The 94,383-nt window shown below is 61.5% G+C and carries 94 protein-coding genes and 3 tRNA genes (1 of these 97 only partly in view); 35 read left to right on the top strand and 62 right to left on the bottom strand.

Translation table 11 applies throughout. From position 1 onward, the window contains the following. The 3 genes from HMPREF9465_RS03730 to HMPREF9465_RS03720 form a co-directional block, all read right to left on the bottom strand. On the bottom strand, nucleotides 1–95 hold a 95-nt coding region (locus HMPREF9465_RS03730; protein ID WP_005434227.1), incomplete at its 3' end, for a GTP-binding protein. 71 nt (nucleotides 96–166) lie between these two features. Further along, nucleotides 167–241 (bottom strand) — tRNA-Thr (locus HMPREF9465_RS03725). Nucleotides 242–345: 104 nt separating this feature from the next. Continuing rightward, nucleotides 346–431 (bottom strand) — tRNA-Tyr (locus HMPREF9465_RS03720). 170 nt (nucleotides 432–601) lie between these two features. Between HMPREF9465_RS03720 and cls the strand changes: the two genes are divergently transcribed. Further along, nucleotides 602–2,068 (top strand): cardiolipin synthase, encoded by a 1,467-nt coding sequence (gene cls, locus HMPREF9465_RS03715; protein ID WP_005434224.1) that lies wholly within the window; start codon nucleotides 602–604, stop codon nucleotides 2,066–2,068. Nucleotides 2,069–2,074: 6 nt separating this feature from the next. Here the strand turns inward: cls and HMPREF9465_RS03710 are convergent, their stop codons facing one another. Further along, complete coding sequence (locus tag HMPREF9465_RS03710) at nucleotides 2,075–2,443, bottom strand: hypothetical protein (RefSeq protein WP_005434223.1); 369 nt, start codon at nucleotides 2,441–2,443, stop codon at nucleotides 2,075–2,077. 388 nt (nucleotides 2,444–2,831) lie between these two features. Between HMPREF9465_RS03710 and folE2 the strand changes: the two genes are divergently transcribed. From folE2 to HMPREF9465_RS03695, 3 genes are all read left to right on the top strand, one after another. Beyond that, nucleotides 2,832–3,626, top strand: coding sequence for a GTP cyclohydrolase FolE2 (gene folE2 / locus HMPREF9465_RS03705; protein ID WP_005434222.1), 795 nt, complete (start codon nucleotides 2,832–2,834; stop codon nucleotides 3,624–3,626). A 158-nt stretch (nucleotides 3,627–3,784) separates the two neighbouring features. Continuing rightward, nucleotides 3,785–5,527, top strand: a complete 1,743-nt coding sequence (argS, locus tag HMPREF9465_RS03700; protein ID WP_005434221.1) for an arginine--tRNA ligase — start codon at nucleotides 3,785–3,787, stop codon at nucleotides 5,525–5,527. Nucleotides 5,528–5,545: 18 nt separating this feature from the next. Then, nucleotides 5,546–6,076 carry an SPOR domain-containing protein gene (locus HMPREF9465_RS03695; RefSeq protein ID WP_005434220.1) on the top strand — a complete coding sequence of 177 codons (531 nt, stop codon included), beginning with the start codon at nucleotides 5,546–5,548 and terminating at the stop codon, nucleotides 6,074–6,076. 76 nt (nucleotides 6,077–6,152) lie between these two features. Here HMPREF9465_RS03695 and recQ read toward each other — a convergent pair whose 3' ends face one another. Continuing rightward, on the bottom strand, nucleotides 6,153–7,976 hold the full coding sequence (gene recQ, locus HMPREF9465_RS03690) for a DNA helicase RecQ (protein WP_005434219.1): 1,824 nt from the start codon (nucleotides 7,974–7,976) through the stop codon (nucleotides 6,153–6,155). Between the two features lie 94 nt (nucleotides 7,977–8,070). Then, complete coding sequence (gene sstT, locus HMPREF9465_RS03685) at nucleotides 8,071–9,300, bottom strand: serine/threonine transporter SstT (protein ID WP_005434218.1); 1,230 nt, start codon at nucleotides 9,298–9,300, stop codon at nucleotides 8,071–8,073. A 315-nt stretch (nucleotides 9,301–9,615) separates the two neighbouring features. Between sstT and HMPREF9465_RS03680 the strand changes: the two genes are divergently transcribed. Further along, nucleotides 9,616–10,818: a tetracycline resistance MFS efflux pump gene (locus HMPREF9465_RS03680; protein WP_005434217.1), complete on the top strand. Its 1,203-nt coding sequence runs from the start codon at nucleotides 9,616–9,618 to the stop codon at nucleotides 10,816–10,818. Nucleotides 10,819–10,926: 108 nt separating this feature from the next. Here HMPREF9465_RS03680 and HMPREF9465_RS03675 read toward each other — a convergent pair whose 3' ends face one another. From HMPREF9465_RS03675 to HMPREF9465_RS03660, 4 genes are read right to left on the bottom strand one after another with little or no spacing between them, the layout of a single operon-like run. Continuing rightward, nucleotides 10,927–12,552, bottom strand: a complete 1,626-nt coding sequence (locus HMPREF9465_RS03675) for an NAD(P)-binding protein (RefSeq protein WP_005434215.1) — start codon at nucleotides 12,550–12,552, stop codon at nucleotides 10,927–10,929. Between the two features lie 22 nt (nucleotides 12,553–12,574). Beyond that, nucleotides 12,575–13,633: a thiamine pyrophosphate-dependent enzyme gene (locus HMPREF9465_RS03670; RefSeq protein ID WP_005434213.1), complete on the bottom strand. Its 1,059-nt coding sequence runs from the start codon at nucleotides 13,631–13,633 to the stop codon at nucleotides 12,575–12,577. A gap of 3 nt (nucleotides 13,634–13,636) precedes the next feature. Further along, nucleotides 13,637–14,902 carry a transketolase C-terminal domain-containing protein gene (locus tag HMPREF9465_RS03665; RefSeq protein ID WP_005434211.1) on the bottom strand — a complete coding sequence of 422 codons (1,266 nt, stop codon included), beginning with the start codon at nucleotides 14,900–14,902 and terminating at the stop codon, nucleotides 13,637–13,639. Then, a complete protein-coding gene (locus HMPREF9465_RS03660) occupies nucleotides 14,895–15,473 on the bottom strand; it encodes a 2-oxoacid:acceptor oxidoreductase family protein (RefSeq protein WP_005434209.1) in 579 nt (192 codons plus the stop codon). The genes HMPREF9465_RS03665 and HMPREF9465_RS03660 overlap by 8 nt, the downstream gene beginning before the upstream one ends. A gap of 238 nt (nucleotides 15,474–15,711) precedes the next feature. Between HMPREF9465_RS03660 and HMPREF9465_RS12195 the strand changes: the two genes are divergently transcribed. Together HMPREF9465_RS12195 and HMPREF9465_RS03650 are read left to right on the top strand one after the other, a co-directional pair. Then, nucleotides 15,712–16,263: a DUF3455 domain-containing protein gene (locus HMPREF9465_RS12195; protein ID WP_147645216.1), complete on the top strand. Its 552-nt coding sequence runs from the start codon at nucleotides 15,712–15,714 to the stop codon at nucleotides 16,261–16,263. A 193-nt stretch (nucleotides 16,264–16,456) separates the two neighbouring features. Further along, nucleotides 16,457–16,867 (top strand): DUF1801 domain-containing protein, encoded by a 411-nt coding sequence (locus tag HMPREF9465_RS03650; RefSeq protein ID WP_231289334.1) that lies wholly within the window; start codon nucleotides 16,457–16,459, stop codon nucleotides 16,865–16,867. A gap of 79 nt (nucleotides 16,868–16,946) precedes the next feature. Here HMPREF9465_RS03650 and HMPREF9465_RS03645 read toward each other — a convergent pair whose 3' ends face one another. Together HMPREF9465_RS03645 and HMPREF9465_RS03640 are read right to left on the bottom strand one after the other, a co-directional pair. Further along, nucleotides 16,947–17,867, bottom strand: coding sequence for an alpha/beta fold hydrolase (locus tag HMPREF9465_RS03645; protein ID WP_038006350.1), 921 nt, complete (start codon nucleotides 17,865–17,867; stop codon nucleotides 16,947–16,949). Then, nucleotides 17,864–19,093, bottom strand: a complete 1,230-nt coding sequence (locus HMPREF9465_RS03640; protein ID WP_005434201.1) for a sigma 54-interacting transcriptional regulator — start codon at nucleotides 19,091–19,093, stop codon at nucleotides 17,864–17,866. The genes HMPREF9465_RS03645 and HMPREF9465_RS03640 overlap by 4 nt, the downstream gene beginning before the upstream one ends. Nucleotides 19,094–19,247: 154 nt before the next feature. On the opposite strand from HMPREF9465_RS03640, the gene cydP reads away from it, so the two are divergent. The 5 genes from cydP to HMPREF9465_RS03615 all read left to right on the top strand — a co-directional run bounded on the left by cydP (nucleotide 19,248) and on the right by HMPREF9465_RS03615 (nucleotide 23,002). Continuing rightward, complete coding sequence (gene cydP / locus HMPREF9465_RS03635; RefSeq protein WP_005434200.1) at nucleotides 19,248–19,451, top strand: cytochrome oxidase putative small subunit CydP; 204 nt, start codon at nucleotides 19,248–19,250, stop codon at nucleotides 19,449–19,451. 15 nt (nucleotides 19,452–19,466) lie between these two features. Further along, nucleotides 19,467–21,017: a cytochrome ubiquinol oxidase subunit I gene (locus HMPREF9465_RS03630; protein ID WP_005434198.1), complete on the top strand. Its 1,551-nt coding sequence runs from the start codon at nucleotides 19,467–19,469 to the stop codon at nucleotides 21,015–21,017. 14 nt (nucleotides 21,018–21,031) lie between these two features. Further along, on the top strand, nucleotides 21,032–22,171 hold the full coding sequence (gene cydB, locus HMPREF9465_RS03625) for a cytochrome d ubiquinol oxidase subunit II (protein ID WP_005434197.1): 1,140 nt from the start codon (nucleotides 21,032–21,034) through the stop codon (nucleotides 22,169–22,171). Between the two features lie 142 nt (nucleotides 22,172–22,313). Further along, on the top strand, nucleotides 22,314–22,604 hold the full coding sequence (locus HMPREF9465_RS03620) for a cyd operon YbgE family protein (RefSeq protein WP_005434195.1): 291 nt from the start codon (nucleotides 22,314–22,316) through the stop codon (nucleotides 22,602–22,604). A gap of 14 nt (nucleotides 22,605–22,618) precedes the next feature. After that, nucleotides 22,619–23,002: a group II truncated hemoglobin gene (locus HMPREF9465_RS03615; protein WP_005434194.1), complete on the top strand. Its 384-nt coding sequence runs from the start codon at nucleotides 22,619–22,621 to the stop codon at nucleotides 23,000–23,002. Nucleotides 23,003–23,048: 46 nt separating this feature from the next. On the opposite strand, the gene HMPREF9465_RS03610 is transcribed toward HMPREF9465_RS03615, so the two are convergent. Together HMPREF9465_RS03610 and HMPREF9465_RS03605 are read right to left on the bottom strand one after the other, a co-directional pair. Next, on the bottom strand, nucleotides 23,049–23,612 hold the full coding sequence (locus tag HMPREF9465_RS03610) for a YaeQ family protein (protein ID WP_005434193.1): 564 nt from the start codon (nucleotides 23,610–23,612) through the stop codon (nucleotides 23,049–23,051). Between the two features lie 36 nt (nucleotides 23,613–23,648). Beyond that, complete coding sequence (locus HMPREF9465_RS03605; RefSeq protein ID WP_005434192.1) at nucleotides 23,649–24,053, bottom strand: DUF4870 family protein; 405 nt, start codon at nucleotides 24,051–24,053, stop codon at nucleotides 23,649–23,651. 51 nt (nucleotides 24,054–24,104) lie between these two features. Between HMPREF9465_RS03605 and HMPREF9465_RS03600 the strand changes: the two genes are divergently transcribed. From HMPREF9465_RS03600 to HMPREF9465_RS03585, 4 genes are all read left to right on the top strand, one after another. Beyond that, nucleotides 24,105–24,689, top strand: a complete 585-nt coding sequence (locus HMPREF9465_RS03600; RefSeq protein ID WP_005434191.1) for a hypothetical protein — start codon at nucleotides 24,105–24,107, stop codon at nucleotides 24,687–24,689. Beyond that, nucleotides 24,670–25,326 carry a response regulator transcription factor gene (locus HMPREF9465_RS03595; protein WP_005434190.1) on the top strand — a complete coding sequence of 219 codons (657 nt, stop codon included), beginning with the start codon at nucleotides 24,670–24,672 and terminating at the stop codon, nucleotides 25,324–25,326. Before HMPREF9465_RS03600 ends, HMPREF9465_RS03595 begins: the two co-directional genes overlap by 20 nt. Before the next feature lie 3 nt (nucleotides 25,327–25,329). Then, nucleotides 25,330–26,676 carry an ATP-binding protein gene (locus tag HMPREF9465_RS03590; protein ID WP_005434189.1) on the top strand — a complete coding sequence of 449 codons (1,347 nt, stop codon included), beginning with the start codon at nucleotides 25,330–25,332 and terminating at the stop codon, nucleotides 26,674–26,676. A gap of 158 nt (nucleotides 26,677–26,834) precedes the next feature. Further along, on the top strand, nucleotides 26,835–28,259 hold the full coding sequence (locus HMPREF9465_RS03585; protein ID WP_005434188.1) for a DegQ family serine endoprotease: 1,425 nt from the start codon (nucleotides 26,835–26,837) through the stop codon (nucleotides 28,257–28,259). Nucleotides 28,260–28,391: 132 nt separating this feature from the next. Here HMPREF9465_RS03585 and HMPREF9465_RS03580 read toward each other — a convergent pair whose 3' ends face one another. Together HMPREF9465_RS03580 and HMPREF9465_RS03575 are read right to left on the bottom strand one after the other, a co-directional pair. Further along, entirely contained in the window at nucleotides 28,392–28,697 is a 306-nt protein-coding gene (locus HMPREF9465_RS03580) for a group II intron maturase-specific domain-containing protein (RefSeq protein WP_005434187.1), read from the bottom strand. 415 nt (nucleotides 28,698–29,112) lie between these two features. Beyond that, entirely contained in the window at nucleotides 29,113–30,417 is a 1,305-nt protein-coding gene (locus tag HMPREF9465_RS03575; protein WP_005434185.1) for a dicarboxylate/amino acid:cation symporter, read from the bottom strand. Between the two features lie 350 nt (nucleotides 30,418–30,767). Between HMPREF9465_RS03575 and HMPREF9465_RS03570 the strand changes: the two genes are divergently transcribed. Further along, nucleotides 30,768–31,415, top strand: a complete 648-nt coding sequence (locus HMPREF9465_RS03570; protein ID WP_005434183.1) for a MarC family NAAT transporter — start codon at nucleotides 30,768–30,770, stop codon at nucleotides 31,413–31,415. A gap of 85 nt (nucleotides 31,416–31,500) precedes the next feature. On the opposite strand, the gene glmS is transcribed toward HMPREF9465_RS03570, so the two are convergent. The 9 genes from glmS to hemE all read right to left on the bottom strand — a co-directional run bounded on the left by glmS (nucleotide 31,501) and on the right by hemE (nucleotide 42,464). Beyond that, on the bottom strand, nucleotides 31,501–33,333 hold the full coding sequence (glmS, locus tag HMPREF9465_RS03565; protein WP_005434179.1) for a glutamine--fructose-6-phosphate transaminase (isomerizing): 1,833 nt from the start codon (nucleotides 33,331–33,333) through the stop codon (nucleotides 31,501–31,503). A 57-nt stretch (nucleotides 33,334–33,390) separates the two neighbouring features. Further along, nucleotides 33,391–34,752, bottom strand: a complete 1,362-nt coding sequence (glmU, locus tag HMPREF9465_RS03560; RefSeq protein WP_005434177.1) for a bifunctional UDP-N-acetylglucosamine diphosphorylase/glucosamine-1-phosphate N-acetyltransferase GlmU — start codon at nucleotides 34,750–34,752, stop codon at nucleotides 33,391–33,393. Nucleotides 34,753–34,843: 91 nt separating this feature from the next. Continuing rightward, nucleotides 34,844–36,349 carry a sodium:solute symporter family protein gene (locus HMPREF9465_RS03555; protein WP_005434175.1) on the bottom strand — a complete coding sequence of 502 codons (1,506 nt, stop codon included), beginning with the start codon at nucleotides 36,347–36,349 and terminating at the stop codon, nucleotides 34,844–34,846. 229 nt (nucleotides 36,350–36,578) lie between these two features. Further along, the gene (locus HMPREF9465_RS03550; RefSeq protein WP_005434173.1) at nucleotides 36,579–37,532 is read right to left on the bottom strand and encodes a Tim44 domain-containing protein; all 954 of its coding nucleotides are present in this window, start codon (nucleotides 37,530–37,532) and stop codon (nucleotides 36,579–36,581) included. A gap of 29 nt (nucleotides 37,533–37,561) precedes the next feature. Further along, nucleotides 37,562–38,338 (bottom strand): bifunctional demethylmenaquinone methyltransferase/2-methoxy-6-polyprenyl-1,4-benzoquinol methylase UbiE, encoded by a 777-nt coding sequence (gene ubiE / locus HMPREF9465_RS03545; protein WP_005434172.1) that lies wholly within the window; start codon nucleotides 38,336–38,338, stop codon nucleotides 37,562–37,564. Between the two features lie 15 nt (nucleotides 38,339–38,353). Beyond that, on the bottom strand, nucleotides 38,354–38,776 hold the full coding sequence (locus tag HMPREF9465_RS03540) for a gamma-butyrobetaine hydroxylase-like domain-containing protein (protein WP_005434169.1): 423 nt from the start codon (nucleotides 38,774–38,776) through the stop codon (nucleotides 38,354–38,356). A 240-nt stretch (nucleotides 38,777–39,016) separates the two neighbouring features. After that, a tRNA-Arg gene (locus HMPREF9465_RS03535) sits at nucleotides 39,017–39,091 on the bottom strand. A gap of 57 nt (nucleotides 39,092–39,148) precedes the next feature. Continuing rightward, complete coding sequence (gene priA, locus HMPREF9465_RS03530; protein WP_005434168.1) at nucleotides 39,149–41,164, bottom strand: replication restart helicase PriA; 2,016 nt, start codon at nucleotides 41,162–41,164, stop codon at nucleotides 39,149–39,151. A 235-nt stretch (nucleotides 41,165–41,399) separates the two neighbouring features. Beyond that, complete coding sequence (gene hemE, locus HMPREF9465_RS03525) at nucleotides 41,400–42,464, bottom strand: uroporphyrinogen decarboxylase (RefSeq protein ID WP_005434166.1); 1,065 nt, start codon at nucleotides 42,462–42,464, stop codon at nucleotides 41,400–41,402. A 41-nt stretch (nucleotides 42,465–42,505) separates the two neighbouring features. Between hemE and HMPREF9465_RS03520 the strand changes: the two genes are divergently transcribed. Beyond that, a complete protein-coding gene (locus HMPREF9465_RS03520) occupies nucleotides 42,506–42,844 on the top strand; it encodes a DUF167 domain-containing protein (protein ID WP_005434164.1) in 339 nt (112 codons plus the stop codon). Here HMPREF9465_RS03520 and HMPREF9465_RS03515 read toward each other — a convergent pair. The 16 genes from HMPREF9465_RS03515 to mnmE all read right to left on the bottom strand — a co-directional run bounded on the left by HMPREF9465_RS03515 (nucleotide 42,841) and on the right by mnmE (nucleotide 56,975). Then, nucleotides 42,841–43,245, bottom strand: a complete 405-nt coding sequence (locus tag HMPREF9465_RS03515) for a universal stress protein (protein ID WP_005434162.1) — start codon at nucleotides 43,243–43,245, stop codon at nucleotides 42,841–42,843. The two genes, HMPREF9465_RS03520 and HMPREF9465_RS03515, sit on opposite strands and share 4 nt — an antisense overlap. A gap of 176 nt (nucleotides 43,246–43,421) precedes the next feature. Next, on the bottom strand, nucleotides 43,422–43,841 hold the full coding sequence (locus HMPREF9465_RS03510; protein WP_005434160.1) for a F0F1 ATP synthase subunit epsilon: 420 nt from the start codon (nucleotides 43,839–43,841) through the stop codon (nucleotides 43,422–43,424). Nucleotides 43,842–43,903: 62 nt separating this feature from the next. Continuing rightward, complete coding sequence (gene atpD / locus HMPREF9465_RS03505) at nucleotides 43,904–45,307, bottom strand: F0F1 ATP synthase subunit beta (protein WP_005434158.1); 1,404 nt, start codon at nucleotides 45,305–45,307, stop codon at nucleotides 43,904–43,906. A 23-nt stretch (nucleotides 45,308–45,330) separates the two neighbouring features. Beyond that, a complete protein-coding gene (gene atpG, locus HMPREF9465_RS03500; RefSeq protein WP_005434157.1) occupies nucleotides 45,331–46,206 on the bottom strand; it encodes a F0F1 ATP synthase subunit gamma in 876 nt (291 codons plus the stop codon). Nucleotides 46,207–46,237: 31 nt separating this feature from the next. Next, a complete protein-coding gene (gene atpA / locus HMPREF9465_RS03495; RefSeq protein ID WP_005434156.1) occupies nucleotides 46,238–47,779 on the bottom strand; it encodes a F0F1 ATP synthase subunit alpha in 1,542 nt (513 codons plus the stop codon). Nucleotides 47,780–47,798: 19 nt separating this feature from the next. Continuing rightward, nucleotides 47,799–48,350 (bottom strand): F0F1 ATP synthase subunit delta, encoded by a 552-nt coding sequence (locus HMPREF9465_RS03490; protein ID WP_005434155.1) that lies wholly within the window; start codon nucleotides 48,348–48,350, stop codon nucleotides 47,799–47,801. 2 nt (nucleotides 48,351–48,352) lie between these two features. Further along, entirely contained in the window at nucleotides 48,353–48,823 is a 471-nt protein-coding gene (locus HMPREF9465_RS03485; protein WP_005434154.1) for a F0F1 ATP synthase subunit B, read from the bottom strand. A gap of 105 nt (nucleotides 48,824–48,928) precedes the next feature. Further along, a complete protein-coding gene (gene atpE / locus HMPREF9465_RS03480; protein ID WP_005434153.1) occupies nucleotides 48,929–49,171 on the bottom strand; it encodes a F0F1 ATP synthase subunit C in 243 nt (80 codons plus the stop codon). A 48-nt stretch (nucleotides 49,172–49,219) separates the two neighbouring features. Further along, nucleotides 49,220–50,050 (bottom strand): F0F1 ATP synthase subunit A, encoded by an 831-nt coding sequence (gene atpB, locus HMPREF9465_RS03475; RefSeq protein WP_005434152.1) that lies wholly within the window; start codon nucleotides 50,048–50,050, stop codon nucleotides 49,220–49,222. A 12-nt stretch (nucleotides 50,051–50,062) separates the two neighbouring features. Next, nucleotides 50,063–50,425: an ATP synthase subunit I gene (locus HMPREF9465_RS03470; protein ID WP_005434151.1), complete on the bottom strand. Its 363-nt coding sequence runs from the start codon at nucleotides 50,423–50,425 to the stop codon at nucleotides 50,063–50,065. Between the two features lie 153 nt (nucleotides 50,426–50,578). Further along, nucleotides 50,579–51,457, bottom strand: coding sequence for a ParB/RepB/Spo0J family partition protein (locus tag HMPREF9465_RS03465; protein ID WP_005434150.1), 879 nt, complete (start codon nucleotides 51,455–51,457; stop codon nucleotides 50,579–50,581). A gap of 16 nt (nucleotides 51,458–51,473) precedes the next feature. Further along, complete coding sequence (locus HMPREF9465_RS03460; protein ID WP_005434148.1) at nucleotides 51,474–52,250, bottom strand: ParA family protein; 777 nt, start codon at nucleotides 52,248–52,250, stop codon at nucleotides 51,474–51,476. Between the two features lie 90 nt (nucleotides 52,251–52,340). Beyond that, a complete protein-coding gene (locus HMPREF9465_RS03455; RefSeq protein ID WP_005434146.1) occupies nucleotides 52,341–53,015 on the bottom strand; it encodes a MarC family protein in 675 nt (224 codons plus the stop codon). A gap of 17 nt (nucleotides 53,016–53,032) precedes the next feature. Further along, a complete protein-coding gene (rsmG, locus tag HMPREF9465_RS03450; protein ID WP_005434145.1) occupies nucleotides 53,033–53,671 on the bottom strand; it encodes a 16S rRNA (guanine(527)-N(7))-methyltransferase RsmG in 639 nt (212 codons plus the stop codon). Next, nucleotides 53,664–55,604, bottom strand: a complete 1,941-nt coding sequence (gene mnmG / locus HMPREF9465_RS03445) for a tRNA uridine-5-carboxymethylaminomethyl(34) synthesis enzyme MnmG (RefSeq protein ID WP_005434142.1) — start codon at nucleotides 55,602–55,604, stop codon at nucleotides 53,664–53,666. Before mnmG ends, rsmG begins: the two co-directional genes overlap by 8 nt. Next, the gene (gene mnmE / locus HMPREF9465_RS03440; RefSeq protein ID WP_005434140.1) at nucleotides 55,605–56,975 is read right to left on the bottom strand and encodes a tRNA uridine-5-carboxymethylaminomethyl(34) synthesis GTPase MnmE; all 1,371 of its coding nucleotides are present in this window, start codon (nucleotides 56,973–56,975) and stop codon (nucleotides 55,605–55,607) included. It lies immediately after the preceding gene. 118 nt (nucleotides 56,976–57,093) lie between these two features. Here mnmE and HMPREF9465_RS03435 point away from each other — a divergent pair, with 118 nt between their 5' ends. Continuing rightward, nucleotides 57,094–57,405 carry a hypothetical protein gene (locus HMPREF9465_RS03435; protein ID WP_038006346.1) on the top strand — a complete coding sequence of 104 codons (312 nt, stop codon included), beginning with the start codon at nucleotides 57,094–57,096 and terminating at the stop codon, nucleotides 57,403–57,405. Nucleotides 57,406–57,480: 75 nt separating this feature from the next. On the opposite strand, the gene yidC is transcribed toward HMPREF9465_RS03435, so the two are convergent. The 4 genes from yidC to rpmH form a co-directional block, all read right to left on the bottom strand. Continuing rightward, the gene (yidC, locus tag HMPREF9465_RS03430; protein ID WP_005434138.1) at nucleotides 57,481–59,166 is read right to left on the bottom strand and encodes a membrane protein insertase YidC; all 1,686 of its coding nucleotides are present in this window, start codon (nucleotides 59,164–59,166) and stop codon (nucleotides 57,481–57,483) included. A gap of 9 nt (nucleotides 59,167–59,175) precedes the next feature. Continuing rightward, nucleotides 59,176–59,460: a membrane protein insertion efficiency factor YidD gene (gene yidD, locus HMPREF9465_RS03425; protein WP_051008992.1), complete on the bottom strand. Its 285-nt coding sequence runs from the start codon at nucleotides 59,458–59,460 to the stop codon at nucleotides 59,176–59,178. 23 nt (nucleotides 59,461–59,483) lie between these two features. Then, on the bottom strand, nucleotides 59,484–59,906 hold the full coding sequence (locus tag HMPREF9465_RS03420) for a ribonuclease P protein component (protein WP_231289333.1): 423 nt from the start codon (nucleotides 59,904–59,906) through the stop codon (nucleotides 59,484–59,486). A gap of 72 nt (nucleotides 59,907–59,978) precedes the next feature. Further along, nucleotides 59,979–60,119: a 50S ribosomal protein L34 gene (rpmH, locus tag HMPREF9465_RS12680; RefSeq protein ID WP_081579413.1), complete on the bottom strand. Its 141-nt coding sequence runs from the start codon at nucleotides 60,117–60,119 to the stop codon at nucleotides 59,979–59,981. A 567-nt stretch (nucleotides 60,120–60,686) separates the two neighbouring features. Between rpmH and dnaA the strand changes: the two genes are divergently transcribed. The 7 genes from dnaA (at nucleotide 60,687) to HMPREF9465_RS03385 (ending at nucleotide 70,825) form a co-directional block, all read left to right on the top strand. Further along, the gene (dnaA, locus tag HMPREF9465_RS03415) at nucleotides 60,687–62,048 is read left to right on the top strand and encodes a chromosomal replication initiator protein DnaA (protein ID WP_005434133.1); all 1,362 of its coding nucleotides are present in this window, start codon (nucleotides 60,687–60,689) and stop codon (nucleotides 62,046–62,048) included. A 52-nt stretch (nucleotides 62,049–62,100) separates the two neighbouring features. After that, entirely contained in the window at nucleotides 62,101–63,213 is a 1,113-nt protein-coding gene (gene dnaN / locus HMPREF9465_RS03410; protein ID WP_005434132.1) for a DNA polymerase III subunit beta, read from the top strand. 113 nt (nucleotides 63,214–63,326) lie between these two features. Further along, nucleotides 63,327–65,858: a DNA gyrase subunit B gene (locus tag HMPREF9465_RS03405; protein WP_005434131.1), complete on the top strand. Its 2,532-nt coding sequence runs from the start codon at nucleotides 63,327–63,329 to the stop codon at nucleotides 65,856–65,858. Nucleotides 65,859–65,932: 74 nt separating this feature from the next. Continuing rightward, nucleotides 65,933–66,874 carry a 5'-nucleotidase gene (locus HMPREF9465_RS03400; protein ID WP_005434130.1) on the top strand — a complete coding sequence of 314 codons (942 nt, stop codon included), beginning with the start codon at nucleotides 65,933–65,935 and terminating at the stop codon, nucleotides 66,872–66,874. Nucleotides 66,875–66,878: 4 nt separating this feature from the next. Further along, the gene (locus HMPREF9465_RS03395) at nucleotides 66,879–68,909 is read left to right on the top strand and encodes an FAD-dependent oxidoreductase (RefSeq protein WP_005434129.1); all 2,031 of its coding nucleotides are present in this window, start codon (nucleotides 66,879–66,881) and stop codon (nucleotides 68,907–68,909) included. A 493-nt stretch (nucleotides 68,910–69,402) separates the two neighbouring features. Beyond that, entirely contained in the window at nucleotides 69,403–70,194 is a 792-nt protein-coding gene (locus HMPREF9465_RS03390) for a Crp/Fnr family transcriptional regulator (RefSeq protein WP_005434128.1), read from the top strand. Continuing rightward, complete coding sequence (locus tag HMPREF9465_RS03385; RefSeq protein WP_005434127.1) at nucleotides 70,181–70,825, top strand: BON domain-containing protein; 645 nt, start codon at nucleotides 70,181–70,183, stop codon at nucleotides 70,823–70,825. The genes HMPREF9465_RS03390 and HMPREF9465_RS03385 overlap by 14 nt, the downstream gene beginning before the upstream one ends. Nucleotides 70,826–70,901: 76 nt before the next feature. Here the strand turns inward: HMPREF9465_RS03385 and menA are convergent, their stop codons facing one another. Genes menA through HMPREF9465_RS03370 form a run of 3 tightly spaced genes read right to left on the bottom strand, consistent with a single transcriptional unit; the run spans nucleotide 70,902 to nucleotide 72,954 of the window. After that, a complete protein-coding gene (gene menA / locus HMPREF9465_RS03380; protein WP_005434126.1) occupies nucleotides 70,902–71,813 on the bottom strand; it encodes a 1,4-dihydroxy-2-naphthoate octaprenyltransferase in 912 nt (303 codons plus the stop codon). Then, the gene (locus tag HMPREF9465_RS03375; protein ID WP_005434125.1) at nucleotides 71,813–72,106 is read right to left on the bottom strand and encodes a YbeD family protein; all 294 of its coding nucleotides are present in this window, start codon (nucleotides 72,104–72,106) and stop codon (nucleotides 71,813–71,815) included. Before HMPREF9465_RS03375 ends, menA begins: the two co-directional genes overlap by 1 nt. Next, entirely contained in the window at nucleotides 72,103–72,954 is an 852-nt protein-coding gene (locus HMPREF9465_RS03370) for a hypothetical protein (RefSeq protein WP_005434124.1), read from the bottom strand. Before HMPREF9465_RS03370 ends, HMPREF9465_RS03375 begins: the two co-directional genes overlap by 4 nt. A gap of 117 nt (nucleotides 72,955–73,071) precedes the next feature. Between HMPREF9465_RS03370 and HMPREF9465_RS03365 the strand changes: the two genes are divergently transcribed. The 3 genes from HMPREF9465_RS03365 to HMPREF9465_RS03355 are packed head-to-tail and all read left to right on the top strand — an operon-like array spanning nucleotide 73,072 to nucleotide 75,342. Beyond that, nucleotides 73,072–73,833, top strand: a complete 762-nt coding sequence (locus tag HMPREF9465_RS03365; protein WP_005434123.1) for a biotin--[acetyl-CoA-carboxylase] ligase — start codon at nucleotides 73,072–73,074, stop codon at nucleotides 73,831–73,833. Further along, the gene (locus HMPREF9465_RS03360) at nucleotides 73,814–74,608 is read left to right on the top strand and encodes a type III pantothenate kinase (protein ID WP_005434122.1); all 795 of its coding nucleotides are present in this window, start codon (nucleotides 73,814–73,816) and stop codon (nucleotides 74,606–74,608) included. Before HMPREF9465_RS03365 ends, HMPREF9465_RS03360 begins: the two co-directional genes overlap by 20 nt. Next, nucleotides 74,605–75,342 carry a hypothetical protein gene (locus tag HMPREF9465_RS03355; RefSeq protein ID WP_005434121.1) on the top strand — a complete coding sequence of 246 codons (738 nt, stop codon included), beginning with the start codon at nucleotides 74,605–74,607 and terminating at the stop codon, nucleotides 75,340–75,342. The genes HMPREF9465_RS03360 and HMPREF9465_RS03355 overlap by 4 nt, the downstream gene beginning before the upstream one ends. Here the strand turns inward: HMPREF9465_RS03355 and HMPREF9465_RS03350 are convergent, their stop codons facing one another. The 9 genes from HMPREF9465_RS03350 to HMPREF9465_RS03310 all read right to left on the bottom strand — a co-directional run bounded on the left by HMPREF9465_RS03350 (nucleotide 75,343) and on the right by HMPREF9465_RS03310 (nucleotide 83,957). Beyond that, nucleotides 75,343–75,774 (bottom strand): HIT family protein, encoded by a 432-nt coding sequence (locus HMPREF9465_RS03350; protein ID WP_005434120.1) that lies wholly within the window; start codon nucleotides 75,772–75,774, stop codon nucleotides 75,343–75,345. A gap of 11 nt (nucleotides 75,775–75,785) precedes the next feature. Beyond that, entirely contained in the window at nucleotides 75,786–76,001 is a 216-nt protein-coding gene (locus tag HMPREF9465_RS03345; RefSeq protein WP_005434119.1) for a hypothetical protein, read from the bottom strand. A gap of 2 nt (nucleotides 76,002–76,003) precedes the next feature. Beyond that, complete coding sequence (locus HMPREF9465_RS03340; RefSeq protein ID WP_005434118.1) at nucleotides 76,004–77,416, bottom strand: M20/M25/M40 family metallo-hydrolase; 1,413 nt, start codon at nucleotides 77,414–77,416, stop codon at nucleotides 76,004–76,006. 36 nt (nucleotides 77,417–77,452) lie between these two features. After that, the gene (locus tag HMPREF9465_RS13870) at nucleotides 77,453–78,331 is read right to left on the bottom strand and encodes a septal ring lytic transglycosylase RlpA family protein (RefSeq protein ID WP_005434117.1); all 879 of its coding nucleotides are present in this window, start codon (nucleotides 78,329–78,331) and stop codon (nucleotides 77,453–77,455) included. A 29-nt stretch (nucleotides 78,332–78,360) separates the two neighbouring features. Beyond that, nucleotides 78,361–79,473, bottom strand: coding sequence for a rod shape-determining protein RodA (gene rodA / locus HMPREF9465_RS03330; protein WP_005434116.1), 1,113 nt, complete (start codon nucleotides 79,471–79,473; stop codon nucleotides 78,361–78,363). A 14-nt stretch (nucleotides 79,474–79,487) separates the two neighbouring features. Next, nucleotides 79,488–81,383: a penicillin-binding protein 2 gene (gene mrdA, locus HMPREF9465_RS03325; RefSeq protein WP_005434115.1), complete on the bottom strand. Its 1,896-nt coding sequence runs from the start codon at nucleotides 81,381–81,383 to the stop codon at nucleotides 79,488–79,490. A gap of 15 nt (nucleotides 81,384–81,398) precedes the next feature. Beyond that, complete coding sequence (mreD, locus tag HMPREF9465_RS03320) at nucleotides 81,399–81,938, bottom strand: rod shape-determining protein MreD (RefSeq protein ID WP_005434114.1); 540 nt, start codon at nucleotides 81,936–81,938, stop codon at nucleotides 81,399–81,401. After that, entirely contained in the window at nucleotides 81,935–82,828 is an 894-nt protein-coding gene (mreC, locus tag HMPREF9465_RS03315; RefSeq protein ID WP_005434113.1) for a rod shape-determining protein MreC, read from the bottom strand. Before mreC ends, mreD begins: the two co-directional genes overlap by 4 nt. Nucleotides 82,829–82,913: 85 nt before the next feature. Continuing rightward, on the bottom strand, nucleotides 82,914–83,957 hold the full coding sequence (locus HMPREF9465_RS03310) for a rod shape-determining protein (RefSeq protein ID WP_005434112.1): 1,044 nt from the start codon (nucleotides 83,955–83,957) through the stop codon (nucleotides 82,914–82,916). A gap of 264 nt (nucleotides 83,958–84,221) precedes the next feature. On the opposite strand from HMPREF9465_RS03310, the gene gatC reads away from it, so the two are divergent. Genes gatC through gatB form a run of 3 tightly spaced genes read left to right on the top strand, consistent with a single transcriptional unit; the run spans nucleotide 84,222 to nucleotide 87,458 of the window. Beyond that, the gene (gene gatC / locus HMPREF9465_RS03305; protein WP_005434111.1) at nucleotides 84,222–84,509 is read left to right on the top strand and encodes an Asp-tRNA(Asn)/Glu-tRNA(Gln) amidotransferase subunit GatC; all 288 of its coding nucleotides are present in this window, start codon (nucleotides 84,222–84,224) and stop codon (nucleotides 84,507–84,509) included. A 15-nt stretch (nucleotides 84,510–84,524) separates the two neighbouring features. Beyond that, entirely contained in the window at nucleotides 84,525–85,985 is a 1,461-nt protein-coding gene (gatA, locus tag HMPREF9465_RS03300; RefSeq protein WP_005434110.1) for an Asp-tRNA(Asn)/Glu-tRNA(Gln) amidotransferase subunit GatA, read from the top strand. Nucleotides 85,986–86,006: 21 nt separating this feature from the next. Further along, nucleotides 86,007–87,458: an Asp-tRNA(Asn)/Glu-tRNA(Gln) amidotransferase subunit GatB gene (gene gatB / locus HMPREF9465_RS03295; protein WP_005434109.1), complete on the top strand. Its 1,452-nt coding sequence runs from the start codon at nucleotides 86,007–86,009 to the stop codon at nucleotides 87,456–87,458. Between the two features lie 96 nt (nucleotides 87,459–87,554). Here the strand turns inward: gatB and pyrE are convergent, their stop codons facing one another. Beyond that, complete coding sequence (pyrE, locus tag HMPREF9465_RS03290) at nucleotides 87,555–88,232, bottom strand: orotate phosphoribosyltransferase (protein WP_038006341.1); 678 nt, start codon at nucleotides 88,230–88,232, stop codon at nucleotides 87,555–87,557. A 114-nt stretch (nucleotides 88,233–88,346) separates the two neighbouring features. On the opposite strand from pyrE, the gene HMPREF9465_RS03285 reads away from it, so the two are divergent. Genes HMPREF9465_RS03285 through HMPREF9465_RS03275 form a run of 3 tightly spaced genes read left to right on the top strand, consistent with a single transcriptional unit; the run spans nucleotide 88,347 to nucleotide 91,160 of the window. After that, nucleotides 88,347–89,129: an exodeoxyribonuclease III gene (locus HMPREF9465_RS03285; protein ID WP_005434107.1), complete on the top strand. Its 783-nt coding sequence runs from the start codon at nucleotides 88,347–88,349 to the stop codon at nucleotides 89,127–89,129. Nucleotides 89,130–89,132: 3 nt separating this feature from the next. After that, entirely contained in the window at nucleotides 89,133–89,822 is a 690-nt protein-coding gene (locus tag HMPREF9465_RS03280; protein WP_005434106.1) for a 16S rRNA pseudouridine(516) synthase, read from the top strand. Further along, nucleotides 89,823–91,160, top strand: coding sequence for an AmpG family muropeptide MFS transporter (locus HMPREF9465_RS03275; protein ID WP_005434105.1), 1,338 nt, complete (start codon nucleotides 89,823–89,825; stop codon nucleotides 91,158–91,160). It begins immediately after the preceding gene. A gap of 9 nt (nucleotides 91,161–91,169) precedes the next feature. On the opposite strand, the gene HMPREF9465_RS03270 is transcribed toward HMPREF9465_RS03275, so the two are convergent. The 4 genes in view from HMPREF9465_RS03270 to HMPREF9465_RS03255 are tightly spaced (at most 15 nt apart) and all read right to left on the bottom strand, a layout consistent with a single transcriptional unit that may run on beyond the window. Beyond that, nucleotides 91,170–91,862: a YecA family protein gene (locus tag HMPREF9465_RS03270; protein ID WP_005434104.1), complete on the bottom strand. Its 693-nt coding sequence runs from the start codon at nucleotides 91,860–91,862 to the stop codon at nucleotides 91,170–91,172. Beyond that, on the bottom strand, nucleotides 91,859–93,721 hold the full coding sequence (gene ptsP / locus HMPREF9465_RS03265) for a phosphoenolpyruvate--protein phosphotransferase (RefSeq protein WP_005434103.1): 1,863 nt from the start codon (nucleotides 93,719–93,721) through the stop codon (nucleotides 91,859–91,861). Before ptsP ends, HMPREF9465_RS03270 begins: the two co-directional genes overlap by 4 nt. Nucleotides 93,722–93,736: 15 nt before the next feature. Further along, nucleotides 93,737–94,006: an HPr family phosphocarrier protein gene (locus HMPREF9465_RS03260; protein ID WP_005434102.1), complete on the bottom strand. Its 270-nt coding sequence runs from the start codon at nucleotides 94,004–94,006 to the stop codon at nucleotides 93,737–93,739. Continuing rightward, on the bottom strand, nucleotides 93,996–94,383 hold the 3' portion of the coding sequence (locus HMPREF9465_RS03255; RefSeq protein ID WP_005434101.1) for a PTS sugar transporter subunit IIA. Its footprint extends 50 nt past the window's final position; only the last 388 of its 438 coding nucleotides appear in the window; its start codon lies beyond the right edge, outside the window; the stop codon is at nucleotides 93,996–93,998. Before HMPREF9465_RS03255 ends, HMPREF9465_RS03260 begins: the two co-directional genes overlap by 11 nt.

Below are 94,383 nucleotides of genomic sequence, written 5' to 3'. Positions count from 1 at the left end.
ATAGCAGCCGTCAGCGTGGTCTTACCATGGTCCACGTGACCGATCGTGCCCACGTTAACGTGGGGCTTGGTACGTTCAAACTTACCCTTGGCCATCTTTGGCTCCTGAACAAGCTCCCAGCTCCCGGGAAGGAACTGGAATTATTTAAAGAGAAGGAAAAAATTAGTGGTGCCCATGATGCGGATCGAACGCATGACCTCTCCCTTACCAAGGGAGTGCTCTACCACTGAGCCACATGGGCACGCTTCATGGAGCGGGTGAAGGGAATCGCAGGAGGAGTTGCTCCATCTGGATCTAGTGTCCTTCCGCGCTGCATTTGAGAAATTCGCTTTGCGAAAGTTTCGCTGGTGGAGAGGGATGGATTCGAACCATCGTAGGCGTAAGCCAACAGATTTACAGTCTGCCCCCTTTAGCCACTCGGGCACCTCTCCGTAACGAGGATTTGAATTATGCAGACGTCTTTTCGAACTGTCAATAGCACTTCTTCAAAAAGGCTTAAATTCCGTATTACTACTTAAAAACAATCCCCTTCCCCTAAGATCTCATGCGTATACACTAGACAAACAACCGCATTCACAACCGCCTGCAGGGCCCCGCGTCAATGCCTTCGCTCGACTCGATCATCACCTTCAGCACGCTTGCCGCGCTCGTACAGTTCGGCATCATCATCAGCGTCATCCTGCGCGTCATGTTCACGCGCCACCCGCCCGGATCAGCGTTTGCGTGGATTCTCATCACCACACTTCTCCCCTACTTCGGCTTCATCCTCTACCTTCTCTTCGGCGAACGTCCGATCGGCCAACTCCGAGCCACGCGTTTTCGCAAGCATCTCGCGCACCTTAAGGAGCTCTCGCGCCAGAAGCTCACTCCTACGGGGCCGCTGCCGCGCCACCTCGCCAGACACCGCACGCTCATACATCTGGCGACCCGCATGGGGAACCTTCCCGTAACGTCGGGCACCGAAATCAGGCTTCTCTCCTCCTCAGACGACACGTTCGCCGCCATCATCAGCGACATTGAAGCCGCCTGCAGCTCAATCGACATGGAGTTCTACATCTGGCATCCGGGCGGCGAGGCCGACAAGGTGGCCGCCTCGCTCCTCAAGGCCCATGAGCGCGGCGTGCGCGTGCGCATTCTCGTCGACGACTTCGGCTCGCGCGCCTTCCTCAAGAGCGACACCTGCAGGGCGTTCCGCAATGCAGGGATCGAAGTCGCCAAGGCCATGCCCATGCGGCTCCTGCACTTCTTCGGCCTTCAGCGCGTCGACCTGCGCCTCCACCGCAAGACCATCATCATCGACAACGAGATTGGCTACACGGGCAGCCTGAACATGATCGACCCGCACACCTACGACGCCGCGCGCACCGTCGGCCCCTGGGTCGACGCCATGGTCCGCCTCACCGGCCCCGCCGTGCAGAGCCTGCGCGCCACCTTCCTGATCGACTGGGCCATCCAGCCCGACGGGGACCCCTCAGACCTCGAGCGGGTCCACTCCGTCCCTCCGATCCCACAGCTCGGCACGGCCACGATCGTCACGGTGCCCTCAGGTCCCTACGGTCAAAAGGACCCGAACCTTTACCTGCTGCTCGACACCATCAACGCCGCACGCTTCAACATCACCATCACGACGCCCTACTTCGTTCCCAACGAAGGCCTTGCCACGGCCCTTCTGAGCGCCGCATACAGAGGCGTGAAGATCAGACTGATCGTACCCGCCAACGCCGACAGCAAGGCCGTCACCTGGGCCGCCCGACGCTACTTCGACGACATGCTCTCCGCCGGCGTCGAAGTGCTCCTCTACAACGGAGGACTGCTGCACACCAAGTCCATCTCCGTCGACGACGAATATGCCGTCTTCGGCACCGTCAACTTCGACAACCGCAGCATTCACCTCAACTTCGAGATGATGCTGCTCATCTTCGACGCCTGCTTCATTCACGACCTAAAAAAGCTGCACGACTCCTATGCGGAGCAGTGCAGCCGTCTCGACCCCGAAACCTGGTACCGGCGCCCCGTGTCCGAGCGCCTCAAGGAAGGGGCCTGCTATCTGATTTCTCCTCTGCTTTAAGGAGAGTTACTTTCGCTCCTCGATATCCTCGACGTCGTTCATCTTCCACTTCTTGTTGTCCGACGTCTTGATGCTGAGCACCGTCGTCTCCGTGCGCGTCTCACGCACGTCTTCACGAGCGCCCTGCTCGGAAGCCTGACGACTTGCGGCGGCACGGCTCATCGCCTCGTACCAGTCGGTGGTGCCGCCCGCCTGCCTGGCCTTCCACCATGCCCATCCCCAGGCGACAAGCCCCATCACCATGACGGCGGCGATGACCGCAAGCACCACGGGCAGCATCAGGAAGCCGAGACCGACAAGCACGGCGAACGAAACCAACCCGATCAGGATGCGAACAAAGGGGTTTCCTGACGTCTGAAAAACATAGAGCGGCATAAGCGTCTTTCTCCGATAGGCCTCCGGCGTCTTCAAGTTCTGTGGCACATTGCCGGAGCTTCACATTCAAGTATAAGAGGCGGCCCCGTTCCGCGGCGGCCCCTCATCTATTTCCTTCTAGATGGGGACGAATACACCCCGGGACAAGCGTTCGGGTTGTAAACATTCGTACCCTCAGAAGAATGAACGCAACTATGAGGCCGTTTCCGCCCCACGAAGCGTCATGTTTTTGTAAGATAGCAGACCACCCTATAATTGATCGATCAGCAGGCATCCCCTCACTCAAAAAAACGGATGCTTATCCGTGCAGCTTGCCGGTCAAGCAATGCTCAGTTTTCATTCCCAGAACAGCTTCCAAGCAGTTGTCCTGAGCCACCAAAGAAGATTTATGGACGCAGATAACAAAAACACTCTTCCGGACGTTCAGTCCGCGCGCGACGGCCGCAACATCGCCATCGACCGCGTCGGCGTTCGCGGCATCACCGTTCCCATTACGGTGGAGACCAAGGAAGACACCCTTGCCACCGTCGCCACCGTCGAAATGACCGTGTCGCTTCCTGCAGACAAAAAGGGCACGCACATGTCCCGCTTTGTCGCGCTCATGGAAGAGCATTCCGAACCGCTCAACGTGGACGTCGTCCGCTCTCTCATGGCCGACATGCTCAAGCGTCTTGACGCCGTTGACGGCACGATCGAGCTTCGCTTCCCGTTCTTCATCCGCAAGTGCGCCCCCGTCAGCAAGCTCACCAGCCTCATGAACTACGAGGCCGCCTGGATTGCCGACAGCCGCGGCGGCGTCATCACCGTCCGTCAGGAAACTGCCACTCCCGTGACGAGCCTCTGCCCCTGCTCCAAGGAAATCTCCCGCTACGGCGCTCACAACCAGCGCTCCCGCCTGACGGCCTCCGTCGAGCTTTCCGCTCCGATGAGCCTCGAAGAGCAGATCGCCTATAGCGAGGAGGCCGCCTCCTGCCAGCTCTGGGCCCGCCTGAAGCGCTCCGACGAAAAGTACGTCACGGAATACGCCTACGATCATCCGAAGTTCGTCGAAGACATCGTTCGCGACATGGCCGCCGCTCTCAACAAGGAAGAGCGCGTCGTCGCCTACCGCGTCGAGGCTGAAAACTTCGAATCCATCCACAATCACTCCGCCTACGCCTACATCACGCACGACAAGCGCTGATGCCCGCCAGGCACTGATACGTTCACAGCGTCGGCCTGTTGTCTGAACGGACGGCAGGCCGTTACGTTTTCCCGATCCCTTTCAGATGTGTCCTCACTCCCGAAAAGGTACACTGTGACGATCAGGAAAACGAACCCATCACTCACACGACACTCATCATGCTCGCTCAGCAAAAAGAGGCTCTGACCTCCCTCATTTCCGCCGCGCTCGAAACGCTCGGCGTCACCGGCGTCACCGTCATTCTCGAACGCCCGAAGATGCCCGAACACGGCGACGTCGCCTGTACGGTCGCCATGCAGCTCGCTCGCGCCCTCAAGAAGAACCCGCGCGAGATCGCCACGCAGATCGTCGAGGCCCTCAAGGCCAACCCCGAAAGCGAAGCTCTCATCAAGTCGGTCGAAATCGCCGGCCCCGGCTTCATCAACCTCCGCATTCAGGACAACGCCCGCCAGGAAATCATCCGTCAGGTCCTCAAGGCCGGCACGTCCTTCGGCTGCGGCGACGCCCACAAGAACCAGTCCGTTCTTCTTGAGTTCGTGTCCGCCAACCCGACCGGCCCGCTTCATCTCGGCCACGCCCGTCAGGGCGCCCTCGGAGACGTGCTTGCCAATCTTCTCGCCACTCAGGGCTGGAAAGTCACCCGCGAGTTCTACTACAACGACGCCGGCGTTCAGATCGGCAATCTCGCCGAATCCATCCGCCTGCGCGCCCGCGAGCTCAAGGGTGAAGCCGTCGAACTTCCTGAAAACGCCTATCACGGCGAATACGTGATCGCCATCGCCCGCGACTACCTTGACTGCAAGCCCGTGCATGCGCATGACGGCACGGTCATCGAATCCAAGGGCGACCTTTCCGACACCGACTGCATCCGTCGCTACGGCGTCGCCTATCTGCGCAACGAGCAGGACGACGACCTTGATGCGCTCGGCGTACACTTCGACAACTTCTACCTCGAGTCCTCGCTCTACGCCTCCGGCCGCGTGCAGGCCGCCGTGCAGTCCATGATCGACTCCGGCCGCACCGAAGAACGCGACGGCGCCCTCTGGCTCAAGACCACCGAATGCGAAGACCTCGGCATTCACGACGACAAGAACCGCGTGATGCGCAAGGTCGACGGCACCTTTACCTACTTTGTGCCCGACGTCGCCTACCACCTTGCCAAGTTCGAGCGCGGCTTCACCAAGGCCGTCAACATTCAGGGCTCCGACCATCACGGCACGATTGCCCGCGTCCGCTGCGGCCTTCAGTGCTGCGCGCTCGCCCGTCAGATGAGCATCCCGAAGGAATTCCCCGAATACATCCTTCACAAGATGCTCTCCGTCGTGAAGGACGGCGAACCCGTCAAGATGAGCAAGCGCTCCGGCAACTACGTCACGCTGCGCGACCTCGTCGACATGGCCGGCCAGGACGCCGCCCGCTTCTTCCTCGTTGCCCGCAAGGCCGATGCCGAATTCGTCTTCGACATCAACCTCGCCCAGCAGAAGAGCGACGAAAACCCCGTCTACTATCTGCAGTACGCCCACGCCCGCATCTGCTCCGTGTTTGCGAACGCCAAGGAAAAGGGCTACGAAGTTCCGTCCGCCGACGAACTCATCAAGGCCGATCTCTCTAGCCTCGTGAGCGAGCAGGCCATGGACCTGATGGCCAAGATCGCCGAATATCCGTCGCTTCTCACGCTGGCCGCCAAGGACCATGCGCCGCACATGCTCTGCTACTACCTGAAGGAGCTCGCCGCGGCCTTCCACACGTTCTACAACGCCGAACGCGTCGTGATCGAGAACGATGTCGAGCGCAACGCCCGCCTCGCTCTCCTTGCCGCCACCCGCCAGGTGCTCGGCAACGGTCTCGCGCTTCTCGGCATCAGCGCGCCTGAATACATGGCCCGCCGCGAAGATGCTTAATCAAGAGGACTATCCACAGTGGCCCGTACCAATCTTGCTTCCGGCTTTGCCGGCTTTCTGATCGGCGTCGTCACCGGCTGCGCAATCTGCGCAGCCGCGGCGGTGTTCATCACCAACAGCCCGATCCCCTTCGTCGAGAAGGTTCAGAAGGTGACCGCTGACGTCGACCCCGCCCAGAAGCTCGCGGGCGGCATCGATCCGAACCGCGCCCTCAATGAGCAGCAGGAAAAGAGCGCCGAACAGGACGATTCGTCCGGCGTCAAGACCGTGACCGTCGCTCCGCCGGTCCAGTCCCAGCCTCAGTCTCAGACGCCCGCCGCCGGAGCTGGCGGCAGCTACTGGCTGCAGGCCGGTGCTTTCAAGGAAGAGAAGAGCGCCCATGACCTTACGGGCTCCCTCGCCCTCACCGCAGGCATCAGCAATGTGCAGGTGGTGAAGGCGGGCAGCGTCTGGCGCGTCCGCATCGGCCCCTTCGACAACAAGCTGGAGGCGTCTGAAGTCCAGAGCCAACTCGACAATCAGGGCATTCAGACCACGGTGGTCCGCTGAGTCCTCTAGAGTCCAAGCAAAAAGAGCAGTCCTCATGGGCTGCTCTTTTTTTTGTTTCATGCGGATCCCCGTCGGCTCAGCTTTCCGCCGCCACGATGTCGAGCACGGCGTCGCCGTAGTTGACGAGCTTCTTCTCGCCAACACCTGAGATGCGTCTCAGGGCCTCAGGGGACGTCGGGCGCTCGCGCACTATCTCCAGCAGGGTCGCATCCTTGAAGATGACGTAGGGAGGCTTGCCGAGGCTCTTCGCCTCATCACTCCTCCACTGGCGCAGCGCTTCGTAGAGGCTTCTGTCACGCTTGGAGAACTCCTGCAGCAGGGCCTCCGTCTGCGAATGCTCGCGGCGCTTCCTGCGCGTTTCCGCCACACGCTTTCTCACGCTGATCTTCATGTTGCCCCGCAGCAGGTCGCGGGCAGCCTCTCCAAGGCTCAGCGCATTGCGCGCCGTCGGATCCACCCAGACGACATGGCGTGCGACAAGCTGGCGAAGCAGAATCCGCCACTCGGCCGCCGACAGGTCCTGTCCGATGCTCCAGGTCGAGAGCTTGTCGTGGGAAAAGCGAGCCACGCGGTCCGTCATGTTGCCCATCAGCACGTCGATGACGTGCTGAGCGCCAAAGCAGACGCCGCTCGCCTCGCGAATGCGGTAGATGCAGGAGATGAACTTTTTGGCGGGCACCGTCATGTCGAGGAGGTCGGGCGGCTCGAGGCAGTTGTCGCAGTGACCGCAGGGCTCGGACTTTTCGCCGAAGTAGGCCAGAAGCCTCTGCCTTCGACAGTCGGGCGCCTCGGCCAGACCGAGCATGGCATCGAGCTTCTGCGTACAGAGCTGCTTGTGCATCTCGTCCGCATCACTCGCATCGATGAAGAAGCGCTGGTTGACGACGTCGTTGAGGCCGTAGGCCATCCAGGCGTCGGCGGGCTCGCCGTCGCGTCCCGCGCGCCCCGTTTCCTGAAAGTAGCCTTCGATCGACTTGGGCATGTCCACGTGCGCCACGAAGCGCACGTTCGGCTTGTCGATGCCCATGCCGAAGGCGATGGTCGCCACCATCACGATGCCGTCCTCACGCAGGAACCTTGCCTGATTGCGAGCCCTCTCCTCTGCGGGAAGGCCCGCATGATAGGGCAGCGCCTCGATACCGCAGCCCGAGAGGTACTGCGCAATCTCCTCGGTCGTGCGGCGGGCCAGGCAGTAGACGATGCCGCTGTCACCCGAATGCTCGTACTTGATGAAGTTGAGGAGCTGCTCCTTGATGTTGCGCTTGTCGACGATGCGGTAGAAGATGTTCGGCCTGTCAAAGCTCGCCACGAACTCCCTGGCGTCGTTGAGAAGCTTTCCGACGATCTCCGCCCTCGTCTTCTCGTCGGCCGTGGCCGTGAGCGCAATGCGGGGAACCTGAGGATAGCGGGTCCTCAGCAGCTCCAGCTCTCCGTACTCGGGACGGAAGTCATGTCCCCAGACGCTCACGCAGTGCGCCTCGTCAATGGCGAAGAGCGAGACGTTGACCCTGTCGAGCAACGAGAGCATAGAACTCATCATCAGGCGCTCGGGCGCCACGTAGAGCAGATCCAGCCTGCCCGACAGAAGCTCGTCCTTCACTCTGGAGGCCTCCTCGGGCGTGAGAGACGAGTTGAGATAGGCCGCCTTCACGCCGACTTCGTCCAGCGCATCGACCTGATCCTGCATGAGGGCGATCAGGGGGGAGACCACGACGGCCACGCCGTCGCGCAGCAGCGCGGGAATCTGATAACAGAGGCTCTTGCCACCGCCTGTCGGCATCAGCACCAGAGCGTCCCTGCCCGACACGACGGTTTCAACCACCTCCTCCTGAAAGCCCCTGAAGGACTCGTAGCCGAAAACCTGATTTAGCACCTCGATCGGGGTATTGAAACGTCGCATATCGTCGGATGAAGTCAAAAAAATTGCCGAAGTCAAACTTCGGCAATTTTAAATCAGCAGGGCGGCGCAAGTCCGTCCCTGCATTTCGGAAGGATTACTCCCCGCGTTCCAGACGCTCGGCGCGCTGGCAGGCGGCGATCGTGAAGAGCGCGTCGCTCGAGGAGTTCAGGGCCGTTTCGCAGGAGTCCTGGAGCACGCCGATGATGAAGCCAACGGCGACCACCTGCATGGCGGTGTTCTGATCGATGCCGAAGAGACCGCAGGCAAGCGGGATGAGCATCAGGGAGCCGCCCGGCACGCCGGAGGCGCCGCAGGCGCAGATCGAGGCCACGAAGGAGAGGAACACGGCCGTGCCGAGGTCAACGGGAATGTTGAGCGAATAGGCGGCGGAAAGCGTCAGCACGGTGATCGTGATGGCGGCGCCGGCCATGTTGATCGTGGCACCCACGGGAATCGAAATGGAGTAAGTGGATTCAGGCAGGCCGAGGCGACGGCAGATTTCCAGATTGACCGGAATGTTCGCGGCGGACGAGCGGGTGAAGAAGGCGGCCACGCCGGATTCGCGGAGCGTCATCAGCGTCACGGGGAACGGATTCTTGTGGGTGCAGAACCAGACGAGGAACGGATTGATGACAAGAGCCACGAAGAACATGGAGCCGAGAAGCACCACGAGAAGCTGGATGTAGCCGATGAAGACTTCGGCGCCGGTCGTGGCGAAGGTGTTCGCAACGAGGCCGAAGATGCCGACGGGGGCGAAGCGGATCACGAGGCGGACCACGAACTCGACGCCCTTGGCGGCGTCATTGAGCACTTCGCGCGTGGCGACGGTGCCATGGCGCAGCACGACGCCCATGGCGATGGCCCAGGCGAGAATGCCGATGTAGTTGCCGGACGAGATGGCGTGGACGGGATTGTCAACGACGTTGAGAATCACGTTGCCGAGCACCTCGCCGATGCCGCCGGGGGTGGTGGCCACAGCGTCGGTCGCCGTCAGGATGAGCTTCGTGGGGAACATGAAGCTCGCCACGACCGCAACGATGGCGGCGGAGAAGGTGCCTATCAGATAGAGGACGATGATCGGCTTGATGTGGAGGTTTTCGCCGGACAGGTTCTGGTTCGCAATCGAACTCATCACGAGCACGAACACCAGAATCGGGGCGACGGCCTTAAGAGCCGTCACAAAGACGGTGCCGAGGAAGCCGCAGCTGACGGCTGCGGCGGGAGCCGCATAGGCAAGCGCAATGCCAAGTACCAGACCGACCAAAATCTGCTTGACAAGCGATGCCTGCAGGAACGGCATCGCAAAATTGAAGACTCGCTTCATTGTTGTACTCCAGGTGACATTCTTCTTTCGTACGGCCTTTTTCTGCCTTCGGCGACCAAGCCTCGGCGGCATTCGTACGCATTTGTTTACATTACCAAAAACTTCACCTCCAACACCCTCTTCTTCCAAGCTTCACAGCCACCAAAATGTCAATCAGATTTACAACTGTTGATTCGCATCAAAGCGACTGGGTGGGTTCCGCCTAGGCTCAGCCCGGCCTCTCCGGCCTGCGGCAGCCCTTCGGCCCCTTCCGCGCCGCCCTGCGACTCGCGGTAATATTGGATCTTCGTCAGCTTCTTTCCGCGCCCCTGTCCCATGATGAGAAAGCCTGCAATTGGGTTTGTTCTTGCCTGCGTCTTCCTCGACGCACTGGGCATCGGGCTCATTGTTCCTGTTCTTCCGAGGCTCATCGGATCGCTCGCTGACACGCGCGACCTGCAGACCAGCTGGTACGGCGCAATCATGGTGAGCTACGGCCTGATGCAGTTCTTCTTCGCGCCCATCCTCGGCGCCCTTTCTGACCGCATCGGACGGCGTCCCGTGCTGCTTACGGGCATTCTCGGCCTTTCGATCATGATGATCGTGCCCGCCGTCAGCCAGTCCCTGCCCTTCATCCTGCTCTCGAGACTTGTCGGCGGCATGATGAGTTCCAACATCGTGGTGGCGCAGGCCTACATCGCCGACGTGACGCCCTCTCACCAGCGCATCGCCTCCTTCGGCAAGATCGGCGCAATCTTCGGGATTGCCTTCGTGCTCGGCCCCGCCGTGGGCGGCGTGCTCGGCCAGACCGATCCCAAAATTCCGTTCTTCGTCGCAAGCGCCATCTGCGCCCTCAACTTCCTCTACGGCTTCTTCATCCTTCCCGAGAGCCTCAGGGTCAGGTCGACGGCTCCGCTCTCCCTCGGACGCCTCAACCCGTTCTCCGCCATCTGGAGCCTGGCAGGCAACCTCAGTCTTCGCCCGCTGCTCGTCGTCATCACACTCTTCACGCTTGCACAGAGCCTGATGCAGTGCACCTGGGCGCTCTACACGGAATACCGCTACGCCTGGACGCCGCTCATGATCGGCATGTCGATCTTTGCGCTCGGCCTCTCGATCAGCCTCACGCAGGGCTTCATCCTGCCGCGTCTCGTCCAGAAGCTCGCGCCGGGACACATCATCGTGACGGGCCTCCTCATCGGCCTTTCCTCCATGCTCGTCATCGCGCTTTCGCCGTCGGGCGCGGTGAGTCTCGCCATGGTCTGCCTCTTCGCCGTCATGGGCATCGTGGGGCCGACCATTCAGGGCCTCATCAGCAGGCGCTGCGAAGCAAGCACACAGGGCGTCAACATGGGAGCGGTCAGCTCGCTCAACAGCTTCACGGGCGCCATCTCGCCGCTCATCGGCACTCCTCTGCTCATGATCACGGCGGACCACCACATGCATCCCGTCCTTGCAGGCGCGCCCTACCTTGCCACCGTTCTACTCATCGCCTGCGCGCTCGCTCTGACATTGAAGACGAACGTCGGCGGCGATTGAAGGTCAACGGCCCCTACAGCCCATAACGAAAGAAGCACCGTTGGAAAACGGTGCTTCCTTCATTTTTTACGGCCCGTCCGGTCTCTTGACCGGACGGCATCAGGTGCATCAGATGGACTCGGGCACCATGTCGATCGCGCCGCAGGGACACTCGTTGGCGCAGATGCCGCAGCCCTTGCAGTACTCGTAGTTGATGCGGAACTTCTTGCCGGGACCGAGCTTGATGATGGCATTGTCAGGACAGACGCCGTAGCAGTTGTCGCACTCGAAGCAGTTGCCGCAGGACATGCAGCGGCGGGCCTCGAAGAGCGCAGTCTGCTCGGTGAGCCCCTGGACCACCTCGTCGAACGTCGTCTGACGGCGAACGAGGTCAAGCTGGGGACGCACGGACTTGGGCGCATCCGCGTAGTACCACGTGTTGAGACGGCCGAAGGTCGCGGGCTGGCGTTCTTCGGCGGCAGGCATCGGACGACCGGCAAGCCAGGCATCGATCGAGCGGGCGGCTCGCTTGCCATGGCCGATCGCCACGGTCACGTTGCGCTCGCCCGGCACCATGTCGCCGCCGGCGAAGATGCCGGGACAGCCCGTCATCATCGAACCGTCGACCACGACGCTGCCGTTCTCCATCTGAAGGTCGTCGATGCCTTCGAGGAACTTCAGGTTCGTCTCCTGACCGAGGGCGAGCACGACGCTGTCGGCGCTCACCGTCTCGAACTCACCCGTCGGGACGGGACGGCCGCTCTCGTCAAGCTTCATCTTCTCGATGCGGATCTCGCCTTCGTCGGCATGCGCAATGGTGGAGAGCCACTTCATGTGCACGCCTTCCTCGATGGCCTCCTCGATCTCGAACTGATGGGCGGGAGCGCGCTCGCGGGTGCGGCGGTAAACGACCAGCGGCTCGGCGCCAAGGCGCTTTGCGGTGCGGGCCACGTCGATGGCGGTGTTGCCGCCGCCGTAGACCACCACGCGGCGGCCCAGAAGCGGCTGCTCCTCGCCTTCCATGGAGCGGAGCACCGTAACGGCGTCAAGCACGTGCGCGGCGTCGCCGGCGGGAATGTAGGCTCGGCGGGCAAGGCTTGCGCCAACGCCGAGGAACACGGCGTCAAAGCCGCCTTCCTTCATTTCGGCGGCCAGATCGGTCACCTCGCGGGAGAGCTCGAACTTCACGCCAAGCTCGGCGATGCGCGCGATCTCCTTGTCAAGAACCTCACGGGGCAGACGGTACTTCGGAATGCCGTAGCGCATCATGCCGCCTGCGGCCTTGGCGCCGTCGCGCACGCAGACCTCATGACCCATGCGGGCGAGATGGTAGGCGGCGGAAAGGCCTGCAGGACCTGCGCCCACGACAAGAACGCGCTTGCCGCTCTTCGTCTCGGGCTTCTTGAACGACCAACCGTTTTCAAGCGCATGGTCGCCGAGAAAGCGTTCGACGGCGTTGATGCCGACGGACTCGTCGAGCTCGCCGCGATTGCAGGCGGACTCGCACGTGTGGTAGCACACGCGGCCCATGCAGGCGGGGAAGGGATTGTCCTCGACGATCTTCTCCCAGGCGTGACGGTAGTCGCCGCTTTCAGCATGGTAGAGCCATGCCTGGCACTGCTCGCCGGCGGGACACTTGGCATTGCACGGAGGGAGGCGGTTCACATAGACCGGGCGCAGCGTGCGCCAGCTTCCGGTGCGGTTGGCCAGCGACGTGCCGACATCGAGCGTAATGGCAAAGGGTTTGCTGCTCACAGATATCTCCTAATCTTCTCTATCAAAAGTGATGAGCACGCTCATCACCCTGAACCGCCGTCGGATGCGTTTCGACCTCTTCCTCGTCGATCAGGCCGTAGTCCTTGATATTGCGGTCCGCCATGGCCTGAATGCGGGCGATGACGGTGAGGTCCGCGTTCTTGCCGAACAGGTGGGCGAAGCGCTTCTGCGGCTTCAGATACTGCTCGACGGGAATCTTGCGGCGGATCTTGCTCACGCCGGTGACTTCACCGTATTCAGCCTCGAAAACGGGGAAGATGCCGGTCTGCTGAGCCATGCGGGCCATCTGAACCGTCAGGCCGGAACCGTGTCCCCAGCCGAGCGGGCAAGGCACGAGAATGTGGATGTAGCGGGCACCGCGCACGCTCATGGCCTTCGTCACCTTGCGCTCAAGATCGCGAAGATCGGCCACGGTCGCCGTCGCGACGTAGGGAATGCCGTGCGCCATTGCGATGAGCGGCACGTCCTTGCCCTGGCCCCAGGCGTTGCCGGGTTCGTCGCCCGCGACCTGGGTCGTCGTCGTGCGGGCGGCGGGAGGCGTGGCGGACGAGCGCTGCACGCCCGTGTTCATGTAGGCCTCGTTGTCGTAGCAGATGTAGAGCACGTCATCGTTGCGTTCGAACATGCCGGAGAGGCAGCCGAACCCGATGTCGGTCGTGCCGCCGTCGCCGCCCATGGCGATCACGCGGGTTTCAGCGCCGCCCGACTTCTTCGCCTTCACCTTGAAGGCGGCGGCCATGCCGGTCGCCACCGCCGCAGTGTTGCCGAAGAGGGAGTGGAACCAGGGCAGCTGCCAGCTCGTTTCAGGATAGGGCGTCGAGAAGACTTCAAGGCAGCCCGTGGCGTTGGCCGCGGCCAAACGGCCGTTCACGGCGCGCATCGCCGCATCAACCGCGTAGCGGGCGCCGAGCGCCTCGCCGCAGCCCTGACAGGCGCGGTGACCGGACGTGAGCGCATTGGTGCGCTCCATGGAGGCCTGCCCCGCACGCTCTTCAGGCGTGACAAGACGGTTGCCTACGGTGAAGGTTCCCGTTTGATAGAAATGTACGACCTCGCTCATTCTTTAAATCTCCTCGCCCTGAAGAATCTTTCTTTCATTCACTTCACGGTTCAACGATTCGGCCACGGGGCCGGTGTGGCGCTGTTCGGCCTCGCGGGCTAGCTGATGCTCGACAAGCGTCCTGTCAAGGTCGAGAAACACCGTTTCGTCGGGGAGCGTACCGTTGCAGGCGGACTCGAACACCGCGCGCAGGCTCGCCTTCGTGACCGCGCGGCCGCCAAGGCCGGCAATGACGCTGCGAAGCTCCACGGGCTCCCTGCGGACGGCCTTGAGCACGTCGAGATAGAGCGCGCCGCCGCTGCCTGCGCTCACCATGCGTTCGAGCACGACGAGCGTCTTGACGGACTTGACGGCCTCGCGAAAGGCTTCGTCGGGGAACGGACGATAGCTCTTGAGGCAGAGCACGCCGATCCTGACGCCCGCCTCGCGCATTTCGTCCACCGTGTCCTTGATCGTGCCGAGGATGGAGCCCATGGCAAGCACGCAGACCTCCGCATCCTCCATGCGATAGGTGTCGAGCAGACCGCCCGACTTGCGGCCGAAGCGCTCTGCGAAGTCCGCAGACGCCTTTTCAATGGCAGGCAGCGCATCGAGCATGCGCTTGTGGGCAAGCCAGCGGACTTCCGTGAAGGCCTCGGGGCCGACCATGGCGCCGATCGAGTACGGATGATCGGGATCGAGCACCTGACGCGGCTCATAGGGCGGCAGGAACGCGTCGACGTCCTCCTGGGAGGGAATGTCCATGCGCTCGAAGGCGTGGGTGAGCACGAAGCCGTCCATGCAGACCATGACGGGCAGCGAGAGCTCCTCCGCGATGCGGAAGGCCTGGATGTGCAGGTCGACGGCCTCCTGATTGGTCTCCGCAAAGAGCTGGATCCAGCCGCTGTCGCGCTGGCTCATGGAGTCCGAATGGTCGTTCCAGATGTTGATCGGTGCGCCGATCGCACGGTTGGCGACCGTCATGACGATCGGGAGTCCGAGACCGGACGCGTTGTAGACCGCCTCGACCATGAAGAGCAGGCCCTGGGAGGCGGTGGCCGTATAGGCGCGGGCGCCGGCAACCGATGCGCCGATGGCAACGGACATGGCCGCGAACTCGCTCTCGACGTTGATGTACTCGCAATCCTTGAGGACGCCCTTGCGGCAGAGCGCGCCAAGGGCCTCGACGATGTGGGTCTGCGGCGAGATCGGGTACGCGCAGACGACTTCGGGGCGGCAGAGCGCCACGGCCTGGGCAACGCCCTGGCTGCCTTCCAACTGCTTAAGCATGAACACCTCCGAGCATCGACTTGACCGAATCAAAGGCCAGCTTCGCGACTTCGGCGTTGGCCTGGGCGACACGGCCCGAGAACTTTTCGTTGTAGGCGGCGATGACGCTTTCGAGCTTCATGCTGCCCGTCATGGCGGCCATGCCCGCGAGCATTGCGGCGCCGGGCAGGGGGCGGCCGATCTTTTCAAGAGCATAGGCCGTGGCCGGCACGCAGAGGAAGTGCCCCTCAGGCAGACGCTTCTTCAGATCCTCAAGTCCGAGAGCCTCGGGCGTCTCGCTCGAATTGATGAGTACATAGCCGTCCTCGCGCAGGCCCTTGAACACGTCGACGCTCTCGAGCAGCGTCTTGTCCTGCACGAGCACGACGTCCGGCTCGAGCACGGGCTCCCTCAGGCGGATCTCGGAAGATGCGAGACGGGCGAAGGCCACAACCGGCGCGCCCGTGCGTTCGGAGCCGAAGCTCGGGAAGGCCTGTGCATGATGGCCCTCCATGAAGCCGGCGAGCGCCAGCATCTCCGCAGCCGTAACAACACCTTGTCCGCCGCGGCCGTGAATGCGAATTTGGAACACTGCAGTCCCCCCGTAAAAATGATGGCCGCACCGCTATCTCCTGGGCGGAGCTGCGACCGTTCTGATCCTGTGTCCGAAGCCTCTTTTGAGTCATCGGCAAAACCCGTTAACTCTACCAAGGTTGACACTCATGTATCCGATTATTATGTTTGATTGTATTAGCCCGCGGCCGTGGACGCCTGTCCTATTCACGCTAATCCTCGGCCGACCCGCCCGCAATCTCCGCATTTCGACCGCCATGCCCCTCCGTTCGCCACGTCCTCTTGTCGCTTTTTCCGCAATCGCCTGTGCCGTAGTGCTTGCGGGTTGTTCGTCGCTCCTGCCCCAGGGCACGCCGGGCGTCTCCGGTCAGGACGGCAGGAGCGTCTCCCACTGGCGCGACGCCATCAGCTCCGCCAGCAGGATCTCCACCCGCACGGCCAGGGGCCGCATGCACTTCGTCTGCTCCTACGACGCCAAGGGCTTCTACTGGCGCTTCTCGCATCCCTCGGGAGGGCTCTACCGCGGCAACACCAAGGTGGGCACGCTCAATTCCGACTGGAGCATCACCGCCTCCGACGGCACCACCCTGAAGATGTCCGTCCTCACGAACGGACCGAGGCGAAGCGCCGAGGATCTGACCGACGCCGTCTTCAAGGCCTCGGCCCCGAAGAAGGGAACCTTCGCGGGCGTGCGCTATGTGGAGCGCACCAATACCCGAGGCGGAATGCCGCTCACCAAGTGCTCCGCATCACAGCAGGGACAGCGTCTTTCGCGCCCCTTTGAGGCCGACTACACGTTCTGGCGTTGATGCCTGTTGAAGGCGGAATCACATTCCTGCTCCGATTTTCGGCCAAGATAGGCCAAATTTTGATAAAATTGTAGGTCTTTACTACAAAATTTCATCGGAGAAGCTATTCATGGTTCCTGCCGCTACGACGGTCGGAGGCTATCTGCAAAGCCTTCCCAACGACCGGCGCGTTGCTATGGCGCGAGTCTGCAGCATGATTCGCCGCTCTGCCCGAGGCGTTCGTGAAAGCATGCGCTTCGGACTCGCCTTTTATGAACTCGACGGGCCGCTCTTTGCCGTCGAATCCCATGAAAAGTCGCTTGTCCTCTATCTGGCCGAGCGAGACGTCGTCAAGGATTTCAAAGACAAGATCAAGAACATCGACATCGAGCACTGCCGCGTTGAATTTCCCGATCTTAACTGCCTTTCGCTCGACGTCGTCGAAAAGCTTGTCCGCGCCTCCCTTGTCTGCAGGCGCGCCCGCAAGGCCAGCGCCGAAGAGCCGCCGTCCCAAGCTGATCTCGTCGCCCTCTGGGGCCTGACCGAAAAGGACGTCGAGGCCGCCCCGCCGATCGTGCGCATCACGATCAACCGCGAAGACGAGGAAGCGCCCGCCGCCAAATAAGATGCCGCGCGTCGAACATCAAAAAAGCCTGCAGCTCAAATGCCGCAGGCTTTTTCTTTTTCCCTTCACAGGCTCCCGCTCAGCCGCGGAACTCCCTTCCGATCCATTCCTCGATGATGCGGCTCACCTCCTCGGGACATTCCGTCAGAGGCCAGTGGAAACAGTTGACGACGGCCCAGGAACCGTCGCGAAGACTCCTGACCCATTCCTGCATGCGGCCCGCATCCGTGAAGGTTCCCGACGACGCGCCGATCACCAGCACGGGGAACCCGACGCCGGAGAGATCAGGCGTTTCGCGGCCCACTTCGAGAATGTCGCGCATGTAGCAGGCGGTGTGAATGTGGCCGAGGTCCTTGAGCGGGGACGAGTATTCGTCGATGAAGGCCTGCAGGGCGTCGCCGCCTCGGGCCAACATCTCCCGCGCCTTGCGGTCGTGCGCCCTGAGGCTGTAGTGGGGCATGCGGCGGCGGATGCCGAGCGCATTGAGCATGCGGGCGAGGAACTCCACGGTGACGAGAAGCGGATACTTCCTGCGATGCGCGAGGGCGGAGGGCGTAAGGGCGGACGTCACCAGAGGATCCATCAGCACCATGCCCTGGATTCGGTCCGGGTACAGCACGGCGGCACGCATGGCGATCTGTGCGCCCAGGCTGTGCCCGACAAGCACGGCCTTCTCAATGCCGGCGTCGTCCAGCACCCGCATCAGGTCGGCCGCATGAATCTCAAGCGTCGCCTTTTCGCGGGACTCGCTCGCACCGTGTCCCCTCAGGTCAAGGCGAATGATCCGCCAGCCTTCGCGCAGCGGCGTCTGCTCCGTAAACTCCTCCCAGCGGCTCGCATTGGAGCCCACGCCGTGAATGAGCACGATCGTGCCCGCACACGGGCCGCTCCTGCATGAGGCCACGGCATAGCTGAGGGCTCCGTCTGCGAGCGCAACCTCTCTGTGCTCCTCTCCTTCGACCAGATCAAACAGCAGTTCTTCGGGGCATCCCACTTTCATTTCTCCTGACGGCTACGTTCGATCCAGCGATAGACGGTGCGCTCGCTCACGCCGAGATGCGCGGCAAGGTCGGCTCTGGATCCCTTCCAGCCTCTAATTAAAGCACGCAGGCGCGCCTCCTCGGAGGCGTCCCGCCCCTCGGCAGGAACAGGCTCGTCGTCGAAGAGGGTCTCGACGCCGACGATTTCCCCGCGGCTGAAGATGGCCGCGCGCTCGAGCACGGCCTGCAGTTCGCGCACGTGACCCCGCCACGTGCGGCGGGAAAGCGCCTCGCAGACGCCCGGAGCAAGCCTGAGCTCGAGTCCCTTCGCCTTCAGGCTCTGAAGCGTGAGGCGCACGATCTCGGGCAGGTCCTCCGCACGCTCCTCCAGTCCGGGCACCCGGATCGGGCAGACGCAAAGCCTGTAGTAGAGCTCCTCCCTCAGGACGTCCGCCTCCAGCAGTTCGGCCAACGACTTTCTCGTTCCGCAGACGAGGCGGATGTCGGCTCGCTCGCAGCTCGCGCCCTCCGTGTCAACCCAGCTGCCCGTCTCGAGCATCCTGAGCACGGCGCCCTGCATGTCGGCCGAGAGCTCCTCGATGCCCTTCAGATACAGCGTGCCGCCGGAAAGACCGAAGGGGGCGGTGAGCTGGAGCTCCCTGCTGAGCTTTGCGGGCGTCAGCCCCCTGCAGTCGACGCAGAGAAAGGAGTGTGCTGCGCGGCGGGAGTTTTCATGAAGCAGGCGGGCGAACTCCCGCTTGCCGCTCCCCGAAGGCCCGATGAAGAGCACGGGCACGTCGAGCGCGGTGACGAGCGAGATCTTCTCGAGGACGGCCTTCGTGGCTGGCGACTCGGCCACGACACCCCTGAGATTCAGGGGCTCCTGGGTGCCGTTTCGGTCCGCAATCGACTCCATGAAGAGCACCGCTCTTCCGTCCGCCCCCTTGAGCGGCGTGCTGCAGAGCTCGAGATAGCGCACGCCCGTCGGCCCGAGCTCCCTGCGCAGCACCGTCTCGGACGCCCCCGTGACGGCCGCGCTCTCAAGCGGACAGCGCTCGCCGCATTCGGCGCAGCACGACGACTTGTGGAAGAGAAGCTCATAGCAGCTCCTTCCTGCAAAATCCTGCCGCCCGTAGCGCCTCACGAAGGCGCGGTTGGCATACGCCACCGTATGGTCCGCCCTCACGAGAAGCCTCGGATCGTCAAACGCGTCGAGGACGGTCTTCAACTCAGAACTGACTGACATATCTGCCACTCCGCATGTCAAACTGACTGCCATACTGACACACTCATGTCGTTTTAGTCAATTTGCAAGTTTTGTTAGAAAGTTCCTGCGGTTTTTTCGGCTCGGACGGCCTTAGCATGAACCTGTTGATGTGCATCCGTCGTATTTCCCAGCAATGAAAACCAACAACGTCTCCCCTGGCAAGTCGAAGCTCGGCCGCGAAATCGCAGTCGTGATCGCGTGCAAGCTTCTCTTCATCTTCGGCCTCTGGTACTTCTTCTTCAGTCCCGAGCATCGTCCCGAAGTGAATGCCGACGTTGTCGGAAACGTCGTGCTGGGCGCTGCGGACGCACCTGCCAAAGCCAATCCAACCAAATAACATCTGGAGTCCTCAATGATCCCATCTGATCTTGTTGACCTGTCCCGCCTTCAGTTTGCGGTGACCGCGATGTACCACTTCATCTTCGTGCCCCTGACGCTCGGACTTTCGTTCATGCTCGTGGCCATGGAAGTGACGTACGTCCTTACCGGCAAGGAAATCTACAAAGACATGACCCGCTTCTGGGGCAAGCTCTTCGGGATTAACTTCGCCCTCGGCGTTGCCACCGGCATCACCATGGAGTTCCAGTTCGGCACGAACTGGGCCTACTACTCCCACTACGTGGGCGACATCTTCGGCGCCCCGCTCGCCATCGAAGGCCTGATGGCCTTCTTCCTTGAGTCCACCTTCATCGGCCTATTCTTCTTCGGCTGGGACCGCCTCTCCAAGGGCAAGCATCTTGCCGCTACGATCCTCATGGCCGTGGGCTCCAACCTCTCCGCCCTCTGGATTCTCGTTGCCAACGCCTGGATGATGAATCCCGTCGGCGCTGAGTTCAACTTCCAGACGATGCGAATGGAAATGGTCGACTTCTGGGCCGTTCTCACGAACGAATGGGCTCAGGCCAAGTTCGTCCACACCGTCGCCGGCGGCTACATGACGGGCGCCATCTTCGTGATGGCCATCTCCGCCTACTACATGCTCCGCCGTCAGGACCTGCAGTTCGCCCGCTCCTCCTTCCGCCTCGCCGCCGTCTTCGGCATGATCGCCACCCTGATGACCATCCAGATGGGCGACGAATCCGGCTACCTCGTCACGAAGGACCAGCCGACCAAGATCGCCGCCATGGAAGCCATCTGGGAAACGCATGAGGCTCCGGCTCCGCTGACGCTCTTCGCCATCCCCGACGAAGCCGCCCAGACGAATCACGCCCAGATCGACGTGCCCTGGCTCTTCGGCCTGATGGGCACCCGCTCCCTCTCCACCGAGATTCCGGGCATCAAGGAGCTCACGGCCCAGGCCGAGCAGCGCATCGTCAACGGCCAGAAGGCCATCGGCGTACTTGAACAGCTCCGCAAGGATCCCGCCAACGAACAGCTCCGCGAACAGTTCCTCGCCGTGCGCGACGACCTCGGCTTCGGTCTTCTCCTGAAGCGCTACACGAACGACGTCAACGCCGCCACGCCCGAAATGATCAAGCAGGCTGCCGCCGACACGATTCCGTCCGTGACCCCGATGTTCTGGTCCTTCCGCATCATGGTCGGCTCCGGTCTGGCCATGGCCCTCGTCTTCGTCCTCGGCCTCTTCTATTCCTTCAGGAATGAAATCGCCGAGAAGGCCTGGTACCTGCGCCTCGCCGTGCTGGCCCTGCCGCTTCCCTGGATCGCCAGCGAAGCCGGCTGGTTCGTCGCCGAATACGGCCGCCAGCCCTGGACCATCTACAACGTCCTTCCGACGCATCTCTCCGTCTCCGCTCTCACCGCGGGTGACGTCGCCGGTTCGCTTCTGGGCTTCGGCGTCCTCTACACCGCCCTGCTGGTCGTGGAGATGTGGCTGATGATCCGCATCAGCAGGCGCGGCCCGAGCGCTCTCGGCACCGGCCGCTACCACTTTGAACGCAACTAAGCCGAGGCTCTGACATGATCGACTATGAAATCCTCAAAGTAATCTGGTGGCTTTTCATCGGCGTGCTGCTCGTCGGCTTCGCCGTCATGGACGGCCACGACATGGGCGTCGGCTCGCTCCTGCCGTTCCTCGGCAAGGACGACAACGAGCGCCGCGTGATGATCAACTCCGTCGCTCCGCACTGGGACGGCAACCAGGTCTGGCTCATCACCGGCGGCGGCGCCATGTTCGCCGCTTGGCCGATGATGTACGCTACGGCGTTCTCCGGCTTCTACTGGGCGATGCTCGTCCTGCTGATGGCCCTCATCTTCCGTCCCGTCGCCTTCGACTTCCGCTCCAAGGTGGCCGCCACGAAGTGGCGCACGACGTGGGACTGGCTCCTGTTCCTCGGCTCCGCCATCCCGCCGGTGATCTGCGGCGTCGCCTTCGGCAACCTGCTGCAGGGCGTTCCGTTCCACATCGACGAAACGATGCGTCCGATCTACACGGGCTCGTTCTTCGGCCTGCTGAATCCGTTCGGCCTGCTCTGCGGCGTGCTCTCGCTCGTCATGATCGTGGCCCACGGCGGCAACTACCTGACGCTTCGCACTGAAGGTGCCCTGCAGGCCCGTGCCCGCAACGTCGCCTTCATCGCAGGCATCGTCTCCGCCGTGCTCTTCGTGATCGGCGGCCTCTGGGTCTGGGCCGGCATCGACGGCTACGTCGCCGTCGCCGGTCTTGATCCCGCCGGCCCGGCCAACCCGCTCGCCAAGACCGTCGAGATTCAGGCCGGCGCCTGGTTCGCCAACTTCGCCTCCGTGCCCGTGCTCTGGCTCGTGCCCGCTCTCGGCGTGATCGGCGCGCTCGGCGGCGCCGTCATGGTCCGTGCGAACAAGCCCGGCTTCGCCTTCGTGCTCTCGGCCGCCTCGCTGCTCGGCATCATCCTGACGCCGCTGCTCGCGATGTTCCCGTTCGTCATGCCGTCCTCGACGATGCCCAACGCCGGACTCACCCTCTGGGACTGCACGAGCTCGCAGCTGACGCTTGAAATCATGCTGTTCGTCACGCTGATCTTCCTCCCGCTGGTGCTCCTGTACACCGGCTGGGCCTACAAGGTCATGAGCGGCAAGCTCAACAGCGAATACATCGAGAAGAACTCGCACTCGCTCTACTGATCGAGCGCAACATCCGACAACCGGGACCGGCCCAGCCGGTCCCGACTGAAAGAGGAAACAACCATGGCTTACTTTTACTGGGTGATGGGGCTGGCCTTTGCCATCCTTCTCGCTTCCGTCGTTGAAGTCGTCCTGTCCAAGAATGAGCACTGACGAACTCAAGAAGACGCCCGGCGCCAACGGATTCATCCGCACGCTGTCCATCCTCGCGGCTGCCGCCGTCGTGGCTCTGGTCGTGATCTATCCGCGCGCCGTCGCCACGGACGGCGCGTCGGTGCCGCACGGCTGGTTCGTCCTCATGATGATGGGCATGAGTATCTGTTGGATCTGCGGCTTCGGCTTCACGCCGGAGAACCGCTGGTTGCGCAGGCTGCTCTCTCTGCCCGTCGGCTGGACCATGCTACTGATCGGCGCCTGGCAGGTTTTTTCATAAGGGGAAAGGACGTCATGTCGAATCTCAATTCTCTCTACGCACGCCTGGGCGGCGAGGAGGGTGTCATTCGGCTGGTCAAGGCCTACATCGAGGCTCTGAAGACGCTTCCCGGGGCCCAGAGGCTTCGCAGCCTCTACCCGGAGGACCTCTCCAAGTACGAGCTGCGCATGACCGAATTCCTCAGCACCTGGCTAGGCGGTCCCGCGCTCTATCAGGAGCGCCACGGCATGCCCATGCTGAGGGAGAGCCATCGAAGCTTCGCCATTGACGGCGAGGCGCGCGATGAATGGATGCTCTGCATGCGAACGGCCCTTCGCGAGACGGTCTCCGACGAGGAGCTCCGCCTCTACCTCGAGGGCGCCTTCTGGCGCATGGCGGACAGCCTCCGCACCAAATGAGAGAAGCCGCCCATCAGGCGGCTTCTCTCATTTGGCGCGGTGCGGATCAGAAGTCCGAGTACCGCTCGTGCTCGGTCTGCAGGACCGTCACCTCGATCTGAAGCGAATCACGATCGTCGCTGATCCAGAGGATGCCGTCCTGGATCGTGACCGCAAGCTTCATGTTGCGCGACGCCATCGAGGCAAGCGCCGTCACCTGATCGTCGGGCACGCTCACGACCGTGAGCTTGCCGATCTTGGCGAAGTCTCCCTTGTTTCCCTCCCACCAGGGTTCGACGCGATCCTCGCCGTAGGCGACGATCTGCACGTGTTCGCTGCGGCCCGCAGCCTTTCTCACCTGCTTGACGTCGGGACATCCCACCTCGATCCACTGGACGATCGCCCCCGTGTCGTCAATCTCCCAGAGCGCGGGTTCGCCTTCCGTTGAAAGTCCGCGGCCGAACTCCAGACGTTCGCCCGCCAGCCGGCAGAACGCCAGCACGCGGAGCATCAGGCGCTCCTCCGTTTCGGAAGGATGACGTGCGATCGTGAGCACGTAGTTGCCGTAACTGTCGCGGTCCAGGTCCGAGACGTCGATCGTCGCCTTGTAGACGGTTGCTCCCAAAGCCATTTCGTTTTGTTCCTTTGCGTCCTTCCCGTGCCGCCATCAAAGCGGCAGCGCCTCGTGACGTCCGAGCCTGAGCCAGCCGTAGCCGATGCGGTACGCAATCCAGACGCCGAGAACGAGAAAGCCGATGATCAAGATGAAGAATCCGATCCCGAAGAAAAGCAGGGCCCAGCCGAAGAGCCCCGTTACGACGAGCCAGAGCGCCGCCAGCCAGAAGGTGCGGATCTGCCATGCGAAATGGCTTTCAAGGTACGTCCCCTCCGCGTCGCCGCGGAAGATGTAGTTCAGGATCACTGCCAGAATGGAAGGCCACGAAAAGATGAAGGCGCCTGCAATGGAAGCGCCCGTCATCAGTCCGAGCAGGATCGAGACGGTGTGCAGGCCATAAACGACGTGCGCGACGATGCGCGTGCCGTCGGACGGTTCGTATACCCGGGGTTCCATGGTTCTTCCTCTAAAATGTTCATGCCTTGACCTTTCCGCCAACGCATCGCCATGAATTTTATCAGCGACTGGGCGCTCCCCATCCTTTTTCTTCTCGCATCTGCGGACCGAACCGCCGCCATCCTGATGGCGGTGCTGTTTGCGACCGCCCGCATCACGGGACCCGCTGAAGCGGCCGGCGCCGTCGCGCTCGGCTCGGCGTGCCTCACGCTCCTGCTGTGGCGGATCGGCCTGCGGCACAAAAAGAGAGAGGAGGTTCCGCCGCCTTCTGCCTGCGACTATACAATAGGGCAGTGGCTCCGGAAACACGGTCCGGCAGGCGCGGCCGCAAGAGTCGTGCCCGCAGTCGGATGGCGCTTCAACGGCACCGTCGCGCTTGCCTCGCAAAGCGGCGGCAGGCCCGCCGTCTGCCTCTATGCCGTCCTCTTCACCGTGCTCTGGGTCCTCTTCTGGATTCTTGTCCTCATGCCTGCGGCCGAGCGGCTCATGGCTGCGACGACCACGCTCACGCACGTAAGGATGACGCTGCCCGGCCTGATGCTGCTCGCCTTCACGGCGGCCGTCGTGCTGAGGACCGCGCTCTGCCGCCTGCATCAACGATATCAAGAGAAAAAACATGAGAATTCTTGTCGCTGAAGACGATGACATGATCGGTGAAAGCCTCGTTGCCTTCCTTGAAAGCGAGGACTACGCAGTCGACTGGGTCCGTGACGGACAGTCCGCGCTGCTCGCCATGAAGACCACGCCGTTTTCCCTCGTCATCCTCGATCTGGGCCTGCCCGGCAAGGACGGCCTTCAGGTTCTCAAGGAGGTCCGCGCCCGACGCGACCCGACGCCCGTTCTCGTGACGACCGCCCGCGACACCGTCGACGACCGCGTCAAGGGTCTCGACAGCGGCGCCGACGACTATCTGGTCAAGCCCTATGAGCTCGATGAGCTCTCGGCCCGCGTGCGCGCCCTGCTGCGCCGCTCCGCAGGCCGTGCGGACCCGATCATCGAACGCGGCGCCCTGAGGATCTCCCCCGCCACGCGCGAAGTCACCTTCAACGGTGAGCCCGTCATCCTCTCCTCCAAGGAGTACGCTCTGCTCGCAGCCCTCGCCGAACGCCAGGGCGTCGTCTGGAGCCGCTCCCAGCTCGAGGAGAAGCTCTACAACTGGGACAATACCGTGGGCTCGAACGCCATCGAGGTTCACATCCACCATCTGAGAAAGAAGCTCTCCGACAACGCCATCAAGACCGTGCGCGGCGTCGGCTACCTTCTCGAAACCTAGTCCATGCACTCCATCCGCAGGAAGCTCCTGATTACACTGATCGGCGCGCTGCTCGCGGCCGGCTTCACGACGGCCGCGGCAACGTTCTTCTCCGCCCAGACGGAGTTCAACAAGTTTCTCGACACGCATTTGAAGGAAACGGCGGAATCGCTTGCGCAGTCCGTCACGCACTCCTTCCCGCTTGCCGATCCCGATCACCTGACCATCATCGGCGACGCGCAGTCCTACCACATCGTGGTCCAGGTCTACGACTCCGCGAACAACACCGTCTGGCAGCGCGAGGATCAGCCATACCTGCCGCTTCCCGACGCGCCGGGCTTTGCCAGAGCCAAGCTCAACGGTGTCAACTGGCGCACCTACTCTACGCCGGCTGGCCCGCTCATCATCACGGTGGGCCAGGACACGGCCGTGCGAACCGAACTCGCCGCCTCGTCCGCCTTCCGCGTCCTGCAGCCTCTCTGCCTGCTTCTGCCCTTCATCGCGATCGCCGTCTGGATCGTGGTGGGCAGCGGCCTCGCACCACTCGAGAAGACGGCACGCTCCGTCGCACGCCGATCGCCCACGTCTCTCGAACCCATCTCGACGAAGGGGCTTCCGCTTGAGCTCGCAGGCCTCGTCAGCGCCATCAACCAACTGCTGGACCGACTGCGCGAAAGCCTCTCCGCACAGCAGCGCTTCGCCTCCGACGCCGCTCACGAACTCCGCACGCCGCTGACGGCCCTCAAGCTTCAGGTTCAGCTCGCACAGCGCGCCAAGACCGACGAGGCGCGCGAGAAGAGCCTCATGCGCCTCAACGAGGGCATCAACAGAGCCACCCGCCTCGTGCAGCAGCTCCTCACGCTTGCGCGTCTCGATCCCGATTCGACGAAGCATCCCGCAAGCACGATCAAGCTCGACAGCCTCGCCCACAGCGTGTGCGAGGACATGACGCCCATTGCCTCCCAGAAGAGCATCACGGTCACGGCCGTCACGAAACCCGCCTCAACGGAAGGGCTCGAGGACGCCGTGCGGCTGATGATGACGAACCTCACGGACAACGCCGTGCGCTACACGCCTGAGGGCGGGCGCATCGAAATCCGCACCCGAACCGATGCGGACACCGACGGCGCAGTCATCGAAATCTGCGACAACGGTCCGGGCATCGCCCCCGAGGAGCGCGAACGCGTCTTCGACCGCTTCTACCGCGCGCTCGGCACCAAGACCTCGGGCACAGGCCTCGGGCTCGCCATCGTCAAGCGCATCGTCGACATCCATCATGGTACGATCGCAATCGACGACGGCCTTGACGGGCGCGGCACGACCTTCCGCATCCGCCTTCCGAAGCTCGGCGCAGCCGCTGCGGCTGTCTGACAGGGACTTCCCTTCTGTTACAAATTTAACCCCTGTTGCACAACCATTACCTGTAGCTGATACCCCGTCCATCCGTTTTGCGATAAAGTTGTTGGATCAATTGGGAAACAATGCGGCCCAGCCGCATCGTTTCCGGGACTCACACTCAGGAAAAAAGCATGTTTGCATCGAAAATCGCCCGCTCCGCGACGCTCTCTCTGGCGGTCGCGGCCGTCATCAGCTCCATCGCCGTTCCGGCCACTGCCGGCGTCACCATCTTCGGCGGCTCTGAAGACAAGCAGCAGGTGCAACTCCCCGACTTCGTGAAGCTCGTCGAGGACAACGGCCCCGGCGTCGTGAACATCCAGATGATCCGCAACGCCCGCACAGTTGAAAACGCCGGCATTCCGGGCCTTGATCCGCGCGGCGCAGAGATCTTCCGCCGCTTCGGCATTCCCTTCGACTTCGGTCCGCAGGAAATTCCCGAGCAGCGCGGCACGGGCTCCGGCTTCATCGTCTCCTCCGACGGCATCATCATGACGAACGCCCACGTGGTCGAGGGCGCCGATGAACTCATCGTCCGCCTCACCGACAAGCGTGAATTCAAGGGCAAGGTGCTCGGCTCCGACAAGCAGACCGACATCGCCGTCATCAAGATCGAAGCGAAGGACCTGCCCGTACTCAAGATAGGCGACTCCAGCAAGCTCAAGGTCGGTGAATGGGTGGCCGCCATCGGCAGCCCGTTCGGCCTCGACAACACCGTGACGGCCGGCATCGTCTCCGCGCTCTCGCGCAACCTCCCGAGCGACCAGTATGTGCCGTTCATCCAGACCGACGTGGCCGTCAACCCCGGCAACTCCGGCGGTCCGCTCTTCAACATGCAGGGGGAAGTGGTCGGCATCAACTCCCAGATCTTCTCGACGTCGGGCGGCTTCATGGGCCTCTCCTTCGCCATCCCGATCGATCTGGCCATGCAGATCAAGGACCAGCTCGTCAAGGACGGCAGGGTCACCCGCGGCTATGTCGGCGTCTTCATCCAGGAAATCAATCAGGAGCTCGCCGACAGCCTCGGCCTCAAGACGCCTGAGGGCGCCCTCGTGACGAAGACCGAAAAGGACAGCCCCGCCGAAAAGGCAGGCCTGCGTGAGCGCGACGTCATTCTTGCGCTCAACGGCAAGAAGGTCACCTCCTCCGTCACACTGCCCTCTCTCGTGAGCACCATCCGTCCGGGCACCGAAGTCACGATGACGGTCTTCCGCGACGGCAAGGAGCAGGAAATCAAGGTGACGGTCGGCTCCAACAAGGCGACCGAGGAGAAGCAGGCCACGGCAGCCAATGAAACCCGCCTCGGCGTGACGACCCGCCCGCTTACGAAGGAGGAGGAGAAGAAGGCTGAAACCACCGGTCTTCTCGTCACCCAGGCTTCCGGTTCCGCCGCCAAGGCAGGCATCCGTGCGGGCGACATCCTCGTGAGCGCCGACGGCAAGCTCCTCAAGAGCCGAGACGACCTGCTCGAGCAGTGCAAGGACAACAAGGTTCTCCTTCTCGTGCAGCGCAACGGCGGACGCATCTTCATCCCCGTCAAGCTTCAGGCCAAGAAATAAGATCCGTCACAAACAGGGGCTCCCTCAGGGAGCCAATCGGATAGGGGTGAGGACTTTCGGTCCTCAGCCCCTTCCACACCACCCACCGTGCGGATCCGCAGTGGGCGATTATCAATAACCTCAGAGAACATCCTACTTGTAAACGTCCCCTAGGCACGTCCATCCCAAGTTTCGGAGTCGGTCATTTGTCAGCGAGGTCGAGAGTATCCAACTGTTTGCCGTATGCCAGTACGATTTGCGGGTATTGGCCCACTCCCAAGCCACCCTGTCGTCTGCGCCCAGTTTCCTGAGCGCCGCAAACTTAGTCCGAACCTTCTTCCACTGTTTCCAGTAGATCTGACGGATGCGTCTGCGCAACCATTCATCGGTGCGTCTGACGAATTTCGCCATCGTCGACGCCGCGAAATAGTTGACCCAGCCACGGACGAAAGCCTTCATGCTCCTTTCTGTACTCTTCAAGGCTTCTGCTGACTTCTCACGGCAAGCTTTACTCCATCGCCCTGTTGGGGCGGTGTCCGTGAGATCTCCTCGGGTAGAACACGCTCTTTCCCCTCATATAGCTGCCTCATTTACACCGACGGTTCCGTGCAGTTATTGGACTTCGTCTTGCCTTGCAGACTTATCCACCGTCATATGCCTGATGAGGTTCTTGTTCATCAGCTCAAGGGCTTGCCTCCAGCTTCTTTCAGCCTACGCCTCGCGACGCACACCTTGCTTTTGGCTATGAGGTTGCCACTGCCGGCCCCTCTCGGGACTTTCACCCGTTAGAACGTGCCCATGCCGAGCACACCGAAGCAAAAAGGCTGCCCCTTCGGGCAGCCTTTTTCATTACCGGTATTCAGGAACCGTCCCTTCAGGACGCGTCCTCGTTCTCGTGATACTTCTTCTTGCTGTGCATCATGACTTTGAGCTTGTCGTTATCGACCTCCCTGCACCAGTGGCCGACCACGACACAGGCGATGCCGTTGCCGATCATGTTGGTGAGGGCGCGGGCCTCGGACATGAAGCGGTCGATGCCGAGAATGAGTGCAAGACCGGCGACAGGCACATGGCCGACGGCGGAGAGCGTGGCGGCAAGCACAATGAAGCCCGAACCCGTCACGCCGGCGGCGCCCTTCGAGGTGAGGAGCAGCACGGCAAGCAGCGTGAGCTGCTGAGTGAGCGTCATGGAGACGTCGCAGGCCTGGGCGATGAAGACCGCAGCCATCGTCAGGTAGATGGCGGTGCCGTCAAGGTTGAAGGAGTAGCCCGTCGGAATGACGAGGCCCACGACGGAGCGGGACACGCCGGCGAGCTCCATCTTCGTCATCATGCGCGGCAGCACGGACTCGGACGAGGACGTGCCGAGCACGATCAGGAGCTCCTCCTTGATGTAGGAGATGTAGCGCATGATCGAGAAGCCGTGGATGCGGCAGATGGTGCCGAGCACGCCGAAGATGAAGAGAAGGCAGGTCAGATAGAACGTGCCCATCAGCTTCGCCAGCGGCAGCAGCGAAGCGATGCCGTACTTGCCGATCGTGAAGGCCATGGCACCGAAGGCGCCGACGGGGGCCACGCGCATGATCATGCCGACGATCTGGAAGAGAACGTGTGCGGACTTCTCGATCACATCGAAGATCAGCGTGCCGCGACCGCCGAACTTGTGCAGCGCGAAGCCGAAGAGGATGGAGAAGAAGAGCACCTGCAGGATGTCGCCGTTGGCAAAGGCGCCCACGACGGTATTCGGGATGACGTTCATCAGGAATTCCGTCGTCGTCTGCATCTTGCCGGGACCCGTATAGGCGGAAACCGCAGCCTGGTCGAGCGTGTTCGGATCGACGTGCATGCCGACGCCGGGCTGGACCGTGTTGACGATGATGAGGCCGATGATGAGCGCGATGGTCGAGACGACCTCAAAGTAGAGAAGCGCAAGACCGCCGGTCTTGCCGACCTTCTTCATGTCCTCCATGCCCGCAATGCCTGTCACGACCGTGCAGAAGATCACGGGCGCGATGATCATTTTGATGAGGCGGATGAAGCCGTCGCCGAAGGGCTTCATCTGAGCACCGATCTCGGGTGCAAGAAAGCCCAGGAGAATGCCGATGACAATGGCGCAGATGACCTGAAAGTACAGCACCTTGTAGATCGGAGTTTTATGGTTTGCAGAAGCCGCGGACATTTATGAGGTCTCCGGGTTGGCCGACGGACGAATCCGTCTGCCGTGTAATTTTTTTCTGGATGGAGCCTCCGGGAAGGAGGCAGCGATCGTCATCAGAAACGCCCCCCGAAAAGGACGTTTTGAAGGACTCCCAATAATAAGGCACTTCTTGCATCCATAGCGGATTTTCTTAATGGTTATTCCTTATGTACCGCGAAATCCTTAGGGCGTTCACCTAATCCGACGTACAAAAACGCTCGTCTGCATACGACAAACCGCCCATGTCTTGCAAAACACCGCGCAATGTCTTAATGTGACGCATCCCTTTTTCGGCCCCCCTTTCCGACTAGGTGCCGGTCCTCAGCTCAATCATGTTGGAAGCCATCCATTTTCAGTATTTTCTCGGCGGTCTGGTGTCGCTGCTCGTGATCACCAATCCGCTCTCGAAGCTCCCGCTCTTCGTCAGCCTGACGCAGGGCATGTCCGAGGAGCGCCGCCGCCAGCAGGCGAACTGGGCCGGCATCTATGCCGGCATCATCATGGCCGTAAGCCTCGTGGGCGGCAACATGCTGCTCGCGTTCTTCGGCATCTCCTACGGCGCCATGCGAATCTCCGGCGGCCTCGTCGTCGCAGCCATCGGCTATCAGATGCTGTTCGGCGGAAGCTCGCCGAACAAGGCGCCCATCGTGCGACGCGACAAGGACGACTACGCCTTCTTCCCGATTGCCATGCCGGGCATCGCCGGCCCCGGTACGATCGCCGTCGTGATCGGCTTCTCCACCGAGATCGCCGAGCTTTCCAACTATGCGGACATCGCCATCGCCTTCGGCTGGACGGTCCTTGCGATCATCTTCACGGCCATGGCCTCCTGGGCCGTCATGCGCTACTCCGACATCCTGACCCGCAGGCTCGGCCCCTCCGGCACGCTCGTGCTGGGCAAGCTCATGGGCTTCCTGCTCATCTGCATCGGCGTGCAGTTCATCGGCTCGGGCATCCGCACGTTCATGGCGGGCGGCTAGTCCGTTTCACACCTCCGAATTGAAAAGGCCGCAGCCCCTGATGGGTTGCGGCCTTTGCTTCTTGCTTCGTCTGCAGGGCGCGGTCTTATTCGACCGTCACGCTCTTGGCGAGGTTGCGGGGCTTGTCCACATCCGTTCCGCGGGCAAGAGCCGTGTGGTACGCAAGGAGCTGCAGCGGCACCACGTGAAGGATCGGCGAAAGACGGCCGTAGTTTTCAGGCATGCGGATGACATGCATGCCCTCGGACGACTCGATGACGGAGTCGCCGTCGGCGCAGACATAGAGTTCGCCGCCACGGGCACGAACCTCCTGCATGTTGCTCTTGAGCTTTTCAAGCAGGCGGTCGTTGGGCGCAACCGTCACGACCGGCATTTCGCGGTCAACCAGTGCAAGCGGACCGTGCTTGAGCTCGCCGGCGGGATAGGCTTCGGCGTGGATGTAGCTGATCTCCTTGAGCTTCAGGGCCCCTTCGAGCGCGATCGGATAGTGCACGCCGCGACCGAGGAAGAGCGCATGCTGCTTGGCGGCAAATCTTTCCGCCCAGGCGATAATCTGAGGCTCGAGCGCGAGCACGGCGCTCATTGCGGCTGGCAGATGGCGCAGGCGCTTGAGCTCCGTCTCCTCATCCTCCTTCGTGAGGCGGCCGTTGAGCTTGGCAAGCGTGCAGGCAAGCAGATAGAGAGCGGTAAGCTGCGTCGTGAAGGCCTTCGTGGATGCAACGCCGATCTCGACGCCAGCGCGCGTGATGTAGGCCAAACGGCTCTCATTCACCATGGCCGACGTCGCCACGTTGCAGATGGTGAGCGTCTGGGACATGCCCAGCTCGTCGCGGGCATGGCGAAGGGCCGCCAACGTATCGGCCGTTTCACCCGACTGGGAGATCGTCACGACAAGCGTCCTCGGATCGGGCACGGAGACGCGGTAGCGGTATTCGCTCGCGATCTCGACGTCGCACGGAATGCCTGCGATCTCCTCGATCCAGTACTTGGCCGTGAGAGCGGAATAGTACGACGTGCCGCAGGCAAGGAAGAGCAGGCGCTGCGTGTTGCGGAAGATGCCTTCGGCTTCGGCGCCGAAGAGCGTGGGGGAGAAGGCTGCCACGCCTTCGAGCGTGTCGCCGACCGCTCGGGGCTGCTCGAAGATCTCCTTCTGCATGAAATGACGGTAGGGCCCGAGCTCGACGGCGCCCGCATAGGCGTGAACCACCTTGACCTCACGGTCGGCGGGAATGAATTCACCCGCCTCCGTGCGCTCGTAGACCTGCCAGGAATCCGGACGAACGTCGACGACGTCGCCCTCGTGAACATAGACGATGCGATCCGTCGTGCCGCCGACCGCCATGGCGTCGGAGGCAATGAAGTTCTCACCGTCGCCGACACCCACGACCATGGGCGAGCCCTGACGGGCGGCGATGACGCGGTCGGGCTCGTCGGCGGCGATCACGGCAATGGCATAGCTGCCGCGCAGGCGCGTGACGGCTGTCATGACGGCCTTGAGCAGATCGCCGTCATCGTTGTCGTTGATGAGATGTGCGACCACTTCCGTGTCGGTCTGGCTCGTGAACTCATAGCCCTTGGCCTGAAGCTCGCGGCGGATCTCCTCGTGATTCTCGATGATGCCGTTGTGCACCAGCGCAATGCGGTTGCGCGAGATATGCGGATGAGCGTTGCAGACCTCGGGAGCGCCGTGGGTGGCCCAGCGCGTGTGCGCAATGCCGACGGTGCCCTTGACGCCGTCTTCGGCCACGCGCTCGACAAGCTCGTGCACGCGGGACACGGTGCGGGCCCTCTTCAGGACGCCCTGATCAAGCGTGGCGACCCCGCAGGAGTCATAGCCACGGTATTCAAGGCGACGAAGGCCTTCCAAAAGCATGGGCACGACATCGCGATGACTCGCGGCGGCGACGATACCACACATTTCTTTCTCTCCAAACGTTCTTCGGGCGGCCCTGCGGCCGCCCGGTTTCTTTCTGTCTTACTGCTTCTTGACCGGACGCGTCCAGCCCTCGATCGTCATCTGACGGGCGCGGGAAAGCGTGAGCTTGCCCGCGGGCGCGTTCCTCGTAAGCGTCGTGCCCGCACCAATCGTGGCGCCTGCACCGACCTCGACGGGCGCGATGAGCTGGGTGTCGGACCCGATGAACGCATCGTCGCCAATGACCGTGCGGAACTTGTTCACGCCGTCATAGTTGCAGGTGATCGTGCCTGCGCCGACATTGACGCGCGCGCCCACGTCGGCGTCGCCGATGTAGGTGAGATGGTTGACCTTCGAATCCTGACCGATGACGGACTTCTTCACCTCGACGAAGTTGCCGATGTGGTTGTTGCCCGTGAGTTCGGCGCCCGGACGAAGCCTCGAGTACGGGCCGATGCAAGAGTCCCTGCCGACCGCGGCGCCTTCAAAGTGACAGAAGGGAAGGATTTCGACGTCATCCTCGACCGTCGTATTGCGAATCACGCTGTAGGCGCCCACGCGAACGCCGTTGCCGAGCACGACGCGGCCCTCGAACACGCAGCCGACGTCGATCTCGACGTCCTGTCCGCAGACAAGCTCGCCGCGAATGTCGATGCGGTCGGGATCAATGAGCGTCACGCCGGCTTCAAGCAGGCGGTCGGCCTGCACGCGCTGCCAGGTACGCTCAAGGGCGGCGAGCTGCACCTTGGAGTTGACGCCCTCGACTTCATAGGCATGGTCAGGATGAACGGCGGAGATGCGCACGCCGTCGGCGGCCGCGAAGCCCACGAGATCCGTGAGGTAGTACTCCTTCTGGGCGTTGTCGTTCTTCAGGGCGTCGAGCCAGGCGTCAAGACGGGCCGTCGGGAGCACCATGATGCCGGTGTTGACCTCCCTGATCAGGCGCTGCTCGTCGGTCGCATCCTTTTCCTCGACGATGGCCGTTACGACGCCCTCGGCGTTTCGCACGATGCGGCCGTAGCCCTTCGGATTGTCCATTTCAATGGTGAGGAGAACGAACTCGCTCTTCTCCGCCTCCTCGAGCATGCGGCGGGCCGTTTCAGCGGACAGAAGCGGCACGTCTCCGAGGCAGACAAGCGTCTGGGGTTCGTTTCGGTCGAGCACGGGCCAGGCCTGCATCAGTGCATGCCCCGTTCCTTGCTGCGGCATCTGAAGCGCGAACTGCAGGTCGGTCCTGCCTTCGTAGTGCTTCTGCACCTCCTCCGCGCAATGACCGACGACAACCGTCTTGACGGCGGCAAAGCCCTCCACGGCATCAAGCACGTGATCGAGCATCGGTCGGCCTGCGAGAGGCTGGAGAACCTTGGGCAGTTTGGAATGCATGCGCTTGCCCATGCCGGCGGCAAGAATGACGATGTTCATGGATATGCGTGGTCCTGGAATGCGTGACTCTGAAACAAGAAGCGGGAGCCCTCATCGAGGGCTCCCGCCTGTGACTGGTAGATGAATTTTATCAGGCCGGCGAGCTGATCGGAACAACGGCCGGCTTGGGCATCAGAGGCTCGTTGACGACATTGTCACGATTCTTTTCGTGCCACCAGGCCAGATACTCGCGGTTGCCACGCGTCGGGGCGAGCGAGCCCGCCACCATGCCGAAGCCTGCAGCCAGGAAGCCGCCGAGGACGTTCGGGAACACGTCGCCGAACGCCGTCGTCGTCAGCACCGTCCAGACGCCGGCGCCGAGAAGCATCGACCACCAGACGCCCTGACGGGTCGTGCGCTTCCAGTAGAGCCCGCAGACGAGCGGCCAGAAGGCGCCGATCACGGGGAACTGGTAGGCCATGGCCACCATGTCGTAGATGGCGGTGCCTTCGACAAAGAGCGAGTACGACAGCACCATGATCGCAAAGCCGAACACCGTCCAGCGCATCGCACGGAGCATGTTCCGGTCGTTGAGGCGGACGAAGTGCGTGAGGATGTTGCTCACAAAGGCAGTCGACGGAGCGAGCATCGTGGCGGACGCAGTCGACATCACGGCCGAGAGCACGGCGCCAAAGAAAAGCACGCGGAGCCAGAGCGGCATGTGGTCACGAACGAGCGTCGGCAACAGGCGCTGCGGATCGGTGGCGAGCATGTCCTGCGCGCTGCCGGGCATTACCAGAATGGCGGCGATGACGATGAACATCGGCACAAACGCAAAGAGGATGTAGACGCAGCCGCCGATGACGGGGCCGGCCACGGCCGTCTGCACGTTTCTGGCGGACATGACGCGCTGGAAGACGTCCTGCTGCGGAATCGAGCCGATCATCATCGTGATGGCGGAGGATATCCAAAAGAGCCACCCGGTCGCCGTCGGCTCAGGAAGCGCATTGAAGAGATCGCGCTCATGAGCGTAGTCGATCACCTTGCCGAAACCGCCCGCGAGATCCGACGCAAAAAAGAGGATCGCAACGAGGCCGAGCACGATGATGATCATCTGCACGAAGTCGGTGACTGCGACGGACCACATGCCGCCGTACATCGTGTAGGCAAGCACAACGACGGTGCCGATCACCATGCCGCCAGACACGGAGATGTAGCCCTCGGTGATCAGGTTGATCACGAGACCGAGCGCAGCGACCTGAGCCCCCACCCACCCGAGGTAGGAGAGGACGATGAAAAGCGTGCAGAGAACCTCGACGCCGCGGCCGTAGCGCTCGCGGTAGTAGTCGCCGATCGTCAGGATGTTGAGCTTGTAGAGCTTCTGTGCGAAGAACATGCCCACAAGAATCAGAGCCATGCCGGAGCCGAACGGCTCTTCGATCACACCTACAATGCCGCTCTCGATGAAGCGGCCGGGAAGACCCAGAATGGTTTCGGAACCAAACCAGGTGGCAAACGTTGCCGTGATGACCATAGGCAGCGGAAGACTGCGCCCTGCAAGGGCAAAATCACTCGTACTGCTCACACGCGTTGCGGCATAGAGGCCGATGGCGATCGTCGCCAGCATGTAGAGCATTACAAAACCAATCAGCGCCATCTCACATATTTCCTCATAAAACGACGTTGAAGGGAAAACCTTGTTTATTCGCGCGAATTGTAGGGCGTATTGCCTCCCACCGTACCCTGCAGAATGTAAAAAATCCGACCTCGGGGACACCAATCGACCATTGTTTCATCGAGATCAAAAAAAACGTGTCCTTTCCCTCAGCCAGAGGGAAAGGACACGTTTTTTATATGACAAAACGATGACAGAAATCGACGGCCCGTCAAGCGTTCTGCTGAATGCCTCCGAGGAGCCAGCCCTCGTCGCCTTCGACGGGCTTTTCGAGGATCCAGGTCTCATCGAACTCCTCGACTTCACCATCGATTTCGATCCTGCCCGTAAAGCGGATGTTGGCGAGGTAGACGCCGTCGGACTCGGTGATGCCGAGCAGCTCGTTCTTGAGCTCCTTGATGTCGGACTTGTAGGCCTGAGCGCCGCGTTCGCGCAGCTGGTGCGTGATGGCAGTGAAGACCTCGGTGGTCGTGAAGTCGGAGATCTCGATCACGTTGCCCGTATCCCAGGCCTTCTGCAGCTTGCGGTACTGTTCGAGCGCCGTCTCGAGGAAGGCCTTGCGGTCAAAGTCGTCGGGCGTGATGTCGCGCACGCCGTCATCCTGAGCGGCACCGCCTGCGAACTGGTCCATCACGCTACCGGTGCGGGCGCCGGAAGCAGCCGCGGGCGCTTCGTACGTACGGGCGGCCTGCTGCGGCTCATCCTTGGGCACGTCGCTGTACTGAATCGGCTCGGCATAGCCGGAAGAGGTCTGGACACGCTTGCGCATCATCATGCCGAGCACCATGCGCAGCACGAAGAAGATCGCCACGGCAGCGAGAATGCCTGTGATGAGGCTCACCAGGCCTGCGCCCTCAATGCCGAGCAGCGATAGAAGCGCGGAAATGCCGAGTGCGGCGGCAAGGCCCGTCAGGACGCTACGCATCATGGACGGACGCTGGGCCTGCTGCGCGGGAGCGGCGTTGGGCTGCTGGCGCTGCTGGCCGGCAGCATTCTGCTGTTGGGGCGCCTTGGGCGCGGCGGACGGCGCCGGAGCCTTCTGGCTGAAAGTCGGTGCGGGACGGCCAAAGGAGCTTCCGCCGCCGAAGCGCTTGGCGGCGTCAGCATCCATGCTGGTCGTCACCATGCTGAAGCAGATCAAAAAAGCAACGAGAAATTTCTTCATGGTCGTTGGTCACTTGGTGGTGGAAAAAATCAGGCGCCGGGCTTGAAGCCGATGTGCATGGCGCAGATGCCGAAGGTCATGTTCTTCCAGGACACGCGTTCAAAGCCCGCATCCGTCATCATGCCTGCAAAAGTCGGCTGGTCGGGGTGCATGCGAATGGACTCCGCAAGATAGCGGTAGGACTCGCGGTCGCCGGCGATGACGCCGCCCGCCCAGGGCATGAAGCGGAAGGAATAGAAGTCGTAGATCGGCTTGAACCAGGGCTGGCACTTGGAGAACTCCAGCACGAGGAGCCTGCCGCCCGGACGCAGCACGCGCAGCATCTCGCGCAGGGCGCGGTCCTTGTGCGTCATGTTGCGGATGCCGAAGGACACGGTCACGACATCAAACGTGTTGTCGGCAAAGGGGAGCATTTCAGCATCGGCCTCGACGACAGGGCACGGGAAGCCCGCCTGAAGAAGGCGCTGGGCGCCGATCGCAAGCATCTCGTGATTGATGTCGGTGGCCACGACGTTGCCAGCGCCGGCACGGCGGGCAAGCGCGATCGCAAGGTCGCAGGTGCCGCTGGCAATGTCGAGCACCTTCTGGCCCTGCTTCGTTTCGGTCGCATTGATGCAGCGGCTCTTCCAGACGCGATGAAGCCCGAGGCTGAGCACGTCGTTGAGAAGGTCGTACTTGGGCGCAACGCTGTCGAAGACCTCTCGAACCTGATCGGCCTTCTTGTCCTCATCGACCATCTGGTAGCCGAAATCGATCTGATGGTGAGCCTCCTGTCTGGAGGCCTCGTCCTTGTTGTTGTTCTGCATTTTTTGCGGTTGTTGTCAGGAATGGGAGCAGTGGTGTGCGGGCTTCAGCTTGGCGGCCTTTTCCTCAAAGGGCTTGTTGGCCGGATCGTTCGGTTCGCGGGAGGCGCCGTTCTTGGCAAGATCGTCGAGATACTGCTGCCAGAGCACGTCCCTCTCGTTGACGAGCTTTTCAAGATAGTCCCAGCTGTAGATGCCGGAGTCGTGGCCGTCGGAGAACGTGAACTGGATCGCATAGTTGCCGACCACCTGCACGCCCGTAATGTCGACGAGGCGCTTGCCAACCTGAAGCACGGCTTCATCAGGCGAATGGCCCTGCACTTCGGCGGACGGAGACAGCACGCGCAGGTATTCGAAGCTCAGACGGACGGGGCCGTCTTCGTAAACGAGTTCGAGTTCGCGGCTCTTCTTGTGAAGAGCAATATCAACGGGTATTTTCATCTTCCATCATCTCCGCCCGTCCTCTTGACGGGCCGTATCTGTCGTTTCGGCGCGGTCCGAAGACCGTTTGAGCAGCCGTTTTTGAAGTCCTGTAATGATAACCGCTTCAGACGGCCACCACAGCGGCGCCCGCACCTCATTACACACCATCCGCCCTGCCGTCAGCCTTAACGACGCCCGCCTTCCGTAATCTTCGGGCAAAGAAAATCCCGCCTCGAAGATCGAGACGGGATCCGAAAATGGTCCCCGCGACAGGAATCGAACCTGTACCGCAGCCTTCGGAGGGCTGCATGATATCCATTTCACCACGCGGAGAAGAAGGTCATTATAACGGAATTCCCTCCGTTCAAAAAACGTCCGGAAGGTGCCCGACTAGATGGATGCCGGGTCGACCTCGATGGTCCAGTCGATGCCCGAGGGCGCATTGAAGGTTGCCTGCCACTGCCAGAGAAAACGGTTCAGGGATGCCCTGCCGTCGGCCTCGACGAGCAACTGGGCGCGTTCGACATCCATCAGGCGCACGAGGGGCATGGGCACGGGATCGAAGACCCTGACATCCTCGGGAGCCATGCTGAAGCCTGACTTTGCGCAGGCGTTGAGGAAGTAGAGTGCCTCGGCGAGCGTCTTCGCCTGCGCCGTGACCAGTGCCTGATGGACAAAGGGAACGCACCAGTTTTCCTTGCGTTCCTCGACGAGAGACTCCGCAAAGCCCCTGTAGTCCTGCTTTTCCAGAGCGCCGAAAAGGGGGTCCTCGGGAAGCCGCGTCTGAATGACGACGCGCCCCTGATCGCCGTGGCGGCCGGCACGGCCCGCCACCTGCATCAGCGTGGCGAAGAGCCGCTCCTTGGCGCGCGCATCAGGACTCAGGATCTGGGCGTCGGAATTGAGAATGACGACCAGACCGACATTGTAGAAGTCGTGCCCCTTCGCGATCATCTGGGTGCCGACCAGAATGTCCACCTCTCCGCGGTGTACCTTGGCGAAGGCCTTTTCAGCCTCATGCTTGCGGGAGACACTGTCTCGGTCTATGCGAAGCACCTTGCGCTCGGGGAACCTCCGGCCGATCTCCTCCTCAAGACGCTCCGTGCCGATGCCTCGCGGCAGAATGTCGACATTGCCGCAAGAGGGACAGGCTTCAGGCACCTCCGTCTGCCAGCCGCAGTGGTGGCAGACCAGCGATCTGGAAGACTTGTGGAAGACGGAGAAGGTGGAGCAGCGCCTGCACGTGCTCACCCAGCCGCAGGCGGGGCATGACAGCACGGGCGAGTAACCTCGCCTGTTGAGAAACACAAGCACCTGACGGCCGGCTTCCAGACAACGGCTCATGGCTGCGCACGCCTCATCGGAGAGCGCCTCGCCCGAGCCACGCCTCGGCGGCTCGATGAGCTCGATGGCAGGCAGCAGGGCATTCTGCACGGCGCGCTGATGAAGCTCAAGAAGCCTGTAGCCGCCAGACTGTGCCTTGACCCAGCTTTCAATCGAAGGCGTGGCAGAGCCTAGCACGACGGGAATCCCGTTCCTGTGGGCTCGCCAGACGGCAAGGTCTCGGGCCGAGTATCGAAGTCCGTCCCCCGCCTTGAACGACTGGTCATGCTCCTCGTCGACGATGACGAGGGAAAGCTTGCGGAAGCTGGAGAAGACCGACATGCGCGTGCCAACGAGCACGCGGGCGCGCCCCTCGTGTACGGCAAGCCAGGAGCGCGCGCGCTCCATGTCCGCCAGATCTGAGTTGAGCGTCACGACGCTCTCGCCGGGAAAGCGTGATCGCACGCGGCCCTCGAGTTGGGGCGTCAGATTGATTTCCGGTACGAGCAGGAGGACCTGAGCCTCGGGATCACGGGCAAGAACCCGCTCCATGATGTGAAGATAGACTTCGGTCTTGCCCGACCCCGTCACGCCGAACAGAAGGAAGGGGCTGTAGCCGGAAGCCGTCGAGACGGCCTCCACCGCCGCACTCTGTTCGTCGTTGAGCGCGGGCTTCGGCCCTGCCTCGCCTGCGGGCTCCGGCAGCTTCTTCAGCTTTTCGAGCTGGTTCTGATGCCTCACGCCGGGAATGCGGCGGAAGAAGACGGGAAGCGTCGGCACGGCCGCCTCGCCCCATGAGCGGATGTAGTAGCCCGCGGCAAAGCGGGTCAGCGCCAACCACTCCTCGGTCATGGGCGCGGAGTCGCGCAGGACGGCCTTGATCTGCCTGACCCTGTTCTCCGCGAAATCGGCGGCCGCCCGAAGCCCCGCCACGATGCCCACGACGTTCCGCGTGCGCAGGCCCACGACGACGCGGTCCCCCACTGCAACGAGCATGTCCGCCGGCACGGCATAGTCAAGCAGCCCGAGCCCCGGCGTGTCCACCATCACCTTTGCATAAAGATCGCCCGCTTCCTTTGTCATCGCCTCTGGCCCGCCCCTTGAAGAAATGTGGATAATCTTGTGGACAATTTTCCGAGCTTTTTCCTAAAAACCTGTCCAAATCCATTGTTCGCGCCACTATCTGTTCAATAGGCATCCCCTAACGGGACTGTCCTGCAGTCCATTAAAAGACAAAGGCGCCAAGACATCTTTCGTCTTGAGCGCCTTTGCAACGACTCGCACAGTTGAAAAAAGCTGTGCATAACCCTATCGAGAATCAGTGATAGCGTCGGCTATATTCGTGAACTTCGTCGACCAGGATCTGAACGTTTTCAATCGGCGTGAACTGGTTGATGCCGTGTCCGAGATTGAAGACATGGCCGCCATTGCCAATCATACCGAAGCCGTCCATGACCTTGCGTGCCTCGGCGCGGATTGTCTCCTCGGGGCCGAAGAGGGCGAGCGGGTCCATGTTGCCCTGAAGGGCGACCTTGTCCTCAACGACGCGACGTGCACGGGTCATGTTGACCGTCCAGTCGAGGCCGACCGCATTGCAGCCGGAGGCCGCGATTTCGGAGAGCCATTCGCCGCCGCCCTTCGTGAAGACGATGGACGGAACAACCTCGCCCTCGTTTTCGCGAACGAGGCTGTCGAGCACCTGGCGGGTGTAGCGCAGAGAGAAGCGCTGGAAGTCGCCGTCGGCGAGCATGCCGCCCCAGGTGTCGAAAATCTGAACGGCCTGAGCGCCTGCGGCGATCTGGGCGTTCAGATACGTGGCAACGGCCTTGGCGTTGACGTCAAGCACGCGCTCGAGCAGGTCGGGGCGCTGGTACATCATGGTCTTGACCGTACGGAAGTCGCGGCTGCCGCGGCCTTCGATCATGTAGCAGGCAAGCGTGAAGGGAGAGCCGGAGAAGCCGATCAGGGGGACTCGGTTGTTGAGGGCCTTGCGGATCGACGTCACGGCGTCCATGACGTAGCGGAGCTCCTTGTCGGATTCAGGCACGTAGAGCTTGGCAACGGCCTCCTCGCTCTGAACGGGATGGTCGAACACGGGACCCTCGCCGGCCACGAAGTGCAGGCCGAGGCCCATGGCATCGGGAACCGTCAGAATGTCGGAAAAAAGGATGGCCGCGTCGAGACCGTAACGGTCGATCGGCTGCAGCGTCACTTCCGTAGCGTAATCGGGGTTCATGGCGAGGCCCATGAAACTGCCCGCGCGCGCACGGGTTTCGCAATACTCCGGCAGATAGCGGCCGGCCTGACGCATCAGCCACACGGGGGTAAAATCGGTTTTTTCACGCTTGAGCGCACGCAAAAAGCAATCGTTGATCGGTTTCATGGTTCCCACTTAGAAACGGAAGAAATACAAAAGAGCTAGACATGCCCGCCAACCCAGAGTCCCCTTTCACGAACACCAGCTGGCTGACGACCGGCAAGAACAACGCCCCCGTCATCGCAGTGCACGCGCAACCGGGCGCCAAGCGGACTGCCGTCGTCGGCGTTCACGGCGACAGGCTCAAGATCGCCCTGGCCTCTCCTCCTGTGGACGGCAAGGCCAACGCGACGCTGATCAAGTACCTCTCCAAGGGGCTGGGCGTCTCCAAGAGCTCCGTGCGTCTGCTGAGCGGCGACACGAGCCGTGAAAAACGAATAGAAGTCGTCGGCCTTTCGACCGACGACCTTCTGGAAGCCTTGAAGAAGCTCTTGTCCGACGGTTAGCGGACGATGAGGACCGGGCGGTCGACCTGATGCAGGACCTTCTGGGTTTCGCTGCCCAGCAGGAACGAGCCGATGGAGCCGAGACCGCGGCTGGCCATCACGATGAAGGACACGTCGTGGCGGACGGCGCAGGCCAGCACGCCCTTCCAGATGGCGTCTGCATGCTCGGCAACCACTTCGCACGGGACGCCCTTTTCGGCAGCCTTGCGGCTGATGGCGGCCAGCCGGTCGCGGACGGCGGCATCCTCGGCCTCAAAACCACCGGTCGGGGCCTCGCCGACGACCGAAGTCATGCCGATGAGTTCGCCGCCGAGCTGCTTCGTCAGATCGATGGCCGTATCAATCGCCTTGTCACTCAAATTAGACCCGTCTGTAGTTACCAGTACCTTAACGCCAGCCATGCTGACCTCCTGATTGAATCAAATACCTTTGTTCTCAAGCGCTTGGTTACGCATCAGATAATCGTACCTGCATCCAGCAGCCGACTGACCTGCATCCCTGCGCTTTCTTGATTTTGAACATAAAAAAAGGGCGGTATTTGAACAATACCACCCTTTTTGGCAGAAACAACGTTCGCTTAACGCTGCTGACGAATCTTCTTGATTGCCACGATCTGAGCGGCCAGAGCGGCCATCTCGGCTTCGAGGCGGGCAATCTCGATTTCGCCCGTTGCATTCTGACGCTGTGCGCGGGCATCTTCAAGAGCCTTGGCAGCCTTGGCCTCGTCGAGGTCATTGCTGCGGACGGCCGTATCAGCCAGCACAGTCACCAGATCGGGCTGAACTTCAAGCACGCCACCAGCCACAAACACCTGTTCCACTTCCTTCTTGCCCGGCAGATGAATGCGGACAAAACCGGGGCGGATCAGCGTGATGAGGGGCACGTGCCCAGGCAGAATACCCAATTCGCCAGACTTACCGGGCAGCGAAACGAGCTCGGCGTCACCGGAGAAGATGGACTCTTCCGCGCTAACGACGTCGACTTTGATAGTAGCCATGTTAGTTGCTCCGTTGTCGGGCGCTTGACAGGGCCGATCTTGCGACCGGCCTCAGGCAAGCATTACTTCAGGGTCTTCGCCTTTTCAAAGGCTTCGTCGATGGTACCGACCATGTAGAAGGCCTGTTCGGGAAGTTCGTCGCATTCGCCTTCAACAATCATCTTGAAGCCGCGGATCGTTTCCTTGAGCGGAACGTACTTGCCGGGAGCACCGGTAAACACTTCAGCAACGTGGAACGGCTGGGAGAGATAGTTCTGGATCTTGCGAGCGCGCATAACCGTCAGCTTGTCTTCCGGAGCGAGTTCGTCCATACCGAGAATGGCGATGATGTCGCGGAGTTCCTTGTAGCGCTGGAGCGTTTCCTGAACACGACGGCAGATGGAGTAGTGCTCTTCGCCGATGATGTTCGGGTCGACCTGGCGGGACGTGGAGTCAAGCGGGTCAACGGCCGGGTAGATACCAAGGGCAGCGATGTCACGAGACAGCACGACCGTGGCGTCCAAGTGGCCGAAGGTGGTAGCCGGAGACGGGTCGGTCAAGTCGTCAGCAGGCACGTAAACGGCCTGAATGGACGTAATGGAACCGGTCTTCGTGGAAGCAATACGTTCCTGAAGCTTACCCATTTCTTCAGCAAGCGTCGGCTGGTAGCCCACGGCGGACGGCATACGGCCGAGCAGAGCGGACACTTCCGTACCGGCAAGGGTATAACGGTAGATGTTGTCGATGAAGAGCAGGATGTCGCGGCCTTCGTCACGGAAGGCTTCGGCCATCGTAAGGCCCGTCAGAGCAACGCGGAGACGGTTTCCCGGGGGTTCGTTCATCTGACCGAACACCATGGCCACCTTGTCGAGAACGTGGGACTCTTCCATTTCGTGGTAGAAGTCGTTACCTTCACGGGTACGTTCACCGACGCCGGCAAACACGGAGTAACCACCGTACTGCTTGGCGATGTTGTTGATGAGCTCCATCATGTTGACGGTCTTGCCCACACCGGCACCGCCGAAGAGGCCGACCTTGCCGCCCTTGGCGAACGGGCAGATAAGGTCAATAACCTTAATGCCGGTTTCGAGAAGTTCAACGGACGGGGAGAGTTCGTCGAACTTCGGGGCCGGACGATGAATCGGGCGAACTTCTTCAGCGCCGATGTCGCCGCAGTCGTCGATCGGGCGACCGAGCACGTCCATAATGCGGCCCAGGGTCTTGGGACCAACCGGGACGGAGATTTCATGGCCGGTGCTCTTGACCTTCATGCCGCGCTGCAGGCCTTCAGAAGAGCCCATGGCAATGGTACGCACCACGCCGTCGCCCAACTGCTGCTGCACTTCGAAGGTCAGGCCCTCTTCAGCCAGGGGATTGCTTTCATCCTTTTCAAGGACGAGAGCTTCGTAAACCTTAGGCATGGCATCACGGGCGAACTCAATGTCAACCACGGCGCCAATGACCTGAACGATCTGTCCGATACTCATGGGTTTTCCTCAGTTATCGATACTTAAGACACGGCGGCGGCACCACCGACGATTTCGGTGATTTCCTTCGTAATGCCGGCCTGACGGGTCTTGTTATAAACGAGCTGCAGCTCTTCGATGAGCTTCTTGGCGTTGTCCGAAGCGGCCTTCATGGCCACCATGCGGGCGCTCTGTTCAGAAGCCATATTTTCTGCAACTGCTTGGTAAATCAAAGCTTCGACGTAACGCTTCAGAAGCGCGTCGAGAACGGTTTCGGCGTCGGGCTCGTAGAGATAGTCCCACGAGTGATCACGCTTGTCAGCCGCATCAAGATGGCTGTCCGTAAGCGGCAGAATCTGCTCGACCACGGGCACCTGCTTCATGGCGTTAACAAAACGGGAATAGGCCAGATGCACAGAATCCACCTTGCCTTCGACGTAAGCCTGAATCTGGATGCGGATGGCACCGATCAGACGGTCGAGGTTCGGGCGGTCGCCAAGCTGGACGGCCTGGCTAACCACATTGGCCTGAAGGCGCTGGAGGAAGCCTAACCCCTTGTTACCGAGAGCGGTGGCTTCAATGGAGTAGCCTTCCGCGCTCCAGTCCTTGATCTTGTGCAGAACAAGGCGCTGAATGTTGGTATTCAGGGGGCCGGCAAGCCCCTTGTCGGTCGTCACGAGAATGAGACCAATCTTCTTGGTGCCTTCATGCTTAACGAGGAACGGATGCTTGTATTCGCTGTTCGCACGGGCAAGATGCGAGCAGATCACTCGAATCTTGTCACCGTACGGACGGGCCGCAAACATCCGGTCCTGCGCCTTGCGCATCTTCGAGGCCGCAACCATCTCCATCGCCTTGGTGATCTTGCGCGTGTTTTGCACGCTCTTGATCTTTCCGCGAATTTCCTTTGTACTGGGCATGGGATATGGGTCCTCTTGGATTTGTTAACGCTTAGTAAGCACCGCTCTTCTTGAACGACTCGATAGCAGCCTTGAGCTGGGCATCGACGTCCTTGGAGAGTTCCTTCTTGGCTTCGATCGTTTCGATCAGGTCAGCATGGTGCGTCTTGAGGTATTCACGCATGCCGCGTTCGACACGAAGCGCGTCAGCAACAGCCACGTCGTCGTAGGCACCCATGTTCACGGCGTAAAGCACGAGAGCTTCTTCCCAAACCTGAAGCGGCTGGTACTGCGGCTGCTTCATGAGTTCGGTAACGACACGACCGCGTTCGAGCTGCTTGCGGGTAACATCGTCGAGGTCAGAGGCGAACTGAGCAAAGGCAGCGAGTTCACGGTACTGAGCCAGGGCAAGACGGACACCACCGCCGAGCTTCTTGATGATCTTCGTCTGAGCGGCACCACCGACTCGGGACACGGAAATACCCGGGTTGATGGCGGGACGGATACCGGCGTTGAAGAGGTCGGTTTCAAGGAAGATCTGACCGTCGGTAATGGAAATCACGTTGGTCGGAACGAAGGCGGTAACGTCGCCAGCCTGCGTTTCAATGATCGGCAGAGCCGTCATGGAACCGGTCTTGCCCGTAACCTTGCCTTCCGTGAAGCGTTCGACGTAAACCGGGTTCACGCGAGCGGCACGTTCGAGCAGACGGCTGTGCAGGTAGAAGACGTCGCCAGGGTAGGCTTCGCGTCCCGGCGGACGGCGGAGCAGCAGGGAAATCTGACGGTAGGCCCAAGCCTGCTTCGTCAAGTCGTCATAGACAATCAGGGAGTCTTCACCGCGGTCGCGGAAGTATTCACCCATCGTGGCGCCGGCGTACGGAGCGATGTACTGCATGGCGGCGGATTCGGAAGCCGTGGCGGCAACGACGATGGTGTATTCCATGGCGCCGCTTTCTTCGAGCTTGCGAACGACGTTGGCGATCGTGGAGGCCTTCTGGCCGATGGCAACGTACACGCAGGTAAGGTTCTTGCCCTTCTGGTTGATGATCGTGTCGATGGCGACGGCGGTCTTACCACACTGGCGGTCGCCAATGATGAGTTCGCGCTGGCCGCGGCCGATCGGGATCATGGAGTCAACGGACTTCAAGCCCGTCTGAACCGGCTGGGAAACGGACTGGCGGTCGATAACGCCGGGAGCAACCTTTTCGACGACGTCGAAGAGTTCCGTGTTGATCGGACCCTTGCCGTCGATCGGCTGACCGAGAGCGTTCACAACGCGGCCGATAAGTTCCGGACCAACGGGAACGGAAAGAATCTTGCCGGTCGTCTTGACCAGGTCGCCTTCGGAAATGTGTTCGTAGGAACCGAGAATAACGGCACCGACGGAGTCACGTTCGAGGTTGAGGGCGAGGCCATACGTATTGCCGGGGAATTCCAGCATTTCGCCCTGCATCACGTCGCTAAGACCGTGAACACGGCAGATACCGTCGGTCACCGACACGACGGTGCCCTGGGTACGAAGATCTGCGGAAACGCCGAGGCCTTCGATACGCTTCTTCAGCAGATCGCTGATTTCACTGGGATTGAGTTGCATCTTACAGCTCCGAATGTTTTTAAGCGGTGAGCGTCGTCTTCATCTGAGCGAGACGAGCGCGAATCGAACCGTCAAGAAGTTTGTCGCCGATACGAATGCAAACGCCGCCGATCAGTTCGGGATTGATGGAAACGATCGGGTGGAGTTTGAGGCCGGGGAACTTCTTGGCAAGCGACTCAAGCAGGCTGTCGAGCTCAGCGGCGCTAAGCTCAAAGGCCGACTCGATGTAGGCATCGGCAATGCCTTCGGAAGAATTCTTCAGCTCACGAAACTGACGGGCGATCTCCGGGAAAGCTTCCAGACGACCGTTTTCGATGACCACGCGCAGCATGTTCGCGACTTCCTTCGGGAGGTTGTTGCCGCAAAGTTCCGCAATCAGGTCGCAGAGTTGATCGTCAGTCAGCTTCGGATCGCCAACCAGCGTGGCGACTTCAGGATTCTTAGTCAGGGAAGCGAGAGCTTCGATGACTTCAAGATCCTGGGCCACATCTTCAGCGCCGGCATTACGGTCTTTCAAAGCCTTCATCAGGCCTTGTGCGTAGGGGCGCGCAATCGTCGAAAGTTCAGCCATAGTTAGAGCTTCGCCTTCAATTGTTCAAGCATGGCGGCGTGAACGGTCTTGTCGACCTCACGGGCCAGGATCTGCTCAGCACCGGCAACGGCAAGAGCAGCCACTTCGTTACGAAGCGCTTCACGAGCACGCTGCATTTCCTGAGCAGCTTCAGCACGAGCATTCTCGATGATGCGGTCGGCTTCGACCTGAGCCTGAGCTTTGGCTTCATCGACGATACTCTGAGCACGCTTTTCACCGTCAGAAACAATGGTGGTGGCACGGGCGCGGGCGTCGGCTTCGATGGCCTTGCCCTGCTCGGTCGCGATAGCCAGAGCCTTCTCACCCTTGTTAGCGGCAGAGAGACCATCGGCGATCTTCTTCTGACGCTCTTCAATCGCGTGGATCAGCGGCGGCCAGATGTACTTCATGGTGATCCAGGCACCAAGGAAGAACACGACCATCTGTAAAAACAGAGAGGCATTAATGTTCATTATTGAACCCCGTTACGTTGACCGCCCTCTCGCCCTTCTAGCGTTCAAGCAGGGCAGTCAACGGCGTCATTAAAAGAAAAGACGTTTTATTTTCGCGGCACCAAATTAGCCGACGAACGGGTTGGCAAAGGCGAACATCATGGCGATACCGACACCGATAAGGAAGGCAGCGTCGATAAGACCGGCGAGAAGGAACATCTTCGTCTGGAGCGGTTCCATCAGCTCGGGCTGGCGGGCGGCGGATTCGAGGTACTTGGCACCCATGATGGCGATGCCGAGACAGGCACCGATGGCGCCGAGACCGATGATGAGACCGCAAGCGAGAGCGACGAGAGCGACGTTGGTCATTTTAAAAAACTCCTGAATTTAAAAAGAGGGAGTAAAGGAAAAAAGAGATTAGTGGCTGCTGTGGGCCTGACCGATGTAGACGAGCGTCAACATCATGAAGATGAAGGCCTGAAGCAGAACAATCAGGACATGGAAAAGCCACCAGACCAAACCTGCGAAGACTTGACCAATACCAGCACTAACAGTCCCAATGGAACTGAGTTCGAGAGCGAAACCGCCGAGAAGCGCCAGCAGGAAGAACAGCAATTCACCAGCATACATGTTGCCGAAGAGTCGCATGCCGAGCGAGACGAACTTGGCGAGGTACTCAATGATGTTCAACAGGAAGTTGAACGGCCAGAGAGCGGGATGACTGCCGAAAGGCGCAGTAAACAGTTCATGCACGAAGCCGCCGAGGCCCTTGACCTTCACGCCGTAGTAGAAGAGAAGGAGGAGCACGCCCAACGACATGCCGAGCGGGCCGTTGAGGTCAGCAGTCGGCAACGGACGGAGATGATCGAGGCCGATCAGACCAGCAATCGCGGGGAACAGGTCAACCGGAATCAAGTCGATGGAGTTCATCAACGCGACCCAGCAGAACACGGTTAAAGCCAGCGGAGCCACGAAGGTGCGGTCGCCGTGCACGATGTTCTTGGCCTGGTTGTTGACCATTTCCACCAGCATTTCGACTGCACACTGCATCTTTCCGGGGACACCGGAAGTAGCCTTCTTAGCACCGGCTCGCAGAAGGAAGAACATGACAGCCAGCATCAACACGGAGAAGAAGATGGTGTCGTAGTTCACGATAGAAAAATCAACAACGGACCCCTGATGCGCGGAAGCCAGGTGGGCCATGTGATGTTTAATATACTCAGTAGCGGTAAGGGCTTCTGCTGCCATGGATACCGATCCTTAATGTCTCTTGAACAGCACGATGAAGTAACTGTTCGCCACCGCAATTATCGTGAAGATAAAGGCGGGCCAATGAAGGTTTTCGTAGTACCCGACCATCAGCCCCAAAAGAAGCACGACAACCAGGATCTTGACAAACTCCCCTCCGAGCACTGCGACAGCACTTGGGCTGTACGCCGTCAAAAATTTCGGCAGCACCAAAAACAACGCGAGGAGCGTCGTCGGGACCGCGTAAGCGAGCCCCGCCATCAGTGCCGTGTAGGCTGCATCCTGCCCTACGAAAAAAGCAGAAACAACAGTTACAAGAAATACGATGACATACTGCGCAAGGGAAATGCGCATCATATCAGAAATGGCGTACATACTTGCGGTTGTTCGTTGGGTTTTCAGTCGGATCGAATTCTAAGTTTTGTCTTAAATACATACAACTCACCAAACGGGGAACACTCCTACCTCGTTATGGGTATGCTCTATAGAATTTATCTATTAAGCACGAAGTCGCCTAAGCCCTTCGACTTAATGGCCCTGCTGTTGGATCCGGTGTACGATGCCCTCGAGCTGGTCGAGATTGGTAAATTCAATCACGATCCTGCCCTTGCCCTTCGAGTTGGCGGAGAGCTTCACGACGGCACCGAGCGTTTCGGCGAGCGACTCCTCGAGTCGAATGTCGTCGCGGGTCTTGACCACGAACTTCTGACGAACGGGTTGCTTTTCCTTCATCCGACGGATCAAGTCTTCAGTTTGACGCACCGACAGCGCTTTGGCAACCACTTCTTTCGCGGCCAGCACCTGTTCGGCGGCATCAAGCGCGAGAAGCGCACGCGCATGTCCCATCTCGAGCTTGCGCTCCTTCAGCATGGCCTTCACTTCAGGCGTCAGCGTCAGAAGGCGAAGAAGGTTCGTCGTTGCGGTGCGCGAACGGCCGACGGCTTCGGCCGCCTGTTCATGCGTGTAGTCGCACTCGTCAATGAGGCGCTGGATGCCTGCCGCCTCCTCGAGAGGATTCAGGTCCTCACGCTGCATGTTCTCGATGAGCGCCATGGCGAGTGCCTGGGTCTGATCCACCGTGCGGATGATGACGGGAACCTCTTCGAGGCCCGCCATGCGGGCGGCGCGGAAGCGGCGCTCGCCGGCGATGATTTCGTAGCCCTCGTCCGCAGGACGGACGATGATCGGGCTGATGATGCCCTGCTGGCGAATGGAGTCAGCCAGCTCCTGAAGCCCCTCTTCCGTCATGGTGCTGCGCGGCTGAGTGCTGCCAGGGCGCAGCTCGTCAAGCTTCACCGTTTCAAGGCGCTTGTCATCACCGTCCTCTTCGGAGAGGCCGCTCACGTCGAAGTCGTCATAAATGGCGCCCAGACCGCGGCCGAGGCCTCCAAGTTTCTTTGCCGTCACGTTTTCTCCCGTTGAATTACTTGTGCTTCTTTTCCATGCGCTCGATGAGTTCTTCCGCACAGGCCATGTAGGCCTTGGCACCCTTGCTCGAGCGGTCGTAGACGACGCCGGGCAGGCCGTAGCTCGGCGCCTCGGCAAGCCTCACGTTGCGCGGAATGATGGTCTTGAAGACCTTGTCGCCGAAATGCTCCTCAAGCTGCGTGCTCACCTGCTGCTGGAGCGTGATGCGCGTGTCGAACATCACGCGCAGAAGCGCCACGATGCGCAGGTTCTTGTTCTTCTCGGCACGAACGCGCTTGACGCTGCCCACGAGGTCGGTAAGCCCCTCGAGCGCATAGTATTCGCACTGCATCGGAATGATGACGCCGTCAGCCGCGCACAGCGCGTTGAGCGTCAGCATCGACAGGCTCGGCGGACAGTCGATGAGCACATAGTCGTACTTGTCGAGCTCGGGCTCGAGCGCCTTCTTGAGGCGCACGTCTCGATGATCAAGCCCCACGAGCTCCACCTCGGCACCCGCCAGCTCGCGATTGGCAGGCAGAACGTCAAAGCCGCCCTCAGCCGAATGGCAGACAGCCTGCTCGAAGCTCGCGATGCCGAGCAGCACCTCGTAGATCGAACCCTTCAGGTCGCGCTTTTCGATGCCGCAGCCCATCGTGCCGTTGCCCTGGGGGTCAAGGTCGATGAAGAGCACCCTGCGTCCCTTCAAGGCGAGGGCGCCTGCAAGATTGACGGCGGTCGTCGTCTTGCCGACCCCTCCTTTCTGATTAGCGATACAAAAGATTTGCGCCATAAGTTCGTCGTCCAAACGTCGTGCGGTCCGCTGACCTTCGGTTGTCTCAAATGTCTAATAGTAATGCGCGGCCGTCATCCGCAAGAATGCTCACTTGACCGCAGCTGCGGCGGCTGTCGCCTGCGCGCTGAGCTCCAACCAGAGTTCGGAGAAACCCTGCCAGAAAATGGCGACGCCCAGACAGATCAGGATGAAGGCGAAGATTCGCGCCAGCGCGTCTGCGCCCGCCACGCCGACCGCCTTGTTCAGACGGTCGCTGTAACGATAGCAGACCCAGATGACCGCCACCGTTGCAACCGTCGCCACAAACGTGCCGGCGATGTGCCCGAGGTCTCGCGGCAGACTGGTGCTCACGGCCACGGACACGGCAATCGCACCGGGTCCCGTCGTGAGCGGCAGCGTAAAGGGGTAGAAGGCCATGGACTTGAGCTTCGCGCGGGACAGCGCGGGGCGCTCCTCCGTCGTCTCCTCCTGCGTCGGCGCATTCAGGGCAGTCCAGCCTGCGGCGAAAAGCACGCAGCCGCCCGCCATTCGAAGCACGCCGACGGAAATGCCGAAGAAGCTGAGAATCAGGTGTCCGCACGTCAGGCACACCAGCAGAATGATCAGGCAGTACAGGGCGATCCTGTTGGCAACGAACGCACGATCCCTGTCCGACAGGCTGGTTGTCAGCGTACAGAAGAACATTGCTCCGCTGAACGGATTGATGACGGGCAGGAATGTCGAGAATGCGAGTACGAAGGCACTGACGAAAGCGCTGGTCATGACAGTCTCCTAAATCTCTAGTTGACGGGCTTCATCACCACCAGATGGCGAGCCTCTCCAAGCCCGGGAACCTCCATGGGAAGCACCTCTGCGACGGATGCGTCGGCAGGCAGACAACTGATTTCATCCTCGGGCACGGCGCCCTTCATGGCCAGCCAGAGACCGTCCGGCTTGATGAGGTGGCGCGTCAGGTCCACAAAGTCCTGAAGATTCGCAAAGGCCCTGGACGTGATCAGGTCGTACTGGCCCGAAAGACGTTCGATTCGCGCATGGCGGGTCGAATAGTTCCTGAGTCCCAGCTCGATGGCGGCCTGAGTGAGAAAGGCCGTCTTCTTGCTGACGGCATCAACCGCCGTCACGCGAAGATCAGGCCTGAGAATGGCAAGCGGGATCGACGGTAGGCCGCCTCCGCTGCCGACGTCGAGCACGTTCACCGCATCAGGGCCGAGACGCTTCACGAACGGCACGAGCGCCGCCGAGTCCAGAAGATGATGCGTCAGGATCTCGTCATCGCGGCGAATGGCGGTCAGGTTGTAGACCTTGTTCCACTTCTGGAGCAGGCCCGCAAAGCGCATGAGTTGGTCCACCTGATCGACGGAGGCCTCAAGACCAAGCGTCGCGAGGCCTTCCTCCAGGCGTGGCTGAAAATCAAACATTGCCTTTTTCCTTGGCTTGAGTGCCCTTGTCCTTCACATAGTAGTAGCGGCGCTTCAAATGCACCAGCAGCAGCGAGACCGCAGCCGGCGTCACGCCGGAGATGCGGGAGGCCTGCCCGATCGTCTCGGGACTGATCGACTTGAGCTTCTGTCGAACCTCGAAGCTGAGCCCCGGCACGCTGTCGTAGTCGAGCTCGGCGGGAATCTTCAGCGTCTCGTTGGCCAGCGTGCGCTCGATCTCCGCCTTCTGACGAGAGATGTAGCCTGAATACTTTACTTCCGTTTCGGCCTGGAACAGCTCGTCATCCGAGAAGTCCTCCAGAGGCAGGACGGGAGCACCGTCCGTCTTCGTCATGCCCGCAACGGCCTTGAGAGTGACGCCGGGGCGGGTGGCCAGAGCGTGAAGCGAGTATTCGCGCTCCATGTCGGTGCCGAGCACGCGGTTCATCTCCTCGGAAGTGAAGAGCTTCGGATTGACCCACGTGTCCTTCAGGCTCTGCATCAGGCGGGCGACGTTCTCCTGCTTGCGGCAGAAGTAGGCCCAGCGTTCGTCATCGACGAGGCCGAGACGTCGCCCTTCCTCCGTCAGGCGCACGTCGGCGTTGTCCTCACGCAGGCTCAGACGGTATTCGGCGCGGCTAGTAAACATGCGGTAGGGCTCCGTCACGCCGCGAGTCGTCAGATCGTCGACCATCACGCCGAGATAGGCCTGATCGCGGCGGGCCGTCCAGGAGCCTTCGCCGCGCGCGTAGAGCGCGGCATTGAGACCGGCGAGAAGCCCCTGTGCGGCGGCCTCTTCGTAACCCGTCGTGCCGTTGATCTGACCGGCAAAGAAGAGGCCGGGCATGGCCTTCGTCTCCATGCTGGTCTTGAGGCCGCGCGGATCGTAGAAGTCGTATTCAATCGCATAGCCCGGACGCAGCAGATGCGCGTGCTCAAGGCCGGGCATGTTGTGGACGATGTCGAGCTGGACGTCGAAGGGCAGGCTCGTTGAGATGCCGTTCGGATACCACTCGTTGACATGCAGACCTTCGGGCTCAAGGAACACCTGATGGCTGTCCTTGTCGGCGAAGCGCTTCACCTTGTCCTCGATGGACGGACAGTAGCGCGGGCCGATGCCGTGGATGACGCCCGTGTACATGGGCGAGCGGTCGAGGTTGGCCAGAATGATGTCATGAACTTTCTGGTTCGTGCGCGTGATCCAGCAGGGCACCTGCCTCGGATGTTCCGGAGCGGGCTTGAGCAGCGAAAACTGCGGCACGGGATCAAGGTCACCCCACTGCTCCTCGCACTTGCTGAAGTCGATCGTACGGCCGTCGATTCGGGCGGGCGTGCCCGTCTTGAGACGGCCCTGAGGCATTCCGAGCTCCTTGAGGCGCTCCGCCAGACGGACGCTCGCGGGATCGCCGACGCGGCCCGCCTGATAGTGCTCAAGGCCGATGTGCACCATGCCGTTGAGGAAGGTGCCCGCGCAAAGCACGACAGCCTGCGCGCTGAAACAGAAGCCCGTCTGGGTCACGATGCCCGCAACGCGGCCGTTTTCGACGATCAGGTCATCAACGGCCTGCTGGAAGACGCTGAGGTTCTCCTGGCCTTCAATGCGCTCGCGCATGGCGCGGCGGTAAAGCTGACGGTCGATCTGGGCGCGGGTGGCCTGAACGGCGGCACCCTTGGAGCCGTTGAGAATGCGGAACTGAATGCCGGCCTCGTCAGTCACGACGCCCATGGCGCCGCCCATGGCGTCAAGTTCCTTGACGAGATGACCCTTGCCGATGCCGCCGATGGACGGATTGCAGGAGAGTTGGCCGATCGTTTCAACGTTGTGCGTCACGAGCAGCGTGCGGCGGCCCATGCGCGCGGCGGCAAGCGCGGCTTCCGCGCCTGCATGGCCGCAGCCGACCACGATGACCTCAAATTTTTCGGGGTACAGCATTTATTTTCCAATACAGAACTTACTAAAAATCATGCCGAGGATGTCTTCGGTCGTCGTTTCGCCGAGGATCTCTCCAAGCGCGCGGCTCGCGAGGCGAAGCTCTTCCGCCACCAGTTCGGGCATGGGATCGCAGTCGATGAGAAGGAGGGCGCGGGAGACATGCTCCGCCGCCGTCTTCAGGCACTGCAGATGGCGTTCGCGCGCCATGAAGACGCCGTCCGTCGTCGCCGCCATGCCGACCACCTCGAGAAGACGGGCCTTGAGTTCGGACAGGCCGACTCCCTGTTTGGCGGAAATGGCGATCTCGCCGCCGGAGGCAGCCGACTCGCAAAGATCGACCTTGTTGTTCACGGTGATGAGGGGCACGCCGTGGCGGACCTCCTTCAGAACCTTGTCCAAAACCTCCGTGTCGTCCCTGATGAGGCCGGAGGCGTCCTTGAGATGCAACACGACGTCCGCCTTGCGGATCTCGACCAACGTGCGTTCGATGCCCTTGCTTTCGACGACATCGTCCGTCGTGCGAATGCCTGCCGTGTCCACCATCTTGACGGGCACGCCATTGAGCGAAACCCAGTGCTCGATGCGGTCGCGGGTCGTGCCGGGGATGTCGGTGACGATGGCCACCTCCTCTTGGGCAAGCGCATTGAGCAGGCTCGACTTGCCGACATTGGGACTGCCCACGATGGCCACGGTCACGCCTTCACGCAGCACCTGCCCCTGACGAGCGTTCTCCAGAATGGCGCGGATGCCCGTTTCGGCCTGAACAAGGCGCGTGCGGACCTTTTCCGAACCGATGACGTCGATGTCCTCTTCTGGGAAGTCGAGCGTGGCCTCGATGAAGGCGCGAAGCTCCGTGATGTTGCCGTCGACGTCGCGGACGGCATTGGAGAACTCGCCGCTCAAAGAGCGTCCCGCCGCCTGAACGGCGGATTCGCTCACGGCATCAATCAGATCGGCCACAGCCTCCGCCTGAGTCAGGTCCATTCGGCCGTTCATGAATGCGCGGCGGGTGAATTCGCCGGGCTCGGCCATGCGAAGCCCGAGATCACGGCACTTCTCAAGGCAGGTGCGCATGATGAGGCTCAGAAGCACGGGACCGCCGTGCGCCTGAATTTCGAGGACGGACTCGCCCGTGTAGCTGTGGGGAGCGGGAAAGAGCAGCACGATTGCGCGGTCAAGCACCCCGCCGTCCGTTCCGAGAAAGGGCAGGAGATGGGCGTAGCGCGCCTTCAGGGTGCAGTTCTCCCCGAACAGGCGCCCGACGATCTGGGCTTCGAGCGCCTTGCCGAAGGACAGGCGCAGAATGCCGATGCCGCCGCGGCCCGCGGCCGTCGCAACGGCGATGATGGGATCTTTGTCGCTGTGGTGCATAAAGCTCTTTCCGAGGGTTGCCGACGTCAGGATCGGCAGATTGTGGAGATTGTAATGCCCGCCCCGATCTCTTTGGTATACGATGGATGGGTTTGTGTATTCAGGTCCCTTTGAACCCATGTCCCTGCCACGTCCTCCCAACCGCAAGCCCTTTTTCGGACCGACGCTGATCGGCGCCTGCACCGGCATGATTCTGTGCATTCCCCTCGCGGCCTACACCGCCGCCGCGCTCGGGGACGACTACAACACGCGGGCCCTCATCTACTGCGGCTTTCTTCTCTGGTGCATCGTCGGCGCCGTCGTGCTCTTCATGAAGACGTGGCAGTCGGAAAACCAGAAGATCTCGCCTGCGAGATGCCTGCTCTGGTGCGCCTCTCTCTGGCTCTGGCCTCTTCTGCTGCTGCCGGGACTCTTCAGGAAGCGCAGCTGAACCTGCGCTCAAACAAAAAGGGATGCCTTCTAAGGGCACCCCTTTTTTGTTTGTCTTCAAAGAAGCACTAGTGCTTTAGCTCTGCAGACGCTTGGCGCGCTCGGCTGCGATGGTCTTGTTGATCCACCACTGCTGGAGAATCGACAGAACGTTGTTCGTAAGCCAGTAGAGCACGAGACCGGAGGCGAACACGAAGAACATCACCGAGAAGACGATCGGCATGATGTACATCATGCGGGCCTGCGTCGGATCAGTGGGCTTCGGGTTGAGCAGGATCTGCAGGAACATGGTCACGGCCATGATCGCAGGAAGCACGAACCAAGGGTCAGGCATCGCAAGGTCATGGACCCAGAGGACCCACGGAGCACCGCGAAGCTCAACGGAACCCTGAAGCACCCAGTAGAGCGCGAGGAACACGGGAATCTGCAGCATGATCGGGAGGCAGCCGCCGACCGGATTGATCTTTTCCGTGCGGTAGAGCTCCATCATGGCCTGGTTGAGGCGCTGCTTGTCGTCCTTGTAGCGATCCTGCAGCTGCTTCATACGCGGCGTGACTTCCTTCATGCGGGCCATCGAACGATAGCCGGCGGCCGAAACCGGATAGAGAATCGCCTTCACGATGCAGGTCAGAAGCACGATGGCCCAGCCCCAGTTGCCGACGATGCCGTAGAGGAAGGACAGGAGCCAGTAGATCGGCTTGGCAAGGAACGTGAGCCAGCCGTAGTCGACCACGAGCTCAAGGCCCGGAGCGATCTGTTCAAGGCGGTCCTGATCCTGCGGGCCGGAGTAGAGCACGGCCTTGTCGGTCACGGACTTGCCGGACTCGATGGTGCCGAGCTTCACGAGCGTGCCGACGGAGTAGAGGTTCTTGGAGACCTCACGGGCATAGTTCTCGCGCTCCTCACCGTTGGCGGGAACCCAAGCGCTCACGAAGTGGTGCTGGACCATGGCGAGCCAGCCGTTGTTGGTGAACTTCTCGAAGGAGGCGCTGTTGTCGGCGATGTCGCCGAACTCAAGCTTCTGGAACTTCTCTTCGTCGGAGTAGAAGGCGGGACCCGTGTACGTGGAGTACATGGAGCTTTCGCCTTCAGGCTTGCCGCCGTCGCGGGTGAGCTGATAGTAGGCGGACGGCTGAATGGCGGCGCCGCTGTTGTTGACGACTTCGGTCGAAACGTCGATGCCGTAGTGGCCGCGGTTGAACGTGTAGGTCTTCTTGACCGTCACGCCGCCCTTGGTGGCTTCAAAGATCACGTCAAGCTTGTCGGCGTCGCCCATGCTGAGCTTTTGGCTGACGAGCTTGTACTGATCCTTGTGATTCGGGAAGTTGCCGCCGACAAGGCCGCTCTGGGCGACGTAGGTGCGGTTCTTCGTGATCTCAAGAAGATCGACGTTGCCGAGGTTCTCGGCTGGCTTGCGGTCGAGGATGAGACCGGCGAGGCCCACTTCGGTCCAGTCGGCCTGACGCGGGATCAGCGTCATTTCGGTGCCGACGATGACGGCGCCCTCGCGGTCGAAGGTGACCTTCATGCGATCGGTTTCAACGACGACAGGATCCTTGACGGCGACAGCGGACGGAACCGTGGCGTCAATGTCCTTGCCAGTCGGGACGCTAGAGGCTGCGTCGGCAACGGCCTGCTGTTCAACGGCCTCCGTATGGAAAAAGGACTTCTCGCCCTTGTAGACCTGATAGTTGTCCCACAGCAGGAAGCAGGAGGTAAAAAGAATCGCCCACAAAAGAGCGCGTTGCATGTCCTTTCCCATTTTTATCCACTACTTCTTTTGGATGTTGAAAAGATCCGTAGATCCCTTGTCTTCTTGTTCTTCCGGCCTGCACTCTCTGCACCAGCAGCGCCAGCGGAACTTCGCCGGCACCGGATCCAGCCCGCGCCCTCCAAGAGGATGACAGCGCAGCAGACGGTAGATGGTCAGATAGGTTCCCTTGACGGCACCGTACTTTTCGAGTGCCTCAATGGCATAGTTTGAACACGTGGGAACGAATCGGCAACTCCTTCCCACCCACGGAGACAGGGTCAGCTGATAGAGCCTGACCAGCATCCGCAGAAACTTCGCCACCACCGTCACTCGCCCCGGGTCTGTGTAAGCTGCTTCGGAAGACGCTTCAGGAGCGCCTCCATGAGCGACCGCGCATCAGTCCTCAGGGACAGCTTCAGGGCGTTGACGCCCTGATCGATGCCGGGGATCTCCTTCAGGGGAACCCTGAGCCTTAAAGAAACGTCAAGCCCCACGCCTTGCTCGCCGAGAAGCGCCGCAAGATTTGGGGCTTGCTTTCTTGCAGCCTCCCTCAAGGTTCTCTTGACCAGTGCACGGTCCACGGAGCGATGGGCGTTGCGCTTTCCGACGGTGATGCCGAAGCGAAGCCTGCCCGGCTCCTCAGGGAATTTCATTGCGTTGATCGAAAAGTACTTCGACGTGAGTCGGAAGGTATTTTCGTTCCGCGTATGCACAAGCACCCCATAGTCCGCGCTCTTGATGATGCGCAAACTACGGGGAAACTTAAGGGGTGCCGCTGTGTAGCTGGACACGGCGATCGTTACCGGCCGTGAACGAGCCGATTAGAGAGCCAGGGTGTGACGGCCCTTAGCGCGACGGCGAGCGAGAACGCGACGACCGCCCTTCGTGCGGCTGCGAACCAGGAAGCCGTGCGTACGAGCACGCTTGACCTTGGAAGGCTGATAGGTACGTTTGGTAGCCATGATTAATCCTCAATAGGCATGAACCTCGGCGCACGTCGGTGCAGCACGAGGAAAAAACAACAGGGGTATGCCAGCCACACAGTCCCATGTCAATCGTTCTGGAAACGGGCTAGCCAAATGAGTCTCCGCAAGCCGGCGCTTTTGTTCTGTACGGTGCCGCCCGCGGTGCCGCCGGCGACCCCGCAATCATCGAGATTGCCGAGTTACGAAAAGTTAGATATTAGAACTCAATGAGGGGGGATTTGTCAAACGAAAACCACAAAAAATCTTGTCCTGTCATGAAGTTCGGTAGGCTTCCCCTCAGGCGAAGGCTCGAAAAACACAACATCTGGGGGTCGGGAGCCGACAAACCACATTGGGTTGTGTAAATCTTTTCTCCACGCTTTTTCAGGAAAGCCCAAGTTGTTGAGAGGCAAGGGAAATCTTATCCACACCGAATTGTGGATAAGTTATCCTCAAGCAAAGTTATCCACGGACAAATCGGCTAAAATAATATATTCGTCTTCCTTGCCCCGCCCTGCCCGGCAGGCCGCCCAGGCAAGCCTTCAATCTACATCTAGGCCCGTCATGAACAACTTCTGGCAAGACTGTCTCGCGCAGATCAAAGCGATGAAGCTTCCTCCGATGATCATCACCAATTGGTTCGAACCGATTGAGCTGGTGCGGTGGGACAGCGAACGCAGCGACATGGTCCTTGAAGCGCCCGCCAGCAAGGTGCAGACGATCCGCGCGACGTATCTGAAGACCATTCAGGACGTGGCCGTGCACCTCTACGGCGGCCAGGTGAAGGTCACCCTGCAGGCCGTCGGCGCACTCGCAGGCGACGTGCAGACTCCTGCTCAGCCCAAGGGACCGTCCCTCGAGGACATTGAGAGGAGACGCGAAGAGACCGGCCTCCTTCCCGGCCTCACCTTTGAAAACTACGTCAACGGCAACGCCAACCAGCTCGCCGTCGCGGCCGCGGAACACGTCGCCACTACGATGGGCATGCAGTACAACCCGCTCTACATCTATGGCGGCGTCGGTCTGGGCAAGACCCATCTGATGCAGGCCATCGGCCACCGCTATCTCGACCTTCATCCGAAGGCACGCGTCCGCTGCATCTCCGCCCAGGACTTCATCAGCGAGTACACGACCGCCACGCGCGACTCCTCGAGCTCCCGCAAGGCGCTTCAGATATTCGACGAGCGCTACCGCAACCTCGACCTGCTTCTCATCGACGACGTCCAGTCCTTCTCGGGCGCCAAGGGTTCCCAGGCGCAGTTCTACCGTGCCTTCGAAGCGCTCGTGCCGCACAACAAGCAGGTCGTGCTCACGGCCGACACGTACACCCGCAACCTCAAGGACATCGAGCAGCGCCTAATCTCGCGCTTCTCCCAGGGCCTGTCCGTCGCCATCGAGCCGCCCGAGCTTGAAATGCGCATCGCCATTCTGCTCAACAAGGCCAAGGCGCTCGGCGCCGCGCTGCCCGAAGAAGTGGCGATGTTCATCGCCAAGCGCCTCAAGTCCAACGTCCGCGAGCTTGAGGGCGCCCTTCAGCAGGTCATCGCCTACCAGCAGTTCCAACCGTCGGCCGCCAAGGAAATCACAATCGACATCGCCAAGCACGTCCTTCGCGACCAGTTCTCGGTCAACAACAACCTGATCACGATCGAGAGCATCCAGAAGACCGTCGCCGACTACTACAACATCAAGGTCGCGGAAATGCATTCGAAGCGCCGCCCCGCCAACATCGCCAGGCCGCGCCAGATTGCCATGTACCTCACCAAGGAGCTGACCCAGCACAGCCTCCCCGAAATCGGCGCCAACTTCGGCGGCCGAGACCACACGACCGTCATGCACGCCGTGCGAAAGATCACTCAGGAACGCCAGGGCAACGCCGAGCTCAATCACGAGATCCACGTGCTCGAGCAGATGATCAAGGGCTGACAGAAGCACCCGACGGAACCCGATTTTTTGAATTTTTCAACAGGTATTTGTTATGAAGAACATCCAGAGCGTCTGCGAAAACCTGCTCAAACCCGTCAAAATCGTCGAAGGCATTGTTGAAAAGCGCCAGACGCTGCCGATTCTGAGCAACATCCTGATCGAGCAGAACGGCGAGAACGTCAAGTTCTCCGCCACTGACCTCGATATCCAGATCAGCACCGAGGCTCCCGTCGGCGTCGCAGGCGTCGACACCCGCTTCACGGTCGGCGCCTCCAAGCTCGCCAGCATCCTGACGGCTCTTCCCGCCACCAACGAGGTCCAGTTCGATCTCGGCGACCGCGGCCTCACGATCAGCAGCAACAACGGCAAGTTCCAGCTTCAGACGCTCTCCGCCGACGAATACCCCGTCCTCAAGGAAAGCCAGTGGGAGACGACGCTCTTCATCCCGTCCCGCACGCTGCGCTACCTGCTCACGATGACGGCCTTCGCTATGGCCAGTCAGGACGTCCGCTACTACCTCAACGGCGTACTCTTCGTCGTCGAGGGCAAGAAGCTTCGCACCGTCGCCACCGACACCCATCGTCTCGCCTGCTGCGAAGTCGACGTTGATGACGAAAACACCCCGATGCAGGCCATCATCCCGCGCAAGACCGTGCGCGAGCTCATTCGCCTGCTCCCCGAGGACGACACGCCCGTCCGCGTCCAGTTCACGGACCTTCAGGTGTGCTTCTCCTTCGGCAACATCACCTTCATGAGCAAGCTCATCGAAGGCCGCTTCCCCGACTACAAGCGCGTGCTTCCCTCTCAGGACACGAACCCGAACGCCCTTGAACTTGAGCGCGAGGCGATCTCCAACGCGCTTCGCCGCGTCGGCATCATGACGAACGAGAAGTTCCACGGCATCCGCTGGATCCTCAACGGCGAGGGCCTGCAAATCCAGAGCACGAACTCCGACCACGAAGAGGCTCTCGAACGCTTCGACGTGCCCTGGACGCACGACGAGCTCGACATGGGCTTCAACATCACCTATCTCCTTGAAGTGCTCGGCATCCTCAAGAACAAGACCGTCCGCTTCAACTTCTCCACCGCCTCCGGCAGCGTGCTGATCACGATGCCCGAATCGCAGGAGCGCTTCCGCTACGTCGTGATGCCGATGCGCATCTGACGCTCCGAGCGCACGAGAGGAAACCGAACTAGAACAAGGCTCGGCAAGCACCGCAGCCTGCATACCGCTTACTGCAGACCGGCTCAGGGCCGGTCTGCCGAAGGATTTATTCAATGACCGAAATGGACACGAACAGCGATCAGCAACCGACCACTGCGTCTACCTACGACGAGCACAGCATCCAGATTCTGGAGGGCCTGGAAGCCGTTCGCAAGCGTCCGGGCATGTACATCGGCGACACCGCCGACGGCTCCGGGCTTCATCATCTGGTTTATGAAGTTGTCGACAACTCCATCGACGAAGCTCTTGCAGGCTACGCCACGAAGATTCAGGTCACCATCCACACGGACAACTCGATTTCCGTCGTGGACGACGGCCGCGGCATTCCCTCGTCCATCAAGTGGGACGACAAGCACAAGCCCAAGCGCAGCGCAGCGGAAATCGCCCTGACCGAACTTCATGCCGGCGGCAAGTTCGACAACAACGGCTACAAGATCTCCGGCGGCCTGCACGGCGTCGGCGTCTCCTGCGTGAACGCGCTTTCGACCTGGCTGCGCCTCATCGTGCGCCGCGACGGCGAAGCCCGTCTCCTCGAATTCGAACGCGGCAAGGTCAAGAACCGCCTCACTGAAACGGCCAAGGATCCCGTCACGGGCGCCGAAGTCCTCATCTCTCCGATGAAGCTTCTCGGTCCGACGAGCCGTCGCGGCACGGAAGTGCACTTCCTGCCCGACACGCAAATCTTCGAGCAGATCACCGAGTTCAACTACGACACCCTGCTCTCGCGCCTGCGCGAGCTTTCGTTCCTCAACTCCGGTGTTCTCATCGAGCTCAAGGACCAGCGCACCGCACACGAAGCCCAGCTTCTGACGGACAAGGGCCTCGTCGCCTACGTCCAGTTCAAGAACCAGAGCCGCACGGTGCTCCACCAGAAGATCTTCCACGCCAAGGAAACGGTCTACGAAAACGGCATCCCCATTGAGGTCGAGATCGCCATGCAGTGGCAGGACGGCTACAGCGAAGTCCTTTCCGCCTATACGAACAACATTCCGCAGCGCGACGGCGGCACGCATGTGACCGGCCTGCGCATGGCCATGACCCGCGTTCTCAAGAACTACATCTCCGCCAACGAAATCGGCAAGAAGAGCGGCAGCAAGAAGGCCGACATCGATCCCGAGGGCGACGACATGCGCGAAGGCCTGACGTGCGTCCTCTCCGTGAAGGTGCCGCAGCCCAAGTTCAGCTCCCAGACGAAGGACAAGCTCGTCTCGAGCGAGGTCCGTCCCGCCGTCGAGGAGGTCGTGTCCCGCGAGCTCGAGCTCTACCTCGAGCAGAATCCCGCCGATGCCAAGATCATCTGCGAGAAGATCGTGGCGGCCGCCCGCGCCCGCGAAGCCGCCCGCAAGGCCCGCGACATCTCCCGCAAGAGCTTCTCCGGCGGCGGCCTGCCGGGCAAGCTCGCCGACTGCCGTGAAAAGAATCCGGCCAACAGCGAACTCTTCCTGGTGGAGGGTGACTCCGCAGGCGGCTCGGCCAAGCAGGGCCGAGACTCCAAGTTCCAGGCCATTCTTCCGCTGCGAGGCAAGGTGCTCAACGTGGAAAAGGCCTCTCAGGACAAGCTCCTCGACTCCGAGCAGATCCGCATGCTGACGCTTGCGCTCGGCACCAACATCGGCAAGGACTTCGACATCTCGCGTCTGCGCTACCACCGCATCATCATCATGACCGATGCTGACGTGGACGGCGCGCACATCCGCACGCTGCTCCTGACGCTCTTCTACCGCCAGATGCCTCAGCTCATCGAGAACGGTCACGTCTACATCGCCCAGCCGCCTCTCTACAAGGTGAAGAAGAACCAGGCCGACAAGGGCGTGTTCCTCAAGGACGAGCGTGAAATGAGCGACTATCTGCTCAAGATCGCCATGGAGGACGCACGCCTCTACCGCAACAAGGACGCCTTCGACGCCGACACGCCGGTGCGCGGCTCCGAGCTCGAGACGCTTGTCAACGAATACCTTCAGTCGAGCGACGTCATCGCCCGCCTTCAGGGCGTGATCGACAAGTCCGTGCTCGTGGCCATCGCCGCAGGCGTCGACATCAACCTTGAAAACGAGTTCACCTCGCACCACACGGCCGAAGTGCTTCAGCAGGAGCTTCGCGATCCGAACGTCAAGGTCGAGGCCGTCTACGACGAGGAGAACGAGAAGCACCTGCTCAAGGTCCACCGTCTCAAGCACGGCAATTACAAGACGACGAACGTCACGCCCGAGTTCACGCTCTCCGCCGACTACAGGAAGCTGCAGGAAAGCGCCGCAATGCTCCGCGGCATCATCGGCACGGGCGCCCGCGTCGCGCGCGGCAAGAACGACCAGGCCGTCAAGAACTTCGGCGAAGCCGTCAACTGGCTGCTGAAGCAGGCTGAAAAGGGCATCATCCGCCAGCGCTACAAGGGACTGGGTGAAATGACGGCCGAGCAGCTCAACCTGACGACCATGGATCCGTCCGTGCGCCGCATGCTGCGCGTCCGAATCGAAGATGCCGCCAGCGCAGACGCCATCTTCTCGATGCTGATGGGCGACGTCGTCGAACCGCGCCGCGACTTCATCGAGACCAACGCGCTCTTTGCCGGCAACATCGACGCCTGATCGCCGAGGGAAACAGGATGGCCGGCGCCGCTGGCCTTCCGCTTTCACCGCCTCAAACCATTGGAGGACGCCGCGTGGATAATCTCAAGGAAAAAGTGGTCATCGCCGTTTCCTCAAGGGCGCTGTTCGATCTTGAGGAGGAGCACGCGCTTTTCGAGGAAAAGGGCTACAAGGCATTCAGGGACCATCAGGTCCGCTACCAGAACACGCCCCTGCGTCCGGGCGTGGCCTTTCCCTTCGTGCGCCGCCTGCTCGCCCTCAACGAGCTCTACGGCGATCTGGCGCCCTTCAGGGTCATTGCGCTCTCGCGCAACTCTCCTGAGACGGCCCAGCGCTTCTTCCATTCGTGCCGCCACTACAGGCTGCCCATTTCGGCGGGCGGCTTTACGTCGGGCCACTCGACCTATCCGTATCTGGCCGCCTTCAACGCCTCTCTCTTTCTGAGCGCCAACCCCGAGAATGTCCGCAATGCCATCGCCGCAGGCCAGCCTGCGGGCCTCGTGATGCCGTCTCCCGTCGGGGACGAGGATGACGACGCCAGTCCGACGCTGCGCATCGCCTTCGACTTCGACGGCGTGATCGCCGACGACGAAAGCGAGCGCGAGTACCAGAAGGAGGGGCTCTCGGGCTTTCATCGACTCGAGCAGGAAAAGGCCTCCACGCCCCATTCGCCGGGGCCCCTGCGCAGGCTCTTCGAGCAGCTGTCGGCCTTTCAGCGCTTCGATTACAACCACAGGGGCGCCGCAGACCCGTACTTCGAGCCCGCCGTCCGCATCTCCATCGTGACGGCTCGAGGCGCGCCCAGCGAGGAGCGCCTGATCACCACACTGAAAAGCTTCGGCATGAGCGCCGCGGAGCTCTTTCTGCTCGACGGTCTCGACAAGCAGCCGTTTCTCAAGGCCATCAGGCCGCACATCTTCTTCGACGACCAGGCGAACAACCTGAAGCCGAGCCTCAACATCGTGCCGTCCGTGCTGGTGCCCTTCGGCATCCATCATCTGGAGAAGCTTCCCTAGCATCATGGCCGCCTATCCGCATCTGTTTCTGCCTCTCAAGGTGGGATCGCACTTCCTGAAGAACAGGATCGTCATGGCCCCCGTTGAGACAGGCCTCGAAAAGCAGGACTACTTCGACCCGCGCGTCGTGGAGTTCTACGAGGAACGCGCGCGTGGCGACGGGCCGGGGCTCTTCATCCTCGGCAACGGCGTCGTGCACGAAACTGGTCTGCGGAATCTCAAGGACCCCGTCCTGACGGCCGGCCTGCTCAACAATGCGGTTCGCCTAACATCCGTCATCCATGAGTCGGGCTCCAAGGTCCTTCTTCAGCTTCAGCACCACGGCGCCGGGGCAGACCACATGTTTGCCGTCTCCGCCTCGCGCTTTCGCAACAGGGACACGGGGCGCACGCTGCACAGGGCTCCGGGGCTCCTGGTGAGCCACTTGATCAGCCAGTACTCCCTCTTTGCCTACCACGCCATCCTGCACGGAGAATTCGACGGCGTGGAGATCTACGGCGGCCGCCTTTCCCTGCCGAACGTCTTTTCGAGTCGCCTCTTCAACCGCCGCCACGACAAGTGGGGCCTGCAGGCCCGCACGCTCTTTGCGGTCGAGCTCGTCCGCCGCATCCGAAGCTTCGTCGGACCGGCGCCGATCATCTCATACCGCCTTTCGCTTCTTGACCTGCACGCGGGCGGCAGCGAATGGCACGACCTCCTTGCCTTTGCCCAGGCCCTTCATTACGAAGGCGTCAATCTCTTCAGTTTCGACATCGGCTTTACGCCCAACAGCGTTCCCGTCAACAGCGACCTGACACCCGCAGGCGTCTGGGTGCCGTTCATGGAGAAGTTCTCCCGGGAGATCAAGGTTCCCGTCATCTTCGGCCACCGCATGCCGGGGCCCGACAGGCTTGACGACATCCTGCAGAACAACATCACGAGTCTCGTCGAGATCGGTCGTCCGCTCATTGCGGACGCACGCTGGGTGGAGCACGTGCACACGGGCAAGCCCGTCAGGCCATGCACACTCTGTCCGCACGGCTGCACGCGCCCCGACAGGCGCGAGGGCAGGGAAATGCTGGCCTGCATTGCAGACCCATACGTCCTCAGACGCTCTCACAAGCATCCTGGCGGCCTCGACATACTCGTCGTAGGGGGAGGCCCTGCCGGCATGGCTGCGGCCCGTGAGGGCGCTCTGAGAGGCCACAAGATCACCCTCGTTGACGAAGGTCCCGAACTTGGCGGCCTTTACAGGCTCTGCGCAAAGATTCAGGGCCGAAGCTCAATCGCGGAGCTTCTCAAGGTGCAGGAGCGCGAGCTCGTCGAGCTCGGCGTCGAAATCATCCGCAACACTCGCGCCACCGCGCAGTGGATTGAGGACAACTACAGCGGAAGCAGGATCCTGCTCGCCACGGGCAAGGAATCCTGCATGCCCGACATTCCCGGCATCGACACGCCCAACGTCCTTTCGCTTGAGGACCTGCTGCAGGGCCGCGTGCCCGTCGGCCACCGTGTCGCCGTCATCGGCAGCGGAAACGTCGCCGTGGACGTCACGCGCCATCTCTGCACCCACGACCTGAAGGCGCACGATGAATGGTGCTGCGCCTGGGGCATCGGCGACCCCGCCGAACACATCGGCGGCACGCTCGGCGTCATCCCCCATCTCAACCCCGCTCCGCGCAAGGTCTACCTCATCAATGAAACGAATGAGACCACCGAGGAGCTCTTTGCACACGAGCGCAGGCTCTACGAAGTCCAGTGGCTGCGCATGCACGGCGTGAACATCTTCGACGAGGCCAACGTCGAACAGATCGACAGCCACTCGGTGCGAGTGAGTTGCGAGGGCGAAGAAGGCTCCACCATCCTTCGCGTCGACCACATCGTCGTGGTCGGAGACCGCGAGGCGAATGCAGAACTCCAGAACGAGCTCACCGAGCTCGGCATTCCCTTTGAAGCGGCGGGCAGCATGAAGTTCAAGGCCCCCTTCGGAACGGCGGGAGAGGCTGCTCTGGACGGCATTTACGTCCTTCAGGCACTCGAAAAGCGCAGTCTCTGAGTTTTCGCCTCCAAAATAAAAACTTTTGGAGCACAGTAATAAATGCACCCAATCCACAGGGAATACACAGAATAACCCACAAGTTATCCACAGGTTGGCGATCGGAAATGGGCGCATTTTAAAGCCCTCTTTTGATCTCCAGTCGCCTTCTCCCCGGTTCTTGCGTTTCTACATTTTCCGTTTTTTGTGTAAAGTTGAAGGATCCTCGCAAAGTTCTACTCTATATATTTCTTCTTAAATTCTTTATGTTAGTAGTGGTAAGTAGTAGGTGAGGACGGTTTTTGTGGATAATAGACTTTTGTACCTAAAAAACAATAAGATGCACCTGTGAAAAGCGTGTGGACAAGCCTCTGGATCTCCTGTGGGAAAGACGGGAAAAGCAGGGGACAACTTTGGGCTCCGGAAGGTGCACAAAAAAGTTATCCACAAAATCGAGAATCTTCATCAGAAGTTATCCACAAAGTTGACCACAGATTTTTAAACATTTTTGTTTATGACCCCCGAAGTCATTCCCTGGATGTCCCCCTGCCTTTCGCAGTCGATGAGCTTTGTGCTGGCAGGCATCGGGCATCCCATGAAATTCCGTCGCGGCGACGTGATCTACACCTCTCCCGGTCTGTTCGGCAATCTGATGTACGTGCGTTCAGGATTTGTGGTGAAGGCTCTGCTGGATCCAGTGAGGGACGAGCCCCTGCTTCTGTCGATGGCGGGGCCCGGCGCGCTGTGCGGCAATTATGAGAATCTGTACGTGAGGGACCGCATGCCCAGACGTCACTGGTGTCTGACGTCGACCGAGGTGCTGGTGGTGAACCAGGAGCTGCTTCTGAAGATCGCCGACCAGAATCCCGAGTGGCAGCACGAGCTGTCGGGATACTCCTCCGTCTCGTCGATCTGCGACAGGATGGGTATGTTTCTCAATTATTCCGGCACGGTCGAGGAGCGCCTCGGCGCATTATTATTGTTGATGCTTCACTGCGAGGAGCCGGCGGCCATGGCGAATCTTTTCTCCAAAGGCGTGGAATGGGTGGAGCTGCCCTTCTATCCCGACAAGGGGACGATTGCAAGGCTGCTCGGCTGCAAGTTCGAGACCGTCAGCGACGTGGTCAGGCAGTGGGGCTCGCATGATGACATCCGCAGGCGAAGCCGGAGGATCTGGCTGAGGCGCCGGACGTTTTTGAAGTATTGGGAATGGCTCATGCCGTTCATGCAGCAGAGCCGCGCCGAGGAGCGTGCGGCGGAGGCCTTGAGACAGGCCCGGAGGAGGGAAGAATATGACAGTTTCTAAGGTGTTCGTTCTGGCTGCCGCCGTCGCGACGGTCGGCTTGAGCGGATGTGCGCCGATTCTGATCGGCGGCGCGGCCGTCACGTCGGCAACCGTCATTACGGACCGTCGAACGACCGGCAGCATTGTCGACGACGAAGTGCTCGAGAAGCGCGTTCGCTATGAAATCGGCGAGGTCATCGGACATGAAAAGCACCACGTGGTCGTGACGAGCTACGAGGGCAAGGTGCTTCTGACGGGCGAAGTGCTCACGGCCGCCGACAGGCAGAAGGCCCAGGACACGGCCGTCAAGAGCGTGGGCGTGCATTCCGTGATCAACGAACTCGCCGTGATGACGCCCGCCACCGTGGGTGCCGTCCTTTCCGACTCGATGCTCGCGACCAAGGTCCGCAGTTCGATCATCGGCACCAAGAAGATTTCGCTCAACCAGATGAAGGTCGACGTCCAGCGCGGCATCGTCTATCTGATGGGCATCGTGACGATCGATGAGGCAAGGACCGCCACCAAGGTGGCCGCCGGAGTTTCCGGCGTTCAGCAGGTCGTGACCTGCTTTACGATCGAAAGCGAAGCAGCCATCAAGGAGCGTCTCAAGAATCTCGAGTCGAACAACAGCTCGAAGAGCGCCGAACCGTAAGCCCCGTGCCCTGAAGGATAAAAAACTCTCCGCCCGCCTGCAGCGGGGGAGAGTTTTTTGTTGATGATTCGGCGCCTCAGAGAAGGCAGGCAAGCAGTGCGCCCAGAGAAAAAAGCACCGAATAGGCGAGTTCGTACTTGACGCATCCGAACATCGTGGCGTTGAGCGCCTCGTGCTGCAGCGTGCCGAACTGCTTCCACAGCGGAAGGCACAGCGGCAGGCAGAGCAGTACAAGCAGGCAGGGCCAGAATCCGGGCGCGGCGGCCATGACGAGGCCGAGGGCAAGCGGCAGCGCCGTCATGATTCTGAAGACTGCCGTGAAGGTCTTGTCGCCGAGCACGACCGCAAGCGTTTGGCGGCCGATGCTCTTGTCGTGCACTCTGTCCCTCCAGTTGTTGACGGCGAGCACGGCGGCCGCGATCGAGCCGAGCGAGATGCTCAGGAGGACGGCGTTTGCCGACACCGTGAAGGTCTGCAGGTAGTAGGAGCCGCAGACGGCCGTGAGACCGAAGAATACGAGCACCGTCGCCTCTCCGAACGGCGTGTAGGCAATGGGCTTCGGACCGCCCATGTACGAATAGGCGGCAATGACCGAGGAGATGCCGATCAGCGCGAAGACCCAGCCGCCGAGCCAGATGAGCACGGCGGTGTTGAGCAGTGCCAGCACGATGAGCGTGAGAATGGCCCTTCGGGCGGCAGAAATGGAGATCCAGCCCTGGGTGGTTGCACGGGGAAGCCCCCTGCGGTTGCCTGTTTCCGCCTTCTTCTCCGTATAGCCCAGATCGTTCTTCATGTTGCTGATGATCTGCATGAGCAGAGCGATCGTCATCGTGAAGAACGCGGTCAGGGCATCAAATCTGCCCGTTTCGAACAGGGCGAGGCTTAGCGCGGCAATGACGGGAGCCACGGCCACGCCCCATGTCTTCGGGCGCGTGAAGGCCATCCAGGCCTTCAGGCTGCCGGGCTTGACGTCCTCGACGCCCGTCATCAGAGCGCCACCTTGACCATCGGGTGCGCGGTCAGGGCTCGGTAGAAGTTGTCGAGCTGTTCCTGAGACTGCGCGTTCACCATGATGCTGAGCGCAAGATACTTGCCGGTCTTGGAGAGGGCCGTCGTCATCGTGCCCTTGTCGAAGTCGGCGAAGTGTCCGGAGGCGAGTTCGCTGATCGCGACAGGAAACTCAGGCTGGTTGAGGCCCATGATCTTGATCGGGAAGTTCAGCATGGGAAAGACCATGACCGGAGTCAGGTCGTCGGGCTGGGGCTTGGAATTGTCGTTCATCGGGATTTCTCCGCTTCGTTGATGTCTGTCGTTGTCAGTATGATCGTGTCCCGGACCCTTTGCCACAGGGAGCCTTCCTTGACGGGCTCCTTCGCGTAGACCGGCACGGACCGCAGGCACTTGCCGTTGAGCCAGATGCTCAGCGTGCCCAGCGGCGTTTCGGCGTCCACAGGGGCGATGACGGGCTGCTGACGGGTGAGGTGCATTTTAAATGCTTCCGAGTCCTTGCTCAGCGTCATGGTCTTGGCAATCGTGACGACGACGTTCTCGTGCGTGACGAGCGTCACGTCCTGAGCCTCTCCCTTGAAGACGGGGGTGCGTCCCACGGCCTCTCCGTTGCGGATGACCGTTGCGGTCTTGTAGCGCAGGTGGCCCTCACGAAGAAAGACGCCTGCCGCCCTGTCGAGGGTCTCACGGGTGTCGGATCCGAAGACGACGGCAAGGAGACGGTGTGTCTCCCCGTTGCCGAGCGGATTGACGGACACGTAGATGCCGTCGCAGCCGATGTCCGTGCAGGCCGCGGCGACGGGAGCAAGCCGTCTGGCCGCCTCCTGCTCGTCGTCGGCAGCGGTTTTCGAAAGAAAGGCCTTCCACTGCTCGTCGGAGATCGCGGCCAGACGCGCAACAAAGGCTTCCGTTGCGGTTTCACCAGCCTTGACGGGCTTGTCCGCCATTCCCGGAAAGCCATTGAGCTGTTCCGCCAGAGGCTCGGTGATGAAGAGCAGGTTGCCTTCCAGCTGAAGAATCTGTCTGCTGTCCAGATCCATCAGGGCCATGGCGCCGACGGCAGACTGCGACGCGGCGCAGAGCATGACGGCGGACAGAAGCGGGGATGTTGAGAAGCGCATTGGGAGAGAGGATGATTGGGAACGCGTTGCCAACTCATTGTAATCAACGCCTGAGGATGCCTGTCAAAGCTTTCTCAAAGCCTTCGGGAATTCAACTATGATTGACGGACTTTAGAAATGCTCCCGACGAAGGAGGATAAGTCCGTGGAGTCCTTTGACGTGCGCGTGGTTGAGGAGACAGGCTCGACCAACGACGACATGAAGACGCATGCGCGCAGCTCGCGCGTGAGCCGCCCGCTCGTGCTGGAGGCGAAGCATCAGACGATGGGGCGGGGTACGAGGGGCCGCGGCTGGAAGTCTCCAGAAGGCTGCCTGGCCTTTTCTCTTCTGCTGCCTTTTTCCATGATCAGGGTGCCCGTGTCGCTAGTGGCCATCGCCGTCGGCATGGGCGTGTGCAGCGCGCTGCGCGACGCAGGCCGCTTCGCCTGCATCAAGTGGCCCAACGACGTCTGGTTCGAGGGCGGAAAGTGCGGCGGCATTCTCTGCGAGTCGGTGAAGGACGCCGACGGGAGGAGCGTCCTGATCGCAGGCGTGGGCCTCAACCGTGACGGCGCCGCCGAACGAACGACGAACGGCTGGCCGATAAGCGGTCTCGGCGACGTGCTGGCGTGCTCCGATCACGCTGCGCCCAATCCCATGCTCGGGCCTCTTGTGACGGGAATCCTCGGCATTCTGACCCGCGACAGGGCGGATGTGGCGGCCGCCTGGCCCTTCTACGACGCCTTTGCCGGAAGAACGATCCGTCTCGAGGACGACGGTGGGGCGTGGAAAGGACTTAATATGGGCATTGACAGTCTCGGCCGTCTGCAGCTGAAGACGAATGAGGGCGTGAAGGCCTTTTTTTCTGGAACTTTTTTCAATGACGACGCTGCTTATTGACCTCGGGAACACCGCTCTGAAATGGACGCCCATTGAGGAGCCCGACAACCCGCATACCATCATCCACAAGGGCAGCACGCATTTCAAGGAAGAGCTCTACGACCTGTGGCTCAACATGCGCCCCAAGCGCATCATCGGCTGCACGGTCGCGGCGCCCGTCGTCGCCTTTTCGCTCACCAAGTTCTTCAATGACCACGGCATTCGATGGAACTGGGTGCGTACGCAGCCGTCCTTTCACGGTCGCATGACGCTCAACAACTGCTATGAAAACCCGGGACAGCTCGGCGCAGACCGCTGGTATGCCGCCGTTGGCGCGGCCGACGCCATGCTTGAGGAAAGGCGCTCGCTTCTTGTCGTGCACACAGGCACGGCCACGACCGTCGATTCCATCCTTTACCGCGAGAGCGGCGTCTACGACTTCATGGGCGGGCGCATCACGCTCGGTCCCACGCTGATGAAGACCTTCCTCACGAAGGGCATCCCCTCGCTCACCGATCTCGACGGCGCCTACGACGCGCTGCCGCGCTCCACGCGCGACGCCGTCATGACGGGCATCATCGATGCGCAGGTGGGGCTCATCCTGCGTGCGCGCAGCGTCATGAGGAGACAGGGCTTCGATCCCAAGGTGCTGCTTGCCGGCGGGTCCGCCAAGTTCATCGCACCCTATCTGCAGGAGGAGGTGCCTGATCTCATCGTCAAGCACAATCTGGTGCTGAGGGGACTTTCCGCTCTTGCGGGACAGCAGGCTGAAGGACTCGGGAGGGAGGACGCATGAGATATTTTGCCGTCACGCTTCTGCTGGCAGCGATGGGTGCTGCGGGCTATCTGGCCTGGACCGGCCTTCACCAGACCCCCGAGGTCATTCCGTCGGGCGAGGTCAAGACCGTTCGGGTGGACAACTTCGCCTATGCCTCTCCCGAGCTTGTGAAGCCCGAAAATCTGAAGGTCGAGGCGCCTGCCGTGCGTGACGAGGCCGTTCAGGCGGCGGAGGCGGCGGTCGAGGAGGCCGCGCCCGTTCTGGAGCCCGTTGACGAGGCGAAGCTCGAGGGGCTGACGTGTGTCGTTTTCGGTCCCTTGCAGGAAAAGCGCCTTCCCAAGCACCGCAGGTTCTTTGAAAAAGTCGACTTGATCAGAAAGATGAACATCGTTCCGTACAGCGATACGCGCTACGCCGTCTATGCGGGGCCCTTCACGCAGCAGAAGGCCCGGAAGAACCGCAAGGCGCTTTGCGGGGACGATCTTGAGAGCTGCTCGATCATGGAACTCAAGGCGGGCGGCCATGCCGTCGTGCTGAAGACCTTCTCCGATGAGAAGGCGGCGGAGCTCTGGTCGAAGAAGTTCGCCCTTGACAACGGTCTGACGAATGTCAGGGTGACCCGCTACAACCACGTTGCGGGCAGCCGCGTCGTGCTTGTCTTCAACGGGATTGCGGACCAGCAGGTCAAGGCGCTGCTCAAGCGCTCGAAGGCCGAGGGAATCGGCCTGAGCGTCTGTCCGAAGGGATTGTGATCAGCAGCCGAAGCGCTTTTCGAGCGCTTCGCGCAGCACGGGCTTGAGCGCCTCCGTCATGCGGCGGCGCTCGGCCTGAACGTCTGCGGGAACGTCGCGCTGCACCGGCCCCCAGGGGCATTCGGGGAAGTGGCTGTCGTCCTGCCAGCGCGCGATGACGTGCCAGTGCAGGTGCGGCACCATGTTGCCGAACTGGGCGAGATTCACCTTGTGCGGGCGGAGCGCCTTGATGATCTCCTCCTCAACCACGTTGAGAATGCCCCAGAGCTCCGTTCTTTCCTCGGACGTGAGCGAGGACATTTCGGGTACATGTCGACATGAGACAACCCTCAGGAAGCAGGGGAAGGCGGGATCCTCCGCATCGATGAGGTAGAAGTTTCCGTTGCGCCAGATTTCGGACTTGGCGCGGTCGGTGCAAAGCGGGCAGGTCATGTTGTTCTCCTTCAGTCCACGAGCCTGATGAGGCCGTTGTCGTCCTCGACGATTTCGTAATCCCATTTCTTGTTGCCCTGCATGTCCTCGCGCCAGGCGGCTTTGGGGACGTCGAGCTCGTCGAGCATGGCGTTGATGTACTGCTCGGCCTCAAACGGGGTGGCGAAGTTCTCCCATTCGCCGTTGCCCCAGTCGACGATGATCTGGGTGACGCAGTCTCTTCTCATGATCAGTTCTCCGACGGAATGCCGGCGATGAGCTCGGCGAAGACGCAGGTGAGCTTTTCAGCGTAGGCAAGGTCCAGCCATTCGTTGGGAGCGTGTGCGTTGCACGTGGGGCCGAGTGCGCCCGTGTTGACGAAGGGGCTCGTCGGGAAGGCGGCCTTGAAGGCGGGCAGCGTGCCGATGGAGGCGCCGCAGAAGAGGTAGCCCGTGCTGTTGCCGAAGATCGAGGCGCCTGCGTCCTCGAGCGTCTCGCGCAGCCAGCCGGAAGGCAGCGGCGAAACGAAGCCGGAGGCGGCTTCTGCGCGGCTCACGGTCACCTGTGCGCCGCAGGGCACGTTTTCGGTCAGGGTGCGGATGACGGCTTCGAGTGCGGCCTTCGCGTCAACGAGAGGCGGGGTCCTGAAGGACAGGCGAAGCGAGGTGTTGGATCGGAGCACGTTGCCCGCGTTGTCGCAGGGCGGGAGACCGTCGGCGCCCACGACGCACATGGAGGGCTTCCAAGTATTCGTCAGCAGGGCCTCAAAGGCGGTCTCGGCCTGAGCGTGCGTGTCGCCCGCCCAGTCGAAGCACTCGCGAACGTCGCCTTCCTGAGCAAGCGAGCGAAGGCATTCGAGAATGTCGGGTGGCACTTCGCAGTTGAGCTCGGGGAGCAGAAGCTCGCCCGTGGCGGCATCCTCGATGCGGTCGAGCAGGGCGCGCATGATGCGGAAGGAGCTGGGCACGACGCCGCTGGCCAGACCCGAATGAGACGGCGTGTTGAGCACGCGCACGTCGACCGTGAGCGAGACGGTGCCTCGCAACGACTGGGTGAGCCAGACGCGCTTCATGTCGTTGCAGCCGAGGTCGGCGATGGCGATGAAGGCGGGGTCGCCGATGCGCGGCGCAAGTTCCTGAATGTACCGGGCCAGATCACGGGAGCCGGATTCCTCGTCCGTCTCGAAGAGGCAGAAGATTTCGGGATGGGCTGCGCCGGCTTCTTCCAGAGCCTTCACGGCGGTGAGCGTCAGATAGTAGTTGTAGCCGTCGTCAACGCCTCCGCGGCCGTAGAGGCGGCCGTCGCGCACGACGGGCGTCCAGGGGCCGAGGCCTTCGCTCCAGCCTTCGGTTTCAGGCTGCTTGTCGAGATGGCCGTAGAAGAATGCAGGCTTGCCCTTGTGGCCGCCTGCGGTGGGAATGCGGATGAAGAGCGCGGGCGGAATCCCCGGCTTTTCAATGATTTCGAATTCGGCGCAGGGCAGGAGGCGGCGGCCCCATTCGGCCGAATCCTCAAGCGTACGCTTCAGAATGCCGTCGGACTCCCAGTTGGGATTGAAGGCGCGGGACTTGGCGGGAATGCGGATGAAGTCCTTCAGGCCTTCAAGCGTGTCGCCCATCCACGCACGGTGGATGGATTCGTAGACATTGGACGGGAGAGACATGAAATTTCCTCGACGAATTTTCGAAAACTTGAGCGGTTATTTCTGAACGGCAAAGGCGCCGCTGCCGATGATGTCCTTGACGTTCAGGGCGGCTGCGCGCGCTTCGTTGAGCGACATGCCGTTGCCGAGCACGACGCGGTATCCGCCGTTGTCGCGGACAAGGCGGGCGCTTCGGGCGGACGACGTGGAGGCCAGCACGGCCTCGGCGTGGGCGGCGTAGGCAAGCGCGTTGTCGCGCTCCGTGAAGAAGCCGATCTGCACGCTCCAGCCTGCGGCAGGCGCGGTCACGACGGCGTCGGCGGACGGCGTGGCGGACTGCACGGGCGCCTGAACCTGCGTGGAGTTCGTGACGGGATCAGTGAGGCCGTTGCCCGACTGCCACGTGCCTGCGGCGATTTCCTGATTGGTCAGGCGCTCGACGCGCACGCGCGCGGTGCCCTTGTTGGCGTAGTCAAGCGCCGTGGCGGCCGCGTAGGAAAGATCCATGACGCGGTTGTAGAGGAAGGGACCGCGGTCGTTGACGCGCACGATGACGGAGCGCCCGTTTTCAAGGTTGGTGATGCGGGCGTAGCTCGGTAGCGGCATCGTGGGATGGGCGGCCGACATGGCGTGCATGTTGTACGTTTCGCCTATGGCCGTCTTGTTGCCGTGGAACTGCTTGCCGTACCAGGAGGCGATGCCCGTCTGGTCCATCTTGACGTCGCTCGTGACGGGCACGTAGCGCTGCCCCATGACCGTGTAGGGACGCAGGGAGGCCGGGTAGAAGTGCTCGACGCGCGGCGTCGCGCTCGACGTGTCAAGCTCGGCCGACGAGGACGGAGGACCGTCGTGCTGATAGTACTTGGAACCTGTGGAACAGGCGCTCAACAGAAACGCGGCGGCGGCCGTGGCGGCGGCGAGGCAGATTTTGTTCATTGCGCGAAGCTCTTTTCTGATGCGGCGTGTCAATGCTTGGACTCGGCGGAAACGGAGAGCAGAATGCCCGTGCAGACGCCGAGAATGAGAAGGGCCGTGCCGCCGTAGCTCATGAAGGGCAGCGGCACGCCCACCACGGGCAGGATACCACTGACCATGCCCATGTTGACGAAGGTGTACGTGAAGAAGATGCAGCCGATGGCGCCCGCAAGGAGGCGGGAGAAGCGCGTTTCGGCGAAGGCCGCAATGTAGAAGCTGCGGCCGATGAGCGCAGTGTAGAGCGCAAGCAGGACGAGGTTGCCGACAAAGCCGAATTCCTCGCTGAAAACGGCGAAGAGGAAGTCGCTCGTGCGTTCGGGAATGAAGTCGAGATGGGCCTGCGTGCCTTCCATCCAGCCCTTGCCCGAGAAGCCGCCCGAGCCGATGGCGATGAGGGCCTGCAGAATGTGGAAGCCCTTGCCGAGCGGGTCCGCGGACGGATCGAGAAGCGTCAGCACGCGCTGACGCTGGTAGTCGTGCATCAGGCTCCAGATGACGGGCATCGACAGGATAAGGATGCCCGTGAGGGAAACAAGGATGCGCTTGCTCAGGCCTGCGAAGAAGATGACGGATGCGCCCGCGATGAGCACGAGGATCGAGGTGCCGAGGTCGGGCTGCTTCACGATGAGGCCGACGGGGACGGCCATGATGATGAAGGCCGTCAGATGGTCCCAGTTGCAGACGTTCTCCCCTCTGACGTTGTAGTACCAGGCGAGCATCATGGGGACCGCAAGCTTCATGAGCTCCGAGGGCTGGATGCGCACGCCGACGTTGAGCCAGCGGGTGGCGCCCTTGACGGTCACGCCGAAGAAATGCGTCAGAAGCAGCAGCACACAGCCGACGATGAAGATCGGAACGGTCGCCTTCTGGAAGGCCTTCACGGGAATGCAGGACACGACGAGCATGACGACGCCTGCGACGGCGATGTTGCGAATCTGTCCCTCGATGCGCCACGGGAAGCTGTAGCCGGCGGAGAAGAGCGCGATGAAGCCGATCGTCGTCAGCGTGACGACGAGGGCGAGCAGCATCAGGTCGATGCGCAGCAGACGCGTTGCAAGGTACCTCAGGAACGCGTAGCCGGTTCTGGAAATGGTTTCAATCATTTCAAAATCGCTCCTCAGCGGTTGCGTCGCTGGGTGATGAGGGGAACGCCCTTCGGAGGCGGAAGCTCGAGCGAATTCGCGCCCGTGAGCCAGTAGTCGATGAGCTGTCGGGCAACGGGAGCGGCCGCCTGGGCGCCAAAGCCGCCGTTTTCAACAAGAACGGCAAGCGCGATGCGCGGATTGCGTGCAGGCGCGAACGCGATGAAGAGCGCGTGGTCGTGGTGCTTCTTCGCGAGCTTCTTGGCGTCGTACTTGTCGTCCTGGGCGATGGTGACGACCTGGGCGGTGCCCGTCTTGCAGGCGACCGTGTAGGGCACGCCCTTGAAGACGAAGCGGGCCGTGCCTTTGGTCGAGACGTCGGTCATGCCGGCGATCACGGTCTCCACGTTTCTGGACTTGAGCGGAATGACGGCGGCGGGTTCGACGGGAACGTCCTCGGCCTTGTTGGTCGACGGATCCGTGATCCTCTTGACGAGATGGGGCGTCATTACGATGCCCCTGTTGGCCAGCGTGGACGTGGCGTGCGCGAGCTGCAGCAGCGTGAATGCGTTGTAGCCCTGGCCGATGCCGATCGACGGTGTGTCGCCCACCATCCACGGCTGCTTCACGCGCGCCTCCTTCCACTCCCTGCTGGGCAGAACGCCCGTCTGCTCGCCCACGAGGTCGATGCCTGTCTTCTGGCCGAAGCCCCAGGGCACCATGAAGTCATGGATCGTGTCGACGCCCAAGCGGGTGGCGAGCCAGTAGTAGTAGACGTCAGACGAGACGGCGATCGACTTGCGAAGGTCGAGCCTGCCCTTGGGCACGCCGCTCATGTCGCGGAACCTGTGCTTGCCGAGCGTGAAGACGCCCGTGTCGTCAAGGACGAAGTCCGCAGTCGTCGCTCCCGTCTCCAGGCCTGCGAGCGCAACGAACGGCTTGTACGTGGAGCCGATCGGATAGAGGCCGCGCATGGCGCGGTTGAGAAGTGGCTTCGTCTCGGCCGTGTTGAGCTGGGACCAGGACTTCGGATCGATGCCGCCTGGGAAGAGATTCGGATCGTAGGTCGGCATGGAGACGAAGGAGAGGATCTCACCCGTCTTGGGCTGGATGGCGATGACGGCGCCCACCTTTCCCTTCATGGCGTTTTCAGCGACGCGCTGAAGGTTCATGTCGATCGTCAGGTGCAGGTTCTTGCCTGCCTTGGGCGGCTCGAAGGCGAGAGAGCGCACGGCATGGCCGCCTGCGGTGATCTCCAGGGTCTCGTGTCCCGGAGTGCCGTGAAGGAGGCTCTCGTAGCTGCGCTCGATGCCGACCTTGCCGATGACGCGCTCACCCTCGTAGTCGTCGATGAGGCCCTCGCTGGTCAGGCGCTTCTTGTCGGACTGGGACAGGGAGCCGATGTAGCCGAGGATGTGGCTGCCGACGCTCCCTTCGGGATAGACGCGGTATTCGCGTTGGTTGATCTCGACGCCGGGAAAGCGCCACTGCTGGCCCGTGAAGACGGCGACCTCCTCGTCGGTGAGCTCCTGACGGATGGGGATCGAGTCATAGCGGTTGAGGTCTTCGCGCAGGCGCACGAAGCGGCGGCGGTCCGCCGTCGTGATGGGAATGATCTCCGAGAGCGCGTCGATGGTCTTCTCGAGGTCGGACACCTTGTCTGGCGTGATTTCCAGAGAGTAGGCGAGCGTGTTCTTCGCGAGCAGCTCGCCGTTGCGGTCGTAGATGAGGCCGCGGGCGGCCTGCGAGACAACCGTGACCGTGCGGTTCTTTTCCGCACGCTCCGTGTAGGCGTTCTTGTTGATGATCTGCAGCCACGCGAAGCGTCCGATCAGAACGCAGAAGAGCACGATCACCAGAAAGAAGACGAAGAGCAGACGCCTTCTGAAGGGAACCAGATCCGCGTCCACCTGCTTGAAGTCAAGCGCCACCTTGCCGACTCCCCCTTAAACGGACTCGCGACCGAGCGAGCGCCTCTCCGGAAGGGAGAGGATGAGGGAGGCGGCCGGCCACAGAAGGGCGCCCGTGAAGCTCTGGAGGAACCACGGGAAGCCGGGCCAGAGGCCGTCGAACCACAGGCGGATCATCAGGACGACGAGCTGGGACACGAGCAGCAGCGGCAGGATGTGCAGCGCCTGGCCCGCCAGTCCGAACCAGGGCAACCTGCGGTGCAGGGAGTAGGCCGAATAGGACAGGATGACGTAGGCGAGCGCCTGCTGGCCGAGGACGCTGCCGTTCTGCACGTCCATCAGAAGGCCGCAGATGAAGGCGATCGTCATGCCCACGTGACGCGGATGGTGGATCGTCCAGTAGATGAGCGTGAGCGCGAGCGGATCGGGAAGCCAGAGGACGTTCGCCGTCGAGCTTGCCAGATTGAGCAGGTAGCTGATCAGAAACGTGCTGATGATCCAGAGCGGGCGCGCGTGGGTCTGGATGTGCTCGCCGCCGCGTCCGTCATTCATGTCAAGGGTCTTGTACTGCTTCATCGTCCGGCTCTGCGCCTGATCGTGCTGTCCTTGTCCTTCTTGTCGAAGACGGACGTGACGTTGGGGTTCGTCAGAATGACCGTGGCGAACTGGATGTCCTCAAGCTCGACGCTCGGAATCACCGAGACGGCCATGTAGGTTTCGCCAGGTTTGTGAAGGGTTTCGTTCACGGTGCCCACCATGATCTGCCTTGGGAAGATCTTGTCGAGGCCGGACGTGACGAGTCGGTCGCCGCCCTTGATGTCCGCGGAGGGCTGCACGAAGAGCAGGTCCATCAGCTCTTCGCCGGTGCCCGCAAGAATGTAGCGTTCGCCCGTGCGCTCGTTCATGACGGCAATGCGCTGACGGTGGTCGGTGATGAGGGTGATCTCGGACTGGGTGGCGGCCACGCGTGTGATCTGGCCGAGAATGCCGAAGGCGCCGATGACGGGCATGCCCTGCACGATGCCGCTCTTCTCGCCGAGGTTGATCTGCAGGCGGCGCGTGAACTGGTCGGAGACGCGACCGAGCACTTCGCCCGTGACCACGCGGTCTGCCTCGCGGGGAACGGCGTTGACGAGCTGTCGAAGGCGCTCGTTCTCCTCGCGCATTTCACGGAGACGCGCGACTTCGAGCGAGAGCTTCTGATTTTCCTCGAGCAGCTGGTCGTTGGCGGTCTTGAGCTTGACCTTGCTGATGAAGTAGCCCTCGCCTTCGCCGAGCAGCGTGATGGGAAGCGTGGCGACGTGCACCATGGGCGTGGTGAAGCTGATCACCGCGCTGCGGAAGTTGTCGAGTGACCGAAGGCGCCCGTCGACCAGAATGAGGATGACGCAGATCAGAACGAAGAACAAAAATCTGGCTCGTGCAGAAATGCCTTGTCTGAAGAGTGGAGGCGGGCCGTATTCCATGAAGAGATGTCCTAGGGATCCTTGCCTTCGGTTGAAACAAAAAAATGCGCCCGGGACGGTCCCGCGGGAGCAGTCCTGGAAGTGCTTAGCCTGCCGCGAAGGCGGTGCGGAGCTTGTCCATGTTTTCAAGGGCGATGCCGCAGCCCTTCACCACGCAGTTGAGCGGTTCTTCGGCGACGTGCACGGGCAGGCCCGTCTCCTCCTTGAGGAGCTGGTCAAGGTCGCGCAGCAGGGCGCCGCCGCCCGTCAGCATGAGGCCGTGTTCGGCGATGTCGGCGCCGAGTTCGGGCGGCGTCTTCTCAAGGGCGTTCTTGACGGCGACGACGATCTGGTTGAGCGGCTCGGAGAGCGCCTCGAGAATCTCGTTGGAGTGGACGGTGAAGGTGCGGGGCACGCCTTCGGCGATGTTGCGGCCCTTGACTTCGATTTCCATGACTTCGGAGCCGGGGAAGGCGGAGCCGATCTTCTTCTTGATCATCTCGGCCGTCGGTTCGCCGATGAGCATGCCGAAGTTGCGGCGGATGTAGTTGATGATGGCCTGGTCGAACTTGTCGCCGCCCACGCGGACGGAGCCTGCGTAGACCATGCCGCCCAGCGAGATGAGGCCCACTTCCGTCGTGCCGCCGCCGATGTCGACGACGAGGGAGCCTGCAGCCTCGTTCACGGGAAGGCCCGCACCGATGGCGGCGGCCATCGGTTCTTCAATCAGGTAGACCTCGGAGGCGCCGGCGGCCAGAGCGCTTTCCTTGATCGCGCGGCGCTCGACCTGCGTGGAGCCGCAGGGAACGCAGATGATGATGCGCGGAGAGGGAGCGAAGAGACGGGACGGGCTGGCCATGCGGATGAACTGCTTGAGCATCTGCTCGGTCACCGTGAAGTCGGCGATCACGCCGTCCTTCATCGGACGGATGGCGTTGATGTTGCCGGGCACACGGCCGAGCATCTGCTTGGCGGTGTGGCCGACGGCGTGAATCGTGGTCTTTCCGTTGGGACCGCCCTCCTGGCGGATGGCAACAACGCTGGGTTCATTCAGGACGATGCCCTTGCCGCGCATGTAGATGAGCGTGTTGGCGGTGCCGAGGTCAATGGCAAGGTCATTGGAGAAGTAATTGCGGAAGAATCCAAACATTTTCTGTTGCCTGGTGTAGGGTGAAGCGGCCGCTTCGAGGGAGGGAATGGAACGGTGCCGGAAGCGCTGAGATTCGCTGACGGCGCGGGTTTGGCGAGACCCAGAAGCAATCTGTTAATGATAAACTAACTGATCGCCCGCTGGAGTGTGAATTAGGTTCGCGAGCTTTGCTCTCTTGTGTTTGAGTGTTTCAAAGCTTAAAAAAATCCTTGGCGGGAACTGAATCCCATCCTCGAATTTAAACCGCATAAGAGAAGCACGACTATGTCCCTTACGATGGACGACATTCGCCGCATTGCCGACCTTGGCCGTATCGACATTTCTGATGAGCAGGCCAGGATCGTTCAGGGCGAACTCAACGATATTTTCCAGATGATAGAACGCATCAGCTCCGTGGATACGACGGGCATCGCTCCTATGCCCAATCCGCACGACGGCGTTCAGCGTCTGCGTGACGACGTCGTCTCGGAAGAGGTGGACCGCAGCGAAAACATGAAGAACGCACCGGAGCAGGCCGAAGGCTGTTTCCTGGTCCCCCAAGTCATTGAATAATCGAACGAGCAGGAAATGGAAAAGGACATTACTTTCGCTTCGGTGGCCGAACTGTCCCGAATGCTGGCCGCCCGTGAAGTTTCGGCGGTCGAACTCGCCCAGCACTATCTGGCCCGCATTGAAGCCCACAAGGATCTCAACGCTTTCCTCGACGTCCGTCCGGAAGCCACGCTCGAGCAGGCTCGTCAGGCCGACGAGCGCATTGCCGCGGGAACGGCCACGCCGCTCACCGGCATTCCCATCGCCCACAAGGACATCTTCGTAACGCGCGAATGGGCCTCCACCGCCGCCAGCCGCATGCTCGAGGGCTACATGAGTCCCTTTGACGCTACGGTCGTGCGCCAGCTCAAGGACGAGGGCATGGTCTGCCTCGGCAAGCTCAACTGCGACGAGTTTGCCATGGGCTCGGGCAATGAAAACTCCGCCTACGGCAAGGTCTTCAATCCCTGGGACGCGAACGCCGTTCCGGGCGGCTCCTCCGGCGGCTCCTCGAGCGCCGTGGCCGCAGGTCTCGCGCCCATCGTCACAGGCACCGACACGGGTGGCTCCATCCGCGAGCCGGCCAGCTTCACCGGTGTGACCGGCATGAAGCCCACGTACGGCCGTCCGTCCCGTCTCGGCATGATTGCCTTCGCCTCCTCGCTCGACACGGCTGGTCTTCTCGGTCATTCGGCCGAGGACTGCGCATGGGTGCTCGGCAGCATGGTCGGCTTCGACCCCAAGGACTCCACGTCCGTCAACATGCCCACCGAGGACTTCAAGCGTCACCTCAACGACGGCGTCGCCGGCCTTCGAATCGGTGTGCCGCGCAAGTGGCTCGGCGAGGGGCTCGATCCCGAACTCCGCACCTCCATTGAAGAGGCTATCGAAACGTACCGCCGCCTCGGTGCTGAAATCGTCGACATCGAGCTGCCGATGGCCGAGCTCGGCGTGCCCGTCTACTACGTCGTGGCCTGTGCCGAAGCCAGCTCCAACCTGTCCCGCTTCGACGGCGTTCGCTACGGTCATCGCGCCGCCGACTACACGGACATCGTGGACATGATCAAGAAGTCCCGCAACGAGGGCTTCGGTGCGGAACCCAAGCGCCGCATCATGATCGGAACGTACGTGCTTTCCCACGGCTACTACGACGCCTACTACCTGAAGGCTCAGAAGGTCCGTCGCCTGATTGCCAAGGAATTCCATGAAACCTTCAAAAAGGTCGACGTGATCATCAGCCCCGTGACGGCCGGCACCGCCTACGACTTCGGCGCCAATGCTGACCCCGTCTCGGCCTATCTGTCCGACCTCTACACCGTGCCTGCCTCTCTCGCAGGCCTGCCCGGCATTTCCGTGCCGTGCGGCATCCATTCCAACGGCCGCCCGCTCGGCTTCCAGCTACTCGGCGAAACGTTCAGCGAAGCCCGTCTGCTCGGGGTCGCGGCTGCCTGGCAGCGTGAAACGGACTGGCATCTTCGCCGTCCGGCCGGTTATTGAGAGTCTCAGGAGAAATAAACCATGCAGTGGGAAGTTGTGATCGGTCTTGAGACGCACGTTCAGCTCTCGACCCGTTCCAAGATTTTTTCCGGTGCCGCCCGCCACTTCGGCGACGAGCCCAACGTCAACGCCTGCTACGTTGACCTGGCTCTTCCCGGCAGCCTGCCGGTGCTCAACCACAGCGCCGTTGAGAAGGCCATCCGCTTCGGCCTCGCCATCGACGCCACGGTCGCGAATCATTCCGTTTTCGACCGCAAGAACTACTTCTACCCTGACCTGCCCAAGGGCTACCAGATCAGTCAGTTCGAGCTGCCGGTCGTCCTCGGTGGCAAGCTGACCTTCCCCGTTCAGCCCAAGAAGGGGGATCCGTACGTCAAGACCGTCAACCTGACGCGCGCTCATCTTGAGGAAGACGCCGGCAAGTCCATTCACGGCCTCGTCCAGGGCTGCTCCGGCATCGATCTCAATCGCGCCGGCACGCCGCTTCTCGAGATCGTGACGGAACCGGAAATGCGCTCCGCCGCCGAAGCTGTGGGCTACGCCCGCGCGCTTCACGCCCTCGTGGTCTGGCTCGGCATCTCGGACGGCAACATGCAGGAGGGCAACTTCCGCTGTGACGCCAACGTGTCCGTGCGCCCCGTCGGCCAGAAGGAGTTCGGCACGCGCTGTGAAATCAAGAACCTGAATTCCTTCCGCTTCCTGCAGGAAGCCATCGACTACGAAGTCCGTCGCCAGATCGAGCTCATAGAGGACGGCGGCAAGGTCGTTCAGGCCACCCGCCTCTATGACCCGGACAAGGGCGAGACGCGTCAGATGCGCACGAAGGAAGACTCGATGGACTACCGTTACTTCCCGGATCCCGATCTTCTTCCGCTCGAAATCAGCGACGAATGGATCGAAAGGGTTCGCGGCGAGATGCCCGAGCTTCCGCACCAGCTCTGCGAGCGCCTGCAGTCCGAATTCGGCCTGCCGCAGTACGATGCCTCGATGCTGACCGCCAGCCGCGACATCGCCGACTACTACGTTGCGCTTGCCGCCAAGGTCTCCGACCGCAAGATGGCCGCCAACTGGGTCATGGGCGAACTCTCCGCCGCCGTCAACGGCGTCGAGGGCATGACCTTCGGCAAGGCACCCGTGACGCCTGAAATCCTCGCCGCGATTCTCGGCCGCATCCTCGACAACACCGTCAACCAGAAGGGCGCCAAGCAGATCTTTGCGGCCGTCTGGGAAGGCGAGGGCACCGACGTCGACGCGCTCATCGAGAGCAAGGGTCTGAAGCAGATTTCAGACACCGGCGCGCTCGAAGGCATCATCGATGAAGTGCTTGCGGCGAACCAGAAGTCCGTCGACGAGTTCCGCGCAGGCAAGCAGAAGGCCTTCAACGCCCTCGTGGGCCAGTGCATGAAGGCCACGCGCGGCAAGGCCAATCCCGCCCAGGTCAACGAACTCCTTCGCAAGAAGCTCGGCGCCTGATCAGTTCGCCTGACCGGCAAATAAAAAAAGGAAGCGTCATTTGACGCTTCCTTTTTTGTTGTCGGGCCTCAGGCCCGACGCTGTTCAGCGTGCCTCTCAGGCGCCGTAGCGGGCACGGTAGGCGGCCACGGCTTCCTTGTGGCAGGAGACGGCCTTGGCCATGTCCGTGTCGCCGTTCATGAAGGCGAGCAGGTCGTTGAGGCAGATGATCGAGGCGACGTTCATGCCGAGCGTCTTTTCGACGTCTTGAACGGCGGAGGTTTCCGTCATTTCGACGGCATTGCCGCCGCGTTCCTGACGGTCAAGGGCGATCAGCACGCCGGAGGGGACGGCACCGTTGGCCTGGATGATCTTGACGGATTCGCGCACGGAGGTGCCGGCGGAGATCACGTCGTCGATGATCACGACCTTGCCCTTGAGCGGGGCGCCGACGATCACGCCGCCTTCGCCGTGGTCCTTGGCTTCCTTGCGGTTGAAGGCCCAGGGCACGTCGCAGCCGAGGCGGGAGAGATTCATGGCCACGGAGGCGGCCAGCGGGATGCCCTTGTAGGCGGGACCGAAAATCATGTCGAACTCGATGCGGCCGGCGTCGCGGGCAGCCAGAAGCGTCTTCGCATAGAACTCGCCGAGGCGGTCGAGCAGGGCACCGGTGTTGAAGAGGCCGGCGTTGAAGAAGTACGGAGAGAGACGGCCGGCCTTGGTCTTGAACTCGCCGAAGCGAAGGACGTCGGCTTCCAGGGCAAATTCGATGAACTGTTCTTGAATCGGTTGCATGACTGTTTTTTCAAAAGGGAAAAAGAGGTCGCACGACCTCGCGGGATCGTGTGGCATTGTACTGCTAAACCTCGGTATCCTTAACCATTCGAATCTTGTTTCTAGAGGACTCCGATGTTCCGTATCGTGACTTTCAACGCCAACGGCGTGCGTTCCGCACTGACCAAGGGCTTCTTCAATTGGTTTCAGGCCCAGAACGCGGACGTGCTCTGCATCCAGGAACTCAAGGCTCAGGAGAAGGACATCCCTGCCGAGGTCGCCGGGCTTCCTGGCTATCAGGCCTTCTTCCACTGCGCCGAAAAGAAGGGCTACTCGGGCTGCGGCATCTGGTGCCGTCGGAAGCCCGACGAGGTCCGCTACGGATTCGGCGATCCCGAGTTTGATGCCGAAGGCCGCTATGTTGAGGCGATCTTTGGTGATCTCAGCGTCATCTCCTGCTATTTCCCATCGGGCTCCTCGTCCGAGGAACGTCAGGAGGCGAAGTTCCGCTTCCTCGCATCCTTCCTGAAGCACATGGACGAGCTCAGGACCTCCGGCCGTCGCGTCATTCTCTGCGGCGACGTGAACATCGCCCACAAGGAGATCGACCTCAAGAACTGGAAGGGCAACGTCAAGAACTCGGGCTTTCTTCCCGAGGAACGCCAGTGGCTGACGGATCTGTTCGAGAAGCACGGTTGGCGCGACGTCTTCCGTCTTGTCGACGCCAGACCCGAGCAGTACACCTGGTGGAGCCAGCGCGGTCAGGCGCGTGCCAAGAACGTCGGCTGGCGCATCGACTATCATCTGGCCACCGAAAACGTGGCGGCCGCCGCCCGCGCTGCGTCGATTTATCCGGACGAGAAGTTCTCGGATCATGCGCCGCTCACCATCGACTACGACTTTTCTCTCGAGGACTGACGAATGCTGCTCAAGGACGTGCTTTTTTCCCAGGGCTTCGGCACGCGCTATGACTGTGCGGCCATGGTGGCCTCCGGTGCCGTTGAAATCGCAGCCGAAGTGCACGACGATCCCGACGAGGACGTCGAGACCGAAGGTCTCGTCTTCCGCTGCCTCGGCACCGACTGGCCGTACTTTGAGAAGGCGATCATTGCGCTCAACAAGCCTGCGGGCTACGAGTGCTCGATGAAGCCTTCCGCTCATCCCTCCGTCATGACGCTGCTGCCAAGTCCGCTTCGCCGCCGCAACATGCAGCCCGTTGGCCGTCTCGATGTCGATACGACGGGCGTGCTGATCTTTACGGACGACGGCGCGCTGCAGCATCGTCTCATCCATCCCAAGCGCCACGTCTCGAAGATCTACGACGTCGTCTGCAGGCATCCCGTGGATGAGAAGACTCGCGAAAAGCTCATGGCGGGCGTCGTGCTCGACGACGATCCCAAGCCCGTGGCCGCCAAGGACGTGGAGATCCTTGACGAACACCATCTTCGCATGACGCTCGTGCAGGGCAAGTACCATCAGGTCAAGCGCATGATCGCAGCGTGCTCGAACCGCTGCGACGGCCTTCACCGCTCCGCCTTCGGCCTCTACGTGATGCCCGAGACGCTCAAGCAGGGCGAATGGGTCTGGCTGACGAAGAAAGATCTGGTCTAAATGAACGTCAGGGCGCTGATATCCGACTTTCGTGTCTACCTGCAGCCTCAGCCTGTCAGGATGTTCCTGCTTGGCTTCAGCTCGGGACTTCCCCTGCTGCTTATTCTGGGCACGCTCAGCTTCTGGCTGAGGGAGGCGGGGGTTGATCTGAAGACCATCGGCTTCTTCAGCTGGATCGGACTCGTCTACGGCTTCAAGTGGGTGTGGGCGCCGGCCGTCGACCGTCTGCGCATTCCCGTGCTCGGGCGCCTGCTCGGGCGCCGTCGCTCCTGGCTCCTGCTGTCCCAGGCGGGCGTCATTGCGGCGTTGGCGGGCATGGCGGTGTCGGATCCCCTGCATCACCTGCAGGGTATCATGGTCTTTGCGCTCATGTGCGCGTTCTTTTCGGCGACACAGGACATTGCGCTCGACGCCTACCGCATCGAGTCTGCGGACTCGAATCTGCAGGCCGTGCTCGCCGCCATGTACCAGACGGGCTATCGGCTGGCCATGATCTGGGCGGGCGCAGGCACGCTCGCGCTGGCGGCCTGGAGCGCAGGCGGAGAGACGGGCTACTTTCCGCATGCCTGGGAGTTCGCCTATCTCGGCATGGCGGCGTCCATGTGCGTGGGCGTGCTGACGGTGCTCTTCGTGAAGGAGCCCGAGGCACCCGTCCGGCCCGTAGAAGCCGTGAGCCGCTCGTGGCCCGAGCGCTTCGCTATCAATGTTGTCGCGCCCTTCAGGGACTTCTTCGTGCGCTTCGGCTGGGGGGCGGCGGGCATTCTGCTGTTGATCGCCACCTACCGCATCTCCGACATCGTCATGGGCGTGATGGCCAACCCCTTCTATTCGGACACGGGCTTCACCAAGGAGGAGATCGCGACGGTCTCCAAGGTGTTCGGCGTCGTGATGACGCTCGCGGGTGCTTTCGTGGGCGGCATCGTGACGATGCGTCTGGGAATTCTCAAGACGATGGCCGTCGGTGCGGTCCTTGCCGCCGTGACGAACCTTCTCTTCGCCGCACTGGCCGGCATTGGTCACAACGTAGGATTTCTCATCTTCACGGTGTCCGCCGACAACCTTGCGGCAGGTCTTGCGAGCGCGGCCTTCATCGCGTACCTCTCAAGCCTTACGAACAAGGCCTATTCTGCGACGCAGTACGCGCTCTTCAGCAGCCTGATGCTGCTTCTGCCGAAGTTCATCGCAGGCTTTTCGGGCGTAATGGTCGAGAGCCTCGGCTATCAGGGCTTCTTTCTCCTGACGGCATCGATGGGCGTGCCCGTGATCCTGCTTGTCTGGTGGGTGAGCAGGCAGGCGCGCGCCCGGGAGCTGATGAGCGGCGGGCGCGCGGAGAAGTAGTCTCGTGCCTCAGTGGCGTCGGCCGCCCTGCGGACGGCGCGGGCCCTTCGGAGCGGGCTTCTTCTTGGGAGGCTCCTCCTTCTTTTCGAAGCCGCGGGTGACGGCTGCGATTTCCGCGACGCTTTCCGCGATGTCTTCAAGCGCCTGGTCAAGGTTCTCGATCGGGCTTTCCAGATCAAGGTCCGCCTTGATTTCCGCAAGGTCGCCCGCCACGTCGTCGGGCAGATGACGGAGGATACCGAGCAGGGCGCCGTTGATGCGGTCGTCCGTGCTGTCCTTGAGACCTTCCCAGCGGTTGATCACTTCGGAGAAGCCGAGGGCGAACGGAATGACGGCGGCCACGCTGTCGGCGCCCCGCACGGGACGGCCGCGGTTGTCCTCGATCTCGTAGATGATCGGATCGATGGGGCGGCAGCGCGCAAGCGTCGTGTCGATGGAGCGGTAGCGGCGGTAGATGAGTTCCTCCAGACGGTCCTGTTCGTCGGGATCCGCCAGAGCGGCGTCCTGACGGGCCTGGGAGTCGAAGATGTAGGGCATCCAGTCGCCGGGAGACGGCTCGTCGGGCAGGCACAGAAGCGCGGTGAGGAAGCCGTCCATGTAGTCGGGCTCCATCGGCTCGAACGGTTCGGGCATGGCGGCAAGCAGTTCGCCGAGTTCGACGAACTCGTCATCGTTCAGCGGTTTTTCGTAGGAATTGCTCATAGGGTAGTGGACGGATCGGCGACCTTCCTGTTCTGGAAGGCCTCCTCCTCCTGAATAAAGGATTGATGGACGGCCTTGGCGGATCGGCGTCGCAGCACGCTGGCTGCGAAGACTTCGGCCTTGGCCCTGTCGGTCTTCAGAATTCGCTTCTTGATGGCGGGAATCTGGGTGAGCGTCATGGAAAGACGCGTGCATCCGAGTCCGATGAAGAAGGGGACGAGTTCCGGTCGGGCAGCCATTTCACCGCATACGGACACGCTCTTGCCTGCCTGGTGGACCTGTCTGACCGTCGTGGCGATCATGCGCAGCACGCTCGGGTGGCACTCGTCGTAGTACTTTGAAACCGCTGCATTCGTTCGGTCGACGGCCAGCGTGTACTGCACGAGGTCGTTGGTGCCGAGCGAGAAGAAGTCGAGGACGGGAATCAGGTCCTTGAGCATCATGACGGCGGCGGGAACCTCGACCATTCCACCGAGCGGAACGTCGGCGGTGAACTTCTGGCCTTCGGCGGCAAGTTCGCTGCAGGCCAGCGAGATGAATTCGCGCACCCTGCTGACGTCCTCGGGCGATGTGACCATCGGCAGCAGGATTCTGACATTGCCCGACCCCGTGGCGGCGGCGCGCAGGATTGCGCGAAGCTGCGTGACGAAGAGCTTCGGATGCGCAAAGCAGAAGCGCAGGCCCCTGAGGCCGAGCGAGGGATTCAGCTCCTCGAGCGGTCCGGTGGTGAGCTTTTCGAGGGCGTCCTGCGACATGACCTTGTCGCCGCCGAGGTCGGCCGTGCGAATCACGACGGGCTGGCCCTTCATCGAGCGGATGACGCGGCAGTACGCGTTGTACTGCTCGTCTTCGCAGGGAAGGTCGTCGCGGTTCATGAAGAGGAATTCCGTGCGGAAGAGCCCGACGCCGTCCGCACCCGCGCGATGGACGTCCTTGACGTCCTCGGGGAGCGCGATGTTGGCGAAGAGCTTGATCGTGTGTCCGTCGAGCGTGACCGCGTCAAACTGCTTGAGCTTCTTGAGGCGCTTCTTCTCGGCGGTCAGAAGCTTCATGCGCTGGCGTGCGTTCCTGCGCTTTTCGGCGGAGGGGCTCAGGTCGATGAGCTCTTCGTCCGCGTTGAGCAGGACGGGCACGTCGGTCTCGAGGATCTCGCAGGCGCCCTTGACGCCGACCAGAGTCGGAATTTCAAGCGAGCGCGCAAGAATGACGGCATGACTCGTAATGCTGCCTTCCTCGAGGATGATGCCCGCGATGTCGAGGTCGTCTCGGCCGCGCAGAAGCAGCATGTCGGCGGGATCGAGCTGGTCGGCCACGAGAATGATCGTCTCGTCAAGGCCTTCCGCTTCAAGAAGGCTTGAGGCGGAGCGCCTGCCCGTGAGCACGCGCTGCACGCGCAGGACGACGTGCGCGATGTCCTTGATGCGTTCGCGGATGTAGTCGTCCTCGATGGACTCGAAGTCTCGTCGCGTCTTTTCAAGGCGCAGCGACAGCGCCCATTCGGCGTTGACGAGCTTTTCCTTGATGATGTCGACGGTCTCCTCGATCAGGGTGGGGTCTCGAAGGATGGTGCGGTGCACGTCGATGAACGCCGCCGCCTCGGCCGGCATGTCTTCGTCGGCGGAGTCGATCAGGGCGCCGAGCTGCTTGTCGACGGTGGCGATGGCGGCGCGCAGGCGCTGGATTTCGCCGCGGGTTCCGGTCTTTTCGATGACGAACTGCGGGATCTCCAGATCGCCGGCGGAGAATTGCTGGCAGAGGCCGTAGGCGATGCCGGGATAGACGCTGATGCCCGTCAGCTTTTCGGGAGGCGGTGCCTGTTCTTCGACTGTGGAGGACGCAACGAGGGGTTCGTCACTCATGGTGGATTCTCCGTCTTAGGCTTGTTCGCCGAACTTGTTGTCGAAAAGGGCGGTGATGTCCTTGATGGCGCTGTCTTCGTCGGGACCGTCCGCCGTGACGGTGAGCGTCGTGCCTGCGGGCACGGCCATCGTCATGAGGCCGAGAATCGACTTGGCATCCACGCTGTGGTTGTTGTGCGTGAGCGTGATGGAGGATTTGAAGAAGCCTGCGGTCTTGGCGAGCAGGGCGCAAGGACGGGCATGGAGCCCGAGCTTGTTGAGCACGGTGAGCTGCTTAGTTTGCATTGACAGTGTCCTTGATGGCGGAAGGCTTGCCGCAGGACGTGGAGATGCCGCCTCGCGCGGCTCCCTCGGCGATGACGGCAATGCGGGCCGCGCATTCCTCGTGATGACTGAGAGCGGTGATGAGTGCGGGCAGATTGACGCCCGTGATGACGCGCACCTGCGGATTGTCCAGAAGACGATGGGCGATGTTGGAAGGCGTCGCGCCGAGAACGTCGGTGAAGACCAACACGTCCTGATTCGCGGGGAAGTTCGAGATGAGCCTGCGGGCTTCCGCCTCGCCTTGCTCGGCGTCCACGTCGCAGGGCACGTCGAAGACTGCGATGGAGTCGCAGAAGGTGTCGCCCGTGGCGCTGAAGATGTGCCGGGCACAGCTTTTC

The organism is Sutterella wadsworthensis 2_1_59BFAA (genome assembly GCF_000297775.1).
GTDB classification, from domain to species: Bacteria; Pseudomonadota; Gammaproteobacteria; order Burkholderiales; family Burkholderiaceae_F; genus Sutterella; species Sutterella wadsworthensis_A.
Note: the sequence above shows the minus strand (reverse complement) of the source record. Positions and strands in the feature narration are given on the sequence as shown.

Coding starts and splice junctions, on each gene's coding strand:
- gatC (WP_005434111.1), top strand. CDS start 84,222: ATGTCCCTTACGATGGACGACATTCGCCGCATTGCCGACCTTGGCCGT.
- atpE (WP_005434153.1), bottom strand. CDS start 49,171: ATGACCAACGTCGCTCTCGTCGCTCTCGCTTGCGGTCTCATCATCGGT.
- HMPREF9465_RS03665 (WP_005434211.1), bottom strand. CDS start 14,902: ATGCTTAAGCAGTTGGAAGGCAGCCAGGGCGTTGCCCAGGCCGTGGCG.
- HMPREF9465_RS03385 (WP_005434127.1), top strand. CDS start 70,181: ATGACAGTTTCTAAGGTGTTCGTTCTGGCTGCCGCCGTCGCGACGGTC.
- mnmG (WP_005434142.1), bottom strand. CDS start 55,604: ATGCTGTACCCCGAAAAATTTGAGGTCATCGTGGTCGGCTGCGGCCAT.
- hemE (WP_005434166.1), bottom strand. CDS start 42,464: ATGAAACCGATCAACGATTGCTTTTTGCGTGCGCTCAAGCGTGAAAAA.
- mreC (WP_005434113.1), bottom strand. CDS start 82,828: ATGGAATACGGCCCGCCTCCACTCTTCAGACAAGGCATTTCTGCACGA.
- HMPREF9465_RS03585 (WP_005434188.1), top strand. CDS start 26,835: ATGTTTGCATCGAAAATCGCCCGCTCCGCGACGCTCTCTCTGGCGGTC.
- HMPREF9465_RS03615 (WP_005434194.1), top strand. CDS start 22,619: ATGTCGAATCTCAATTCTCTCTACGCACGCCTGGGCGGCGAGGAGGGT.
- rsmG (WP_005434145.1), bottom strand. CDS start 53,671: ATGTTTGATTTTCAGCCACGCCTGGAGGAAGGCCTCGCGACGCTTGGT.
- atpG (WP_005434157.1), bottom strand. CDS start 46,206: ATGCCCAGTACAAAGGAAATTCGCGGAAAGATCAAGAGCGTGCAAAAC.
- folE2 (WP_005434222.1), top strand. CDS start 2,832: ATGGACGCAGATAACAAAAACACTCTTCCGGACGTTCAGTCCGCGCGC.
- HMPREF9465_RS03605 (WP_005434192.1), bottom strand. CDS start 24,053: ATGGAACCCCGGGTATACGAACCGTCCGACGGCACGCGCATCGTCGCG.
- HMPREF9465_RS12195 (WP_147645216.1), top strand. CDS start 15,712: ATGCCCCTCCGTTCGCCACGTCCTCTTGTCGCTTTTTCCGCAATCGCC.
- HMPREF9465_RS03390 (WP_005434128.1), top strand. CDS start 69,403: ATGACCCCCGAAGTCATTCCCTGGATGTCCCCCTGCCTTTCGCAGTCG.
- rpmH (WP_081579413.1), bottom strand. CDS start 60,119: ATGGCTACCAAACGTACCTATCAGCCTTCCAAGGTCAAGCGTGCTCGT.
- gatA (WP_005434110.1), top strand. CDS start 84,525: ATGGAAAAGGACATTACTTTCGCTTCGGTGGCCGAACTGTCCCGAATG.
- recQ (WP_005434219.1), bottom strand. CDS start 7,976: ATGCGACGTTTCAATACCCCGATCGAGGTGCTAAATCAGGTTTTCGGC.
- HMPREF9465_RS03645 (WP_038006350.1), bottom strand. CDS start 17,867: ATGAAAGTGGGATGCCCCGAAGAACTGCTGTTTGATCTGGTCGAAGGA.
- HMPREF9465_RS03405 (WP_005434131.1), top strand. CDS start 63,327: ATGACCGAAATGGACACGAACAGCGATCAGCAACCGACCACTGCGTCT.
- HMPREF9465_RS03515 (WP_005434162.1), bottom strand. CDS start 43,245: ATGGCTGGCGTTAAGGTACTGGTAACTACAGACGGGTCTAATTTGAGT.
- HMPREF9465_RS03590 (WP_005434189.1), top strand. CDS start 25,330: ATGCACTCCATCCGCAGGAAGCTCCTGATTACACTGATCGGCGCGCTG.
- HMPREF9465_RS03395 (WP_005434129.1), top strand. CDS start 66,879: ATGGCCGCCTATCCGCATCTGTTTCTGCCTCTCAAGGTGGGATCGCAC.
- rodA (WP_005434116.1), bottom strand. CDS start 79,473: ATGATTGAAACCATTTCCAGAACCGGCTACGCGTTCCTGAGGTACCTT.
- HMPREF9465_RS03580 (WP_005434187.1), bottom strand. CDS start 28,697: ATGAAGGCTTTCGTCCGTGGCTGGGTCAACTATTTCGCGGCGTCGACG.
- HMPREF9465_RS03610 (WP_005434193.1), bottom strand. CDS start 23,612: ATGGCTTTGGGAGCAACCGTCTACAAGGCGACGATCGACGTCTCGGAC.
- HMPREF9465_RS03570 (WP_005434183.1), top strand. CDS start 30,768: ATGTTGGAAGCCATCCATTTTCAGTATTTTCTCGGCGGTCTGGTGTCG.
- HMPREF9465_RS03575 (WP_005434185.1), bottom strand. CDS start 30,417: ATGTCCGCGGCTTCTGCAAACCATAAAACTCCGATCTACAAGGTGCTG.
- HMPREF9465_RS03280 (WP_005434106.1), top strand. CDS start 89,133: ATGCTGCTCAAGGACGTGCTTTTTTCCCAGGGCTTCGGCACGCGCTAT.
- HMPREF9465_RS03555 (WP_005434175.1), bottom strand. CDS start 36,349: ATGGCGCTGATTGGTTTTGTAATGCTCTACATGCTGGCGACGATCGCC.
- HMPREF9465_RS03360 (WP_005434122.1), top strand. CDS start 73,814: ATGACGACGCTGCTTATTGACCTCGGGAACACCGCTCTGAAATGGACG.
- HMPREF9465_RS03470 (WP_005434151.1), bottom strand. CDS start 50,425: ATGTACGCCATTTCTGATATGATGCGCATTTCCCTTGCGCAGTATGTC.
- dnaA (WP_005434133.1), top strand. CDS start 60,687: ATGAACAACTTCTGGCAAGACTGTCTCGCGCAGATCAAAGCGATGAAG.
- HMPREF9465_RS03260 (WP_005434102.1), bottom strand. CDS start 94,006: ATGCAAACTAAGCAGCTCACCGTGCTCAACAAGCTCGGGCTCCATGCC.
- HMPREF9465_RS03710 (WP_005434223.1), bottom strand. CDS start 2,443: ATGCCGCTCTATGTTTTTCAGACGTCAGGAAACCCCTTTGTTCGCATC.
- HMPREF9465_RS03680 (WP_005434217.1), top strand. CDS start 9,616: ATGATGAGAAAGCCTGCAATTGGGTTTGTTCTTGCCTGCGTCTTCCTC.
- HMPREF9465_RS03435 (WP_038006346.1), top strand. CDS start 57,094: ATGTCCCTGCCACGTCCTCCCAACCGCAAGCCCTTTTTCGGACCGACG.
- mnmE (WP_005434140.1), bottom strand. CDS start 56,975: ATGCACCACAGCGACAAAGATCCCATCATCGCCGTTGCGACGGCCGCG.
- cydB (WP_005434197.1), top strand. CDS start 21,032: ATGATCGACTATGAAATCCTCAAAGTAATCTGGTGGCTTTTCATCGGC.
- glmS (WP_005434179.1), bottom strand. CDS start 33,333: ATGTGTGGTATCGTCGCCGCCGCGAGTCATCGCGATGTCGTGCCCATG.
- HMPREF9465_RS03595 (WP_005434190.1), top strand. CDS start 24,670: ATGAGAATTCTTGTCGCTGAAGACGATGACATGATCGGTGAAAGCCTC.
- HMPREF9465_RS03540 (WP_005434169.1), bottom strand. CDS start 38,776: ATGAAAATACCCGTTGATATTGCTCTTCACAAGAAGAGCCGCGAACTC.
- HMPREF9465_RS03310 (WP_005434112.1), bottom strand. CDS start 83,957: ATGTTTGGATTCTTCCGCAATTACTTCTCCAATGACCTTGCCATTGAC.
- menA (WP_005434126.1), bottom strand. CDS start 71,813: ATGACGGGCGTCGAGGACGTCAAGCCCGGCAGCCTGAAGGCCTGGATG.
- atpB (WP_005434152.1), bottom strand. CDS start 50,050: ATGGCAGCAGAAGCCCTTACCGCTACTGAGTATATTAAACATCACATG.
- ubiE (WP_005434172.1), bottom strand. CDS start 38,338: ATGCAGAACAACAACAAGGACGAGGCCTCCAGACAGGAGGCTCACCAT.
- sstT (WP_005434218.1), bottom strand. CDS start 9,300: ATGAAGCGAGTCTTCAATTTTGCGATGCCGTTCCTGCAGGCATCGCTT.
- gatB (WP_005434109.1), top strand. CDS start 86,007: ATGCAGTGGGAAGTTGTGATCGGTCTTGAGACGCACGTTCAGCTCTCG.
- cydP (WP_005434200.1), top strand. CDS start 19,248: ATGAAAACCAACAACGTCTCCCCTGGCAAGTCGAAGCTCGGCCGCGAA.
- dnaN (WP_005434132.1), top strand. CDS start 62,101: ATGAAGAACATCCAGAGCGTCTGCGAAAACCTGCTCAAACCCGTCAAA.
- HMPREF9465_RS03510 (WP_005434160.1), bottom strand. CDS start 43,841: ATGGCTACTATCAAAGTCGACGTCGTTAGCGCGGAAGAGTCCATCTTC.
- cls (WP_005434224.1), top strand. CDS start 602: ATGCCTTCGCTCGACTCGATCATCACCTTCAGCACGCTTGCCGCGCTC.
- priA (WP_005434168.1), bottom strand. CDS start 41,164: ATGACAAAGGAAGCGGGCGATCTTTATGCAAAGGTGATGGTGGACACG.
- HMPREF9465_RS03350 (WP_005434120.1), bottom strand. CDS start 75,774: ATGACCTGCCCGCTTTGCACCGACCGCGCCAAGTCCGAAATCTGGCGC.
- HMPREF9465_RS03345 (WP_005434119.1), bottom strand. CDS start 76,001: ATGAGAAGAGACTGCGTCACCCAGATCATCGTCGACTGGGGCAACGGC.
- yidD (WP_051008992.1), bottom strand. CDS start 59,460: ATGCTGGTCAGGCTCTATCAGCTGACCCTGTCTCCGTGGGTGGGAAGG.
- glmU (WP_005434177.1), bottom strand. CDS start 34,752: ATGAACATCGTCATTCTTGCCGCCGGCATGGGCAAGCGCATGCATTCC.
- HMPREF9465_RS03670 (WP_005434213.1), bottom strand. CDS start 13,633: ATGAGCGAGGTCGTACATTTCTATCAAACGGGAACCTTCACCGTAGGC.
- HMPREF9465_RS03370 (WP_005434124.1), bottom strand. CDS start 72,954: ATGCGCTTCTCAACATCCCCGCTTCTGTCCGCCGTCATGCTCTGCGCC.
- HMPREF9465_RS03520 (WP_005434164.1), top strand. CDS start 42,506: ATGCCCGCCAACCCAGAGTCCCCTTTCACGAACACCAGCTGGCTGACG.
- HMPREF9465_RS03600 (WP_005434191.1), top strand. CDS start 24,105: ATGAATTTTATCAGCGACTGGGCGCTCCCCATCCTTTTTCTTCTCGCA.
- HMPREF9465_RS03455 (WP_005434146.1), bottom strand. CDS start 53,015: ATGACCAGCGCTTTCGTCAGTGCCTTCGTACTCGCATTCTCGACATTC.
- HMPREF9465_RS03285 (WP_005434107.1), top strand. CDS start 88,347: ATGTTCCGTATCGTGACTTTCAACGCCAACGGCGTGCGTTCCGCACTG.
- mreD (WP_005434114.1), bottom strand. CDS start 81,938: ATGAAGCAGTACAAGACCCTTGACATGAATGACGGACGCGGCGGCGAG.
- HMPREF9465_RS03620 (WP_005434195.1), top strand. CDS start 22,314: ATGAGCACTGACGAACTCAAGAAGACGCCCGGCGCCAACGGATTCATC.
- HMPREF9465_RS03460 (WP_005434148.1), bottom strand. CDS start 52,250: ATGGCGCAAATCTTTTGTATCGCTAATCAGAAAGGAGGGGTCGGCAAG.
- yidC (WP_005434138.1), bottom strand. CDS start 59,166: ATGGGAAAGGACATGCAACGCGCTCTTTTGTGGGCGATTCTTTTTACC.
- HMPREF9465_RS13870 (WP_005434117.1), bottom strand. CDS start 78,331: ATGAACAAAATCTGCCTCGCCGCCGCCACGGCCGCCGCCGCGTTTCTG.
- HMPREF9465_RS03650 (WP_231289334.1), top strand. CDS start 16,457: ATGATTCGCCGCTCTGCCCGAGGCGTTCGTGAAAGCATGCGCTTCGGA.
- atpA (WP_005434156.1), bottom strand. CDS start 47,779: ATGCAACTCAATCCCAGTGAAATCAGCGATCTGCTGAAGAAGCGTATC.
- atpD (WP_005434158.1), bottom strand. CDS start 45,307: ATGAGTATCGGACAGATCGTTCAGGTCATTGGCGCCGTGGTTGACATT.
- HMPREF9465_RS03485 (WP_005434154.1), bottom strand. CDS start 48,823: ATGAACATTAATGCCTCTCTGTTTTTACAGATGGTCGTGTTCTTCCTT.
- HMPREF9465_RS03340 (WP_005434118.1), bottom strand. CDS start 77,416: ATGTCTCTCCCGTCCAATGTCTACGAATCCATCCACCGTGCGTGGATG.
- HMPREF9465_RS03275 (WP_005434105.1), top strand. CDS start 89,823: ATGAACGTCAGGGCGCTGATATCCGACTTTCGTGTCTACCTGCAGCCT.
- HMPREF9465_RS03640 (WP_005434201.1), bottom strand. CDS start 19,093: ATGTCAGTCAGTTCTGAGTTGAAGACCGTCCTCGACGCGTTTGACGAT.
- HMPREF9465_RS03270 (WP_005434104.1), bottom strand. CDS start 91,862: ATGAGCAATTCCTACGAAAAACCGCTGAACGATGACGAGTTCGTCGAA.
- ptsP (WP_005434103.1), bottom strand. CDS start 93,721: ATGAGTGACGAACCCCTCGTTGCGTCCTCCACAGTCGAAGAACAGGCA.
- argS (WP_005434221.1), top strand. CDS start 3,785: ATGCTCGCTCAGCAAAAAGAGGCTCTGACCTCCCTCATTTCCGCCGCG.
- HMPREF9465_RS03490 (WP_005434155.1), bottom strand. CDS start 48,350: ATGGCTGAACTTTCGACGATTGCGCGCCCCTACGCACAAGGCCTGATG.
- HMPREF9465_RS03630 (WP_005434198.1), top strand. CDS start 19,467: ATGATCCCATCTGATCTTGTTGACCTGTCCCGCCTTCAGTTTGCGGTG.
- HMPREF9465_RS03355 (WP_005434121.1), top strand. CDS start 74,605: ATGAGATATTTTGCCGTCACGCTTCTGCTGGCAGCGATGGGTGCTGCG.
- pyrE (WP_038006341.1), bottom strand. CDS start 88,232: ATGCAACCGATTCAAGAACAGTTCATCGAATTTGCCCTGGAAGCCGAC.
- HMPREF9465_RS03375 (WP_005434125.1), bottom strand. CDS start 72,106: ATGAACGACAATTCCAAGCCCCAGCCCGACGACCTGACTCCGGTCATG.
- HMPREF9465_RS03550 (WP_005434173.1), bottom strand. CDS start 37,532: ATGAAGAAATTTCTCGTTGCTTTTTTGATCTGCTTCAGCATGGTGACG.
- HMPREF9465_RS03365 (WP_005434123.1), top strand. CDS start 73,072: ATGCTCCCGACGAAGGAGGATAAGTCCGTGGAGTCCTTTGACGTGCGC.